The organism is Rhizobium sp. AC44/96 (genome assembly GCF_001692185.1).
Lineage (GTDB): Bacteria > Pseudomonadota > Alphaproteobacteria > Rhizobiales > Rhizobiaceae > Rhizobium.
In genome coordinates, this window is the sequence record NZ_LXKO01000001.1 from 1 (window position 1) to 114,019 (window position 114,019).

Genomic DNA, 114,019 nt, shown 5'->3' on the forward strand with positions numbered 1-114,019 from the left:
AAACGCAGGAACTTGACCACTACGACTAACACAAACGATACCTAAAAGCGGGTCACTTCTCGGTGGAAACGCCGGGTCAGCTCTCAATGGGAATCAACATGTGGCCTCGCGTGGTTTGGCCAGCCCTGTTCGGATCTCGTTGATAAGCGACTCCAACGTCGATGCTTCGATCGAGGTCGTGACCAGCTCGGCAGGGGTTACCGTTCGTATCGGAGTGCTTACAACATCATTGCCGAACCGCAGAACGCCATCGAACTCATCGACGTCCAGCCCCTCCAATGACTTGTTGATCTCGGCCGCCATCCGTGCAGGGGCGACGACGGACATCTCGACGCCGCGAAGCAAAATCTCAATCTTCTCTCGGCCGGAGAAATCCTGCCTTTGAATGAATTCCGCACTCGACGAGCTTCCTGTTCGACGGCCAGCAACAGGATCGACGATTTCCCGCTCGCCAGGCACCTTGAGCTTGATTGGAACAGCCTTTCCAGCTTCAATTTCAGCCAATATCGGGGTCAAATAGTCGTCGCGACCCTGAAGCTCATCCACATCTCTTCGCGATGTCAGGATCGTAACCAGATGAGTGTATAGGGCTTCCACTTCGTCTTCATCCATTGTCACACCGTCCGCCCGTGGCGAGTTGCATTATCGTTACCGTTTCTATCTCGACGGGCGAAAACCTCAAGCGGCTTCAACGATCGTTTCCACAGGAGCTGACGCTTCAAGATTGTCGTTTACCCCGTGTGGATCAGTAGGTCGCCGGTGGATCGCGTGGGTTTTAGAGCAAAGGGCGGGATAGGTTCTGCAGACTGGGCTCGACATCGAGGAATGTGGCTCCGAGCATATGAGTCTACGGCCCAGTCTAACCACCTGCCTGTTTTGCAAACACCGAGGCCACATGCTGCGGCAACTTCTCTAGCTGCCGATCCACGGCTGCACACGCGTCGCAGCAGTATCGGAACCGCTTGGGCGCGGCCTCCCTACTGAACGCCCAACTCAGGATCCTCATCCCGAGGCTTAGGCGAGGTTTCACCTTCGGGCCTTCGAAATATTCGGCAATCCCTTGGCGAAAGCAGTCTCTTGAAGCCAGAAGATCGGTCAGGTCCTCGATCTGCGAGTACCGCTGCTTCAGCATGGCGCGAGCAGTGGCTTCGTCCAAACCGGAGCCGTTGGCGGTTTTCTCGGCCATAAATCGGAGAAGGCCGACATCCCGTCCCGAACGTCCGCCCTCGGTGAACGTCACCGCGACAGACTGCTTGCCATCGCGGCCAGCGCGTCCGAATTCCTGCAAATAGTCCTCGACGGAGGCGGGCTGCTGCCAATGGATCACCAGCCGAACATCTGGCAAGTCGAGCCCCATGCCGAACGCGTTCGTGCAGATGATATGGTTTACCACCGGGCGACTCTCGCCCTGGAACCGTTTGAGGAGCTCCTGACGCTCCCATTCGTTCCCCAACTTGGAATGATAGAACGGGATCTCGAGCCCGTTGTTCTTGAGGTCGGTCTGCAGTTCCTGACCGATACGTGCGGTCGGAACGAATACCATAACCTTTCGTCCGGCAAACACAGGGAGCCGCAATAGCGACGCGATTTCGTGATGTCGCGCTGACGGTGCCGCCTGCCATCGGACCATGGCGATGTTCGGTCGATCCACACCGCGAACGAAGACTTCGGCGTCCTCTATCCCAAGCGACGCCAGGATGCGCCGCTGCATCGCCTGACCTGCCGTAGCAGTGAAAGCAAGGATGGGCGGGGAGCCGAGCTTCTCCCGAACCTCCGCAAGGCGACCGTATTCCGGCCGGAAATCTCGGCCCCACGCATCGACGCAGTGGGCTTCGTCCACGACCAGGAATTCGGGTTCGCTTCCCGCAAGCGCCTTCCGCTCGTCCCGGCTTTTCACGAAGAAGCGTTCGGGCGCGAGATACAGGAACTTCACAGCATTCACACCGACCATGTCGTAGCGGATTTCCTTCTCCTCGGCACTGAGAGCGCTGTTGACGAAGGTCGCTGGGATCTTCTTGCGGAGAAGTCCGGAGACCTGGTCCGCCATGAGCGTCTTCAGCGGACTTACCACCAGGGTGCAGCCGTTGCGCAGGAGGGCAGGGATCTGGAAACAGAGTGACTTTCCGGATCCAGTCGGGCTGACCACAAGGACAGACTTCCCGGCTAGCGCGGCTAGTACGATCGGGAGCTGCCCACTCCTGAAATGAGAGACGCCAAACAGGCGCAGGACAGGTCCGAAGTTCATTCCGGCCTCGAGACCACGCGCATCCCGATCAAGCCAGCGGGCCAGCCGCATCGCCCAGCGCTCTATCGCGCGCTTTGCCAGTCCTCCTGCCAGATTGGGATGGTGGGCGGCGTGGCAGCCGTCGCACAGCGTCACCAGGTTCGAGAGTTCGTCGGATCCGCCCATGGATCTCGGAAGGAGGTGATGCACGTCGGCGTCGCGCGACTTCAGTTTCGTCGAGCAAGATACGCATTTGAAACCGTCCCGTGCCAACACCAGTCGGCGGGTATCTTCCCAATTTGCCAATGAACGCGACTCAACCGGTTGTCTAAAGCCGCCATTCTGAAAGAAAGTGCCTGCGAAAGTGTAACCATGAGACTCGCATGAGATCAGTTCTAGGAATTGATGCTGCATGGACCGACCGGGAACCCAGCGGCGTCGCGCTAATAGCCGACGACGGCTTCGGCTGGCGGCTGATGGAGGTGGCGGCTTCCTATGCAGCCTTCCTGCAGCCTCCGCTTGCCGCAGGACCGGTTCTGCGGGACCGGGGTTCGATACCTGATGCAGCCGCCATCATCGATGCGGCGAGCGTCAGAGTCGGCTCACCGGTCGACATCGTCGCCGTCGATATGCCCCTGGCAACGACACCGATCATCGGTCGCAGGGCGTCCGACAATCTAATCTCGACAGCATATGGCGCGAAGCACGCGGGAACACATACGCCAAGCGACACTCGGCCAGGCAAACTCAGCGACGAACTACGGATCGGTTTCCATGGCATCGGCTATCCGCTGGCGGTATCGGATCCCAGCGGACACGGGCTTATCGAGGTCTACCCGCACCCCGCGCTTATCGAGCTCGCAGCGGCCGAGCGAAGGCTGGCATACAAGGTCTCCAAGATCGGGAAATACTGGCCGGAAGTCACGCCGGGAGTCCGGAGGGAAAACCTGCTCGAGGTGTGGCGCCAGATAGTATCGCTGCTTGAAACCCGGATCAAAGGCGTTGCGAAAGCGCTGCCTCTCCCACCCGCCACCGCTCGGGGACACAAGATGAAGGCGTTCGAGGATTGTCTCGATGCTGTTGTCTGTGCCTGGGTGGGAGCTTGCGTCCTGGATGGGCGGGCGAGGGCATTCGGGGACGATACGTCGGCAATCTGGGTTCCAGTGGTCCGCTAGCTGAGGACGGAGCAGTGATCGGCATAGGCCGAGTTCTCACGGCGCCGCATCGCGCGACCGATGGAGGCTTGATCCGGGTTTGAATTCGCTCCGCTTTCATCTGGATGCAATCCTTGTACGGTCAGATCAAATGCAATCCCATCAAACCTTCCATGAGGGGACCGACGTGGACGTAGGCGCCCTTAACGAATTCAAGAAGAACATCGACTTCATGGACATCATGTTTCGGATGTCGTGCGCATCAGCGAGGCTCGCGGTCGGAGCCGGTCTGGAACAGCTTCCGCTGGAAATAGGCGGGCGAGGTCAACAACGACATCGAGGAAGGCCGCTACAAGCTTCGTGCCGCGATCCTGTCGCAAATCAAGGAGTTCGAAAAGCTGCTGGAGTTAGTAGGAGAACGAGTTCCTGACGTCGTCAACGCTCAGCCTCCTCGGGAGGCGCGACAGCGCCAATGACTTGGAACTCGTCTTCGTTTGCTTCGAGCAGGACTTCCACAAGCGGAATTTTCGAGTGCTACGAAAGGGAAGGTTATCTCCCAAAGACGGCTTAGGTCGTTCGGCGGCGTGTTGAACATGCGCTCAGCCTGCCTTACGTTCGGCCTGAAGGCGAGAGCAGGGGTTTTTCTTGAAAGGCATTTTCGATACCAAGCGGGACTCTGGTTATAATGACGAAATCGCGTTCCGGTACCATTTCCCGAAACAATACCGCGGCATCGCCGAGACATTGGTAGGCGATCGGATCGTCTATCGAGAGCCGCAGAGGAATGGCGGTCGCAGGGCATATGTGGCGACGGCTAAGGTCATCGCCATCGAGGACGATCCGATCAAGCCCGGCCACGCCTACGCCGTCATGGCGGAATATCAGGAGTTCGATGAACCCGTGCCCTTCGTCCGCGATGGCCGCTATTGGGAGACGTCGCTGCTGTCAGTAGCAGACCCCACGCGCGTTGGAGCATTCATCCAGGGGAAATCCATTCGCGTCATTACCGAGACCGATTTCGCGGCCATAGTCCGAGCGGGGCTTTCCGAGACCCTCGCGGCCGACAACGCCATCCGGTTGGAACTCGATCCCAAGCACGTCGATGGCCCCACCCAGGAGCTTCTCGATCTCCCGCTCATCGAGCAGGAGCGCCGTATCGAGCAGATCCTGATGAACCGAAAGATCCGGGAAGCCAGCTTCCGGCGCAAGGTCTGCGACGCCTACGACAGCCGTTGCGCGATCACCGGGCTGCGGATAGTCAACGGCGGCGGCAAGTCCGAGGCCCAGGCGGCGCATATATGGTCGGTCGCCGAGGGCGGACCGGATGTCGTGCAGAATGGCATCGCGCTGTCGGCAACCGTGCACTGGCTCTTCGACAGGCATCTGATCTCGTTGACCGACGATTACCGGATCCTCGTTTCACACAACAAGGTGCCATCGGAGTTGCGGACGCTGTTTGCGAAGCAGATGGATCGGATACGTCTGCCTGCGGATGGGCGGCTGTGGCCGCATCCGGCGTACGTAGCGCGGCATAGAGAGAAGTTCAGCGGGATTGTGTAGGGCGCGATTGGACACCCCAACGAGAAGTCGGTTCTGGAAGCGAGCATCCGCTGCTTTCATTTACGATCTAACGCAATCGCATTGCTTGCCTGCTATGCTTCGCGGGCGCCGAGGCGCGGATCCACGGGCTGCAAGCCGCTGTCGCGATTGGCGGCCCTGAACGAAGACTTCGCCAATTTCCGGATAACTGCATTTGATCAGGTCTCCTTCTTCAGCAGCTTTGCGGTCTGTCGTGAGTACATGTCGGATCCAGGCCGCGCCCGTGGCAATTCGCTTAAGCGAGAAAGTCGTCAATCCTTGCCTCGGGTCTATGCGCGCTCGGTCAATTTCCCACCAGAGAGGGCAGGGCCGACACCTAAAATGGGTACTATGCTACGGTAAGATTCGGTACGTCAGTTTGCAGCGCCGTTAAGCATCGTTGATCAAAGATCTTTGCGAATCTGCAAATCTGTGTCCGGACAGTACTCCCGGTGCGCTTCTTTCGTGCACAAACACGTATAAATTTAATCCGGTCACTTAAATTGCTATCGCAGAATGCAGTTGGTCTTGATAGTGTGATGCGAGAATTCTGGGGGAATCATGCAGACTGCTATCGATCTCTATTCCGGCTGCGGCGGCATGTCGGCTGGTGCGGCCATTGCAATCCCCGGTCTGGAAGTGAAATGGGCGCTCGACATCGACAAGCACGCAACCGCGACCTTCAAGAAGGCTCATCCGGAAGCGGTAGTCGATTGCTGCGATGTCTCACTGGTATCGGCGACCGACGTGATAGAGCGCGCGGGAATTGAGAAGATCGACTGGTTTTTCGCGGGTCCTACATGTCAGGCGGTCAGCACGATGGGGGTCTTCCATCTCGATGATCCAAGGAACGCGCTCTTCGTACATTTCATCCGCTTGCTGGACGGTTTCACTGCGGCTGGACGGCGTCCGCAGCGCGTTGTCATGGAGAACGTTCCGGGCGTCGTTTACGGCAAGAACCTCGTCATCGTGAAAGAGCTGTTCACCCTCTTCGAGGACCGCGGTTACCACGTTTTCGCTGATGTCGTGAATATGGCGGATTACGGTCTTCCGCAGCTCCGTAACAGGTTCATCCTTATAGCGTCGGTAGATCCGATTTCTTCCAGCTTTCCCAAGCCGACGCATGCTGTCGATGGCAGTCACAGCAGCCTGCCTGCCTACGTCACGGTTTCTGAAGCTATCGGTGACCTGGTAGCGCCGGCCAGCGGGGACGGGAAGGTTTCCACCAAGCTACCGGCTGCGCCGACTGCGTTTCAACGCTTCGTCGCGGATTTCGATGGTCAGGTCGCGAACCACTGGTGGAATGTTCTCACCGACCTGAACCGAAAACGGATTTCGAAGGTGCCGCAGGGCGGTTCCTGGAAAGACATCCCGCCCGAACTGCTGCCTGATCGTTTTCGCCGCGTGCGCCTGACCGATTACGCGACCCTCTATGGACGGCTGCACGAGGCTTCGCCCGCCTACACCATTTCCGCGGGCTTCGGCAACGTTACCTCTGGCTGCTTCACGCATCCGCTCCACGATAGACCGCTCTCTGTCAGAGAAGGCGCGCGACTTCAGGGCTTCCCGGACAGCTTCGAATTCACCGGGCCACGCGGGAAGCAATACAAGCAGGTTGGCAACGCTGTCCCGCCCTACTTCATGACCAAGCTCATTTCGCACCTGCTTCATGGCGGTGAAGGGGTGAACGCGAGGATTACTAAAGACGCGCTGGCTCACGGCAAGAAGCTACCTAAGATGGTCAAGCGCTTCATGGGCAAGAAGAACGAGTCTGAGCGTGCCCGAGACGGCTACGGCGCCGGAACGTACTGGCCAGTTGGCTGGGGTGAACCGATTGCGGCCGACGCTGTCGCCGCCAATGGATATCGATTGAGCGAGATGCCTCTGCGGTTTCGTCGCCGCGACGAATGGCGCGCCTCGCGCGACAAGTTCGCCGATCAGGATCTTGTCGCCGTGTACGAGGAGCAGCAGCGCCGCGGCATCGTACCTGCAGGCGTGGTTGCGCTGCCCCTGACTCGGGAAGGCGATGTCGACGCTATCGACCGGGCGATCGTCCAGCTTCTCGCGATCGTGGGATCGAAGCCGGGCCAGATGGAACTCGACATTCCCGTTCGCTATCTCCGGGCACGCCTGAAGCTGCTGCATGATCAGCTCGCAGAACGTCTGGTGTCGAACCTGCCGCCGCTGGCAATTCCTGAGGACGGAGCGGCCGTTCGCCTTGGCGGCGACGAGGGAACGTTCCTTCTTGCCCGGCTGACGTTCGAGGACACCGACATGTCCGCCGACGCGCTTAATGCGCCGCATCTCGTCCTTCATTCCGAGCCACTGCGTCAGCAGGGCAGGGGCAAAGCCGCCGAGGACGACCTGCGTTACCGATAGGAAGGTATGGGGCAGGCTACGGCTCAAGAATGTCTTAAGGGTAGGGAAGACAGATTGAGGAACTTCGAGGCGGAATTCATCGAAAGGTATTTTCTGGCTCCGGGCAGCGCGGGGCCGATCGCGAGCGTCTATGTCGCCGACGAGGATCTCCTCGATATCTTCGGCGTTTCCGATCTGGGAATGGCTCGCCAGCAGCTCATCAAGACCCTGCCGCACATCGATATCCTCAAAGCACGCTTTTCCGGAGACATGGCGCCGCAGAAGGGAAACGCGCCGGACTATGTGAGGATCCTCGTATTCCTCTGCTGGATGCAGACGACGAAGACAAGGCAGGACGAGGATCGGGATTTCCGCGACGACCTTCTCGGGAAGCAGCTCAACGAGTACTTCACCGGGTTCCCGATGAACGGCCTCGACCTGATGTGGTTTCACCTGAAGGACTTCCTTTGGCGGGAACACCACATCGATCTTGCTCTGCCCGAACACATTCCCAGCCACATCAGCCGGATTGGCCGCACGCTTCAGATGGCCTTTCCAACCTGGCGGCACAAGAATGAATTGCGAAGGGTGAGGGATCTCATTCCTCCAGGGAATCTCCTCGATCCCCTCACCGTTGCCAACAGGTTTCAGACATCGAAGATGCGTGGCGAGACGATGCAGTCGTTCGTGTACAACTTCGCGAAATTCGATGAGGCGCGGAAACGCGGCGTGCGCGAGTACATGGGAACACCCTTCTGGCAAGCCTGGTATTCGATCGTGGCCGATCTGGCTGCGCTCGAGTACATCGAGGTTGCAGAGGGCGATTTCGGGGAACATGAGCTTTTCAGGGTATCGCCCCTCGGCGTCCGCGCGGCGATCTCGACCCCGGAGGAGGCGCTCAACTTCATTCCCAAGGCTGTCGGAAAGCTCGTTCGCAGCGGGATCGTATTCCTGGAAAATCTGGGCTTCGGCAGATACCGGGCAGGAAAGGCGGAATCCAACATCCTCCTGATGAAGAAATCGAAGCTCTCCGAATGCGACTCCGATGCCATCCGATCCGTTTCCGGGCTGAACGCCGACTGGGTTGTGGCGAACTTCAAAAACCAGCTCGAAGGCGGAGTCCAGGCGGCAGGCGCGCCGAGGGAGTTCGGCTGGCGGGACGGCATCAGCGTTGGCGGGGTTGGCGGCGCCTACCTTGGACGCACACCTTTGGCTCCGATGATCTCAGGCCCGATTCCGGCGGCCATCCGCGTCGAGAAGAACGGCAAGACGATCGACATGGTTCGGCGCAATGACGGCCTGTCGTTCAAGGACGGGATTCACTCGGGGCTGTTCGTTGCCCGCAGCCACCGGGAAAGCCGTGAAATCCTGCTCGTCCCGAGGGCGAACGAGGTCGGCGAAATCCGCCGCCTTTCCTTCGACTTCTCAAGGGAGATCTCCGAGGACGAGTTCCACCACGGCACGGTGCCATCGACTGTCACCACCGTCGAGGAGTGGAGCGGCAACCGCGTCCCGCCATGCGATGCGCTGGTGACGATCGGCGAAGCACTCTACGAACGGTCGGCACGGGGGCTTGCGGTTTCCGAAGCCATCGAAATCATCCAGAGAGGCATGCCCGAGGACGACCGTCCGTCCGAATGGGATCTCCTCCGCTCCTTCTCCGATGCCGGCTGGCTGGAGATGACGCTGCTGCGCCATTTCCCCGTGCGCAGGATACTTCAGAATCCGCTGACGGCCGAGAGCGTCGGATCGGATCTCGTCAGGATCAGCGGCCCTACGCCGATCGCGGTGCTCGAACGCCTCCATGCCGCGGCGGGAGCGGCAGGAGCCGAGGTCGAGACATGGAACGGCCTGTCGAAATGGGCGCTGCCGCGCTATGCCGTCAGATGTCCGGAAGAGCGCGTGCGCCGCGACTTCATCGAAAGGATGGCCATCCTCGAGAAGCCCGCGCCCCAACTGGCGGTCGCCGATGTGGGCGACCCCGACGGAGTGAGCGGATATCAGGTGATTGGGAGGCTCGACGAGGAGCGGGGCTTCTTCGCGGTCCGCTACGACGACCGGGTCGCCCACGGTCTCTACAGGCTCGAAAGGAAGGAGTCGCGCAACCCCTTCCTTCACCGCTCGGTCATCGAGGGGAAGCCCGTGAAGACCTACGTCTCCCCGTCCGTCGCGATACTGTCCCATCATCTGCGCGCTGGCGGCCCGCTGTTCTTCCAATCGGACGGCATTCTGCAGGCAAGGCGGCCCCGCGTCCTCCTGCCGTCGAGCTGGGCGAGATGGGCGTCGGACAGGGTCCTGTGCAACGCTGCCCCCGGGCCTTCCAAAGACGGATGGCGATACCAGTACGCCATCGGCGCTTCCTCTCTCTCGGCCATCCGCCTTCTCGTGCCCGTCACGGACAAAGAGCAGGACGATGGGGACGAGGAGGCGCAAGGCATCAGGTGGATCGACAGGTTTCTCGCATCGGCCTCCAACAGGGGTCGTGGGATCCATGACAGCAGGGCACGGACGACGCGGATCGCACGCGTGATGGCCGAAAAGAGATAGAAGATGTCAGTATCAGGCAAGACGGTCTACAGGGTGAAGCAGGTGCTCGCGCACGATGTCGCGATCATCGTCGAGGTGAAGAATGGAGAAGCCCAAAGTGGCAAGTTGAAAGAAACCCGCGACAGCAGGATAGCGCTGCGCGGCGCGGGCTCCTTCTGGCTGGTCACGGGCGAGAAGGAACAGAAACTGGTCGTGCAGAAGGACGATGTCTCCGTTCCGGCGTTCGCAGGCGGCATATCGACCATGGCATCCAGAATCCGGGGTTCCGTCTTCGAGCTTCCGAAACTCGGCAATGACCTTTCGGGGCCAGGGAAGCTCGATTCCGTGGCGTTCGCGACCGCTACAAGGCTCGATGTCGGCTACAGCCCGCACGACGGCAGCTTCGAGGAGATGGTTTCCGCTCTTTCGGACGGCTCGCTTCAGGTTCCGCTAGACGCGTCCGTGTCGGCGATCGAGGTGCAGTCCGGACACTGGCTTACATCGGGGTTCGAAGCGCACCATGCCTCTGGGCGCTACAAACTCGGCCAGCAGTCCTTGCGGTCGGTTGCCACGTCCACGCTCAAGAACAGCCCCGAAACCATGAAGCTTGGGAACGGTCTTGTCGTGTTCGTCTCCCCACCCAAGTGGTCGGAGCCGACGGACACGGATCTGCGGTCGGAGGAGGAGATCCACGAGGCCGTCGAGCGGTGGCTTACAAGGTCGAAGGAAGCGCTGAGCCTTCCCGGCGGCGCGGGTTCCATGGAGCCTGCAGAGCTTCTCCGCCTCCTGACCGCCAGAGCCATCAGCGATGAGGAGAAGGGTGATCTGGCATCGATAGCAGCGCGCCTGTCCAAGCGCAGCGAGCTCGCCGACATCCTGCCCGAAATTCTTGGACGCGATCCCACGTTCTTGAACAGGCTCGCAAACTTCGAGCAGACGGAGAAGGCGCGCCTGCGGTCCGAGCTGGAAGAGCGGATCCGCAGGGAGACGGAGGTGGAGAGCGCCAAGCTGGCGGCTCTTCGGATCGAAGTGTCGGACGCGGAATCGAAGCTGGCCACGTTCTCACACCGGGAGGCTCTCCTCAGGTCCGAGACCGAGAAGCACGAGGAAACGCTGCGAGGCCTGCTCGCGAACGCAGCGGCAGAGATAAGGAGCGAATCCTCCCGCGAAACGGCAGCCATCCGCGAGGAAGTCACCCGCCTCCGGGACGACATGAATCAGATCGCCACCGCCGCCCCCGCGTCCGCAGAGCCTGTTGCCCCTGTTCCGGTTGTGGTCGAACAGGCCGAGGAGGCGGTTCCGGCAGCTCGTCGAATGCTTCCTCTTGCTTCGGAAGAGGAGAGGAAGCAAATCCTCCATGACCTTGCTGTAGCAACAGGGCTGACGCTCGCCGATGTTGCCGCCGTCGTCGCGACATTCACAGATGTTGTCCCGGTGCTGCTCGGTCCCGATTCTGCTGCGGGTGCGGTCGACATTGCAACGGCTCTCGCCGGAGACGACGCCGCCATCGTCTTCTGCGACCCCACCAAGATCTCCCTTGTCGATCTCCTGAACGACGAGCATTCCGGTCTCAGGGCGACCATCGAGAAGGCGAGGGAGCGTCCCGCGGTGCTGTTTGCCGCGGCCTTGTGCAGCATCACGAGCGGTCCATGCGAATACTGGCTTCCCCAGATGATCGAGATGAGGAGGGTCGGGCGTCTTCCGCGCAACCTCGCGCTCGTTGCAAGCGCGGGCGCCGACGGCCTCCGCGTTCCGGTTCCTGATTCCACGTTACGGCACCTGTTCCCGCTGAAGCCCTCGAAGACACCCCGTTCCGGATCCGCGAAATTCCAGGGTTTCTGGCCGGTGACGAATCTCGATCAGGAGAGGGTCCGCCAGGCGGTCGCGGTTCTCGTAGACCGCGAGGTGAATAGTTCGGCCATGCAAAGCGTGGCGCGGGCGCTCGCACGCACCCCGTCGTGGATCAAGGGATCCGATGCAATTGACGTCTTCCTGAAGCAGGTGGACTGGCTTGCAGCGACTGCCGCAGGCAGCGAGCACGAATACGACGAATATTTCATGAATATGGAGGGCTGAAGAATGTTCGATCCGATCGGTGGCTTTAACCGAATGATCGACCAGTTCCTGGCGTACCTGGACACGGCGTACCGGATCGATGATCCGCGCATGTCGGCGATGAGGAGGGAGCTTCTTTCCACGCCAGGCCAGCTCGCGCTCGACCCGATCTTCGAGGCCGTCGCCCGCTACAAGCCCGTCACCTATGGGCTGGAAGGGCTGATCGACGATCCCGAGGGCCGCCTGCCTCATTTCTCGCGCGACGAGCGGCAGGCCTTCGCGGAACTCGCACTCTCCGGCCTCTTTGATCGGAAGGATAAATCGAGCACCGAATTCAGGGGCGCCTACGCTCCCTATCTTCATCAGGTACAGATGCTGGAAAAAGGTGCAAGGGACGGAACGCCCGGCATCGTCACATCGGGAACGGGGTCCGGCAAGACGGAATCGTTCATGCTACCGATCCTCGCCCAGCTCGCGAAGGAGGCGACCAAATGGCCCGCCCCGCTGCAGCCTGTCGATGACACCTGGCTGGACGAGGGCCAGAAGTTCCGGCTTCATCGCAGGAACGAGCATCCCGACAGGCCGAAGGCGGTCCGTGCGCTCATCCTTTATCCGCTGAACGCCCTCGTCGAGGATCAGATGGTGCGTCTACGAAAGGCGCTCGATTCCGACGATGCGCAGGACGTCATGGCGCGCCACTTCAACGGAAACCGCATCTTCTTCGGAAGATACACGGGCAAGTCCCCAGCCAAGGGGTTTCTCGAGCATCCCCGAAAGAACAAGGATCCGTCCTGGAAGGCGCGAAACAACCGCGAACGGAAGGAACTGCGCACCGGTCTTCGGCGCTATCAGTCCATCCAGAAACGTCTGGCCACTGACGTCGATCCGGATCTGCGCTACATCTTCCCCACGACGGACGGGGCCGAACTGATATCCCGCTGGGACATGCAGGATACCCCGCCGGACATCCTCGTCACCAACCAGTCGATCCTCAATGCGATGCTGGTTCGCGAATTCGATGATCCGATCCTGAAGGACACGCGCGCGTGGCTGATGGAAAACGAAGACGCGCGCTTCTACCTCGTGCTCGACGAGCTGCACCTCATACGCGGATCCGCAGGTGCTGAAATGGCCGGAATGCTCAAGATCCTTCTCGAGCGGCTCGGCCTGACCGACCCGGCCCACGCCCACAAGCTCCGGGTCCTTGCATCTTCCGCATCGCTCCCGATGGACAAGGAGAATGCCGAAGCCAGCATCGCTTATCTCAAGAACATGTTCGGCGACGCGGGGACTGCGGGGGCGGACGATCTCGACGCGGCGTGGCAAAACAGCGTCGTCACGGGCGAACCGATCGAGGTCAAGCGTCCCGAGAACATGCCTACGCGCGAAAGCCTCGCTGCCTTGGCCCGCGCACTGGACGACGTCGACTACCGCCGCAATCCACGCGATCTCGTCGACCATTTCCTGTCCGCTGCCGCGAGCATTCCCGGATCGGCCGGCAAGACCCCTGCGGCGATGCTGGAAGCGGCAACAGTCTGCGCTGCTGCGATGCTGGACTACGCACTCCAGGATCCCGCAAAACTCGGCTCCAAGCGCCCGCGAACGGTCGATGACATCGGGAATGTTCTGTTCGAGGCTGCGGATAGAGATGCGGTTCGAGGATTGTTGGCTCTAAGGGCCATTCCCGACCTTCCGGGACCGGATCACAAAACCACTCCCGTCCTGCCAGCCGAACTCGTGCCCAACCCTGCGATCGTCGCATCGCTGCCAGGTTTCAGGATGCACTGCTTCGTCCGCAACATCGAAGGGCTGTTTGCATCGATTCACCGGGAGGATGACGGCACTGTCGTCTGGGGAACTCCCAGCATCGAACGCGGACAAACCAATGACGGAGAGAGCGACGGCGAGGGGCGCAAGCGCCTCTTCGAGCTGCTCTACTGCGAAGCATGCGGCGACCTCTACCTCGGCGGCAAGCGGGGGGAACGCATTCCGGGATCCTCGAGCAGAGTTTCGCTGCTTCCGGCGCCGCAAGAACTTGAAAAGCTTCCGGAGAGTGCTTCATCGCTCCGCTTCGAGGATGCCAGCTTTCTCGAATTCGCCCTGTTCTGGCCGGGTCTTGGCCAGCCAGAGACCGAGATCCGCACGGGCAGAACACCCTACGGGTGGGCGAAGGGCTACCTCAACCCCCGCACCGGGGTCGTGAGCGACACCGAGAAGCCCGGAGACGTGCCCGGATATCTCATGCTGTGGTCTGGCACCGACGGCTTCCATCAGCGCAAGATTGAGGACGACGGCACTGCGGTTCCTTTCTGCTGCGCCAAGTGCGGCACGGACTATTCCGGCCGATACCGACAGGCGAACTCCACGAGGCGCGAAGGCCGACTGTCGCCGATCCGAAGCTTCAGGACAGGTTTCGCGAAGACCTCGCAGCTCCTCGCAACCGAACTGGTTGCCTCGCTGAAGGCGCAGGGCGGCGACGGCAAGCTGGTCGCGTTCTCCGACAGCCGCGAGGATGCGGCGAACCTCGCGCTCGAGGTCGAGGTGCAGCACCAGCGCGACCTGCGCCGCGAGATACTTATCGCCGCTGCAACGCGCATCGCTGCCGAACATACCTACACTCCGGCTGACGAAGCCGAGTACCAGAAGCTCAAGCTTGAAATCGTCGAGCTGACGATGGATGAGAAGGAAACCGACCATCTCCAGCCCAGGTACAAGGCTCTTCAGAAAAGGAAGGCCTCGGCCGGACAGCCGGCGAGCGTCCCGCTGACTGAACTCTTCGAGTTCGAACGCTCCAAGTCGGGGAATTTCACGCGGCCAATTCTGACGCAACTTATGAAACTGGGATCCACCCCCGTCGAGGGAGCGGACACGAAGCTCTCTCGCATAAACAAACGCCACGCGTGGTACGAGTTCTTCGAAAGGGATGGGAGCGATCAGATATCGTGGAAGCACGATGTTCCTGAAGAGCAGCTCAAGCTCATCCGCAAGGCGCGAGAAAAGGTTCAGGACGAGCAGCCACCGGACGCAACCGACCTGCTCTTCAGCAAGACCTACTTCGCGCTCGAGGAGACCGGACTTGGATGGCCGAGCTTCTACGGGCCCGAGGAATACACCCCTGAGAAGTCGCGCGACGACGCCATGCTCCGGATATTCGCCGACGCCTACCGGATCACGCCGAACAGGTTTCAGGAGGATCCACGCAACGCCTGGAGGAACGCGTTCGACATGCTCGGACGCGGCGACAACAAGCTGCGGCAACTGATGTCGAAACTCGCGCAGCATCCGGAAAAGGAATGCGACGATTTCCTCGAAAAGCTCCGCACGACGCTGCGCCAGCCACGCGGCGACGGATCGATCGACATCAGCATGCTCTACTTCCGTGCTGCCGATCCGGCCGCTGCCGCATGGCGCTGTGTCCTCTGCGGGCGTGTCCACCTACACACAGGGTTCGGACGCTGCACCCGGTGCGGGACGGCACTGACACGTCCGGAAGACCTGACCGCGGGCAAGATCACCAGCGAGAACTTCCTCGGCCGCCGCGTACAGCGTGCGATCACGAACGGCGAGCCTCATTTCAGGCTCAAATGCGAGGAGCTGACGGGCCAGACAAGCGATCCGGCCGAGCGCTTGCAGCAGTTCAAGGGCGTCTTCGTCAGGGAGGACGACGAGAGCGACGAGGACTTCCGCTGGCGCAAGCTCTTTGAGACATCCGACCTCCTCTCCGTCACGACGACAATGGAAGTGGGCGTTGACATTGGCTCCCTGCAGGCGGTCTATCAGGGCAACATGCCGCCACAGCGCTTCAACTACCAGCAGCGCGTGGGCCGCGCCGGCCGCCGCGGTCAGGCGTTCTCGACCGTCCTGACCGTCTGCCGCAGCAAGAGCCACGACATCCACTACTTCCACAATCCGATCGAGATCACCGGATCGGCTCCGCCGCCGCCGTTCATCACGACCGGGCTGAAGGACATTCCGTCGCGGCTTCTCCGCAAATTCTGGCTGGTAGAGGCCTTCCGGTTACTTTGCAAAGAGGCTGGCAACACATGGGCTGGCGACGATGTCGTTCCCGGCGACATTCACGGCGAGTTCCTGTATTGCCGCGAATATTTCCGCGACGACATGGACTGGCGTGAAAGACTGCGTGACGCGCTCCAGCGCACCGAGGATCGGCGCACCCGTCTGGCAACGATCCTGGCAGATGCTTCCAAATGCAAGGTGGACGAGATCCTGCAGGCGGTTTCAGTGGACACCGTCCTCGAGGACATCGAGAGTCTCAGGGAGGAGTTCAGACTGCAGGCGGTGGGCATCGCGGCGGCGCTCGCCGAGCGCGGGCTGGTTCCGCTCTACGGCATGCCGACGCGGTCGCGAAATCTCTATGTGGAGCTGAAAAAGGCAGGGAAGGGGAACTACGAGGCCGAGTGGGACACCATCGACCGCGACCAGGACATGGCGATCTTCGACTTCGCCCCGGGAAGCGTTCGTACTCGAGAGAAGCTGCGCCACCGCTGCATCGGGTTCACCGGGGTGCTGCTTCCGCCAGACCAGTTCGCCACGGATCTCGCAGGCCCGATAAGGCCGCTCTCCCCCTGGCGGAAGGACGACTTCCACCTCAGGTTCTGCGGCAAATGCGGAGCGTGGAGCAGGGGAACAGAACAAACCGCCGCGTGCCCGGCCTGCGACGAGCCTCTGGCCGACACAGGCATCCATTGCGTCACGCCAGCGGCGTATCGGACAACGCTCGAACCGTCGGCCGACAGTCTGATGTCCAAGGTTGGCCAGCGCATCACTCTCGCCAGCCTGGGCAAGCCCGACACTCAGAAGACCGATGCGAACCTCAGTGTCAACTTCGCGGAACAGTCGGAGATCTTCCTCGTGAACCCCGGCTTCCGGGACGATGCGGATTTCACCGGGTTCGAAGTCCAGGAAGCGATCGACAACGACGCGCAGCGCATATGGTGGTGGAAGGACAAGCCGCTTCTGAAGCTGTCGGGACAGGCTATCGCCACGGATGCCCTGGTAGACGACCAGAACGGCCGCTACAGGACAGTTGAGGAACCCGTCAGCGCATGGCTTGCATCGACCAAGGTCACCAACTCGCTCCAGATCGGACCCGTGAAGCTCAACCCGAACCTGCGCCTGCTAGACATGGACATCGGCCTTTCCAGGGGCAACAAGCGGGAACCCAGTCGCACGAGCGTCCGCGCTGCGGCGATCTCCGCCACCGAGGTCCTCGTCCAGCGGGCTGCTCTCGACCTCGACATCGCTCCGGAGGAGTTCGACGCGCTCGCCCCAAACATCATGGTCTCGCCGAGCGGGGAACGGCTGCCATATCTCCAGATATCGGATGCACTGCCGAACGGCTCCGGCTTCTGCCGACATCTGCTGGGTGGCAGCACAATTCCCGTCTCCGACCTGATCCACAGCATCCTCGATGAGGATGGAGCGTGGCCGAGGACCGACGTCGCCGACGCCGATCACATGAAGCGGTGTGGATCTTCCTGCTACAGGTGCCTGCAGAGGTACAACAACAGGAACCTGCACGGTCTCCTCGACTGGCGGCTGGGGCTTTCCTATCTGCGTGCGATGGTCGATCCCTGCTACGAGTGCGGCATGGACGGCGACTACGACCACTTCGAACTCAGCGACTGGTCGAAGGCAGCGGGGGAACTCGCAGTCCAGACGAAGACGTTCATTCCCGGCAACACAGTGTCGAGCGTCAAGGGGAGGCCGGACATTCCGGTCTTCTCCCTCGATGACAGCAGCAGCCGCTGGGGCGTTGTCGTCCATCCCCTGTGGAACCGGGAGCGGCTATTCGACACGCTGGGCCTAGACCGGAGTCACGTCGCCGTAGACAGCTTCGAACTGTCGCGGCGGCCGCTGCTCGTCCTAGAGCGCGCTCGCGCCTCGGCGTGGTGACAGTTTCGTTGTTTATACTCTTCGATGGTCGAAACGATCTTCCTCACTATCGCTTCGACCGCCTCATGCTCCCAGAATCGAAGAATTGTCCAGCCGATCTCGGCAAGGTGCTCGCGCACCCGTCTGTCACGCGCGCGGTTGCGTTCGATCTTCTCCATCCAGAAGGCGGTGTTCTTCTTCACCGATGGCGGATGGATATCGCACCCGTGCCAGAAGCAGCCATCGAGAAAGACGGCGATTCTTAGTTTAGGCAGGGCGATATCGCATGTGATGCGCTTCATTCCGGGAACGGGATAATGAGCCCGGTAACGAAACCCTTTCGCGTAAAGCTGCGATCTGATCGAAACCTCGAATAGATTGTCGCGCCCTCGCGTGCGCTGCATGCGTCGACGGACAGATGGCGTTGCTTCGAGATCCATGCGTTATCCATAGCCAATCTCGGTGGCGGGATGATGGCGAGGCGCGTACGTGGAACGCCGGCCACGTTGGACGCCGTCGTATGTCCGTGGTGCATTGCGGGCGCCTTCGGCAAGCGGACGAGAGACTATGGCGCAGAGACGCGGCGATTTGGGTGCCAACGCTGGCGTACGCGAATAGAATTCCCGAATCGCGCGAGTGATCGCGCGTGGAGTCCATTGTGGTGGTTGCGCCACCCGAATCTTCGGACATGCTCCCCTAGAGTGCAGTGTGCGCCAGTCCCATCGGAGCAAGTATCCTGCTCCTCCCCGCTCGGCTGAGGACACTTACCTTTGCACGCGTTGTCGCGCGCACAGGGATAGCGACACTACTCTCGGAAACACCCTCCGAAGCGCTACTTGTCCTCGTTGTCCAAAACCCGCTTTTTCAGCGTCTCCCTGCGTTTTCCCTGGGACACGACCTTGCGCCCGACCTGAGCCGGCTCGAAGCCAGCCCGGGAGAGCGCCTCGCCAAACGTTTCGTTGTCATCGACCGTATCTCTCAACCTCCCAAGATCGCGGGGTTTGGCCGTCTCGTCCTTACCACCGCGTGGCATGTCCGCCCCCTCTCAAACAGTAGCTAACGAGTGAACGATCTTTCGCCTAGAGCTGGCGGTGCGGCGGGCGAGCGGCTGGGGGCGCGTAGCCCGGGATGAGCAGGCGGTCGCCTCCAGCAAGAGATGCGTGTCACCTCACACGGCCTTCGGGAAGTTCATTGTCGCCGCCTCGTACGTTCGCGCGCCTCCCGCAATCCTTCAACGAGACGTTCCAGCCTCCGGATCGAACCACCCGTCCAAAAGCTCGCCAAGGCGTCCAACTCGAATCCTTCAAGGGGAGTCGCCCAGCGCGGATCGTGACCCGTCTCGATGTACAGCCGCTGCAGGATTCGCGGAGCGATCAGTGGTAAATGATCGGTTCCTGGAATGGGAAAACTAAGGATTCGGCACCTGTCCCGCAAAGCCGCCGGAATCGGCTCCAGCGAGTTCGCCGTCATCAGCCAAGACACGTGCGACAGATCGCAGTGGGCCTGAAGGTAGGGATCATGCCAGCGGCGCGATGTCTCAGGTTCGAACAGTCCGATCAGCACGTCGTGCACGTTCCCATTGCGCCGGCCTGTACCGATCTTCTCAATCTCATCGAGAATGACGACTGTTCCGGCGCATTCGTGTCGACACACGGCCATGACCGCAAGGCTAGGCTCGCCCGACGACCATCTCCGGGCCGTTCCGCCGATGGCGCTATCGCTCAAGCCTCCACAAGAAATAAGTTCATAGGGCGCGCCAAGTTCCTCCGTCAATCTTCTTGCGAAACGTGTCTTGCCACTTCCGGGTGCTCCGAGCAGGATGATCGGCCTCAGGTGCACATTTGGCCGACCACTAAGGCCCTCAAGCACAGCGTCAACAACCGTCACCGCATAGGGGAATTCTGCGATCAGTCGTCCACGAACAAGGGGGAGCTCGGGCATACGGCGCAGTGGCAACGGGCGTTGTTTGAACTTCGCAAATTCCTTCGCCACTCTCTTTCCATCGACCGTCGTGTCATTACCGATGCCGCGGATAATGACCACCCCATCAGTCGCTCGCGTTTCGTGCCCTGGTGGCTCTTCCTCCCACGTTTCTACCGCAAGGCCTATCGGTGACGAATCCTTAACTTCCGGTTCATCGACCATTGATGACGTGATCAAATTTTTAAAGTGCAGTTCGTAGGCCTGAACTTCCGGCTCGAACCACTTCGCTGACCTCTGAACAGAGAGGCCGGCTCGTCGGCGCCAGTCGAGTACATGGGATTGTGCCGCCCAACCAAGCGAACGCCAAAGCAGGTCTCGGCTCTCCGCAGGAGATCGATCCCCCGAAGCGAGATGCGCGATTTCACCGGAAATTAGAGCTGTTGCTTGGCCGTCCCCAAAGAACGCCCGATAGAACCGGCATCGCAGGCGGCACTCTTCGACGGGTAAACCTTGGGTATCTTCGATGAGATCGAGAGCAGCCTCCACGGCAAGCACGCTGTCCTCACTCGGCTCTACGGTTAACTCATCCAGGCTGGTGGCGAGCAGTGCAAGCCCAGTCCGCTTGCGCTTTTTAACTCGACCTGCCAGTCGGCCGGAATATTCGCGGATGTCTTCAGCCAAGTCCTCGCGGAAGAACGCCATCCCTCGGAGCAGTTCCTCCGCGGTCGGCAAATGCAACCCGGCAATTGCCGCCTTTTGCCGGCGTTGAAAATGGCGGTCTAGTGATGGCGGTTTATCTGTCACGGGACACCCTCTCGAACCCGGTCGAGCACTGCGAAGCAGTTGCTGTGCTGCATGGAACTGTCGTGCGGTGTAACGTCCGATCGCGAGAAGGTTCCTTGCGGGTAATCTCTCCCGGATCGACGTCGCCGGTGTTGGAAATGATCGAAAACTGAGGGCTGTCGGTTGTCCCGTTCATACTCGTCCAGTTCCGGCCGGATGCCCAAGGCGATACCAACGGTTGACCGTACGCGCGATGCCGGCCTCTGTGTCCATATACATAAGCTGACTCGTCATGATCTCACGACCGTCGCCCAGAGAAGGATGGCCGAAGACGTACCCGGAGAGGCAGGCGATCCTGCGCGAATACATTTGGTGAGCTTCGAGGATGGGAGCGATGTGAAGGGCGAGTGTCCCGACCGATCCAGCTTCAACCGCACGTAGATCAGCGGAAAGCCTCTGCGCATCTTCCGCGCTTAAGTACGTGAACTTCATCGGAACCACCTCTTCCTGCGATTCGTGGCCTTAACAGGCCGTGAGTGACTATCGATTCCATCGCTATTATTAGCGATATATTCGCGTTTTTTTGCGATTCTCTCGCTATTGTCAACATTTATTTGCGAAGCGAAGCTTTTGGTGACACCAAGGCGGTATGAGGCCGCCGTCACGAATCCTTGCCGTCGCACGACTTATGCTTGGGCAAACTCAGTCCGAGGTGGCGGAGCATTCCGGTATAAGTCCTCGCACGATCTATATGATCGAAAAGGGTTCCGCCGGCATCGCGAGCGTCGAAAAGCTAGTTCGCCACTACGGGAAATGCGGCGTCGCGTTTCTTCAGCCGATTGGGGCAGAAGGATGGGGTATCCGAGCAAGCTTTGTGGTCGGATCTTATGATGATGAGCGGCCTGAGTAACTGACACTGCTGAGACCTCGAGTCTCAAAGCCCCTTCCTCCGGTCGGGGTCCAGAGCGGCTTCGCCGGAAATGACGGCCTGTCGGCCGACTTCTTTAGTCAATTTGACGACAAGACCTCGTCCGCTGCGAAGTAGGCTCCGCTCCTCGGCCTTGTCTTCTAAGCGGAATGCGTGCTGTTCGATCGCCTACGGGCGATCGGCACGCATACTTTATTTAAATGGGGAGTTGACCGTCGGCCTCTTCCTATCCTTTAACCGAATTCGCCGCACTCCTGCATACAAAATCACAAACGTGGCATTTGGTCGCATTTCGACCTACCGATCGCGCTCGGCCTGATGGCGGCACTTGGGGCGATCCCGGCCGACGCACTCGCCGGCTACGTCGTCATCGGTGAACTTAATCTCGATGGCACGATTGCCCCTGTGGCCGGGGCGCTGCCGGCAGCCATCGGCGCCAACGCCATCGGCAAGGGGCTGATCTGCCCGGCCGAAAGCGGTCCGGAAGCGGCATGGGCAGGCGCCGATATCGATATTCTGGCGCCGCGCAGCCTAATTGCGCTCGCCAATCATTTTCGCGGCACGCAAGTCCTGTCGCGCCCGGAACCATCGATCCGGACGAATGCAGCCAATCTGCCCGACCTCGCCGATATCAAGGGTCAGGAGAGCGCCAAGCGCGCGCTGGAAGTCGCAGCCGCCGGCGGACATAACCTATTGATGGTCGGCCCGCCCGGCTCCGGCAAGTCGATGCTGGCCGCCCGCCTGCCGTCGATCCTGCCGCCGCTATCGGCCGCGGAACTTCTTGAGGTATCGATGGTGCATTCGATCGCTGGCCAGCTGTCGGGCGGCAAGCTCTCCGATCGCCGGCCGTTTCGCACGCCGCATCATTCGGCGACGATGGCGGCGCTGGTCGGCGGCGGATTTCGTGCAAGGCCGGGGGAGGCGTCGCTGGCGCATCACGGCGTGCTGTTCCTCGATGAGTTTCCGGAGTTCTCGCCACAGGTGCTCGATGCTCTGCGCCAACCGCTCGAAAGCGGCGAGTGCATCATTGCGCGGGCCAATCACCGGGTCTCCTATCCCGCCAGCATCCAGCTCGTTGCCGCCATGAACCCCTGCCGCTGCGGTATGGCGGGCGAGCCCGGGCACAGCTGCGCCCGCGGTCCGCGCTGCATGTCCGATTATCAGGCCCGGATTTCCGGTCCGCTGATGGACCGCATCGATATTCGCATCGACGTTCCGGCCGTTTCCGCCGTCGATCTTCTTCGACCGATGCCGGCGGAGAAGAGCGCCGACGTCGCGCGTCGCGTTGCTCGTGCGCGGGATATCCAGCGCGATAGGTTTGCCGCCGCCGGGTCTTCCGACACCGGCACCAATGCACGCTGCTCGACGGCGATGATCGAGACTTATGCGGCTCCCGATCCAGGCGGGCTGCAATTGCTTCGTGATGCCGCCGAGCGAATGAAGTTCTCGGCGCGTGGCTATCACCGTGTTCTCAAGGTGGCGCGAACGCTGGCCGATCTCGACGGTCAGGAGACGGTTGGCCGGATCCATCTGGCGGAGGCCATCTCCTATCGCATGGCCGGCGAGCGGCTGACGGCGGTGGCCTGACAACGCAAAAGGGGCACCGAAGTGCCCCTTGACTGAAGAGAAATGACGGCAGCCTAGCCGCCGAGGCCCTCGAACAGCGCCGTCGAAAGGTAGCGCTCGGCAAAGGACGGGATGATCACGACGATGTTCTTGCCGGCATTTTCGTCACGGCTGCCTACCTTGATGGCGGCCGTCAACGCAGCACCGGAGGAGATGCCGACCGGTACACCCTCAAGCCTTGCGACATGCCGGGCCGTCTCAAGCGCTTCGGCACTGCTGACGGTGACGATCTCGTCGTAGATGTGTGTATCGAGGATCGCGGGTGCGAACCCGGCGCCAATGCCCTGTATCTTGTGAGGACCCGGCTGGCCGCCCGAAAGAACTGGCGATTCCGCCGGCTCGACGGCGATCACCTTGACGCTCGGCTTCTTGGACTTCAGGACCTGGCCGGCGCCGGTGATCGTGCCGCCCGTGCCGATGCCGGAAACCAGGATATCGACCGTGCCGTCGGTATCGTTCCAGATTTCCTCGGCCGTCGTCTTGCGGTGAATTTCCGGGTTGGCAGGATTTTCGAACTGCTGCGGGATGATGGCGTCCGGCAGTGTCGCGGCCAGTTCCTCGGCCTTGGCGATCGCGCCCTTCATGCCCTTCGGACCTTCGGTCAGCACCAGCTCGGCGCCGAGCAGCGCCAGCATCTTGCGACGCTCGATCGACATCGTTTCCGGCATGGTGAGGATCAGCTTGTAGCCCTTGGCGGCTGCCGCGAAGGCAAGGGCGATGCCGGTGTTGCCGGAGGTCGGCTCGATCAGCGTCGTCTTGCCGGGAGAAATCTTGCCTTGCGCCTCCAGCGACTCGATCATCGCGACGCCGATGCGGTCCTTGACCGAGGCGATCGGATTGAAGAATTCAAGCTTCGCCAGCAGGTTCGCCTTGACGCCCTTCTCCTTGGCCAGTTTGTCGAGCCTGACGATCGGCGTATCGCCGATGGTATCGGTAATTGACGCGTAAATGCGGCCACGGCCCGGTTTCTTCGACATGATCAACTCCCGTTATGAACTGTGTCCTGACAATAGGGTCAAAGCGGGGTGGAGACCAGAGCGGCTTCATCCACGCAGCATTGGCTTCAGAGAAAATATCCTTTGAAAACCAAGCTTTGCCGTACGAAATTTTTCAGGCAGCGCGTGTGGCTATGAAGGCTGCAGTGCCCGCCAGAATGCTGGCCGCCACCCGGTTCAACAGCTGCAGCGCGCGCGGCTGCTTCAGTAGCGTGCGAGCGTGCGAGGCAAGCATCATGTAGGGTATCAGCACCACCAGAAGAACCGCTGACGTCGTCACCAGCAGGATCCCGTATTCGCGAAGTCCGATACTGTTGATGTCGATGAGTGTCGGCACGAGGGCGACGTAGAAGAGCATGGTCTTCGGATTGCCGAGCGTCACGAGTAGACCCGACAGGAAGCTCATTCCGATGCTGCTGGATTTCTTGGCGGTGATGTTCTGCGGCAGCAGGCCAGCTGTCCATAGCTTGTAGGCGATATAGCCGAGGTAGAGCGCGCCCGCGATCTTGATGACGATGAAGACCTCGGTGAAGGTCTGCGCCACGAAGGCAAGCCCGAGGATAACAGCCGTCAGGTAAGTCATGTCGCCGAGCACGAGACCGAGACCCATAAAGAAGGTTTCGCGAAAGTTCGAACCGAGCGCACGGGCGACAATGGCCGTGATGCCCGGTCCCGGAATGACGGCTGCGATGAACAGTGCCGCGGCGTAGGCGAAGAGGGCGGTAATCGACATGCTGGCCTCCAACTTTGTCGCCTTCTACGCTCGTCCTCGCCGCGTTTCAAGCGCCGCGGGGGCGGTCGCGCTATTGACGCGAGCCCGCCCGCTTCTAGATCTCAGACGGTGGCGGGCTGCCCACCTTGGCTCGCCCGCCGCGTCAAGAATTCGTTCTGGCACCTCGCAACCGATCGCCTATCTGGCGAAGGAGAAGTTTGATGAGTCCCACTGCAGTCGAAAAGCGCAGAATGGCGCCACTTGCCACCCCAACGGACCTCAAGGGCAACGCCATTCAGGACATTTCCGGTGCCCTGGCCGCGCTGCTTGCCGATGTCTTTGCGCTCTACATGAAGACCAAGAATTTCCACTGGCACATGTCGGGCCCGCATTTCCGCGATTACCATCTGCTGCTTGACGAGCAGAGCGAGCAGATTTTCGCAATGACGGACGCCGTTGCCGAGCGCGCCCGCAAGATCGGCGGCACCACGTTGCGCTCGATCGGCCATATCGGACGGCTGCAGCGGATCAACGACAATGATGCGGACTATGTGACGCCGGAAGACATGCTGGCCGAACTGCGCGACGATAACAAGCAGCTCATTTCGCTGCTGCGCGAGACCCACGATGTCTGCTCCGAGCACAATGACGTTGCCACCACGAGCCTCCTCGAGAACTGGATCGATGAGGCCGAGCGCCGCCATTGGTTCCTGTTCGAAATGACGCGGCAGGCCAAGTAACAGTCAGCTTGCGCGGGCGCCCAGCAATCGCATGGGCGTCCAGCCGAGGTTCATGCCCGCAGCCGCAAGCAGGATGATTGCCGCGCCGGCGATCTGCAGCGGCTGCAGCGCGTGACCGAAGGCCAGCCGATCGACGAGGATGGCCGCGATCGGATAGATGAAGGAAAGCGCGCCGGTGAGATGGATCGGCAGCTTCTGGATGGCCCCATAAAGCAGCACATACATCAGCCCTGTATGAACGACACCCATCGTGGCGAGGAGCAGCCACGTCTGCGCGTTCGCCGGTTGGCTGGAGAAGTCGGTCATCGGCAGCAGCATGACGACGCCCGTGGCAACCTGGATCAAGGCAATGAGATGCGGCGGCGTTCCCTTGAGCCACTTGGCCGCAAGAGCCGCGAGCGCGTAGAAGAAGGCGGCGGCAAGCGCCATGGCAATGCCGAGCGCATAGCCGTTGTCCGTTCCTTCGATGTTCGGCTTGGCTTCAACGATGGCGATCATGCCGGCGAAGGCAAGCGTAAGCCAGAACAGCTTCGTGGCGGTTATCTTTTCCCCGAGGAACATCGCGCCTAGGCCAAGCAGCATGAATGGCTGGGTGTTGTAGACGGTCGTTGCGACCGAAATCGATGCGTGCTTGTAGGAGGCGAACAGCAGCAGCCAGTTGAGGACGATGGCAACCCCACCGAAAACCGCGATTGCGAAGGATCGCAGGCTGAGCATGCCCGGCCGCAACAGACCCATCGCGGCGCAGATGACAAGCAGGCTGACGGCGCCGAACAGGCAGCGCCAGAAAACGACGCTGCTCACGGGCTGACCGGAGACAACCACGAACCACCCGATCGTCCCTGAAATCAGCATGGCCGCGGTCATTTGCACCGTGCCGCTGCGGATATCCTTCTGCATTGTTGCCTCCATTGCCAGGAAGCAAATCATATTGTCGCAGGTCGCCGCATTATATAGGGTTGATGAGGTCCGATTTGGCTTTGACCTAATATCGTTAGGAGTTCTGCGATTTTGCCTAACAATGACCTCGATGCCATCGACCAGAGGATTCTCGATGCCCTTGCCGGTAACGCCCGGATGTCGCTGAAAGAACTGGCCCAGGCCGCCGGCCTTTCGTCGCCGAGCGCGGCAGAGCGTCTGCGCCGTCTCGAAGAGCGCGGCGTGATCGCCGCCTTCACGATCGATATCGATGCGGCCGCCGTCGGCTATCCGCTGCAGGCAATCATTCGCGTGCGCCCGCTTCCTGGCCAATTGCATGTCGTGGAGCGGATCATTCAGGAAACGCCGGAATTCGTGGAGTGTGACAAGGTGACGGGCGACGATTGCTTCATCGCCCGGCTTGTCGTGCGCTCCATGGCCCAGCTGGACACGATCTTGGACAGGGTGGCCGAGAAGGCCGAGACCAGCACCTCGATGGTCAAGGCGTCGCCGGTCAAGCGTCGTCTGCCGCCGTTGTCAGGCGTCTAGAAATCAGCCATCGGCGAGAGCATGGCGGGCATGTCGAGCGCTATCGGCGTGGAGGATCGGATCATGAAGCACGTTGCGCCATCCAGCGGCTTCGGCTCGCCGGTCCAGCCGAGCTTGTCCGGCCGGAACAGCACCTCGGCAACCGCGGGCTGAAGATCCAGCCCGCCGAGAATGGCAGAGAGCGAGGGGATGGCGGCTGCCACGACATCCAACAGAATGAAGCGCTCGGCTCCATCCGCCTTCCAGGCGACAACGGCGTTGTGGTCATCGAGCCAGCTTAGCTGAACGTCCGGATCGAATTGCGTGTTGATCAGGAACATGGCCGCGCTCTGGCAAACGGCGAGACTATCCGATACTGGCGTGCGCGCCCTCAGAGCATCTTGCAGCAGGCGAAGGTCGGCAGCCTCCCACGGATCAAGACGTCGCGCCGGCGCAGTCCTTGGCGCTGGCACGGGTGCAGGCCCAGTGAAGCTGTGAAGCGGCAGAGAACGAAAGCCGTAGGGCTCGTAAAGCGCGGGCTTGTCCGTGTAGAGGACGATCGCCTCGAAGCCCTTTGCTTCGCACCATTCAAGCGCCTTCAGGGTGACATCGCGATAGAGGCCACGTCCGCGCCAGGGCGGCCGAACGGCGCCGGATTGGAAAGCGGCAGCCCGCACCAAGCGGCCATTGATCATCGTCGGCATCGAAAACGCTGCGAGGTTGGCGGCAAGCGTGCCATCCGCGTCGAACCACCCGAACGGCATGCAGGACGGATCTGGCCCACCAAGCCGCTGAAGCGGATCGATATCGATGCCGAACGTATCCTGAAGCAGTGCAACGAATGCCGACCACGCGGTATCGACGGCAAAATAGTCCTGCCGGAAGGTGAGGCCCGAACTGTCGGCCGTCTTTTCCATCACACGCCGGTGGAGCCGAAACCGCCAGCGCCACGCGCCGTCGTGCTGGCCTCGGTGATTTCGGCGACGCGCGCCTGCGTCACCGGCGCGATCACCATCTGGGCGATGCGCATGCCGCGCGTGATCTCGAACGGCTCCTCGCCAAGATTGATAAGCAGCACCTTCACTTCGCCGCGATAATCGCTGTCGATCGTGCCGGGTGTGTTGAGGCAGGTGATGCCGTTCTTGAAGGCAAGGCCGGAGCGTGGGCGGATCTGGCCTTCGAAGCCCTCGGGGATCTCGAAGATCAGCCCGGTCGGCACCAGCGCCCGCTTGCCCGGCGCAAGCACCATCGGCGCACCGTCGTCTACGGCAGCGCGCAGGTCCATGCCGGCCGCCCCCTTGGTTTCATAGGCGGGCAGCTCGATGCCCTCGCCATGGGCAAGACGCAGGAGATTGAGGGTCGGGCGGGTATCTGTGTGAATGGTCATGCGCCATTACTTTGCGCCCGCAAGGCCAAGGTCAATTGCAAAGCGGCGCCTAAATCGCTAGATACGCCGCAACTCCACAGGATTCATAGCATGGCCGAAAGTCTCGCCGAGGCGGTTTCCCGCCGCCGCACATTCGCTATTATCGCCCACCCGGACGCGGGCAAGACGACGCTGACCGAAAAGCTGCTGCTGTTCGGCGGCGCCATTCAGCTCGCCGGCGAAGTCAAGGCGAAGAAGGATCGCATCCAGACCCGGTCGGACTGGATGAAGATCGAGCGCGAGCGCGGTATCTCGGTCGTCACCTCGGTGATGACCTTCGAGTACGAAGGCAATGTCTTCAACATTCTCGACACACCAGGCCACGAAGACTTCGCCGACGACACCTACCGCACGCTGACGGCTGTCGATGCCGCCGTCATGGTCATCGACGCCGCCAAGGGTATCGAGCCCAGAACGCTCAAGCTCTTCGAAGTCTGCCGCATGCGCGACATCCCGATCATCACCTTTATCAACAAGATGGACCGCGAAAGCCGCGATCCCTTCGAGATCCTGGATGAGGTCGAGGAAAAGCTGGCGCTGGACACCGCCCCGGTCACCTGGCCGATCGGCCGCTCCAAGACCTTCTGCGGCTCCTATCACCTGGCCGACAACACGGTGCGCGGCTCCGATACGGAAGTGACACCCACCAAGGTCAACGGCCCGCAGGCCGTCGCCGACCGTCTGCCGGAAAACGAGCGCTCGGCCTTCGTCGACGAGACGGAACTGGCGATCGAAGCCTGCCGCCCCTTCGACCGCAAGGCCTTCCTCGAAGGCCACCTGACGCCTGTTTTCTTCGGCTCGGCGTTGCGCAATTTCGGCGTCCGCGATCTCATCAACGCGCTCGGCGAGTTCGCGCCGCCGCCGCGTGACCAGGTCGCCGATATCAGAACCGTGCATGCCGCCGAAGACAAGATGACGGCCTTCGTCTTCAAGATCCAGGCCAACATGGACCCCAACCACCGCGACCGCATCGCCTTTGCCCGCATCTGCTCAGGCAAGCTGGAGCGCGGCATGAAGGCAAGGCTTGCCCGCACCGGCAAGCAGCTCGGCCTCACGGCACCGCAGTTCTTCTTCGCCTCGCAGCGCCAGCTGGCCGATACCGCCTTTGCCGGCGACGTCGTCGGCATCCCGAACCACGGAACGCTCAGAATCGGCGATACGCTGACGGAAGGCGAGGCGCTGGTGTTCCAGGGCGTGCCGAACTTCTCGCCGGAAATCCTGCGCCGCGTGCGCCTGGAAGACGCGATGAAGGCGAAGAAGCTCAAGGAAGCGCTGCAGCAGATGGCCGAGGAGGGCGTCGTGCAGCTCTTCTCGCCGGAAGATGGTTCGCCGGCTATCGTCGGCGTCGTCGGCGCCCTGCAGCTCGATGTCTTGAAGGAGCGCCTGTCGGCCGAATACACGCTGCCGGTCTCGTTTGAGATGTCGCGCTTCTCCGTCTGCCGCTGGATCTCCTCGGACCAGCCGGCCGAGCTCGACAAGTTCCTCAACGTCAAGCGCGGCGACATCGCCCGCGACCTCGACGGCGACCCGGTCTTCCTGGCGCAGGACAGCTTCTCGCTGCGCTACGAATCCGAACGCTTCCCGGCCATCAAGATGGTGGCCATCAAGGAATATCACGTCGCCAAGGCGGCGTGATGTTTCATCGGCTATAACGCCATGCCATACTGCCTCCCGTTAACGGGAGCGCAGGATGGTCAGGGAAAACGAAATCCGGGAAAACGAAGTGGCGGTCGATGCTCCGCCGCCGACGGATGCCGGCCTGGTCTTCATCGGCCGCATCCTGACACCCTGGACCTCGCGCATGGAGACGCCGCGCCAGGGGCGCCATGACGGGCCGATCTGCCGGATCGAGATCTTCGAGCCCTGGACGCAGGCGCTGCAGGGCGTCGAGGCCTTCGAGCGGCTGGAAATCCTATACTGGCTGGATCGCTCGCGCCGCGACCTCGTGCTGCAGAGTCCGGCCAATTCGGGCAAGGTGCACGGCACCTTCTCGCTCCGCTCCCCCGTCCGCCCCAATCCGATCGGCACGTCGATCGTCAAGCTGGAGGCGGTGGAAGGGTCGACGCTTCTGGTGCGCGGCATGGATTGCCTCGATGGCACGCCGTTGCTCGACCTGAAGCCGGATCGCACGCTCTTCAAGCCGATCGCACCGCCGCAGCCTGGCGATTTCCAGACGGGCGACGACGGCACGACCCATTATTGCCAGAAGGCATGATCAGTCGACGGCGACCATCACGTCGGACGCCTTGACCACCGCGTAGGCGTCGGAGCCGACGGTCAACCCGAGCTCCTTGACCGCCTCGTTGGTGATCGACGACGTCACGATCGAGCCGCCGCCGATGTCGATACGCACATGCGCCGTCGTGGCGCCGAGCGTGATCTCGACGACCTTGCCCTTGAGGCGGTTGCGGGCGCTGATTTTCATGAGATATCTCCTTGTTTCGATGGCGGAACTTAGCGATTCGCCACCAAAACGGCAATCTCACTCGCCGCGCGGATAGCGCTGGTTTTCTTCCAGCACGTTCAAGTCCATATGGTTGCGCATGTAGCGTTCCGAAGCGCGCTGCAGCGGCTGGTAGTCCCAGGGGTAATAGGCGCCGTTGCGCAGCGCCTCGTAGACCACCCAGCGCCGCGCCTGGCTTTCGCGCACGGCGGCATCGAAGCTTGCAAGGTTCCAGCGCTTTTCCGCCTGCGCCGTCAGATGCGCCAGCGTCTCAGCATAGGCGGGATCGGTGGCGAGGTTCTTCAGTTCCTTGGGGTCGGCGTCGAGGTCGAACAGCATCGGCGCGTCAGCGTCACAGAGCGTCAGCTTGAACTTGCCGTCACGAAGGCCGACCAGCGGCGCGATCGAGCCCTCGGCCGCATATTCCATCGGCACCGGCCCGCGTCCGCCGGTCCCGGTGGCAAGCGGCGTCAGATCCTCGCCGTCGGTCCAGGGCTTGAGCTTGGTGATGTCGATCCCGGCAAGCGACGCCAGCGTCGGCGTCACGTCGAGCGTCGAGACCGGCTGGCTGATGAGCTTCGGTTCCCAGCCAGGTGCGGCAATTGCCAGCGGTACCCGCGCGGAACCGTCGAAGAAGCACATCTTGAACCAGAGGCCACGCTCGCCCAGCATGTCGCCATGGTCGGAGACGAAGAGGATGACGGTATCCTCGGCCATGCGCCCGCGCTCGAGAACGTCGACGAGCTCGCCGACCTTCTCGTCGATGTAGGAGATATTGGCGAAATAGCCGCGGCGTGCGTTGCGCACCTGCTCGCGGGTAATCTCGAAGGCGTCGTAGTCGCAGGCCTTCAAGAGCCGCTGCGAATGCTGGTCCTGCTCCTCGAACGGGATCGTGCCGACTTGCGGGTCGAGATGAGGACAATCCTCGTAGAGATCCCAGAACTTGCGGCGCGCAACATAGGGGTCGTGCGGATGCGTGAAGCTGACCGTCAGGCACCAGGGGCGATCGTCCTGCCGGCGCGAGAGGTCGTAGAGCTTGCGGGTCGCGTTGTAGGCGACCTCGTCGTCATATTCCATCTGGTTGGTGATTTCGGCCACGCCCGCGCCCGTCACCGAGCCGAGATTGTGGTACCACCAGTCGATGCGCTCGCCGGGCTTGGTGTAATCGGGCGTCCAGCCGAAATCGGCCGGATAAATGTCGGTCGTCAGCCGCTCCTCGAAGCCGTGCAGCTGGTCGGGACCGACGAAGTGCATCTTGCCCGAAAGCGCGGTGTGATAGCCGGCCGCGCGCAGGTGATGTGCGAAGGTCGGGATATCGGACGCGAATTCGGCGGCGTTGTCGTAGACGCGGGTGCGGCTTGGAAGCTGCCCGGACATGAAGGAAGCCCGCGCCGGCGCGCAGAGCGGGCTTGCAGTATAGGTGTTGGCAAAGCGCACGGAGCGCTTCGCCAGGGCTTTCAGATGCGGCGCGTGAAGAAACTCGGCCGGCCCGTCGGGAAACAGCGTCCCGTTATACTGGTCGACCATCAGGATGAGAAAATTCGGGCGCGCCATGCTGTTCTAGTGTCCTTGAGGTATCAGAGGCCGAGGGAGGTCTTGACTGCATCCGCGGCGGGCTTGCCGTCAAGCGTCGTGACGCCGGAGAGCCACGGGTCGACTGCGGTCGGATTGGCCTTCAACCAGGCGGTTGCCGCGGCCTTCGGGTCCTCGCCGCCGAGAATCGAGCCCATCAGCGAGTTCTCCATGCTGATCTCGAACTTTAGGTTCTTCATCAGCGCCGCCGCGTTCGGGCACTTTGCCGACCAGCCGGTGCGGGCCAGCGTATAGACCTCGGCGCCGCCGAAGTTCGGGCCGAAGTAGGCGTCGCCGCCCGAGAGATATTCGATCGAGAATTTCTCGTTCATCGGATGCGGCGCCCAGGCCAGGAACACCACCGCGCCCTTTTCCTTCGAGGCGCGATCGACCTGCGCCAGCATTGCCTGCTCGCCGGATTCGACCAGCTTCCAGTCCTTCAGGCCGAAGTCGTTGGCATCGATCATCTTCTGAATGCTCGAATTGGCTGGGGCACCCGGCTCGATGCCATAGATCTTGTGGTCGAATTCGTCCGCATGCTTCTGCAGATCGGCGAAGTCCTTCACGCCCTTGTCCGCAACATAGGTCGGGACCGCGAGCGTGAACTTCGCGCCTTCGAGGTTCTTGTTCATGACTTCGATCGCCTTGGCGGCAGTCAGGTCGTCGATGAAGGCTTTCTGCGCCGGCATCCAGTTGCCGAGGAAGACGTCGATCTCGCCGTTTTTCATCGACTGGTAGCCGATTGGCACGGAGAGCGTCTTGACGTCGGGCTCGTAGCCGAGCGCCGTCAGGATGACTGACGTGACGCCGTTGGTGGCGGTGATGTCGGTCCAGCCCGGATCGGACATGCGGATCACCTTGCACGATGCGTCGTCGGCGGCAGCGGCCGATCCCACGGCAAGAACGGAGAGCATAACGCCGGCGGCCAGACGGCGGACTGCAGAAATTCCTGTCATCGCATTTCCCCTTTTTGTCATTTGATGGCTTTATTGAACAACACGAGTGTTGGCATTGTGAAGGCAGCTTTTTTCGATAGTTACCCAAAGGATTTTTTATGGCAGAGCGGGCCGTCGACCTGGGATGGATGCGGATATTCGCCGAGATCGGCAGGGTGGGCAGCCTGTCTTCGGCGGCGAGCACGCTCGGCCTGACGCAGCCGGCGGTCAGTTATCAGATCCGCAGGCTCGAGGAGCAGATGGGGGTCGCGCTCCTGACGAGGCAGCATCGCGGCGTCGAACTCACGCCGGCGGGACAGCGGCTGTTCGATATCGTGGCCAGAAGCGTCGGCGAGATCGACGACCTTGCCCGCAGGCTGCGCAGCGAAGTCGAGCGGCCATCGATCAGGCTCCATACGGACTATGCCTTTTCGGCGCTCTGGTTGATCCCGCGAATGCACGCCTTCCGGCTGCTCTATCCCGACATGGACATCCAGATCGTCGCGACGCAACGCATGGAACGCGAAAGGTCCGAACAGAGCGATGTTGCCGTCGTGTTCGGGACACGCGCCGAATTCGGGGCGCGGGCAAAGCTGCTGTTGCCGGAAAAGGTCGCGCCGGTCTGCAGCCAGGGCTTTCTCGATCGCAACGGTCCGTTCACGGAGCCCGCCGATCTCGCACGCGGCCGTCTCATCCATCTCGACACCGCCGCTCCGTCTCCCTGGTTCGATTGGCGGAGCTATTTTGCGCAGATCGGCATCAATCGCGAGCCGCACGCGGGGCAGGGTGACCTGAGCTTCAATACCTATTCGCTGGTCGTGCAGGCAGCTCTTGGCGAGCAGGGGCTGGCTCTCGGCTGGATGGGGCTTGTCGATCCTCTGCTGGCCTCCGGCATTCTGGCGATCGCGGGTCCATCGCTGGAGGCCCCCGATCGCGGCTACTGGCTGTTGCAGCCAAAGACGCGCAGCCCGCAAAGCGATCAGCTCGGCGCCTGGCTTCTCAGCGAGGCCGGCATCGGCTGACAGCGCGCCGTCAGGCGGCGAGGTCCTGCAGGAAATCGTCGCACCAGCGCGATACGTCGTGCTCCAGCAAATAGTCCATCATCCGTTGCCAGCGCTCCTGGCGCTCTTCCAGCGGCATGTTCAGGGCACGCGCTAGTGCATTCGATGTCCCCACGACGTCATAGGGGTTTACCAGCAGCGCGCCCTTCAGTTCGCGTGCGGCCCCGGCAAAACGCGACAGGACCAGCACGCCGGGATCGTCAGGATCCTGCGCGGCGACATATTCCTTCGCGACGAGATTCATCCCGTCACGAAGCGGCGTGACCAGCCCGACTTTCGCAAGCCGGTAGAGCCCCGCCAGGATCGGCCGGCTGAGCGAGCGGTTGATATAGCGGATCGGCACCCAGTCCACCGTCCCGAGCGCCCCGTTGACGCGTCCCGCCTGTTCGGCGACCGTGCGCTGCATCTGCTCGTATTCCGGCACTTCGGAGCGGGATTTCGGCGTCACCTGCAGATAGGTCACCCGGCGCTGGTGGGCCGGGTTGCCGAGCACGAAATGCTCGAAAGCATCGATCCGCTGCGTCAGGCCCTTGGAATAATCCAGCCGGTCGACGCCGATGATGAGGTCGCGGCCCTCGATGCTCTTTCTAGCCTTGTGGACCATGTTGTGGCCGACCGCCTTTTGCGCAAACTGCGCGAAGGCCGCGGTTTCGATCCCGATACCATAAGCGCCGCCCTTGAAAACCCTCTCGCCGGCAGTGAAGCGCCCATCACCGAGGGCATCGCCCAAGTCTTCGCGACGCAGGCAGCCCGCAAAGTTCTCCAGGTCGTGATCCGTCTGGAAGCCGACGAGGTCATATGCCGCAAGGCTGCGCATGATCTCTTCGTGAACCGGCATGGCGGCCAGCACGTCTGCCGGTGGCCAGGGAATGTGATGGAAGAAGCCGATGCGATTCTTGATGCCCATCTGGCGAAGTTCGGCGGCGAGTGGAATGAGGTGATAGTCGTGGATCCAGATCGTGTCGTCCGGCTCGAGCAACGGCGCCAACCGATGCGCGAAGAAGCGATTGACGCGGAAATAGCCGGCCATCTCCTTGCGTCCGTATTCGGCCAGATCTAGCCGGTAGTGGCAGATCGGCCAGAGCACGCGGTTGGCGAAACCGAAATAATACTCGTCGACGTCCTTCTCGGTCAGATCAGTCAGGGCGAAGGTGATTTTTCCCTGCTCTTGCACGGAAAGTGGCCCCGGCTCGTTGTCGCCGCTGGATTTTCCCGACCAGCCCATCCAGATCCCGCCACGCTCCTGCAGGGCAGCCAGCAACGCTACGGCAAGTCCGCCGGCGGAGGCTGCTGCGCCGCCCTTTTCAGGGACGGGGACACGGTTGGAAACGACGACGAGACGGCTCACGTAAAATTCCTTTCAGCGCGGAGGGGCGGCAATGCGGTATCGCTGATCAAACGGTGATCTGCGCGATCAGTTCCCGCAGTGCGGCAGAATTGGGCAACGTTGCGGTGGCGGCGGTGGCGGCCAGCGGCGTCCCGATGCGGATCGAGTGGCCGCCACGGCGGTTGGCGGCATGAAACATCGCTTCGTCGGTGATGTCGTCACCGATGGTGATCGGGGATCTGCCAGCGAAGGGCGCGCGGGAAAGCAGAGCCTCGACGGCCTGTCCCTTGTCGGCGCTCGCCGGGCGGATTTCGAGAACCATCTTGCCGCGCTGCAGGGTCCAGTTGTCTCCGGCCCTTGCGAGGAACGTTTCCATCAGGGGCTCGAGCTCGGCCTGGCTTTCAGGGGCAAGACGATAGTGGGCGGCGACGGCGGGGCCCTTGTCTTCGATCAGGACACCGTCAAGGTGGCGCGTGGCTTCGTTGAGATCGGCCTTCAATCGTTCGAAAGCCGGCGTGCTACGCGCCGCTTCAACGCGCCCGTCGGGGGCTCGCAGTTCGGCACCATGAAGCCCGGCGATCGGAAACCGGTAGGGTGTAAACAGCTGATCCGCATAGGCAAGCGCGCGCCCCGTCACCAGCGCAAGAGCGCCACCCAGCTTGCGTGACAGCAGGTCCAGTTGCGAGGGCAGCGCTGCGGGCACGACGATGCCGTCGGGGGTCTCGGCCAGATCGAGCAGCGTTCCGTCGATGTCGAGAAACAGCGCGTAGTCATCGGGAGACGACCGAAGAATGCGCATCAACAATACCTGCCCGGAAACCTGCGGCGGTTTTCGGGTGTTCGATGGCGGCTTTGGGTAGGACATGGGGACTATCTATGGCGATGATCGCTCATGACAACCCCCGGTCGGGCAGTTGACCGGGATCAATCGGCCGGCGACGTCGGCGGGCGCACCCCATAGAAAGCCTTCGCATCGGCCGTAAACGCTGCGCGTTGCTCGGCGCGCGTATAGAACATGTGGCCGCCGCGATAGACATTGAGCGCCACCCGTCCGTCAACCAATGCGGGCGGCAGATGGTCGATCACATAGCGGCTGACACCATAGGGCGTCACGAGATCGCTGTAGCCGTGCGCGATCAGTAGGTGGAAGGCAGGATTGGACGCGAGCATCTCGCGCATGTCGTCGGTGACGCTGGCCTGGAGACGCGAGCCTCCGCCGCGTCCGCCCCATTCCCACTGCCGGTTGACGTCGCTGTCGAGCAGCGAATAGGTCATCTCCGTCTTGAAGCCGAGCTCGTTGCGAGCATAGTCGGCGAATGCGCCGCCATAGGCCCGCGTGAAGCCGTCGAGGATGGCATCGTCACCCCGCTCGTAGGCTGACTCGGGATAGGGATCCGGCGTTGTAAAGGCGGCGTCATAGGGGCTCGCCACGCGGTCGTCCTGTCCGTCGGTGGTCTTGCGGTAGGCATTGCCGAGGAAGCCGCGGTTCTTTTCGACCACATCCTGCGGAATGCCGGTCATGCCGGCCACCTTGGCGTAGAACGCCTTGGCCGTCTCACCGCTTGGCGGCGCGCCCGCCAGCGTCGTCAGATAGTCTCCGAGCGCAAAGCGTTCTGCTTCCCGCTGCTTGGCATCATCGAAGGCGTTGCGGCGGTCCATTTCCGCAGCCGCCAGAGACGGCAACTCCAGCGCGGCACCCAGCGCGAACTGGTCGGCGTTGAACATCAGCTGGCCCTCAAGCAGAGGCGAGAGCATGATCGCACCCGACACAATGATCCCCTGGCTATCCTTGAGAGCGCCTGCCACCTTGGCGGCGCGGAAGCCTCCATAGCTTTCGCCGAGCAGATATTTCGGCGATGCCGACCGGTTGTTATGGGCCACGTAAAGCGCGATGGCCTTTGCAACGCTCTCGGCGTCGGAGTTGACGCTATAGTATTTCGATGCGTCGTCGGCCTTTGCCGTCCGGCTCCAGCCGGTGCCAATCGGATCGATGAGCACGAGGTCCGTGAAATCAAGCCAGCTTTGCGGATTGTCGACCAGTCTGGCATTGGCGCCGTCATCACCCTTCGGGCCGAAATCGAGTATGCGCGGGCCGACCAGGCCAAGATGAAGGAAAGCGGATGCCGCGCCCGGTCCGCCGTTGAAGGCAAACGTCAGCGGCCGATCAGGCCCGCCGTCTTTCTTGACATAGGCCGTGTAAAAGATCGAACCGGTCTGCACGCCATCCTGGCCGAAAAGATCAAGCGTTCCGGCCGTTGCCGTATAGGCAATGGTCTTGTCGCCGATCGTCAATTGGTGCTCCGTCACCGAATCCGATGGCAGGAGCGCCAGTACCCCCCTGCGAGACGCGCCTTGGCTAGCATCGCTGCTTTGAGCGTTCGAAAGGGCGGGCGTGATTGCGGCGAAAAGGGCGACGAGCAGGATGGCGGATCGAAAACGCAACGGTCTTCCTCCCGTTGGATGGACGTGGTCGGTCGAACCTAGCATCCCCGGCGGAGAAAGCGGGATCAAGAGATAGTGATCTTCAGCCCGCTTTTTCGATGGTGCGCGCCTCGACGTAGCGCGCGCGCCCGGCACTCCAGCCGTTGATCGCCGCGCCGGCGCCAAGCACGACAAAGAGAACCGCGCACCACGCGAAGCTCCCCGTCCACCCGCGAATGAGGCCTACGACCAGCGGGCCGATGGCCGCAAGCAGATAGCCCACGCACTGAGCCATGCCCGAGAGGTGCGCCGCGACATGTGCATCCCGCGAGCGCAAGACGATCGCCGTCATCGCCACCGCGATAAGGCCACCCTGACCGATGCCCTGCAGGATCGCCCAGATCCAGACCGTGGAAAGCGGAGCAAACAGCAAGCCAAGCAGGGCAACGACCGCGATCACGCAGAGCGATGCGTTGATGACGCGCTGGTCCTTGCCTCTGACCGCGATCTGCGGCGCGACGAGGCAGGAGGCGGCCTGGATCATCACCGATGCCGAAACGATGGCGCCGGCGGTGACCCCATCCAGCCCGCGTTCGCGCAGGATCGGCACGAGCCAGCCGAATACACAATAGGCGAGCGCCGATTGCAGACCCATGAAAAGCGTAACCTGCCAGGCAAGACGATCTCGCCACAGGCCGACAACCGAAAAGCCGCTACGTCTGACCTGCGATGTCGTCGAGAGAACCTGCGGCAGCCAGATTAGGCCCACGATCAGGGCCGGCAGCGCCCAGGCGGACAGCGCACCCGCCATTGAGCCGCCAAGCGCCCGCTCGAGCGGAAGCGTCAATCCGGCGGCGCTCGCCGCTCCGGCACAAAGCGCCATCGTGTAGAAACCGGTCATCAGCGCTGCCCGGTCGGCAAAGTCGCGCTTGACCAGGCCCGGCAGCAACACATTGCCGACGGCTATGCAGGCACCAGCGATTGCCGTTCCGAGGAAAAGCAAGAGTACCGATGACGTACCGCGCAGTGCCGTTCCGAGAGCAAGCAGGAACAGCACGCCGAGAAGCGTGCGTTCGGAACCGAAACGCTGCGCGAGCCGCGGCGCGAAAGGAGAAAAGGCACCGAGGCAAACCACCGGCAGCGTTGTCAGCAGGCTGGCGCCAAGCGTCGACAAGCCCAGTTCGGAGCGGATTTCTGGAAGCAGCGCCGATGCGCTGGAAAAGACAGGCCGCAGGTTGAATGCAATCAGGACAAGGCTTGCTCCGAGCACGAGCCGTCCGGCAGGGCTCGTGGAGGGCGGCACCGGTTGCGGCGTGCTGTCGGCTTCGGCATCGATCAGCTGCTGGTCGGCAAGGTCATAGTCTGGGGTCGTGTCATGCAAAGGCGTGGTCATGAAAGAAGCATCCGGTCGAGTGCGCTGATAACGGGGGCCATGAAACGGCGCACCGCCGCATCGGCCTTGTCGGGATCGCCCGTCGCGATGGCGTCGACGATATCGGTGTGCGCCTGCATGTCGGGTTCGGGAATATCCTCCCCAAGCGTCGCCTCGATGGTCTCGGCAATCGAGGTGGAGAAGAACGCATAGATCTCGATCATCGCGCGATTGCCGGAAGCGGCAATGATTGCCTGATGGAACGCAAGATCACGCTTGACGAAGGCGGACTTGTCGCCGCCTTCGAAGTTTCCGCGTTGCGCCAGCAGCCCGCGGAGTACCGCGACCGTGTCGGGCGCCTGCCGGAGGGCGGCGAGCCGCGCCGCTTCGACATCGAGCGCGCAGCGTGCCTCAAACAGGTCGCGCAGGCTCGCCCGTCGCGCCATGGTCAGCGGCAGGACCGCGTCGGTCGTCGACAGCACATATGTTCCGGAACCCTGCCGGGTCTCCAGAAGCCCTTGGGAAACGAGCACGCGCACCGCCTCGCGGATGGTGCCGCGGCTGACGGAAAGCATGGCGGAGAGCGTGGCTTCGTTGGGCAGCTTGTCGCCGATGGCCCAGCGTTTCGCCAGGATCTCGGCACGGATCGCTTTGATCGCCGTTTCGGCGAGATTGGTTTTTGCGAGTGGTTGCATCGGCGTTTCATCAAGTCATCAGATGACTTTACGAATAATCCGAATGAGGACCGTGGTCAATCGGTCAGGCAAAGCAGGGATGGTGGAGGAATAAGGATGGTAGAAATGGAAAAGGGCCGCCCGAGGCGACCCTTCCATGAGCTTTGGCCTGTAACGTGGCCGGACCGCTTTGGCGATCCAAGGAAGGCTGGGTTCAGAGCGAGGGCTGCCTCGCTTTCTTCACCTCTTCCATGCCTGTTACGAGGTCCGAAATCTCATTAGACATTGGATCACCTTCCTTTCGTTCTGTTGTCGATAAGTAAAAGGTAGGCTGATTCGTCGCAGATGCAAGATGTAATCCCGACGGGTGGCGCTCCGTATTAGCGGGAGGTCGGCGTTGTATTTTCCGACGATCGGAATCAACGAGGTTTTACAATGACTTTTACAAGGTCAGGACGAGAGTGACGCCCCGCGAGCGTCACTCTCGCTTCCTGTGGAAAGGCAGCCATTCGTAAGCCGGGTTAGTGTGCCGCCTTGATGAAGGTGCCGTTCTGCAGCTCTTGCATCGCCTGCATGATCTCTTCTCGCGAGTTCATGACGATCGGTCCGTGCCACGCGACTGGCTCCTCGATCGGCTTTCCCGAGACCAGCAGGAACCGGATGCCTTCGTCGCCCGCCTGTACCGTCACCTCGTCGCCGGTATCGAAAACAACCAGCGTCCGGTTGCCGGACATGTCGCGGATGTTCAGTTCCTCGCCGTTCACCTCCTTCTCGACACGCACGCCAAATGGCTTGGAGGCGTCGCGGAAGGTTCCGGAACCGGCAAAGATATAGGCGAATGCGTTGCGGTAGGTATCGACCGGCAGGCGCTTCTTCTTGCCAGGCGGAACCGAAACGTCGAGATAGATCGGCTCGGCGGCGACGCCGTCCACAGGACCGGCCTTGCCCCAGAAGTTGCCACAGATGACGCGAACGACCGTCCCGTCGTCATCGACGACCACGGGGATATCAGCGGATTTGACATCCTGATAGCGCGGCGCCGTCATCTTCAGCGACGATGGGAGATTGGCCCAGAGCTGAAAGCCGTGCATGCGGCCGGCGAAATCGCCTTTCGGCATTTCCTGGTGCATGATGCCGCTGCCCGCGGTCATCCACTGGATATCGCCGGCGCCCAGCAGTCCACGATTGCCGAGGCTATCACCGTGTTCAACGGTACCGGCCAGCACATAGGTGATGGTCTCGATGCCGCGATGCGGATGCCACGGGAACCCGCGGATATACTCCGCCGGATTATCGTTGCGAAAATCGTCCATCATCAGGAATGGATCGGTCAATGACGGATCGCCGAAGCCGAAGACGCGGTGCAGCTTGACGCCGGCGCCCTCCATGGTCGGTGTTGCAGTACTCAAATGCTTTACGGGACGGATCGACATAATCATCCTCTCGGTGGTTCTACTTGCCGGCAAATATAGCGACGTTGGCGAGGGCCGCGAAGTCCGGCGTCGGTAGAACGCACTGTTCACAAAAGAAATTGCTGCATCGCGGAATTTGATAGCAGCCGGCGCCAGAAAATTGTCATGTTCCGCTTGCAAGCCGTCGTCGTGTTTAGTTCTTATTAACCATCGGATTCGACAATCGTCGTTGCGTTTCAGCATTCTCCCGCCGCGGGCACGGCGGGCTCCGGAGTGAAAGAGCATGTGTCGCTGGGCAGCCTATCGTGGAGACCCCCTCTATCTTGAGGAGCTGGTGTCTTCGCCTGCGCATTCCCTGATCGAACAATCCCATTGCGCAACACGCGCCAAGACGGCGACCAATGGCGACGGTTTCGGCATCGCCTGGTATGGCGACCGCCCGGAGCCGGGACGCTACCGCGATACGCTTCCGGCGTGGTCGGATTGCAATCTGAAGAGCCTTGCGCGGCAGATCCGCTCGCCGCTTTTTCTGGCCCATGTGCGCGCTGCCACGGGCGGCGGTACCCGGCGCGACAACTGTCATCCCTTCGCCTTCGGCAACTGGTCATTCATGCACAATGGCCAGATCGCCGGGTTCGAGCGCTTGCGCCGGGCGATGGAAGCCATGCTCGACGATGAGTTGTTCAACGCGCGCGGCGGCACGACCGATTCCGAACTGATGTTCCTGCTCGCCCTGCAATTCGGCTTGCGCCAGACACCGATCTCGGCGATGGCCGAGATGATTGGCTTTGTCGAAGGGCTTGCCGAGAAGATCCTCGGCTCGGCATTGGTGCGCTATACGGCCGCTTTTTCCGACGGAAAGTCGCTTTATGCGATCCGCTATGCCACGGACCGCAAAGCTCCGACGCTCTATGCCTCACCTTTGGGCAAGGGATTCTGCCTTGTCTCCGAGCCGCTCAACGATGACGTTGATGCTTGGGCGGAGATACCGGATGGCAGCGCCGTGACGCTCAGCGAGAACGGCCTCGACATTGCGCCGTTCTGCCTGAGCGAGAGGGCAGCCGATCGGCAGCGAATAGCCGCTACGGCTTGAACTGTTTGGCGATCAAGGCGGCCAACCTGTGTGCCACCTCGTCCTTGGCGAGATCCGGCCATTGCTCGATGCCGTCGCGGCCGACGATCTTCACCTGATTGCGAACCCCGCCCATGATGCCCGTGGCCGGCGACACGTCGTTGGCAACGATGAAGTCCGCCCCCTTGCGTTCGAGCTTCGTCCTCGCATTACTCTCGACATTCTGGGTTTCCGCCGCGAAGCCGACGACCACCTTTGGCCGCATGGTGTGGTGTCCGACCGTCTTCAGGATGTCAGGGTTCTCAGTCAGCGCCAGCGTCGGGATGGATTCGCCAGGATGCTTCTTGATCTTCTGGCCGGAGGCGGACGCGACGCGCCAGTCCGCAACGGCCGCGACCATGACGGCAATGTCCGCCGGAAGCGCCGCAAGCACGGCATCGCGCATCTCTTCCGCGCGCTCGACGTGGATCGCTCGGACGCCGATCGGGTCCGCGATGGTGACAGGGCCGGATACGAGCGTGACTTCGGCGCCGAGCTTCGCCAGCGCGGCAGCGATCGCGTGGCCCTGGCGGCCGGAGGAGCGGTTGGCAATGTAGCGGACGGGATCGATCGGCTCATGCGTCGGCCCGGAGGTGACGATCGCCTTGCGGCCGGCCAGCGGCTTCGGGCTGTCGTCGAACATCGCCTCGGCTGCGGCTACGATGTCGAGCGGTTCTGCCATTCGCCCGATGCCGGCCTCCCGGCTCTCGGCCATCTCTCCTGCCATCGGCCCGACAAAGCGGATACCGTCGTCTCGGAGAGTCTTCACGTTTCGCTTCGTTGCGGCGTGCGCCCACATGTGCGGGTTCATGGCGGGTGCCGCAAGAACGGGTCGGTCGGTTGCCAGCAGGATGGTCGAGGCGAGGTCGTCAGCAAGCCCGGCGGCCATCTTCGCCAGCAGATCGGCGGTCGCTGGCGCGATGAGCACCAGATCGCAATCGCGCGCCAGCCTGATGTGGCCGACGTCCTGTTCGTCCTGCCGCGAGAAGAGATCGGTAAAGACGTGATCGGCGGCGAGCGCCCCGACGGCAAGCGGCGTTACGAACTCCTGCGCGCCCTTGGTCATCACGGGGCGAACGGCCGCACCGCGCTCGCGAAGCCGCCGGATCAGGTCGAGGCTCTTATAGGCGGCAATGCCGCCCGAGATGATGAGAAGGATGCGTTTGCCGCTGAAAACCATGGTCTCGCCCGTCGCACAACTAACCGATCTCGACCCTAAGCCTTTGGCGAATAATAAGCAATCGACAGGGGCGGGTCTTATCGGTCGCAGTGACAAGCCGGTGTGATTATGGCATGGACGATCGCATGAGCGGGATTCGGCGCCTATTGCGGGACAGGGGAACGGCCAGCGCCATTGCGCTGCTGATCGGCTGTCTGCTGCTTGTGCAAGGCCTGCTTTCCGGCACCGCGCAGGGCGCGATGGCCGCATCGGCCGTCGATCCTTTTCAGATCATCTGCTCTGCCGCCGCCGATGGCTCGATCGGCGAGGTCGGGCATGGCGGTGCGCCAGTCAAGAAACTTCCCGAGTGCCCATGCGGCACATTGTGCCGGCTGGCTTCGGCTGCGATGCCGGCCATCGTCAGCGGGCAGGGCGATCTGCTTCGGATCGTGGTCGCAACCGCGGTCGATATTGTCGTCCCACGCGAAACGCCCGCTCCGCCGATATTGCGGGGTCTCATCGCGGAGCCTCGCGCGCCTCCCCAGTCCGCCTGACGTCATCTTTCTCGGGACGCCGTGTCTTCGCGCGTCCGCAAGACCTTTCACGTTAGGAACAATTCATGTCCGATCTGACCATCGGTCGGGAGAGCGCCGGCGCTGCCGCGCGTTCTGCATCCGACGTCTACCGCGCCGTCTGGCGCTGGCACTTCTATGCGGGACTCATGGTCCTGCCTTTCATGATCACACTCGCGATCACCGGCGCGCTCTATCTCTTCAAGGACGAGATCGACGCGGCCGTCTATTCCGACTTCAAACAGGTCGAGCTTCAGGAGAATGTTGGAAGGACAGCACCGTCCGCCATGGTGGCCGCCGCCCTTGCCGCGCATCCGGGCACCGCGGTCAAATTTACCGATCCGCTTTCGCCAATCTCCTCGACCGAGATCACGGTGAGCACCGAGAGCGAAGGAAAGCTTGCCGTCTACGTGAACCCCTACACCGGCGAGGTGCTCGGCGCCTTGCCGGACCGCGGGACCATCATGTGGACGATCCGCTACCTGCACAGCCTCAAATATTTCGGTTCATTCGCCCGGGCTTTGATCGAAATCGCCGCCGGCTGGTCGATCCTTCTCGTGGGAACAGGGATCTATCTCTGGTGGCCGCGCAGGCAGACGGGTGGGGTGCTCAGCGTTCGTGGCACTCCGAAGCGACGCGTCTTCTGGCGCGATACGCATGCGGTGACGGGCCTCTTCGTCGGCTTCTTCATCGTCTTCCTGGCGATCACCGGTATGCCTTGGTCCGGTGTGTGGGGTGACAAGGTCAACGAGTGGGCGAACGGCAGCAACTTCGGCTACCCTGCCGGCGTGCGCGTGGCTGTTCCGATGTCCGGCGATCACCTCGACCATGTAGCCAAGACCTCCTGGTCTCTGGAGCAGGCGCAAATCCCGCAATCGACCGGCCATCAGCATGGAGCGGCACCGATCAGCCTCGATGAGGCCGTTGCCACCTTCGACCGGCTCGGCCTCCATCGCGGCTATGCCGTCAATATTCCTGATGATGCGATGGGCGTCTACACCGGTTCGGTCTATCCGGATGACCTGTCGCAACAGCGCGTCGTGCATCTGGACCAGTATTCCGGCCAGCCGCTCCTCGATATGAGCTTTGCCGACTACGGTCCGCTCGGCAAATGGCTCGAATGGGGGATCAACGTGCACATGGGGCAAGAGTTCGGGTTGGTAAACCAGCTCGTCTTGCTTGCCGCCTGCATGGCTATCGTGATGCTGGCGGTTTCCGCGGCTGTCATGTGGTGGAAGCGTCGTCCGGCCGGGTCGCTGGGCGTGCCGCCCATTCCCTCCAACCGACGCGTGTTCAGGGGCCTGCTGGCAATACTGCTCGTCGGCGGCGTGGTGTTCCCCCTGGTCGGGGCGTCTCTGGTCACCATGCTGGCGCTAGATTGGCTCTATCTCAAAGCCAGGAAGACGCGCCACGCTTGATCACGGCTCCATTCCGCCGGTGCCGCTAGAAACAGGAAAGGCCGCGGAGGAGAGGAACCGCGGCCTTTCTCATGCTGCCGGGATCCCAAATCTCAGAGGTTGCTCATCCCGCCATCGATGATGAGTTCGCTGCCGACGATGTAGGCAGCCTCGTCCGAGGCGAGGAATATGATCGTCTTGGCCACTTCACCTGCATCGCCAAACCGGCCAACGGGGATCTGCGTCTGGATATGGCTGGCCATGGCCTTGGAGTCCGCTTCGGACATCCCCAGCTTCCCATAGAGTGGCGTGGAGATCGGGCCGGGGCTGACGGCGTTGACGCGGATGCCGCGGCCAATGAGTTCGCCCGAGAGCGTCTTGGCAAGCGTCAGCAGCGCGCCCTTGGTCAGCGCGTAGACGCTGGAATTGGGCATCCCGATATGTGCGTTGATCGAGGTATTGAGGACGATCGAGGCCTGCTTTGAAAAGACCGGCAGCAATGCCTGTATGAGGAAGAACGGGCCCTTCACATTGATCGATATCGACTTGTCGAAAGCGGCTTCGCTCCATTGTTCCAGCGGGCCGAATTCGGCAATGCCGGCATTGACGAAGAGGATGTCGAGTTGGCCGAATGCTTCCTTGATCGCATTGGCGACGATCTGCTGGCCAGCGGCATTCCCGGCATCGGCCTGAATGACCAGGACCTTGTCACCAAGCTCGGCGCGGGCGGCTTCGACGCTCTTGGCGCTGCTGCCGGTGATGGCGACGCGCGCACCCTCGGCGATGAATTGACGGGCGGTTTCCAGGCCGATGCCGCTGGTGCCGCCGGTGATGAGGGCTGTCTTGTTCTGCAGGCGTGTCATTGTCTCGTTTCCTCTGATCTTTGAAAAAATGCGATAACAATCTGTTTGTGAAAATCCGCTCGCGGAAAGGTTATCCATCACGAGCGGATCATCAGGCAAGGGGTCAGGTGCGGGTGATCGAGGCACCGCCATCGACCAGCGAGGCCGTGCCGGTCACGAAGCTCGCATCGTCCGAGGCGAGGTAGAGGACCGAGCGGGCAAGTTCGTCAGGCGCTGCAACGCGCTTCAGCGCGTGCAGATTGGTGATGAAGCTCTGCTTGTCCTCGGTGTCGTTCATCTCGCGGTACATGTCTGTGTCGACTGCACCAGGCAATACGGCGTTGACGCGTACGTTCTTCTGGCCGAATTCGGCGGCGAGCGCCTGTGTCAGGCCGATCAGGCCGGACTTGCTGGCGGCATAGGCGGCAACGCCGGGGAAGGCGAAGCTGTAGCCGACGAAGGTCGAGGTGAAGATCACCGAGCCGCCGCCGTTCTTTTCCATCTGGCCGATCTGGTGCTTGGCGGCCAGGAAGGATGCCGTCAGGTTGATGGCAAGCGCGTCGCTGAATCCGGCTTCCGAAACGCCCGTGCTCGGGCCAGCCTCACCAAGTGTGCCGGCATTGTTGAAGGCAATGTCGAGCTTGCCGTAGCGATCGACGGCCGTGGCGACCAGCGCCTTGTGATAGTCTTCCGAGCGTACGTCGCCGGCAACCGCCACGGCGTTCCCGCCTGCTGCCTTGATCTCTTCGACGAGACTGTCGAGTTCTGCCTGGCGGCGTGCGCCGACCACGACCTTTGCGCCTTCCGATGCAAAGAGCTTGGCCGTTGCGCGGCCGATGCCCGAGCTTGCGCCGGTAACGATTGCGACTTTTCCATTCAAGCGGTTCATTGTTCCATCTCCGTTGTTGGTTGAGGGGACGTTCGCGCCCCGTTCGATGAGTGGAAGATGGCATTTTTCTTTTGTTCGGATTAGTCTCCAGATAACGGAACTCGAATTCGGAAATACCGAACGATGATCAAGATTGAGGGGATAACTGCTTTCGTCGCCGTGGTGGAATCCGGCTCCGTCAGCGAGGCGGCAAGGCGTCTGCGCCTGTCGAAATCAGTGGTGAGCGAACGGCTTGCCGAGCTGGAGAAATCGCTCGGCGGGATCCTGCTTCATCGCACGACGCGCAAGCTCACCCTGACGGAGGATGGCAGCGCCTTCCTACAGCGCGCGTCCCGGATCGTTCAGGAGATCGAGGACGCATCGGCCGAAATGGCCGAACGCCGGGGCACGCTCTCTGGACCGTTGCGGATTGCGGCCCCGGTCACCTTCGGGCGCATGCATCTGGGCCCGGCCCTCTATCCGTTCTTGGCCGAGCATCCCGAGATCGAGCTGGTGCTGGATATCGATGATCGCCGCGTCGATGTTTCCTCCGAAGGCTATGACGCCGTCGTTCGCCACGGTCCGATCGTTGATTCCCGGCTGGTCGTTTGGAAGCTCAGCCGCAGCCGCCGGCTTCTATGCGCTTCGCCGGACTATCTGGAACGCCATGGAATGCCGAAGACGCTTGCCGATCTCGATGGCCACAAGGGGATCTTCTACACCAACCGTGGTGTTGCCGACTGGCGTTTCCAGACGCCGGATGGCGCCATCGTCGTCCGTGCCAGCCAGGCACTGGGCATGAACAACGGGGACATGATCCGCGATGCCGCGGCCGCGGGTCTGGGCATCGCGCTTCTGCCCGCCTTCATCGCCGGACCGGCGATCAGTGCCGGACATCTGCAAGAGATCGATGTCAGCTATCGGCCGGAAGCCGAGTTCATCTACATGGCGCATCCGGAGGGCCGCAATCCCTCTGCCAAGCTGCGCGCAGTCGCCGATCACCTGCGCAAGACCTTTGGCGATCCACCCTATTGGGACCCCGCCGGCTGATCAGATCAGGCTCATCAGGTTGGCGGCAACGCGTGAGCGTTGTGCTTTCAGCATCGCAAGACCGAGACGCGCCACCAGCGGCGGCCCCTCGATCGGCCGGTAGGCGACACCATCAAGCGCGAGGTGCGCGATCGATGCGGGTACGATCGACACGCCAAGATCGGCCGCCACCAGATTGACCACCGAAGGAATCTGCGGCGCTTCCTGCGTCACCACGAGTTCGAAACCGGCATCCCGGCAGCCGCGCACGATATCGTCATAGAGGCTGAGACCGACGGTGCGGGGAAAGAGAATGAAAGGTTCACCGGCGAGAGCGGCGATCGGAACCTTCTTGAATGCCGCAAGCGGATGGTGCGCCGGCAGCGCGATCAGCATCGGCTCGTCCGCGAGCCGCTTCAACCGCACATCCTTCGGATCTTCCAGGCCGGGGCGGATGAAGGCGACGTCGATCTCTTCGCGCATCAGCTTTTCCATCAGCCAGTTGCTGTTCATCTCGGTCAGCGACAGGCTCACGTCAGGCCACTGGCCGCGAAAGCGGCGGATCGTGCCGCTGACAGCCGTGTTGAATGCCGACGACGCCGTAAAGCCCAGCGCCAGCCGCCCGGTCTCACCGCGCGTCGCGCGCTGCGCGGCAAGCTTGGCCTTTTCGGCTGCGGCAATCGCGGCCCTGCCTTCCGGTAGGAAAGCGGAGCCCGCTTCCGTCAGTTCGGCGCCATGCGGCACCCGGTGAAACAGCGCCGCGCCGATCTCGTTTTCGAGATCCCGGATCTGCTGGCTGAGCGGCGGCTGGCCGATGCCGAGCTTGGCGGCGGCGCGGGTGAAATTGCCTTCCTCTGCCACGGCCAGGAAATAGCGAATATGGCGCAGCTCCATAGGTATCTCCAAAACATATCGAGAATGGCACTTTCATATATTGGACAAATGATCATGGCTTGGCTAGATCAAAGGGCGTGAAAGGTTGGTCCCCCATGCCACGCGCCGCAAAAAAGCAGCCAGACGTCTCCGAATTTCAGTCCCGTCCAAATCTGGCGGTCGTCCACACAGCGGATGAGCCGCCGAAAAAACAGTTCCTCCTAAAGGGAACCGCGCCCTACAAGCGCGCCAGCATCGCGCTCTTCCTCTCCGGTTTTGCGACCTTCTCGCTGCTCTATTGCGTCCAGCCTCTGATGCCGATCTTTGCGGAGCATTTCGCGATCAGCCCTGCTGCCAGTTCGCTGTCGCTGTCGCTCTCGACCGGCTTCCTCGCCTTCGCCATTTTCTGCGCCGCCGCCGTCTCTGAGAGCTTTGGCCGCCGCAGCCTGATGTTTGCCTCGCTGCTCGGGGCTGCGATCTGCACGATCGCGTGCGCTGTGGTTCCGAGCTGGCACGCGCTGCTGGTCATCCGGGCGCTTGAAGGATTGTTGCTCGGCGGCGTCCCCGCCGTCGCCATGGCCTATCTCTCGGAGGAAATCGATCCGCGCGGCCTTGGCGCCTCGATGGGCCTCTATATTGCCGGCAACGCTTTCGGCGGCATGGCCGGGCGCGTCGTCACCGGCACGCTGGCCGAGTTCTTCTCCTGGCGCGTAGCGCTTGGCGCGCTCGGCATGCTTGGCCTTGCCGCCGCGATCGGCTTCTTCCTGCTGCTGCCCGCGTCGCGCAACTTCACGCCGCGAAAGGGGTTCGATGCGCGCTTTCACCTGAGGGCCTGGGTTGGCCACATCAGCAATCCAGCACTTCCGCTGCTTTTCGCCATCGGCTTTCTCGCCATGGGCACCTTCGTCACGGTCTACAACTACATCGCCTTCCGGCTCGTGCAGGCGCCTTATAACCTCAACCAGACCGAACTCGGCCTGATCTTTACGGTCTATCTCTTCGGCATCGCCGCCTCGTGGATTGCCGGCATGCTGGGAGACCGTATCGGCCACTTCATCGTTCTGCCCGCCGGCATCGCCGTTGCGGCAGCGGGCGTCGCCACGACCTTGTCCACTTCCTTGCCGTTGATCATCCTCGGCATCGTGTTGCTGACCTCTGGCTTCTTCATTGCCCACTCGGTGGCGAGCGCACTGGTCGGTCGCCTTGCGCGCGGCACCAAGGGCCACGCGTCGTCGCTCTACCTGCTGTCCTATTACATCGGCTCGTCCGTGGCCGGTTCGGCCGGCGGCTATTTCTGGGGTGCGGATGGTTGGAATGCCGTTGTGGTCTTTACGCTTATCATGCTGGCTCTGGGCATGATTGCCGCCCTCATTGCTGCACGGCTGGCAAGGCGGTAGGGTTTGGCGATGATCACCATCGATCGCCTTGACCACCTTGTCCTCACCGTCGCCGACATCGATGCGACCTGCGCTTTCTATGCGCGGGTGCTTGGCATGACGATCGAAACCTTCGGGGAGGGTCGCAAGGCGCTCAGGTTCGGCAATCAGAAGATCAACCTTCATCAGGCCGGTCGGGAGTTCGAGCCCAAGGCAAGACAACCGATGCCCGGTTCGACCGACCTATGCTTCATTGCCTCGACACTGCTGGAGCAGGTCGTTGTGCATCTCCAGGCGGAGGGCGTGGTGATAGAGGAGGGGCCGGTCAGGCGAACTGGCGCGAACGGTCCGATCCGTTCCGTCTATTTGCGCGACCCGGACGGCAACCTGATCGAAGTGTCGAATCCGGAAAGCTGAGCCCAGCCCGACGAGGGTTAGACGTTCTTCAGCGTGCGTCGAGGCTCTCTGCCGCGCATACCGCTCCAGAGATACCAGAAGACAGCGAAGAGAATGATCACGCCGCCGACGATCGTCGGAACGGACGGCGTCTCGGAAAAGACCAGCCACACCCATAGCGGCCCGAGCACGACATCGAGCAGGCCGATCAGCCCTGCCTCTCCCGACGGAATGTAGCGGCCACCGGTCATGAACAGCAGGTAGGCGATCCCCGAGGTCGTCGAGCCGAACACCGCGAGCGTGATGATATCAGTCAGGCTCGGCAGGTCGTGGGACATCAGCGGAAGGCAGAGCAGCACGCAGAAGCCCGATCCCAGCGCGTTGACCGGCGCCAGCCGAAGCGCCGGATAGCGGCGCGCCGCAACGAGCAGAATGCTGAACGTCAAGGTCATCAGGAAGGCCAGAGCGTTGCCCGCAATGTCCTCGGGCCTTGCGCCAAAGCCGGCAACGATGAGAACCCCGATGAAGGCGATGAGGCTCGCGACCAGAACGCGCTTGCTGATCGCTTCCTTCAGCCAGAGATAGGAAATACCCGCGGCGACAAAGGGAACAGTGGCGTAGATCGCCAGAACGTTGGCCACGGTGGTCAGCTTCAGCGCGCCGACATAGCCATACATCGAGATGGCGGCCATCAGCCCGAACAGCGGGTAGAAATAGAACGGTACCTTGCCCGGTACGGCACTGATCCGGTGCTTCGCCAGGACGATGATCGACAGCGTCAGCCCGCCGAAGAAGGAGCGCCATCCGAGCACCGTCCAGATATCGAGGTCGAGCGCGCGGACGAAAAGACCCGCCGTGCTCCACATGATGGTCGCGATAACGACGAGGAGCATACCGTAGGTGCGTGGCTGCATGATGGGTCCGTTCTGTGCGCCGATGCTTCGGTCCGTGATCTGATACCTATCAGATGTGTAGAGTTGAAGACTCACTTCCTGCGCCACATGATGGCGCGGTTTCATTCGTCTATCCTCAAACTGATAGAGGGGGCGCCAGGCTTGCCGACACGACGCGCCTCGCTAGATAGCCCTGTAGCCCTTGAACAGACTGGGTAACCCATGTCAACATCCGCCCTTGCCGAGATCTACCGAGGCTATATCGATTGCCTGAACAATCAGGACTGGCCAAACCTCGCGCGCTTCGTTGACGATGAGGTCCGCTACAATGGTGAGCGTGTCGGACTGTCGGGTTATCGGGACATGCTCGTTGGCGATTTCGAGGCGATCCCCGATCTGTCCTTCACCATCGATTTCATCGTGACCGACTTCCCCAGATTGGGAAGTCGCCTGCTTTTCGATTGCACGCCCAAAGGCATCCTGTTCGGCTTGCCAGTCAACGGCAGGCGGGTCGCCTTCACCGAGAACGTCTTCTACGAGTTTCGCGAAGGCCGGATCGTTGAGGTCTGGTCGGTCATCGACAAGGCCTCGATCGAGGCACAGCTGTAGCCGCAGATGCCGGCATTGCCGCCCGCTTATCCCAGCCTGATGTAGGGAACATCCTTCTTCGCCACTTCGTCCAGCGCCTCGTCGTAGCCCGCGTCGGCATAGCGCATGACGCCGAGCGCCGTGTCGTTTGTCAGCGCATGATCCAGCCGCTCGTCGGCATCATCGGTGCCATCGGCAACAACCGTCAGGCCGCAACTGGTCATGTAGCCGGCATAGCCGCCACCGCCGGAGTGCACGACCACCAGATCGGCCATCGAAGAGCAGAGCATCATGGCATCGATCAGCGGCCAGTCGGCGATGGCGTCGGACCCGTCCTTCATCCGCTCCGTCATGATGTTCGGATGCGCCATGGCGCCGGCATCGAGATGGTCACGCGAGAAGGCGACGGGCCCCTTGAGTTCTCCGTTCGCCACCAGCTGATTGACGCGCCGCGCCAGCGCCGTTCGCTCGCCATGGCCGAGCCAGGCGATGCGCGCCGGCAGCCCCTCGAAGGGAACATGCTCGCGGGCCAGCCGGATCCAGTTGGTGATGATCTTGTTGTCGGGAAACATCTCGAGCAGCAGGTCGTCGATGCGGGCGATATCGCTGTCCTCGCCGGACAGTGCCATCCAGCGGAACGGGCCGATCGCCCGGGCAAACAGCGGCCGAAGATAGGCCTCGGTGAAGATCGGAATGTCGAAGGCGTTGGCAACGCCGCCTTCCTTTGCCTGCGTGCGGATCAGGTTGCCGTTGTCGAAGACCTCGGAACCCTTCTTCTGAAAATCCAGCATGGCGGTAACGTGCTGGACGATCGAGGCGCGGCTTGCGGCCATCAGCTGCCCTTGGCCGTCGTCGCGCAATTCCTTCACCTGGGCGAGGCTCATGCCCTTTGGCACGTAGCCGTAGACGAGATCGTGCGCCGAGGTCTGATCGGTGACGATATCGGGCACGATGCCGCGCCGCGCGATCTCCGGATAGACCTCCGCCGCATTGCCGATCAGCCCGACCGACAGCGCCCGCTTCTCCTTCACCGCCGCGTCGATCATCTCCAACGCCGTGTCGAGATCCGGCGCGATCTCCTGCAGATAGCCGATCTCCTGGCGCTTCCTGGCCCGTTCGGCGTCGATATCGACGCAAAGGATGGCAGCACCCGCCATGCGCCCGGCCAGCGGCTGCGCGCCGCCCATGCCGCCCAGACCAGCGGTCAGTACGAAGCGTCCATGAAGGTCGCCGCCGAAGCGCCGTTCGGCGATCCGCATGAAGATCTCGTAGGTGCCCTGGATGACGCCCTGGCTGCCGATATACTGCCATGCGCCGGCCGTCAGCCCGCCCCAGCAGATCAGCCCCTTGCGCTGGAGTTCGTAGAACACTTCCGCCTTTGCCCATTGCCCGACGATATTGCAGTTGGCCATGATCACCAGTGGCGCCTTGGCATGCGTCTTCACCAGCCCGATCGGCTTGCCGGACTGGATCAGCAGCGTCTGGTCTTCCTCCATTTCGGTCAGCGCCTTGACGATGCCCTTGTGTGCGGCCCAGTTTCGCGCCGCCTTGCCGAGAGCGGCATAGACCACGAGGTTGTCGGGATCCTCGCCCACCGAGAGGACGTTCTCGAGCAAGCGGAGCAATGCCTCCTGCCGCCAGCCCTTGGCCCGCAGCTCCGGCCCGCCGGGGATCGGAAATTTCGGATGACGTGGATTGGCCTTCGGCATGGAATTTCCTTCCTCACTCATGTCTTTGCCGTTTTGCGGCAGTCCGCCCGGCGTCCCTCGCCAGGCGGTCCTCTGTCAGTTCTTCTTGCCGGCCAGCGCATATTTCGCGATCTCGATCCCCATCGCCTTCTCCACTGGCGGGTAAACCGTCGGGTCGAGAACGCTTGCGGAGAGCGGAATGATGCCCATCGGCACATGCAGGATGAACACGTGCATGCCGCCCTTGAGCTGGCCGACGCTGAGCGGTTCCCCGTCAGGGGACAACGTGGTGATGACAGAGGGGAAGGTCGCGACGCGCTTGCCCTCGGCGTCATCGATCGCCATGTATTCGTTCATCACGTGCATGGTCACGGCCTTGTCGCCGGAGCCGACGACGATCGTGCCGATGTCGAAGGCTTCCTTGGTGTAGACGACGTCCTTCCTGGTGATGATCCCTTCGGCAAGGATATGCCCGCCGGTCGTCCTGCAAATCGCGTCGATCACGGCGGAGCCGCCCATCCGCTCGGCGGCAATGATCGCCTCGCCAAGCGTCAATGCCATCGAGATGCCGCCGAGAGCCGCATGGGTGCGCACATAGGAGGCGCGCAGCGGATTGCGGCAGCTGGCGATAAAACCGCCCGATTGGTCCGAGGCGGCGCGCAGGATCGGCGAGACCTTGGCGGTGGCGCCCTTGACGACCAGCTCGATGTAGCGGTTTTCGACGCGGTTGCCGCCCACGGCCGTCTGGATCATCGGCTCCGGCGAACCGGCCATGCCGATCGATCCCATGTCGCCGGTCGGATGCGCCCGGATATCGCCGACCGCATCGACAACCTTGGTTCCGAGGATCGCGGAGGGAAGCCAGCCGTTCAGCGTCGAGGACTTTCCGTTCTGACCGATGATCAGACCGGAGAGCTTTTCGCCGAGCTCTTCCTGAAGCAGCTGCACGGCCTTCACATAGTCGATGCCCTGCATTTCCCAGGGAGTGGTAGAGGCGGGCGCGCCGATGGCGGCAGCCGTCGCGATCCAGTCGTCATCCTTCAGTTCGTCGATCGAAACCAGCTCGGGCTTTCCGACATTGACAGCGGCATAGCCGAGCATGCGCCCGTGATCCGCCCAGCCGCCGCCGCCGGCGGCATAAACGGACCCGCCCTTGACGGCCGCCTCGACGTCTTTCTCAACGAGTATGCGTCCCATTCACCCTCTCCTGGCTTCCCGATCCACGAGGCGTCGCGGCCCCGGTCGGTGGTGCAATTCAGATCTGCTTGTCCATCTCGCGCACCGCCTCGAACAGCACGGCGGCGCCAAGCGCGATATCGTCATTTTCAGCCCATTCATCGGCGGAATGGCTGCGTCCCTCCTTGCAGGGCACGAAGATCATGGCTGCGGGCGCTACCTTGGCGATCCAGGCCGTGTCATGGCCTGCGACCGAGGCCATGCGCCGATGCCGCGCGCCAACCGTTTCGCAGGCGCCTTCCAGCGTCTTCAGCAGGCCGGCATCGCCGGGCGTCGGAAAATTGTCGGAGACGCGAACCGGGCTCTTGATCGAAACGCCGTGGGCGATCGCAAGCTTGATGACATGGGCATCCAGCCATTCACAGAAGGCTTCCATGTCGTTGCGGATCTCGGCCCGGCCGTCGATGAGGAGAACGGCCTTCGACGGCACCACGTTCGCCGCGTTCGGCTCGATCTGGAACTCTCCGACGGTCGCCGCGAAATGTCCTGGCCGCTTGGCCCGTTCCGCCGCGGCGCGCTGGATGTCGAGGACCAGTTGAGAGGCGGCGACCAGCGCGTCCGCGCGGCTGTCCATCGGTGTGGTGCCCGCGTGATCGGCGCGCCCCTCGACGGTGATCTCGATCCGCGTGATCCCGGCGATCGCGGTGACGATGCCGATATCCTTCTTCTCGTTTTCGAGAACCGGTCCCTGCTCGATATGCAGTTCGAGAAAACCTTTGATGTCAGGTCGCCGCTGCGAAAGCAGCGTCGAAGGGTCGCCGCCAACCTCGCCGATGGCGGTCGCGAGGTCGCGCCCATCGGTCTCGCGGGAAAGCCAGGTTTCCGGCAGTTGACCGGTCATGCCACGGCTGCCGATGCAGGAAACACCGAAGATGCTGACCTCCTCGGCCAGAAAGTCGACGATCTCCAGATCGTGGTCGAGCTGTATGCCTTGGTCGCTCAGGGCACGCGCCACCTCCAGCGCCGCAATCACCCCGGCAATCCCGTCGAAACGCCCGCCGTCCGGAACGGTATCCGAGTGCGACCCGACCATGATCGTTCCCGAGCCGGGCCTCTTGCCCGCCCGTCTGCCGATCAGGTTGCCCGCCGCATCGATCTGGGTCTCCAGTCCTGCCGCTTTCATGCGTGCGTCGATATAGGCTCGGCCCTCGAGAAACAGCGGCGAAAAGGCGCGACGCGTCCAGGGATGGCCGGGCTCAGTGATATCGCCCAGGGCCTGAATGTCCTCTGCGATCCTGTTCGCATTCACCGGCAGGTTGCGGCTCATGCGGTTTCTCCGGCAATGATCTGCCGCGGCAACGGGCGTACGAAACGCCCCGTGCCCGGCTCCGACGTGACTGTCGAACCCTTAGCGATCTGCCTGCCGCGCAGATAGGTCGCGGTCACTGTCCAGGGAAGCCGGATACCGTTGTAAGGGCTCCAGCCGACGACGTTATTACCGCTGGCCGCTGCGTCGTAGACCCTTTCCCGGGGCTCCAGCACGACGATGTCGGCATCCCTGCCGGGGGTCAGCGCGCCCTTCACATGGTCGAGCCGGAAGTGTTTCGCGGGGTTTTCGGCCATCAGCTTTGCCGCCCAGGTCAGCGGAATCCCGCGTTCCGTCGCCCCCTTGACGAACAGCGGAACCATCACTTCCAGCCCGGGGACGCCCGAGGCGTTCGCCAGCATGTCGGGATTGGTCTTGCGGTTTTCCGACCAGCTCACATGATCGGTCGAAACCAGCCAGACGTTGCCTTCGGCCACCTTGCGCCACAGCGTCTCGACTTCGGCGCGCGGGCGGATCGGCGGGTTGATCTTAGCCTTGCCGCCCAGCCGCTTCACGTCGTTTTCCTCGTCGAGCGTCAGATAATGAATGCAGCACTCCACCGTCGCCTCGAAGCCGTCGCGGCGGTAGGCGCGTGCAATGTCGTAGCCGCGCCCGAGCGAGCAGTGAACGACATGCGAAGGGCATCCCGTATTGGCGCCGGTCTCGAAGATCGTGTGCATGGCAAGCAGTTCGGTGATCGGCGGCCGCGACAGGCCGTGCGCGCGGTAGTCGGTGATCCCGCTCGCCTTCACCTTCTCGATATAGGAACGCACCGCCTCATCGTCCTCGTTATGGACGCCGGCCGTCAGGCCGGTCGGCGCGATCGCCGCGAAACAGGCGTCGAGGAGCGCGGGCGGAATGCGCGGGAAACGCTTCGGATCGGTGCCGAAGGTCGAAAACTTGAAAGCCGCGACACCGGCGTCGACCATCTCGCGAATGCGCGCCGGTCCTTCCTCGGGATCGACCGTGCCGTAAAGCGCGAAGTCGACGCGGGCCTGCGGGCTGGCGTGGTCGACCTTCTTCTTCACGGCTTCTGCCGAGCAGACGAGATTGCCCTCGTCATAGGGCATGTCGACGATCGTCGTCACACCACCGGCGGCCGCCGAACGCGTCGACCAGATGAAGTCTTCCTGGTCCCTCTGTGAGAGCGAATGCACCTGCGCATCGATCGCTCCGGGCAGGATCAGCGCCTTGCCGAGCAGATGCCGTTCGCTGGCTGCCGGCGGAACACCGACGCCGACTTCCGCGATCTTGCCATCGCGAACCGCCACATACCCCTGGTCGAGAATACGCTCCGGCAGCACGACCGTGCCCTGAAGAACGAGATCGAAATCAGCCATGCCGCAAATCTCCGTGTAGGCTCAAGGGTTCAAATGGTGGCCGTTTCCCGTGTCAGCCTCTGCTCGATGCGTTCGAGCGAACCAAGTGCAAAGAAGTCGTCGAACGCTGCGATCGGCACCTGCTCGATCAGCCTGGAAACGAATGCGTCCGAGCCAAGCTCTTCCTCGATCGCCTCGACCTCCGCTGACAGCGGCCGATCGACCGTATAGAAATCGGCATGCTTGCGGACGACCTCGTAGATCATCCCGGCAACGCCTTCGGGCCGGTCGCCAAGAATGTCGGCGGCCTGTGCGGCAAGCAGGGCTTCCAGCGCAGCCAAACGCTTCAGCGCGCGCATTTGCCGCTCGAACCGTTCGATGACCAGCGGCAGGAAGGCGGCCTCGTCTTCAAGACCGGCGGCAACCACCAGCGACTGAGCCGAAACCGGGTTCGACATCGACAGCACGCGCGAGAAGATCTCGCCGGCGAGCTTGATGATCGGGCCGAAACCGGTTGCGATACGACCCGGCGGCACTAGGTTGACGGGCAGGTCCCGACGCTGCCCGTTGCCGAGCAGGACGCAGCGGTTGAAGGCGTTGCGCGCGGCATGCGCCATGCAAAGTGCCGCGGATTCGAGCAGGATCGTCACGTCGAGCGGCAGCGAGCCGCCGGAGGTCATCACGCGACCCTCGACGACGACGGGATTGTCGTCCGAGCGCCCGGTCGCTGCGAGAATCTTGTGGCCCGTCGTCAACAGGTTCTCGATCACCGCGCCAAAGACCTGAGCCACCATGCGCAGGCTGAGTGGATCTTGCACATGCGTGGTAACAGGCCATTCCCAGGCATCCGACGCATTGCAGAGCCATGCGCCGATCAACGCCTCGCGGGCCGTACCGACATGGCGTACGGCTTTCCAGGGATCGCGCGATGCACCCAGGGCACCCGAGGCCATCATCCCGGTGGCGAGAAGCACGCGGATGGAAGCAGCCGCGTTGCGCGTCGCGTCGGCAGCTGCCGCAAAGGACACGGCGTTGACGCTCAAGGAGGCGAGGCTGTCGCGCGGCGCCATGGCGACCGGCTTCAATCCGGCCGCTGCGAATGCGTCGGCGGCCTGCATGCGCTTGCCGCGATAGACGGCTTCGCCCACCCCGGTCAGGACGGCGCCGATCTGGCCCATGAGACCGATATCGGCACAGCCGATCGAGCCCGTTCGCCTGACGACCGGGATCACATCCGCCTCGAGCATGCGCATATAGGCATCCACCAGTTCCGGTGTGCAGCCGACTTGTCCTGTCAGGGCGGTATTGATGCGGATTGCCATCGCATTGCGGACGATCTCGCAGGAGAAGGGCGTGCCGGTTCCAAAATGGTGGGCTCGCACAAGGCCGAGATTGAAGGCGTCCAGATCCTCAGGAGACCATTCGACGTCCTTCATCGCGCCGACGCCGGTGGTCGCGCCATAGACCGGCGTTCCGGCCGCAATCGCCTCTTCGACAATTGCTCGGGCGATCTCCACCCGCGCCATGCCGGTTGCGGAAACGGAAAGCGCAGCCTTGCCCGAGCCGATCCTCACCATCTCGGCAAAGCCGAAGGGCTGTCCGGAAAGTTCGATGCCGGGGCGTTCGTGCTTCATCTGCAATATCTCCTTGAGAACGAGATTATGCGGCTGACCTGTCCGATGGGATATCCCAAATGTCGAACACAGCATGCATTTGCATGCTGCTGAACTAGCTTACCACCCAGGCAATATAGAGAAGCGTCAAGGCAATAATCCAGAGCGCCAGCCGCCCGGAACGGCTGTGGCGCGCCTCGGCCTTGCCGATCGCTTCTGCCGTTTCCGCGTCGAAGCGTACGCCGTTCTCGCTCATGTGAAGCAGTTGGTGATGGAATTTCTCGGTCTTGGCGGCAATCTCCGGCGCGGCTTCTGCAAGCTTGACCGCTGCCTTCAGCCCGTCCTTCAGATCGGTGACGATCCGTTTCGGGCCGAGATTGTTGCGGATCCATTCGCCGACAACCGGCTCCGACGCCTTCCACATGTTGAAGCGCGGGTTCAAAATTCGCGACACGCCTTCGACGACGACCATCGTCTTTTGCAGCATCACCAGTTCCGGCCGCGTTTCCATGTCGAACAGTTCCGTGACCTCGAACAGGAGCGTCAGCAGCTTGCCCATCGAGATCGTTTCTGCCGGCTGGCCGTGGATCGGCTCGCCGATGGCGCGGATCGCCTGCGCGAAGCTCTCGACATTATGATGCCCGGGCACGTAACCGGCTTCGAAGTGCACTTCGGCGACACGGATATAATCGCGGGTGATGAAGCCGTAGAGGATCTCGGCGAGGAAGCGTCGCTCCTTCTTGCCGAGCCGCCCGACGATCCCCATGTCGACCGCCACGATCATGCCCTGGGCGTCGACGAAGAGATTGCCGGGATGCATGTCGGCATGGAAGAAGCCGTCGCGTAGCGTATGGCGCAGGAACGACTGGATCAGCGTGTCGGCAAGGGCATTGAGGTCATGGCCGGCCGCGCGCAGACCGTCGACATCGGACATCTTGACGCCGTCGATCCACTCCATGGTAATGACGTCACGCCCTGTACGCTCCCAATCCACGGTCGGCACCCGGAAGCCGGGATCCTTCTGCGTATTCTCGGCAATCTCCGAAAGCGCCGCCGCCTCGAGCCGGAGGTCCATTTCGACCTTGGTCGTCTGCTCCAGGGTCTTTGTCACCTCGACCGGGCGAAGGCGCCGGCTGGATGGCATGAAGCGCTCCTGCATGTGCGCAACGAGATACATCGCCTCGATATCGTGGGTGAAGCGTTGGCGAACACCGGGGCGAACGACCTTGACGGCGACCTTCTTGCGGCCGGAGGTCGTGTTGACCTCAGCCGGGTGTACCTGTGCGATGGATGCTGCCGCGATGGGATCGCTGAAGCTGGTGTACAGCTCTTCGATCGGCCGTCCGAGCGAGCCTTCGATGCTGCTGCGAGCCGCCCCCTGCGGGAAGAAGGCCATTCGGTCCTGAAGCTGCGAGAGATCGTCCGCGAATTCCACGCCGACGACATCAGGACGCGTGGCGAGAAACTGGCCGATCTTCACATAGGACGGACCCAGCCGTTCGACGGCCTTGGCAAGCCGGTCGCTGCGCTTCTGCGATCTGCTGCGATTGCGGGCGAAGAGGCCGGCAAAGGACTTGGCGGCGCCGACGATCGGCGGAAGGTCATCGGACGGTAGTGCCGAAATGACGCCTTCGCGCACCAGGATCCAGCCGACGCGCGAAAGCCGGAAATATGCTCCAAGTGTACTCATGAGGTCCGAAATTCTCTGGCGATGCTGGCCGAAAGCGGTGCGGTGCTCCGTGGTGCCATGCCTCAGAGCTTCCAGCCAGAGTGCAGAGCGGCGATACCGCCGGTGTAGTTGGTAAAGCTTACGCGCGAAAAGCCCGCACCGCGGATCATCTCTGCAAAGTTCTCCTGATTGGGGAACTTGCGGATGGATTCGACGAGATACTGGTAGGGCTCGGCATCGCCGGTGATTGCCTTGCCGAACTTCGGAATGGCGTTGAACGACCAGGTTTCATAGACGCGGTCCAGAAGCGGCATGTCGACCTCGGAGAACTCCAGCACCAGCAGGCGCCCGCCGCGCTTCAGGACGCGATAGGCTTCGCTGAGAGCCACGTCGATGCGCGGCACGTTGCGGATGCCGAAGGCGATCGTATAGGCGTCGAAGCTATTGGCCTCGAACGGCAGGTCTTCGGCATTGGCCTCGACGAAGGTCAGGTTGTCGGAAAGCTTCCGCTTGGCGGCGCGCTCCGCGCCGACGCCGAGCATCGAGCCGTTGATGTCGAGTACGGTCGCATGCGCGTTGCGCCCGGACGCCTCGACAATACGAAAGGCGATGTCGCCCGTGCCGCCGGCGACGTCGAGAACCTTGTAGCCCGGCTCCTTGCGCGGGTTCAGCGCCGCGATCATCGCGTCCTTCCAGACACGATGCATGCCGACCGACATCACGTCGTTCATGATGTCGTAGCGCTTGGCGACCTTGTGGAAGACCTCGTTGACGAGGCCCTGCTTCTCACCGTCCGCAACCTCGCGGAAGCCGTATGATGTTTCCATGCCGCCTTCGGCGGAGGTACGGCTTTCTGACATCGAACAACTCCAATCTCTGAAATCAGCGCGGCGACCATAGCGAAAGCAAGCCGGCGGCGCTATCTGTGGGCCACGGTCCGATCCGCGGCACCTTGGCGCTATAGCGCACAACGCCGACGGTTGAAACATGTTAGATATAGATGGGTTAAGATGCCGGAATTGCCAGAAGTCGAAACCGTCAGGCGCGGGCTGGCGCCGACCATGGAAGGTGCGCGCATCGCAAGGCTGGAGCTGCGCCGCAAGGATCTGCGCTTCCCGTTTCCCGAAGGGCTCGAAGCCCGCGCGACAGGCCGCAGGATCATCGCTCTCGGGCGCCGCGCCAAATATCTGCTGATCGATCTCGACGACGGAACCACCATCATCTCGCATCTCGGCATGTCCGGATCCTTCCGCATCGAGACGGGACCGGTCGCCGAGGCGCCCGCCGAGTTTCATCACCCTCGCTCGAAGGACGAGAAACACGATCACGCCATCTTCCATCTGGAAGGCCCGGCAGGCCCCAGCCGCGTCATCTATAATGACCCGCGCCGTTTCGGCTTCATGGACATGGCCGAGCGGACGGCGCTCGAGATCAATCCCTTTCTCTTCGGTCTCGGCCCGGAGCCGACTGGCAACGAACTCAGCGCCGCCTATCTCGCCAGGCGCTTTGACGGCAAGGCGCAGCCGCTGAAGAGCGCGCTGCTCGACCAGAAGAATATTGCCGGCCTCGGGAATATATATGTGTGCGAGGCGCTGTGGCGCTCGCACTTGAAGCCGACGCGGGCGGCAGCCACCCTGGTGACGAAGACGGGCAAGCCCACCCAGCAGATGGAGCTGCTGGTCTCTTCCATCCGCGATGTCATTGCCGATGCGATCAAGGCTGGCGGTTCGTCACTTCGCGATCATATCCAGACGGATGGCTCGCTCGGCTATTTCCAGCATTCCTTTTCGGTCTATGACCGCGAAAGTCTACCTTGCCGCACACCGGGCTGCGGCGGTACGGTCGCCCGGATCGTCCAGGCCGGGCGCTCGACCTTCTATTGCCCGGTCTGCCAGAAATAGTCAGTCCGTCCGGGAGGAAGCCCATGTCCTATGAAACGCTGATCGTTGAAACGCGCGGAGCGGTGGGCCTGATCACCTTGAACCGGCCGCAGGCTTTGAACGCGCTGAACTCGACCGTGCTGGACGAATTGCTGCGCGCGCATGCCGCCTTTCAGGCCGACGACAGCATTGGCGCAATCGTATTGACCGGTTCCGAGCGGGCCTTCGCCGCCGGTGCCGATATCAAAGAGATGCAGCCGCTGGATTATGCCGACGTCTATAGCCGCGATCTGATGAGCGGCTGGGACGACGTCGCCAAGGTCCGCAAGCCGGTCATTGCCGCGGTCAGCGGCTTTGCACTGGGCGGTGGCTGCGAGCTTGCCATGATGTGCGATTTCATCATCGCCTCGGAGACCGCCAAGTTCGGCCAGCCCGAGATCACCCTCGGCATCATTCCGGGCATGGGCGGCTCCCAGCGTCTGACGCGCGCGGTCGGCAAGTCGAAGGCGATGGACCTGATCCTGACCGGCCGCATGATGGATGCGGCTGAAGCCGAGCGCGCAGGACTCGTTTCGCGTGTGGTGGCACCCGAGCGGCTGCTCGACGAGGCGCTGGAAGCGGCGGCAAAGATCGCCTCGCGATCGCGTCCGTCCGTGCTGATGGCCAAGGAGGCTGTCAACCGCGCGCTGGAGACGACATTGGAGGAAGGGCTGCGTTTTGAGCGCCGTCTTTTCCATAGTCTCTTTGCCACGGACGATCAGAAGGAAGGGATGACAGCCTTTATCGAAAAGCGTAAGCCGGCCTTCAAGAACCGGTGAGCCTTGGATAAAGGCGGAGTTTCCTTGAAAATGCGCGTTGACGCCGCTCGGCTTTAGGGTTATATGCCCGCCCAAGGTTCGGGAAGCCACTCCGGTTTTCCGATTATGCTCCCGCATTGCTGTATGAAGTGGCCGCAGGGCCCGCGGTAATGGTGGAGTTTGTTCGAATTCTTAGAGAGGCATCCATGGCCAATACAACTTCGGCGAAAAAAGCGACCCGCAAGATCGCCCGCCGTACCGACGTCAATAAGGCTCGTCGCTCGCGCGTTCGTACTTTCGTTCGCCAGGTCGAAGAGGCACTCGCATCCGGTGATGCTGCCAAGGCAAAGGAAGCTTTCCTCGCCGCGCAGCCGGAACTGGCCCGCGCAGCAAGCAAGGGCGTCCTGCACGCCAACACGGCATCCCGCAAGGTCTCGCGCCTCGCAGCTCGTGTGAAGGCTCTCTCGGTCGCAGCGACCGCGTAATCTTTCGTTAAGAAGCCTATCGTTATGATTAGCCCGGCAACTTTGTCGGGCTTTTTCGATTCCGCGATCTGACAAGCCTATGGTTAATTCAGCGACGAATTCGTGTCGGGTGGATGACATAAAAAAACGAGTAAAAACAACGGCTTGCGTCAGGATGCTCTCAGCCTTCACGACTCAGACCTTCCGTTGCGGCGTCTAAAACGAGTCAAGAAGCTTTTTTCTTTTTTTCTTTTTATGCGTGTCCAAATTACCAGTTTCGGGAATCTCCTTGATTCAAAAGCGATTCTTTTTTGACGGCAGCGTGACGCCCTAAATGTGCCGCCGGAGTCAACCGGCCGCTCTTAATTTTGCGTAAAATTCATCGTTGATCTCCGTCCACGATCCTGCCTAAATGCCGGTCAACAAGGGGCTCGGACATCACCTGTTTAAAGGCTTGGTCTAAGACTGCCACGTCGGCAGGCTGATTGCTTTGTGTCTTTTGTTACGGAGAGCTTTGGCCTCCGGCTTCTCACGCACTGGTACAGTTCGAACTGTGGTTGTGGCGACCGCGGAACGAGGATCTGTGTGCGCTGAGAAGAAGGACGGACGAAGAAGCGCAGGCATGTTGGGGTCGTAGGGACGAGGGACGACCACCGGCACGGGAAGCGAAACGGAAGCTGCATGATGCGGGTTCCCAGCGCCTCTCGCTAGTCGCCTCATGTATTGAGGCAGGCGTTGGAGTGAACCGGTCGATAGTGGTGCATGAGGGCGCCATGATCTGGCCATAGCGGGGAAATAATCGGGCGACGGATTTTAAGGCCGCCCGGTCGAATTGGAAGGCGGCATAATGCACATGAATTCAATGGCGGCGAATGTTTTGGATAACGAGGACAAGACTTCGCAGGCGTTTGGCTCTATTTGCCCGGAAGCGGCGGGGGAAAAGGGAGACATGAAGAATGGCATATTATTTGAGCGCGTTAGCGCACGCCTGAAAGCTCAAGTCGGTCCTGATGTCTATGCAAGCTGGTTTGCCCGGCTGAAATTGCATTCGGTATCCAAAAGCGTCGTGCGTCTCACCGTACCCACGACCTTCCTGAAGTCCTGGATCAACAATCGCTATCTCGATCTGATCACCAGCCTGTTCCAGGCCGAGGACGCTGAAATTCTCAAGGTGGAAATCCTTGTCCGTACCGCGGCGCGCGGTACCGCCAAGCCTGCCGACGAAGCGGTTGCCCAGGAACCGGCCTCCTCGGTTTCGCAGATCCGTCGTCCGGTCGCCCAGCAGGCGGGCCAGGTTGTCCAGAATACTGTTGCAGCTGCGGCTGCAGCGCGCCCGTCCATGTCGGGACAGCCGCTTTTCGGCTCTCCGCTGGACTCGCGGTTCACCTTCGATACCTTCGTTGAGGGCAGCTCGAACCGCGTTGCCCTTGCTGCGGCCAAGACCATTGCCGAAGCCGGCCAGGGCGCTGTGCGCTTCAATCCGCTCTTCGTTCATTCGACTGTCGGCCTCGGCAAGACCCACCTGCTGCAGGCAATCGCCAATGCAGCCGTGCAGAACCCCCGGGCGCTGCGCGTCGTCTATCTGACGGCGGAATACTTCATGTGGCGCTTCGCAACCGCGATCCGCGACAATGATGCATTGACGCTCAAGGACTCGCTGCGCAACATCGACCTTCTGATCATCGACGACATGCAGTTCCTGCAGGGCAAGATGATCCAGCACGAGTTCTGCCATCTCCTGAACATGCTGCTCGACAGCGCCAAGCAGGTCGTCGTTGCTGCCGACCGCGCGCCTTGGGAGCTGGAATCCCTCGATCCTCGCGTCCGTTCGCGTCTGCAGGGTGGTGTGGCGATCGAACTCGATGGACCAGACTACGAGATGCGTCTCGAAATCCTGAAGCGTCGCCTCGACGTGGCACGCATGGAAGATCCGTCTCTGGAGATTTCGCCGGAACTTCTCAACCACGTGGCACGCAGCATCACTGCAAGCGGCCGCGAACTTGAGGGCGCTTTCAACCAGCTGCTGTTCCGTCGTTCCTTCGAGCCGAACCTGTCGATCGAGCGTGTGGACGAGCTGTTGGCTCATCTCGTCGGCTCCGGCGAGCCGCGTCGCGTTCGCATCGAAGACATCCAGCGTATCGTTGCACGGCATTACAACGTCTCGCGCCAGGAGCTGGTCTCGAACCGCCGCACGCGCGTTATCGTCAAGCCGCGCCAGATCGCCATGTATCTGTCGAAGACACTGACGCCGCGGTCGTTCCCGGAGATCGGTCGCCGTTTCGGCGGTCGCGACCATACGACGGTGCTGCACGCCGTCCGCAAGATTGAAGAGCTGATTTCCGGCGATACCAAGCTTTCGCACGAAATCGAGCTTCTGAAGCGCCTTATCAACGAATAGTCGGGCGCTTTCGATCAAAAAGAACAACGGCCAGGAGCAATCCTGGCCGTTTTCTGTTTCAATCCCTTTGTTTGATACCGCATGCGTACAAGCGTCCGCCGTGGGAGGAGACACGGTGTTCAGGGGAGGGATCCATGACGTTCACGAAAATTGCCGTCGTTGGCCTGGGCAAGGTCGGCCGACTGGCAGCGACGCTTCTGCATGAAGGCGGCTTCGAGGTGATCGGCGTCGATGCGCAGCTGCCGGTGGGAGACCTGCCCTTCAAATGCCGGAGCGGCGATATTTCCGACAGGGCGGTGATGGGGGAATTGCTGTCGAGTGTCGAAGCCGTGCTCTCCTGCCTGCCCTATCATCTCAACATGGAACTCGCGCGCGCGGCCCATACGGCCGGCATCAACTACTTCGATCTGACCGAGGACGTGCCGACCACCAACTTCATCATCGAACTGTCGAAGACCGCGCGCGGGTTGATGGCGCCGCAATGCGGATTAGCACCTGGTTTTGTCGGCATCGTCGGATCAAGCCTGGCGGACGGTTTCGATCGTTGCCGCTCGATCCGCATGCGTGTCGGTGCCTTGCCGCAACATCCGACCGGCCTCCTCGGCTATGCCTTCAACTGGTCGCCGGAAGGCGTCGTCAATGAATACCTCAACGATTGCGAGGTCATCGAGGGCGGCGTCCGCAAACTCGTCTCGCCGATGGAGTGGCATGAGACAATCTACGTCGAGGGCGTCAAGCTGGAAGCCTTCACGACATCGGGCGGCCTTGGCACCATGTGCGATACGCTGCTCGGGAGGGTCGAGAACCTCGATTACAAGACCATGCGCTATCCCGGCCATATGGACCTGATGAACTTTTTCTTCCACGAACTGCTGATGCGCGACAGGCGCAAGCTTGCTGGCGAGATCCTCACCAATGCCAAGCCGCCCGTGGAAGACGATGTCGTCTACGTCCATGTGGCTGCCGAAGGCACGGAAAACGGCAACCTGCGCCGCAAGGAGTTTGTTCGCGCCTATTATCCGCTCGAGATAGCAGGCGCTCGCCGCACCGCCATCGCCTGGACGACCTCGGCCTCCGTCGTGGCAGTCATCGAGATGGTCCGCGACGGGCTGCTGCCGTCGTCGGGTTTTCTGCACCAGGAGCACATTCCGCTGGACATGTTCGTGCAGACCCCGACCGGCGGCCTGTTCAAGACCGGGGCCTCAAGCCACCGCTAACCCCTTTGGCTTGGCAGCGCGCAAGTCTTGCCGCAACTGGGAACGCCGGGGAGCATGTAGCGCAGGCAGCAGATCTTGCGGCGGGCGACGCGCTCGCCGCCCTCTTCGACCTGCTGAACGCAGCCGCAGAACGGATTCACGCCGCCATCCGGCAGGCAGCCTCGGACGAACAGAGGCAGGTCGGATATCGTCGCCGCATCTCCGCTGGTCAGGCGCAGTGCATAGTTGACGTATACTGCCGCATTGTTCCAGCAAAGCTTGGCCGAGATGCCGCAGGCTTTCAGTCGAGTAACGGCCTCGCCCAGATGTGTTTGGAGCAGCGGCCCAACGGCGTCGAAATCGTCACCTGCGTTCGGGGCTTGCCCGTGTCCCTCATGCAGCACGCCGAACGCGCGTGGTAGCCCGTTCTCCGCCAAGGCGATGGTCATGTCACCAAAGGCTACCGGCAGCGCCTGCGCGGCCAACCTGCGGGCGATAAGATAGGGAATGGCCAGGGCTGAGAAGTAGTAGAGCGACCACATCGAGACGACGGCCCGTCTGTCGCTGCCGCCGCAGTGCTCTGCATAGCGGTCGATCGCCTGCTGAAAGCCATCGCCGTCAAAAAACTCCAGGAGAGGTAGGCCATCGGCGAGATCTGCCGTTAGCATCATGCGGTCCCGGCACCAGTCGTGTTCGCCGGAAAAGGCCGGTGACAGGCCGCACGGCTGGTCGCTACAATCGATTTTCCGTTGGGACGCGCTCGCCATTGTTCAGGCGTTGCGCCGGGTTGTGGTGACAGCGCGTCTTGGCGGCTGTCCGGCAAGAGAGCAAGCCTGCCGCAGTCCTTCCAGAGAAGGCGGATCATTCCTCAGGCCCACGGTACGGTTCCCGGCCGCGTGCCGCAGCGATGTGATCGTCAATCTGCGAATGGTCATCGATCTGGATCCCAGCATCCTCATGCGAGCGATATGCTGAGTGTATTAGTCAACAAAGGCGGCCGAGGGAAGATGAAATGCGAGTAAGGAACTCAACTTTTATTCCTGCATGCGAAACTGCAGCAGCCGGTCAGCCATGCGCTTGGGATAGCAGCCAGCGACGGAACGCTGCGACCGCTGGCCGCTCGAGCGCCAGACCGGGATAAACCAGATGGTAGGCGAGGCGGCTGGACAGGCCGAGCGAAAAAGGCGCCACAACCGTCCCATCCTCCAGCTCGCGAGCCAGGAATGAGCGGCGCATCAACGCAATGCCCGAACCCGATTTCATGGCGTCGAAGGCGCCGCTGCCGTCGGTGAAGACCGGCCCTTTGTTGCCGTCGACACCGGTGGCGCCGGCGGCCTCCAGCCAGAGCTGCCAGTCTCGTCGGTAGACGTCGTGGATCAGGGTGAGGGCGGCAAGCCGGTCGGGTGTTGGCGCTTCGCCAAGTGCTGCTGCCAGCGCCGGCACGCAGACCGGCGTCAGTTCGTCGTCCACCAACCTTTCGCTGATCAGGCCGTCATAGCCGCCAAGGCCATGGCGAATGGCGAGGTCTATTCCATCGTGTGCGAAGTCGAGAACGCGATGCGAGGTGCTGATCCGCACGTCGATTTCGGGATGCGCGTCCTCGAATGCCCTGAGCCTCGGCAACAGCCAGTGGGTCGCAAAACCGGCGGTACAGGTGACCGTGAGGAAGGCGCCGCGAGCGCGGGTGGTAATGGCAGCCGTTGCCTCACGCACGAGGCGGAATGCGGCCCGCAGCGTCGCAAAGTAGTCCGCGCCCTCCGTGGTCAGTGCGAGCGCGCGTGTCTTGCGTTCAAAAAGCTGCACGCCCAGCGCCGCTTCCAGATCGCGAACCTGAAGGCTGATCGCACCCGGCGTGACGTTGAGTTCCTTCGCCGCCATCGTCATGCTGAGATGGCGCGCGGCGGCCTCGAAGGCGCGAAGGGCGGACAAGGATGGGAGATAATCGCTCATGATTTAGCTCACCTAAAGCGTAGGCCGAAAAGACTCGTTTGTCGTGCCCAATTTGTCGAAATAATATCAGCATAAAGGCGGCTATCAATCGGAATCGCAAATGCCGATAGAGCGAGAATAATTCGCTCATTGAATGGCGCGCAACAATCGGGTGGCACCCGTCGCAATAGCGACGTACAGCTTGGGTATCGAGCGGAGGAGACGATGACATGCAGCAGAAACAGATGGGTCTTGCGGAATGGGGAATGTTGCTGGTGCTCTCCCTACTGTGGGGTGGGTCGTTCCTCTTCAACGGCATTCTGGTCAAGACCCTGCCGCCCTTCACCATCGTCACCGGCCGCGTGCTGATCGCGGCGATCGCGCTCAACGTCATCGTCCGGGCAACCGGCCACGTCATGCCGCGCGACGGGAAGTCCTGGGCCGCTTTCTTCGGCATGGGCATCCTCAACAACATGATCCCCTTCTGCCTGATCGTCTGGGGGCAGACGCATATCGCGAGCGGCCTTGCCTCCATCCTCAACGCCACGACCCCGCTCTTCGGCGTGGTTGTTGCCCACCTGCTGACCGCAGACGAGAAGATGACCGGCAATCGACTGCTCGGCGTGCTCGTCGGCTTTGCCGGCGTCGCTTACATGATCGGCTTCGATGTGCTGCGAGACCTCGGCTCCAACGTGCTCGCACAGCTCGCCGTGCTCGGCGCCGCGCTATCCTATGCTTTTGCAGGGATATTTGGTCGCCGTTTCCGGCAGATGGGCATGGCGCCACTGCTACCGGCGGCCGGGCAGGTCACGGCCTCGACCATCCTCATGCTACCGATCGCGCTGATCGTCGATCAGCCATGGACGCTGGCAGCACCGTCGTCCGAGACTTGGATGGCGCTGCTCGGGCTCGCCCTGCTGTCGACAGCAATCGCCTACGTCCTGTTCTTCCGGATCTTGTCGACCGCGGGCGCAACCAACCTCATGCTCGTCACCTTCCTCATCCCCGTCAGCGCCATTCTGCTGGGAGCGCTGGTGCTGGGCGAACAGTTGCAGGCCAAACATCTGATCGGCATGGCAATGATCGCCCTCGGCCTCGCGGCGATCGACGGACGGTTGATGCCCTTCGGCCGTAAAAGACCGGCCTAGACCTCGCCTAGCAGGCGAGGTCGGCGACGACGGAATCGAGGATGAGCATGCCGGATGGCGTGCAGCGTAGGCGCGAATTGCCGATCCGCTCGACGAAGCCGTGCTGCAGCAGGAACTCTTCGCGCTTTGGATCGAGGTCCCGTCCGGAAAGCTGCTGCCAGCGGGCGAGATCGACGCCCTCCTTCAGCCGCAGCCCCATCAGTAGCAGTTCGTCCGACTGCTCCTCATAGCCGAGCACTTCCTCGTCCAGCATGCCATGTCCGCCGCGCTCCACCAGATCAAGCCAGGCCTCCGGCTTGCGCTCGGTGGCGGTCGCGATCTTGGCGTTCCCGCGCGTCAGGCGTCCGTGTGCTCCCGGGCCGATGCCGGCATAATCGCCGTAGCGCCAGTAGGTGAGGTTATGCCGGCTTTCGGCGCCCGGCCGTGCGTGGTTGGAAACCTCGTAGGCCGGCATGCCTTCGCGCTCGGTAATTTCCTGCGTCGCCTCATAAAGCAGCGCGGATTGCTCGCCATCAGGAACGATCAGCTTGCCGGCCTTATGCAATCCGAAGAACGGCGTGCCTTCCTCGATCGTCAGCTGATAGAGCGACAGGTGGTCGACGGCATAGGAGATCGCCTGCTTCAGCTCGGCGTCCCACTCCTCCACCGTCTGGTTGGGCCGGGCATAGATCAGGTCGAAGGACATGCGCGGGAAGATGTCGCGCGCCAGTTTGATCGCCTTCAGCGCGTCGGCGACGTCGTGCAGCCGACCGAGGAACTTCAGGTCGCGATCGTTCAGGGCTTGGACGCCGAGCGAGACGCGATTGACGCCCGCCGCGCGATAGCCGCGGAAGCGGTCTGCCTCGACGCTGGAGGGATTGGCCTCCATAGTGATCTCGATGCCATCAGGCATGTGCCAGGCGGCTGCAATGCCGTCGAGAATGGCTGCCACCGTCGATGGGTTCATCAGGGACGGCGTGCCGCCCCCGAGGAAGACGCTGGTGACCGTTTTCGGTCCGCTCATCTGGCGCATCGTTGCCATTTCTTTCAGGAAGGCGGCGGTGAAGCGCTCCTGATCGACCGGCTGATGGCGGACATGGCTGTTGAAATCGCAATAGGGGCACTTGGCGGCGCAGAACGGCCAATGCACGTAGACGCCGAAACCGGGCTCGCCGGTATCGGGCAGGAGAGGGGCATTGCGCAGCAGGTTCGGCTGTTCCAAGGTGTCCACGATCGCCCTTATGCTTCCAGGCAGGTTTCGACGAAAATCTTGAAGGCGCGGGCGCGGTGTGAGAGCGCCTGGGCATCGCCCGGCTTCCAGCCATGCTTTTCTTCCGCGCTCATCTCGCCAAAGGTAGTCTCATAGCCTGCCGGTTGGAAGACCGGATCGTAGCCGAAACCCTGGCTGCCGCGCGGTGGCCATGCGACCGTTCCCTCGACTTCGCCGCGAAACAGTTCCGTATGGCCGTCCGGCCAGGCCAAGCACAGCACGCTGACGAAGCGGGACGTGCGTTGTTCGGGTTTCGTCGCGCCGGCTGCCTTGAGCGCGGTCTCTACCTTCTCCATCGCCATGGCGAAATCACGTGTGCCATCGGCCGTCTCGGCCCAGTTGGCGGTGTAGACGCCCGGATCGCCGCCGAGCGCGTCGATCACGAGGCCTGAATCGTCGGAGAGTGCCGGAAGGCCCGATGCTTGTGCCGAGGCCAGCGCCTTGATCGTCGCGTTTTCCTCGAAGGTCGTGCCTGTTTCATCCGGTTCGATGAAATTGAGTTCGGCCGCCGACTTGGCGGTAAAGCCGAAAGGTCCGATCAGGTCCTGGATTTCCCGGATCTTGCCGGCATTGTGGCTGGCCACGACGATGGTCTTGGTCTCAAGCTTGCGCATTGGATATCCTATTCGATGCCCCAAATTCTGGCTTCGGCACATTCCAGACTGTTACCCGCGGGATCGCGAAAGTAGATCGATCGGCCGCCCTGCGGCCACCGCACCTCGGATTCGATCGCGACGCCTGCGTCGGTCAGCAGCTTGGCAATCCGGTCCAGGTTTTCGGCGGAGACGCGAAAGCAGGCATGCCCCGCGCCGTTCGTGCCATGTGGCGGTACCTGCAGCGAATGCTGATCCGGCGGCTTGATCGTTTCCTCACGGTTGAAGATCAGGAGAACGCCGGGGCCGCAGCGAAAGAAGACATGCCGGTTGCCCGCCCGCGTGATCTTTGCCAGTCCGAGCACGCCTTCATAGAAGGCCTCGGCCCTGTCGAGATCGTCCACGTAAAGCGCGGTCTCGAGCATGCCTTCCAGCATGTCGTTCATCCGGCGATGGCCTGCTTCTGCAGGTCGACGAGTTCGCTGATGCCTGCCTTGGCCAGCGCCAGCAGCGATGCAAACTCTTCCTCGCTGAAAGGCTTGCCTTCTGCCGTACCCTGGATCTCGACGATGCCGCCGGCACCGGTGATGACGAAGTTGGCATCGGTCTCGGCCGAAGAGTCCTCGAGGTAGTCGAGATCGACGACGGGCTGATCGGCGAAGATACCGCAGGAGATCGCGGCGATGTGGTCCTTGAGGACCCGCTCGACCTTGATCATGTTGCGGCTTTCCATCCACTTCAGGCAGTCATAGAGCGCGATCCAGGCACCGGTGATCGACGCGGTGCGCGTCCCGCCGTCGGCCTGGATGACGTCGCAATCGAGCGTGATCTGGCGTTCGCCCAGTTCCTTGAGATCGACCACGGCGCGAAGCGACCGTCCGATCAGGCGCTGGATTTCCTGCGTGCGTCCGCCCTGCTTGCCGGCCGCAGCTTCGCGCTTCATGCGCTCGCCGGTGGCGCGCGGCAACATGCCGTATTCCGCGGTGACCCAGCCCTTGCCGGTGTTGCGCAGCCACGGCGGCGTCTTTTCTTCAAGGCTCGCCGTGCAGAGCACGTGCGTGTCGCCGAATTTCACCAGACAGGAGCCTTCGGCATGCTTGGAAAAGTTGCGCTCGAAGGAAACCTTGCGCATTTGATCGGTTTTTCTGCCTGATGGCCGCATTCTATTCTCCTGGGGCATGACGCGAAAAGTACGAAGCGAATGGCAAACGGCGTCACACGCGCTTTTATGTTGTTGACCGCTTCTACGATTGGCGGCGCTCATTTGCAATTTCCCTTTTGCCAGCACGCGGAGATTGGCTATATTTTGTCCGATCATCGTCAGCACAGGTGCGCAAGAATTCATGGAGTTCAGATCGACGTCGGTTTCGGATGCAGTGGCTGCACTGGACGAACGCTCGAAGGAAATCTTTCGCCGCATCGTGGAAGGTTATCTCGAAAGCGGAGAACCGTTGGGTTCCCGCAATCTCTCGCGCATTCTTCCCATGTCGCTTTCGCCGGCATCCGTCAGGAATGTCATGAGCGATCTGGAGGAACTCGGCCTCATCTACTCGCCGCATGTGAGCGCCGGCCGGTTGCCGACGCAACTGGGCCTGCGCTTCTTCGTCGATGCCTTCATGCAGGTCGGCGACCTCACGGCTGAGGAACGTGCGAACATCGATCGCCAGGTGCGCGCGGGAAATCGCGACAATCCGATGGAAACGATGATGAACGAGGCGAGCCGGATGCTGTCGGGCATTTCCCGCGGCGCCGGGCTCGTCATCACCTCCAAGAGCGATCCGGTACTGAAGCATGTCGAGTTTATTCGCCTTGAGCCGACCAAGGCGCTCGCCGTTCTGGTCGGCGATCACGACCAGGTCGAAAACCGCATTATCGAGCTGCCGGCAGGCGTGACGTCCTCGCAGCTGATCGAGGCGGCAAACTTCCTCAATGCCCACATGACAGGTCAGACGCTTCCGGAGCTGCGCAATCAGCTCAGCAAGCTGAAGGACAACGTGCGCCAGGAACTCGATACGCTGTCGCAGGATCTCGTCGAGCGCGGCGTTGCCGTGTGGTCCGGCAGTGCGGATGAAGGCAAGCCCGCTCAACTCATCATTCGCGGCAGGTCGAACCTGCTCGAAGGGCTTGTGGGCGCTGACGATCTCGATCGCTTGCGCATGCTGTTCGACGATCTGGAGAAGAAGGACAGCCTGATCGAGCTGCTCAATCTGGCGGAGAGCGGTCCGGGCGTGCGCATCTTCATCGGTTCGGAAAACAAGCTGTTTTCACTGTCCGGGTCGTCGCTGATCGTCGCGCCCTATCGCGACAACGACGATCGCATCGTGGGCGCGGTGGGCGTCATTGGCCCGACACGGCTCAATTACTCGCGCATCGTACCGATGGTGGATTACACCGCCCAACTTATCTCGAGAATGTCGCGTTCCGGCATCTGATCGCGAAGGCGGCTATTCCGGCAGGAGCTCGCCGGAGCCGCCCATTTCGGCCGGCATGTCCTTGAACTTGGGAAGCCCGTCCTTCACGCGAAACACCGTCTCGGCGTAGTTCACATGCAGAGTGGGAGTGTAGCGCAGGCTCGGGATCACCGCTGCGTAGACGTCCGTGACGCCCCACAACGGGTGCTCGGTCAGCAGATGCCCGCCGCAAAGCTCGCAGAACTTCCGGACGCTTGTGTCGCTCTTCTGATAGGCCTCCATGTGCTCGCCGCCCTTGGTGACGTGCACAGCGCCCTGCGTCCAGAGTGTAAAGGCGTTGATCGGCCCTGCCGACCATTCCCGGCACGAGTTGCAATGACAGTAGCCCATCGCGACCGGCTCCCCCCTGACCTCGATTGCAACCATGCCGCAGAAGCACTTTCCTTTATAGCTTGCCTGATCGGTCATTGGGGGCTCCTGAAAACCGCGGTGAGACCATAAATATATACCAATATAAGGATTGCATGAAATGAGAATGCATGGCGATCGGGCAAACTCGATCCGCCCGCATTTCCGGGTTCTTCGTCACGCAGACTTGATTTTTGCCGGCCAAAGCTCGATATCGGGCACATCCAAGAAGACACCAATGACCGGAGAACGTCATGACTGACGAAACGACGAAGAACGGACCGGACGCAGCGGCGGCCGATACCGCTGCGAACGTCGAAAACGAAACCGTGGCTGAGGCTGCGCCGCAGCCGGATCCGCTCGATCAGCTGAAGGCGGAGAACGCCGAACTGCGGGATCGCTATCTGCGGCTGGCTGCCGACATGGACAATCTTCGCCGCCGTACCGAGCGCGAAGTCAAGGATGCGAAGTCCTATTCCGTAGCAGGCTTTGCCCGCGACATGCTGGCTGTATCAGACAATCTCCGCCGCGCGCTCGAGGCCATTCCAGCTGATGTCCGGGAAGCGGCAGATGCCGGTCTCGCAACGCTGATCGAAGGCGTAGAGATGACCGAGCGTTCGATGCTGTCTGCTCTGGAGCGCCATGGTGTGCGCAAGCTGGAGCCGGTTGGCCAGAAGTTCGACCCGAATTTCCATCAGGCGATGTTCGAGGTTCCGAACCCCGATGTTCCGAACAATACGGTCGTTCAGGTCGTGCAGGCCGGCTTCACCATCGGGGAGCGCGTTCTCCGTCCCGCCATGGTCGGTGTCGCCAAGGGCGGCCCGAAGGTCGTCGAAGCCGACGTGAACTCGATATTCGACCAGAAAGATGCCTGATTCCATCGGGCCCGCTTTCGCGGGCCTGATTTCTCAGCGTCTAGATCAGATGCGGGCGAAGCGCTCGATCAGCAGATCGAAGAAGCCGTCCGCGTCGACGTCGCGCATGACCTTGGCATTGCGCTTGCGATCGGTCACGTGCCACCAGTCGACCACGGTCATGCCGACCGTCAGTTCCGACTTCACTTCGATTTCCACGTTGCAGTCCCGGCCCTGGAAGAGCTCAGGCTTGAGCAGGTAGGCCACGACCGTCGGGTCGTGCAGCGGGCCGCCGTCCGAACCGTATTTTTCGATATCGAACCGCTCGAAGAACTCAAGCATCTCCACCATAGCGATGGCGGGACGCGTTCCGAGGTCCGCCATGCGTTTGACGCGGTCCTTGCGGGTCAGGAGCTTGTGGGTCACGTCGAGCGGCATCATCACGATCGGGACGCCGGACCGGAACACGATGTCGGCTGCTTCGGGATCGACGTAGATGTTGAACTCGGCTGCGGGCGTGATGTTGCCGCCTTCGAAGAAGCCACCACCCATCATCACCAGCTCGCGAATGCGCGGGATGATATCGGGCGCCTTCTGGAAGGCCATGCCGACGTTGGTAAGCGGGCCAAGCGTGCAGAGCGTCACCGTGCCGGCCGGCTCGTTGCGGAGCGTTTCGATGATGAAGTCGACGGAGTGCTGGGCCTGGAGAGGCATGGTCGGCTCGTCAAGCGTCGGGCCGTCGAGGCCCGTCTTGCCGTGCACATGCTCCGCCGTCACCAGCTTGCGCGCGATCGGCTTGTCGGCACCGGCGAAAACCTTGGTGTCGGTCTTGCCGCAGAGTTCGCAGACGATGCGGGCGTTGCGGCTCGTGTAGGAGAGCGGCACGTTGCCGGCAACGGTCGTGATGCCGAGGACTTCGAGTTCCTCGGGGCTGCCGAATGCGAGCATGATCGCAGCAGCATCGTCCTGACCTGGGTCCGTGTCGATAATGATCTTTCTTGGGTCTGCCATTCCGGTCGTTCCATCCTCGTGGTGCGCGTCTTCCTGGCATGCACCGTTTGTTTATTTTCCCGTAGCAAATCGGCGCAGCCGGTACGGGCCCGTTTTGATGCGAGGCGCAGCGGTCTTTGTCAAGCGTGGGCTGCAGTCATCGAATGCAGCAGCTTTGCCTTGCGCGCGCACGCCCGGCTTCCCATATTAGCAGTACCCGGATGCTGACGTTCAGGTCTGGTTAGGTCGCTTGGATCAAGGACTTGAGAACGATGAGCCGCATTACGCCTTTCGCCAGCCCGCTTCTTTTGGGCTTTGACGCCATGGAGAAGACGCTCGAGCGGATTTCCAAGGCCAGTGATGGATATCCGCCGTACAATATCGAACGCATGGCCGCTGACCGCGTGTCGAATACGCCTGAGCGGCTGCGCATAACGCTTGCGGTTGCCGGCTTTGGCGAGGAAGAACTTGACGTCTCGGTCGAGGAAAATCAGTTGGTGATCCGCGGCCGCCAGGTCGATCAGGGTGAGCGTGAATATCTCTATCGCGGCATAGCGGCGCGTCAGTTTCAACGCACATTTGTGCTGGCCGATGGCATGCAGGTTCTCGGCGCCGGCTTGAAGAATGGCTTGCTGTCTGTGGACCTCATTCGTCCGGAACCGGACCGTATGGTGAAGAAAATTAACATTTCGGTCTCACAGTAGGACAACGGCACACTTGAGCCGTTGGTCCCTTCTCATGGAGGTACAGGAAATGTTGATGAAAGAAGCCAATTCGCACCTGACCAAAACCGAACTTGCCGGAATCGGCAACGGCGAGGTCGCCTACATCCGAAAAATACGCTCTGAAGAAGTGTCCAGGTGCTTTCCCGAAGCGCCGGATATCGATCCGAGTGTTGACCTCTGGGCGCTCTTCGGCGCCGATGGTACGCCGATCCTGCTCACGGACAATCGCTCCAGCACCTTCTTCAAGGCTGCGGAGGATGAGCTGAAGACGGTAAGCCTGCACTAACCAAGGCGCTGCTCCGGTGGCCACGCGACTGAACGCGTGTCCACGGTTGGCTGGGCTCCCGCTTTTATAGCGATGGAGACTCGTGCTAAACAGCCTTGCATGCGCATAGCCTCTTTCCAGCGGTTCCCGATTTTCGATGACGTGGAGAGGGCGGCACAAACGCTTTTGTGCGACTTGCGATGGGCAGACGACAACAATGTCGATCTCGCCCTTTTCCCGGAATGTTATCTGCAGGGCCACAGCTACGACCGTTCGATCATTGAACGCCGCGCTCTGGCGACGGACGGCGGCAGCTTTCTGAAATGTCTGGAGCATCTGCGTCCGACCCGCGCGACGGCCATCGTCGGCTTCTTCGAGCGGCGCGGTGATCAGGTGTACAACAGTGCCATGCTCGTGGAAGGCGGCGAGCTCCTCGGCGTCTACGCCAAGGCCAACCCGCTGGAGGACGGCTGCACGGCTGGAGACGAGTTTCCCGTATGGCGCCGCAGGTCGCAAACCTTCGGGATCAACATCTGCAGCGATTTCAGGAAGCCGGCGCTTGCGGACAGTCTGGTGGCCAAGGGAGCCACGCTTGTCTGTGCGCCGCTGAACATGATGCTTGAGGAACACAAGGTCGAGCGTTGGCGAGAGCCGGCAATTGAGAGCCTCCGATCCTGCGCCATCAGGACCGGGTGCTGGGTCGTGTCATCCGATGTCGTCGGAACGAATGGCGCTGGCTGGATGAGCTACGGCTGCACACTCGCCGTCCGGCCCGATGGGACGGTCGTCAAGAAGGCTGAGGAGTGTGCGGAGGGCGTCATCATGCTGGATATAGGCTGACGCCGGATGCTGCCCTAGACGCGCTTGAACGTCAGGTAAGCGGAGGAGCGTCCCTCGCGCCGGGCCTTCGCCTCGTAGCGCGTGCTCGGCCAGCCCTCATAGGGCGTGAGCCAATCGGCCGCATTGGAGGCCATCCACTCGAAGCCACCGTGATCGCGGCACTTCAGCAGCGTCCAGTTGACGTACGTGTCTATGTCGGACGCAAAGCAGAACAGGCCGCCTGGCTTCAGTACGCGGTGAAAGCGATCGAGATTGGTCTTCGACACGAACCGGCGCTTCCAGTGCTTTCGCTTCGGCCACGGATCGGGATAGAGAAGGTCGATCTGGTCGATCGAACCGTCCGGTAGCCAATCCAGCAGCTGCGTGGCATCGTCGTTGAAGACGCGGATATTCCTGGCGCCGGCATTGTCAACGCTCGACAGCAGCTTCTGCATCGAATTGACGAACGGCTCGACGCCGATGAACCCCGTGCTCGGTGTCTCCACCGCGCGGTGGATCAGATGTTCACCACCGCCGAAACCGATTTCCAACCGGAGCCGATTGGTCGCGACGGGAAAGAGTGCGTTCAGCGGCTCCGGGGGAGCCGCCGAGAGATCGATGATGAACGCCGGCAGCAGGGTATTCAGCTTCTCCGCCTGTTGTCCGCGAAGCGCTTTTCCCTTGCGGCGACCGAAAAAGGCTTCGGTCGCGCGGCCACGGCGTTCCATATCGGTCATTGCTCTGCCTTAAGCCTTCACAGCTTCCTTGAGGGCCTTCACGAGATCCGTGCGCTCCCAGGAGAACGAACCGTCACGGCCTGCCTTGCGGCCGAAATGGCCGTAAGCCGAAGTCTTGGCGTAGATCGGCTTGTTGAGGTCGAGGTGACGACGAATGCCGGTCGGAGAAAGGTCCATGGTCTTGCGGATCGCCGCTTCGACCTGGTCTTCGGTTACTTTGCCGGTGCCATGCAGGTCGACATAGATCGACAGCGGCTGAGCAACGCCGATCGCGTAGGAGATCTGGATCGTGCAACGATCGGCAAGGCCGGCTGCCACGACGTTCTTGGCGAGGTAGCGCGCGGCATAGGCGGCCGAACGGTCGACCTTGGTCGTGTCCTTGCCGGAGAAGGCGCCGCCGCCGTGCGGAGCAGCGCCGCCGTAGGTGTCAACGATGATCTTGCGGCCGGTCAGGCCGGCGTCGCCGTCAGGGCCCCCGATGACGAACTTGCCGGTCGGGTTGATGTACCACTTGCAATCGCTGGCGATCGGCAGGTCGCCGAGGGCTTCGCGGATGTAAGGCTCGACAACCGCGCGAACCTTGTTGGAGTCCCAGCTGTCGTCGAGGTGCTGGGTGGAGAGAACGATCGAGGTTACTTCGGCCGGCTTGCCGTCGACGTAGCGAACGGTCACCTGGCTCTTGGCATCCGGGCCGAGCTTGGCGACGTCGCCGTCGCCCTTCTTGCGGGCGACTGCCAGCAGCTGCAGGATCTTGTGCGAGTAGTAGATCGGCGCCGGCATCAGGTCCGGCGTCTCCTTGCAGGCGTAACCGAACATGATGCCCTGGTCGCCGGCACCTTCGTCGCCCTGCTGGTCGGCGGCGTTATCTACGCCCTGGGCGATGTCGGCCGACTGCGAGTGCAGCAGCACGTCGATCTTCGCCTTCTTCCAGTGGAAGCCGTCCTGCTCGTAGCCGATGTCCTTGATGGCGCGGCGGGCCGCTGCCTTGAACTTGGACGGGTTGATGACGTCGTTGCCGTCCTTGTCCTTCTTCATCAGGCTCGGCGGCAGGCGAACTTCACCGGCGATCACGACACGATTGGTGGTGGCGAGCGTCTCGCAGGCGATACGGACGCCCCACGGGTTTACGCCGGTCTTCGCGGCTTCGCGATAGACCAGATCCACGATCTCGTCGGAGATCCGGTCACACACCTTGTCCGGGTGACCTTCGGCTACTGACTCGCTGGTGAAGAGGTAATTGGCGCGCATCTCGGGATTCCCCTCAAAGAACAAAAGCTGCCTAGTTGGTATCGAGTCCGCTCACGAAAAACAAGCGCAGAAGGACATAAATATATCTTTATATCTGCGGCTAAGTGGCAAATTTTGCCCTAGAAACGCAAAAAACGGCCATTTAGGCCGTTTTCGTTTTAGTCGGTATTCTTACTGATGATTATTCGCTGTCGGCTTCGGCAGCCAGAGCCTTGACCAGTTCCACGACCTTGCGACGGACCTTCGGGTCGGTGATCTTGACGAAGGCGCGGTTGAGCTGAAGCCCCTCGGAGGACGACAGGAAGTCGACGACGTAGTTGGAGCTGGAAGCCTCGGCCATGCCCGTGAGCGCGCCGGAATGTTCGCCCGGTGCATCTTCGAAGAAGAAGGAAACCGGTACGTTGAGAATGCTGGAAATGTTTTGAAGACGGCTGGCACCGACGCGGTTGGTGCCCTTTTCGTATTTCTGGATCTGCTGGAAGGTGATGCCGAGACTTTCGCCCAGCTTTTCCTGGCTCATCCCAAGCATTGTGCGTCGAAGGCGAATCCGGCTGCCAACGTGGATGTCGATCGGGTTTGGCTTCTTCTTATTTTCAATCATGGTCCTGCCTAACAAAAATTTTCAACCTTGTTCAAACCGGCATGCCCAAACCCATCCCCAAAACGCCACGTTGCAAAGCCTTGATCTATCTCTTTGAAACATACGTTAAGAACGCCGATCGCAACCACTATGCAATTTTAGGGGTTTTCGGTCAATTCCGCTTGAAAACTAAACCGGAGCGCGAAACGGCTGCAATTACAAACAAGAGTATTTCGATCAACCAGAAGTACCTCTGGCGCGTATATGCAGGATTGCTCGTAAACCCCACTCCATCAATGGTTGCGTCGACGAAGCCCGTTTTATTAAGCCCAAGCCCGGCGATTATCTCGCCGCGGGCGTTTACGACGGCCGAAATGCCGCTATTGCCGTCGCGAATCAGCGGTAGCCCGGTCTCCACCGCGCGCACGCGCGCCTGCTGGAAGTGTTGGTAAGGCCCCGGTGTCGCACCAAACCAGGCATCGTTGGTGATGTTCAGGATGGCTGACGCCGAGGCGATGTCGCCGGCCATCTCGTCAGGGAAGATGATCTCGTAGCAGACCAGCGGGTAGAGCTTCATGCCCGAGGGCAGCGTCAGCAGTTGTCGCGTGGCGGCAGCGGAAAAGCCGCCGGGCATCTCGACGATGTTCTGAATGCCGAATTCGTTCAGCACGCTCTCGAACGGCATGTATTCGCCGAACGGCACGAGATGCACCTTGTCCGCGGCGGCGACGATCTGGCCGCGCCCGTCGATGACATAGATCGAATTGTAGTAGCGTGGCGCGTTGCCTGGCCCCATGTCCTCGGCCCGGACGGCGCCGGCAATCAGTACCTGATTGTCGTCGAGCGTATCGGCGATCCGGGTGAGAGCGTCCTGGTTGTCCGTCAGGATGAACGGGATCGCCGTCTCCGGCCAGACGATGATGTCGGGTTTCCTGCCGCCATCCTGCGGAGGCTCGGCGGAGAGCTTCAGGTGCTTTTCGAAGATGACGGCACGATCGCCGTCGGTATCCATCTTGGCGGTCTGCTCGATCATCGGCTGGACGAGCCGGATAACCGGACCTGCCACGGTTGCCGCTGCCGGTTTTGGTGCGCCGTAAAGCACATAGGCGCCGTAGCCGAGATGCGCCGCAAACAGCAGCACAGCCAGAGAAACGCCGAATCTGGCGCCCTGTTTGGTGCCGAGAAGCGCCGGCGCGGCGAAGATGAAAACCGAAAGTGCGGTGATCCCCATGATGCCGATGATGTGCGCCGTTTGCATCATCAGCGGCACGGGCGTCATCCCATAGCCGATCGCGTTCCAGGGAAAGCCGGTAAACAGCACGCTGCGAGCCCATTCCAGCAGCCCGAAGCTCGCGGCAAGCGCTGCAATGCGTCCTACGCCATCGGACCAGAGGATGCGGGCAAGCGCGGTAGCAAGGCCGTAGAAGATCGCGAGCACTGCAGGCAGTCCGAAGATCGCGAGCGGAAGCGCCCAGGCAAAGGCGTCGGCATCGATCATCAGGGCATGGCCGAGCCACCAGAGGCCGGCAACGAAGTAGCCGAAGCCGAACAGCCAGCCCGTGACGAAGGACGGCCAGAGCCGACCGATCAGGCTGCTGTGCGGAGAGGCGGCCGCACCGTCGATCAGCCACACGAGCAACGTGAAGGAAACGAACATCGCGGCGAAGAAGCCGATCGGCGGAAGCGCCAATACCCCGAAAGCGCCGGCAAGGATCGCCAGCAGCACTCTCTTGAAACCCCAGGCCAGGATCACCCTGTCCGCAAGCCGCTCCATGCGCACTCCCACCAAGCCACGAATCAATTGTGTTCGCAGTCTTTCAAAAAAGCCGCCATTTGTCGTGGTAGGCGCCGATCAGTTTGTCGTGGGGGCTTCCGATTGCCGTTCGTCGCCGTGCTCCGGACCCGACGCGCCGTCCCCGTCGGTCTTGATACGGCGGCGGATCGCCTGACGCTTGCGCGTGATGCGGACCCGCTTGATGCGGCGCGGATCGGCATCGAGTATGTGAAACTCGAAGCCGGGCAGGGCCTGAACGACCTCGCCACGCACCGGGATGCGTCCGAGTTCGGAGAAGATCAGCCCGCCCAGGGTGTCGACTTCGTCTACCTGCTCGGTGATGTCGAAGTCGGGCCCGATCGCTTCGGCGATGTCTTCAAGTTCGACGCGCGCGTCGGCAACGAAGACGTCTTCCGAAATGCGCTTGAACATGACCTCTTCGTCGTCGTGCTCGTCGTCGATGTCGCCGATCACCATCTCGACGATATCCTCATGCGAAGCGAGGCCGTCGGTGCCGCCATATTCATCGATGACAAGCGCCATCTGCGTGCGGTTGACCTGCATGCGGCGCAACAGATCGGACGCCAGCATCGACGGCGGAACGAACAGGATCTTGCGGATGATGCCGGCCTCGGCGACAGTCTTCTGCAGATCGACGCGGGCAAGATCGAAATTCGGCTTGGCCACGCGAGGCGTCTTCTGCAGGTGCTCGGGCGATACCTCGACGATCGGCTCGGCTGCCTTGACGGTTTTCGTGCCGCTGCGGCGCTTGTTGCGCGCCTGCTTGGCGACGTAGGAAAGCAGATCGCGGATGTGGACCATGCCGCGCGGGTCGTCCAGCGTTTCGGCGTAGACAGGCATACGGGAGCGGCCGGATTCCTCGAACAGGATCATCAGCTCACCGATGGTGATGTTCTGATCCACGGCTTCGATGTCGGCGCGGGGCACCATGACATCGGCCACGCGAACCTCGCGGAAGCGCAGGATATTGTGCAGCATCGCCCGTTCGTCGGGCGAAAAGGCATCGTCGCCGGCTGCATCCGTCATCAGCGCGTCAGCCAGATCCTCGCGAAGACGCGAGCCTTGCTGCGGCCTCAGGATGCGTGCAGCGCGCGACCAGAAGGATTGGGATCGTCCGGACTGCCTGCTACTACTGCCACCCTCGTCGGAAGAGGAGGATTGGTCGGCGTCCTTGGCCTCAGGGGCCGGTCTCGTCGTAAAGTCGCTCATGGTTCCATTTTAAGGTCTTGACCCTCGTATGGGTCAGATAGGCCGAGTGCCGCCAAAATGCGAGTCTCCAGCCCCTCCATAATTTCGGCTTCCGCGTCATTATTATGATCGTAGCCGAAAAGATGCAAGAATCCGTGCACCATCAGGTGCGTCAGGTGGTCGTCGAAGCTCTTCTCAAGCTCGGTTGCCTCGCGCTCCACCGTCTCTCTGGCGATGATGATGTCGCCGAGCATCGGGCCGGGGACCTTGCCGGGCTGGACCGGGAATGCCGGAAACGACAGCACGTTGGTCGGCTTGTCCTTGCCCCGCCATTCAGCATTGATGTCCTGGATCGACGCGTCGTCGGTGAAAACCAGCGAGACCTCGGGGATCATTTTCGGAAATGGCTGCTTCTCGGTCTCGCGCAGATAGGTCGCGGCCGTCTCCAATACGCGGTCCGCCAATGCATGCAAGACGTCTTCGGAGGGCCACTGGCCCTCCTCGACGCTGATCTGGATATCAAGTTCCGCCATCAGTCCTGCCGGCTAACCTCTTCGGATGGCACTGCGTAAGTGGAATCGTAGGCCCTGACAATGCGTCCGACGAGCGGGTGACGGACGACGTCCGTATCCTTGAAGCGGACGATCGAGATGCCCTCGACCCCGTTCAGAAGCTGCAGGGCTTCCACGAGGCCGGATTTGACGCCGCGCGGCAGGTCGATCTGGCTGGGGTCACCAGTCACGATCATGCGAGAGTTTTCGCCAAGACGCGTCAGGAACATCTTCATCTGCATCGACGTCGTGTTCTGCGCCTCGTCGAGGATGACGGCGGCGTTCGCAAGCGTACGACCGCGCATAAAGGCAAGCGGCGCGATTTCGATGACGCCGGCGGTGATCGCACGGTCGACCTTGTCGGCCGGGATCATGTCGTAAAGCGCGTCATAGAGCGGGCGAAGGTACGGATCGACCTTTTCCTTCATGTCGCCGGGCAGGAAGCCCAGGCGTTCGCCGGCTTCGACAGCCGGACGCGACAGGATGATCTTCTCGACCACGCCGCGCTCCAGAAGCTGAGCCGCATGGGCCACGGCAAGATAGGTCTTGCCGGTACCGGCCGGACCACAGCCAAACACCAGCTCGGCGCGTTCGAGCGCTCTGAGGTAGGCGTCCTGCGTCGGCGTGCGGGCAATGATGGTCTTCTTGCGCGTCGAGACCTGGGCCATCGTCAACTTGGCCTTCTTTTCCATCGTCGGCAGGCTGAGCTGGTCGTCAGCGGCAACCGCCATGCGGATGGCACCCTCGACGTCGGATCGTTCCACGCTGCCGCCTTTCTGAAGCTTCTCATAGAGATAGTCGAGCGTGCGGCGCGCCTGATTGGTGGTGACGATGTCCCCGGAGATCACGACGGAGTTGCCACGCGCTCGGGCGTCGATGTTCAGGCGCTCCTCGAGCAGCTTGAGGTTCTGGTCAAATTGGCCGAACAACTCGCTGGCGAACCTATTGTTCTCGAACGTCAGTATAAAGTGATTGGCGTCGCTCGCGATGCGTGGGTGGCGCGGTGAAGAAGAAACCAATTCTTGTCCGTTCAAGCGGTCGAGCTCCTTGGGTTTAGACCTCAGCCTCTGCTATCTCGGCAAACAGGCTGTTGGTTCCGGTTCCGGTGATTCGCACTCTAATAATGTCACCGATTTGCGATGTCTTTGCATCAACATTCACCGACTGAAGCCAGGGAGAACGGCCGATAAGTTGTTGAGACATACGACCGGGCTTTTCGAGCAACAGTTCGATGGTTTTCCCGACGCAGGATTCGGCAAATTCCTGCTGCTGCTTCAAAAGAAGCGCCTGCAGGCGTTCGAGCCGTTCTGCCTTGATCTCTTCCGGCACCTGGTCCTTCAGATCCGCACCGGGCGTACCCGGCCGCGTCGAGTATTTGAAGGAGAAGGCCTGCGCATAGCGGACTCTCTCCACGAGCTGCAGTGTATCCTCAAAATCCTGGTCTGTCTCCCCCGGAAAGCCGACGATGAAATCGCCCGAAAGCGCGATGTCGGGACGGGCAGCACGGATGCGGTCGATCAGAGTCAGATACTCGGCGGCCGTGTGCCGGCGGTTCATGGCCTTGAGGATGCGGTCGGAGCCCGCCTGCACGGGAAGGTGCAGGTAGGGCATCAGCGCGCGCAGATCACGGTGCGCCTCGATCAGCCGGTCGTCCATGTCGCGCGGGTGGCTGGTGGTGTAGCGAAGGCGAGCGAGGCCCGGAATTTCCGCCAGCCGGTAGAGCAGGTCGCCAAGTGTCCATTCCTGGCCGTTCGGCCCCGCGCCGTGCCAGGCATTGACATTCTGGCCAAGCAAGGTGATTTCCCGCACACCGCCTTCGACAAGCTTCTGCGCTTCCTCGACGATCTGGCTGACCGGGCGCGACACTTCCGAACCGCGCGTATAGGGCACGACACAGAAGGTGCAGAACTTGTCGCACCCTTCCTGAACCGTCAGGAACGAGGTCACGCCGCGAGAGCGGATCTTTGTCTTTTCGGCGATGGGAAGGTGCTCGAACTTGTCTTCCAGCGCGTATTCCGTATCGACGATGCGCTGGCCTTCCTTGGCCCGACGCAGCGCTTCCGGCAGACGGTGGTAGGTCTGCGGGCCGATGACGACATCGACGGCAGGCGCACGGCGCAGAATTTCCTCGCCCTCGGCCTGCGCGACGCAACCGGCCACGCCGATCATGAACTCGCGACCTTCCTTGTTGCGCTCCTTCTTCATGTCGCGCAGGCGGCCAAGCGCCGAATAGACCTTCTCGGCGGCCTTCTCTCGGATATGACAGGTGTTGAGCAGCACGAGATCAGCCTCGGCCATGTCCTCGGTCGGCTCATAGCCGTCGCGGGCAAGCGCATCGCTCATCCGGGTCGAGTCATAGACGTTCATCTGACAGCCGTAGGTCTTGATGAAAACCTTGCGGCTGTTGCTGCCATCGCGGAGATTGGTCTCCGGGGCCGGGAGGAGGGCGCTGTCCTGGGTCATGGCGCGCTATTTAGTGGTTTTTAGCGCGCGAGAAAACGGAAATCTTGTCTCAGTCCAAATCGCGGCCGCGCAGTGCCGCGCCGAGCATCGCACGAATCCGCTGGGCGATCGTCGCGCTGACATCCTTGCGCTTGGTCTCGGGCCCGTAACGGACCGCCTCGCCGAAGCACACATCCACCTCGAAAGCACCGCATCTCAGCATCTCCTTAAGATGCGGAAACATCTCGACATCGCCGGGCCAGGACGTCAGCGGACGATGATAACGCCCCGTCGGCAGACCGTGGACGCCGGTGTAGGCGATCGCGACGGGCTGGACGGTGACGACACCGGTCGGTGAAGCAGGTACGGCCATTGCTGCCGCGCCGAAAAGGGACGACTTGACGTCGAGCAGCCGGTTACCGTCCGATGTGGTGCCTTCGGGAAACAGCACGACGATCTCGCCGTCCGCCATCCGGGCCGCGATCTCGCTGGCCTGGTTACCGGTCTTGCGCTTCTCCTCGCGCACGACGAAGACGCTCTTCTGCAGCTTGGAAAGCGCGCCGAAGATCGGCCAGTCACGCACCTCGATCTTGGCGATGAAGGCGACATCGGCAATCGAAGACAGAACCATGATGTCCATCCACGAGGAATGATTGGCGCACAGCATCAGTGGCCGGTGCGTTTCCATCTTGCCATGGACGCGGACACGGATGCCGAGGCAGAAGCAGACGATACGGTGCCAGACGCGCGGGAGCCAGCGCCGCATCCGCCAGTCGAAGCGCAACGCCAGAAGCTGCCAAGGCATCAGCACGATGCTGGTGATGACAATGACGATGGCGGCGAGGGCGACGCGCAGCCAGGCGATCAAGTCGAGAACTCCGCGGCTGCACCACTCATGTCCTCAGTGCTCGTCCTTCTTGAGCGGAATGCCATAGAGTTCGAGCCGGTGATCGACGAGTTGGAAGCCATGCTCGCGGGCGATCCGCTCCTGCAACGCCTCGATCTCCGGCGAGCGGAATTCGATGACGACGCCGGTCTTCAGGTCGATCAGGTGGTCGTGATGCTCTTCCGGCACGGTCTCGTAGCGGGAGCGGCCGTCGCGGAAGTCATGGCGCGCGATGATGCCGGCGTCTTCGAAGAGCTTGACCGTGCGGTAGACAGTCGAGATCGAGATCTTGGCGTCGACCTTCACCGAGCGGCGGTAGAGTTCCTCGACGTCGGGATGGTCTTCGGATTCCTCGAGAATGCGCGCAATGACGCGGCGCTGCTCGGTCATGCGCATGCCGCGTTCAGCACAAAGCTCCTCAAGGGTTTTGGCCACTTCAGTCATGTGCCGCCTTCCGATAGTCAACGTTGTGTAACGGAACTAGCGAAGAACGCGCTTCATGACAAGCGCGGTGGAAACCCCGCCATTCGCATCCTTGTAGTATCCACGACGCTCGCCGACCTTGTCGAAGCCGAGTTTGCGATAAAGGCCGAGTGCCGCCACGTTGCCGTCATCGACCTCGAGGAAGATGCTCTCGCCGCCGCGCAGCTTTGCTTCGCGCATCGCGGCCTGCATCAGTCGCCAGCCGAGCCCGGCGCGCGCTACCTTTGCCTGCACGGCGATCGTCAGGATTTCCGCCTCGCCAGCAACTTCGCGGGCAAGGACGAAGCCGGGAAGCGGCTTCTTCAGGAAGGCGTTGGTCTGGCGTGCGACGAAGCCGAAGACGGTGCTCTGGGTCAGCAGGCTATAGAACTCGCCATCTCCCCATGGCCGCGCAAAACGCTCCCCGTGAAGGGCTGCGACCGCGCGGCAGTCTTCAGCATCCATGGCGACGATTTCGAATTCCGGCTTCAGCGTCAGATAGGATTCCAGCATGGTCATACTCGCGCAATGGCGAACCCGGCCTGCGGCTTGGCGTCAGGTCCGCGCAGATAAAGAGGCTTCGGCTTTCCGGAAGAGGGGTCTGCGGCAGCGCCGAGGCGCGCCACGATGGAAATTGGAAAATGGTTGGCTTGCTCGCCTGCGTCGGGCCTCAGCAGCGGGGTCGCGGAGCCGGTGATCGCACCGTCGAAGTCCGCCGCGAATGCCTGTGCGTCCTCGGTCGTGACTGCGCGTGCCTCGTCGAGCGGGCGGCCGGCGGGATCGAAGGATTGAAGGTAGATCTCGTTGCGCTTGGCATCCATTGCAGCGAGCACGGCCTGGCCCGGCGACCGTTGCCGCTCAGCCTCCGCCATGACGGCGAGCGTCGTCACGCCAACCGCGGGGACGCCCAGCGACAGCGCGAAGCCGCGAGCAGCGGCGACGCCAACGCGAATGCCAGTAAAGGAGCCGGGACCGACAGTAACGGCGATGCGCTCGACGGCGGAAAGTGCGATGCCCGCCTGATCCAGCGCGCGGTCGACGATCCCCATCAGATGTTCTGCATGCCCCTTGCCGATCATGTCCGATGCCTCCCCCAGCACCGTATTCCTGCCGCTGTCATAGACAGCGGCAGCGCAATCCACACCTGCGGTGTCGAGCGCCAGTATGATCATGGCATCAATTTCCGAATAAAACGTTCCTGACTGTCCATACATTGCCACGCCACGCTTGCAAACGCTGCGTCATCGCGAATGTTGGTTCAGGTCGTCAGACGGCTTCGACTTCCTGCACCTCGGGAACGAAATGGCGCAGCAAATTCTGGACGCCGTGCTTCAGCGTTGCCGTCGAGGACGGGCAACCCGCGCAGGAGCCCTTCATGTTGAGATAGACGGTGCCGTCCTTGAAGCCACGGAAGGTGATGTCGCCACCATCCTGGGCAACGGCCGGACGCACGCGTGTCTCCAGGAGTTCCTTGATCGTCAGAACGATCGATTCATCACCTTCGTCGAAGAATTCGCCATCGGCATCGGCAGCTTCGCCGAGAACGGAGGCCGCGCCCATGACCGGCTTGCCGGACATGAAATGCTCCATGATCGATCCGAGAATGGCGGGCTTGAGGTGCTGCCACTCCTGATTCTCCTTGGAAACGCTGATGAAATCATAACCGAAGTAGACGCCGGTCACGCCGGGAATGTCGAACAGGCGAGCCGCCAGTGGCGAAGCGTTGGCCTCGTCGGCATTGCGGAATTCGGCGGTGCCGTTTTCCATGACGACCCTGCCGGGCAGAAACTTCTGCGTGGCGGGATTCGGCGTGGCTTCGGTCTGAATGAACATCTTGCTCTCCGTGCGGCGGGCGCAAGGCTCCAGCCGTCTTTAGAATTCTTCAAAAGAGAAATAAGCCGTTTGGCGTTGCTATTCAAGAGACTGTCACTCAAGAAAACGCATCAAGCCAGTGCGTCAAGTTCCTCGTCGGTCAGTGTATCAGGAAGCACGGTGACGGGGATGGGAAAGGCTGCGCCGCGACCTGCCACGGACGACACGAGTGGTCCGGGGCCTTCCTTTGCCGAACTCGCCGCGAGCACCAGAATCGCGATGTCCCGATCTTCCTCGATCACCGCGTTGATCTGTTCGGCTGCACTTCCCTCGCGAATGACGACCTCGGGTTCGATGCCGATTGTCTCGCGCACCAATTGCGCCGATTTGGCGACGACCGCTTCAGCTTCCTCGCGCGCTTCGGCCCGCATGATCTCCTCGACACCCAGCCATTGCTGAAAGTCTCCGTCCGGAATGACGTAGACGAGCACGAGGCCGCCATTGGAGTTTTTCGCACGGCGGCCGGCGTAGTGGACAGCCCGCTGGCACTCGGGCGTGTCGTCGATGACCGCCATGAATTTGCGGCGATGGCCCTCAAGCCTGGAGAGTCGTTTTGATACCATGGAGCGGACTCTGACACCCGATCCCGAAAATTTGCAAGTCCTCGTTTTGCGCGGATCCGCTGGTCAGTTCACGCCGGCACGAGGCCGTAAAGCAGCATGATTTCCTTGACATGCTCGATATCAGGCTTGCCCTTGACGTTCATCGCCGCAGAGATTTCCTCGAAGTACCGACGACCGATCAATCCGGGAGTCATGGTGATGAGAGCGCGTGCGGTTTCTGCGTGAAGGTTCTCATGGGTGTGGACGACGCCGCGCGGGATGAACACCGTCTGCCCAGGGGCCACCTCGTGCTTTTTTCCGTCGACGGTGGTCGTCATCGTGCCGGCAATCCCGTAGATCACCTCGTCGACATCCCTGTGAAAATGCGCTGCCGGCACCCTGGATTGCGACGGCACGGCGAATTCGAACATGACGACGCTTTCCGAACTCTGATCTTCGTCGATCAGGAACCGGATCTCCATCGCACCGATTTGAATGAGGTTACGATCACGCATCGGAGCCTCCACACAGGTCCGATGAGACTACGCTGTCATATTAGGTTCGACAAGACCGGGCGGTTGGGCCGCCCGGCGCTTGATTGTCTGGCTTTACCTAGTAGAGGAAGCCGACGATGTCGCGGACTTCCTTCATCGTCACTTCGGCCCGCGCCCGCGCCCGCTCGCCACCGTTGCGAAGGATCGCATCGATGTGGCTGGTGTCGGCCATCAGGCGGCGCATCTCGGCGGTGATCGGCGACAGCACGTTGACCGACAGGTCGATCAGGGCCGGCTTGAAGACCGAGAACTGCTGGCCGCCGAATTCCGAAAGCACCTCGGCCTTCGACTTGTCGGCGAGAGCCGCGTAGATGCCGACGAGGTTGTCGGCTTCCGGGCGACCCTGGAGGCCCTCGATCTCGCTCGGCAAGCCATCCGGGTCGGTTTTGGCCTTGCGGATCTTCTTCGAGATCGCATCTTCGTCGTCCATCAGGTTGATGCGCGACAGATCGGACGGATCCGACTTCGACATCTTCTTGGTGCCGTCGCGAAGCGACATGACGCGCGGCGCCGGACCGCCGATCAGCGGCTCGACCATCGGGAAATAGGCATGCACCGGTTCATCCCCGACGGTGATGTCGATCCCGTATCGGGCCTTGCGGATATGCTCGGCGTAGTCGAGGTTGAACTTCATGGCGATGTCGCGGGCCAGCTCGAGATGCTGCTTCTGGTCGTCACCAACGGGAACATGCGTTCCGCGATAGACGAGAATGTCGGCAGCCATCAGGCTCGGATAGGCATAGAGACCGAGCGAGGCCTGCTCGCGGTCCTTGCCGGCCTTGTCCTTGAACTGCGTCATCCGGTTCATCCATCCGATGCGCGCGACGCAATTGAAGATCCAGGCGAGTTCGGCATGCTGCGGCACGGCCGACTGGTTGAAAACGATATGCTTCTCCGGGTCGATGCCGGAGGCGATAAACGCTGCTGCGATCGATCGGATCTGGTTCGGCATGTCCTCGTGCACGAGTTGCGCCGTCAGCGCATGCATGTCGACGACACAATAGATGCAGTCATTACCGTCCTGCAGCGCCACGAACTTGCGGATCGCGCCGAGATAGTTGCCGAGATGGAGATTGCCGGTCGGCTGAACGCCCGAAAAGACCAGTTTCTTGAATTCGCTCATCATGTCCTCGATTAGGCTTGTGGAGGGCCTTTACTGCGCCACGCGTCTTTGACGCGTGAAGGACGCAGTAACACTTTTAGATCTGCGCGCAATCCCGATCGCAACACGCCGTTTTGCGGTCGGGATTGCGCGCGGCGGCCAACGGCCCATGTTGCTAACGCAGCGGCTTATGCACGGCCAAAGCCCGGCAATCAAGGGGGCTGGGCCTTCGCCGAGCCGAATGATTGCGGGCGGTGCTCGCAAGGCACGATTGCGCGCTCACGCGGCCGGAATCGGTCCGTGGCTTGGGCATGGCATTCACTCGGACGGGGCGCTGGAAATTGCCGCGTTTGAGTAAAGAGGAATGGCGCTTTCCAGCGCCCCGTTCGGCGGTTTTTGCACGCAACTCCGGCCCCTCTGCAGCCTTCGGGGGAAGCAGTGCTCCGCCCGAAAACCTTGTGTGCCACACAGGCACGTCCGAAGCGAAACTCGGGCTGCGTTGCCGCAACGCGCCGTCTTCGGAGGGGAGCCATTTTCTGCGAACCCCTGGTGAAGAAGCCTGCGTCTTCCCCCTTCACCCGGCGCCGGTTTCGTTTCGCCGCAACGCCTTGCGGGGTATCCGACAACAGAACGGATGGATTGTAAGGCGTCTGTTTCGGCCGGGGAAAATCGCATTTAAATTTCTGTGAATTTTCTAATTCAATTTTTAGTGTTGAGCATTTTCTACCTCTTTTTAGGTATCTCTACTTTATCAATTGGCGGTAAAATGGGGCTAAATCTTGCACTGGTGGGTATGAAATTTCACAAAAAGGCCATTTTTGGGGAGAGCTTTTCCGGCCGCAAACTCGAGCGTGTGGCCGAGCCCACGCTCTAGCTGGGGAGGGAACCATGCATACTGCGTTTTCGATCGCGTTAGCCGGTCTTTTCAGCCTGTCCTGTTTCGACAGTGCGAGTGCCCAGAACGTGCGTAGAATTTCCTTGGGGCCTGCAGCGCCCACCGAGAAGGTTGCTTACACATTGCAGACCGTCAGTGTCCGGGCGAGTTGCTTTCCGCCGAAGCTGAAGGGGATCCTGGCGTATATCGCACTCAGGACCGGCCGGCGTCCGCTGGTGACGTCGGGCCTCAGGCATAGCGGTCGGTCGCATTCGCAGCATCGAAATTGTGCCGCGGCCGACATTCGCATTCCGGGGCTTTCTGATCGCGCGATTATCGCGATCGCGGAAGACGCCCCCGGCATCGGCGGCATCGGGCGTTACTGCAACGGGATCGTCCACGTCGACATCGGTCCAAGCCGGCGCTGGGTCTACTGTTAGGCCAAGGCGGCGGCTAGGCGTCGGTCTTGACCGCCGGCTTGCGGTTGAGATTGCGGCGGATCATGCCGAGGTTAGCGCCGCCGATCAGGAACGCCGTGGCGAAGTAGACGGTCATGGCAATCAGGATCAGCAGGCCGAGCGTGCTGATCTTCGTTGTCAGGCGAGCGTCCGAGGCAAGCCACGGCGCCCAGCGGTGCTGAAGATACATGATGGCCGCGCCCATGACGGCAGCAGAAACGACGAGAAGCGCGGCGCGACGCGCGAGCGCCCACTCCCACGCGAGATGGCCGCGGCGCAGCAGGGTGGAGAACAGCAGCACGGTGCTGATCCAGCCGGCCGTTGCTTCCGCAACCGCGATGCCGGGGGCGCCGAGATAGGGAAAGAGCGTGAGCGCGGTGGCGCAGTTGACCCCAACGGCGACCGCCGAAAACCGCATCGGCGTCCTGGTGTCCTCGCGTGCGTAGAAGCCCGGCTGCAGGGCCTTGATCAGTACGAAGGCGGGCAGGCCGATGCCGTAGATGGCAAGGATCGAGCCGACGATGGCGGTGTTTTCCTGGTGGAAGGCGCCGCGCTCGTAGAGCACGCGGATGATCTCGTCGGAGAGGATCCAGAGCGCGAAGGCGGCCGGGATCGTCAGGAACAGCACGAACTCGATCGAGCGGTTCTGCAGGTTTCCGGCTTCGCGCAGATTGGCGGCCTTCAGGGCGCGCGCCAGTTCCGGCAGCAGGACCACGCCAACGGCGACGCCGACGACGCCGAGCGGCAACTGGTAGATGCGGTCGGCATATTGCAGGGCCGCAATTGCGCCTTCCCGCGAGGAGGCGATGGCCTGGCCGATCATCTGGTTGATCTGGGTGATGCCGCCGGTGACGGCGGCTGGAATGGCGAGGATCAGCAGGCGTTTGACGTTCGGCGTGAAGCGCGGGAAGCGCAGGCCGATGCTCATGCCGGCATGAATCACGCCGAGATAAACGACGACGAGCTGCAGGATACCGGCCACCAGCACGCCCCAGGAGAGGTACCATGCGGTCTGCAGCGGTTCGGCGCCGGTGTAGAGCGCATAAAACAGCGCCCCGATCATCACCACGTTGAGGAAAACAGGCGCGATCGCCGCCGCAAAGAAGTGATGCAGCGAGTTCAGCATCCCGCTCATCATCGCAGTCAGCGACATGCACATGAGGTAGGGGAACATCACCGCTGCCATGCGCACGGTAATGTCGAACTTGTCGGGATCGTTGGTAAAGCCCGGCGCGATGATGAAGCGCACCAGGAGCGGCATCGCCAGCTCCATCACGATGGTGATGAGCAGCAGCACCGAGAAGAGAACGCCGAACACTTCCTCTGAGAAGCGCTTTGCTCCGTCGGTCCCGTTCGCCTCGATTTCCTTGGCAAACAGCGGCACGAAGGCGGCGTTGAACGCGCCTTCCGCAAACAGCCGGCGGAACAGGTTGGGGAAGCGGAAGGCCGCATAGAAGACGTCGGCCATCGGCCCGGTGCCGAGTGCGGCCGCCATCAGCGTTTCACGGGCAAAACCGAAGATGCGGCTGCCTAGAGTGGCGCCGCCGACGGTGGCGAATTTCTTGACGAGGCTCATGCGTATAGGCTCATGCGGTGGAATCCGCTTTCTTGTCAGTCGGCGCGGCGCTGCGGGCGGTGCTCGCCGGCGCGATGATACCGGACGGCATGCGTTCGCGTAGCTCGTCCTGTTCCTCGGCGATGACGGCCCTGAGGCGCGCGGTGATGTTCGATCGCTTGCTGTCGCCGGAGATCTTCTGGCCGACGAGATCGGTGACGTAGAAGGTGTCGATCACCTTCTCGCCGAAGGTGGTGATGCGGGCCGACTGGATGTCGAGCGACAGGTCGGAGAGGACAGCCGTGACCTCGGACAGCAGCCCGGTGCGGTCGAGGCACTCGACCTCGATGACGGTGAACTTGTTCGACAGGCTGTTGGAGATGGTGACCGACGGCGGGATGACGAAGGCCTTGCTCTTCTTGCGGTTCTTTGTGCGCGTGGCAATCACTTCCGGCAGCCGCTTGCGGCCCGAGAGCACGTCCTCGATCATCCGGCCGATGGTCCCGGCTCGGCGCAGCTCGTCGGCATCGTCCTTGAACTCGCGGCTGACATGGATCGTGTCGAGCGCGCGCCCGTCCGATGTCGTGAAGATCTGCGCGTCGACGATGTTGGCGCCGGCAGCGGCACATGCGCCGGCGATGACCGCGAGCAGGCGTGGATGGTCGGGCGACAGCACGGTAATCTCGGTGATCGCATGGAAGCTGTCGGTACGAACCATGGTCGCCAGCGCCTGGCCGGCCTTGTCGGCCTGGCGGATGAAGCCGGCGTGACGCACCTGGTCTTCCAGCGGCACGGACAGCAGGTACGGCTGGTAGTGCAGCTTGCTGTAAGTCTTGCGGTCCTTCTGGCTCCAGTCCGCCAGCGCGTTGAACAACGCCTCGGCGGCGAAGTTGGCGCGCTCCTTGCGGGACACTTCCGAGAAACCGCCGGCGAGCAGCAACTCGGTTTCATAGTAGAGCGTCCGCAGCAGCTGGCCCTTCCAGCCGTTCCAGACGCCCGGACCGACGGCACGAATATCGGCGATCGTCAGGATCAGCAGCATCTTCAACCGCTCGAGCGACTGCACGCGGTCGGCAAAGTCGGTGATGGTCTTGCGGTCGGTCAGGTCGCGGGTCTGCGCCACCATCGACATCGTCAGATGTTCCTCGATCAGCCAGACGACGGTCTCCGTCTGCTTCTGCGACAGGCCGAAGCGGGCGCAGAGCTTGCGGGCGACGCGCGCGCCGGCGATCGAATGGTCTTCCTGGCGGCCCTTGGCGACGTCGTGCAGCAGCACGGCGACGTAAAGCGCCTCGCGATCCTCGATGCCGGGCATCAACTTGTTGGCAAGCGGGTGCAGGTCGTCGGCCTTGCCCTTGTCGATCTCCGACAGCACGTCGACCGAGCGGATCAGATGCTCGTCCACGGTATAGTGGTGGTACATGTTGAACTGCATCATCGCGACGATCTTGCCGAACTCCGGAATGAAGCGGCCGAGCACGCCGGCTTCGTTCATGCGGCGCAGGATCAGCGCGGGGTCGCGCTTGGAGGTGAGGATCGAAATGAAGAGGCGGTTCGCCTCGTCGCTTTCACGCAGGGCGTTGTCGATCAGGCTCAGCGAGCGCGTCACGCGCTTCAGAGCATCGGGATGGAACTCCAGGCCGTGGATATCGGCGACGTGGAAGAGCCGGATGATGTTGACGGGATCGCGCTTGAAGACGTCAGGGCTCGCGAGCGCAATGCGGCCGCGATCTTCCATGAAGTCGGTGCTGCCGGGGATCTTGCGGCTGCGGTGGGCGAAGCGGCTGATCACGCCGGACAATCCGGGCGTCGACTTGGCCTGCTGGTCCTCGAGCGCGGCGCAGAGAATCCGGGTAAGGTCGCCGACGTCCTTGGCCACCAGGAAGTAGTGCTTCATGAAGCGTTCGACCGCCGACAGGCCCGGCCGCGAGTGATAGCCGAGCGCCTCGGCGATTTCCCGCTGGATGTCGAAGGAGAGCCGCTCCTCCGCCTTGCCGGTCAGGAAATGCATGTGGCAGCGCACGGCCCAGAGAAAATCGTCGGCCTTCTCGAACAGCCGGTACTCATGCTTGGACAGGACGCCGAGCGCCACCAGTTCGGCGGCGTCGCGCACATGGTAGTAATATTTCGAGATCCAGAAGAGCGTGTGCAGGTCGCGCAGGCCACCCTTGCCTTCCTTGACATTCGGCTCGACCAGATAGCGCGTGTCGCCGGCCTTGCGGTGCCGCTCGTCGCGTTCGGCGAGCTTGGCGGCAATGAACTCCGGCCCGGTCCCGGTGACGATTTCCTTGTCGAAGCGCGTCTCGAGGTCGGTCTCCAGCGATGTCAGGCCGCAGATGTAGCGCATCTCGAGGATCGCCGTGCGGATCGTCATGTCGGAGCGCGACAGCGTGATGCATTCGTCAATCGTGCGCGTGGCGTGGCCGACCTTGAAGCCCATGTCCCAGAGGACATAGAGCATGAATTCCACGGCCTTGTGCGTCTCCTCCGCCGGTTTGGGCAGGAAGAGGAAGAGCAGGTCGATGTCGGAGCCCGGAGCCAGGGTGTCTCGGCCGTAGCCGCCGACGGCGGTGACCGCGAACTTGTCGCGCTGCGCGGGAAACACATGGCTCGTGACGAACCGGTAGAGAACTGTGATGATCTGGTCCTGCAGCCAGGAAATGCGCCGCGCACACCGCAGCCCGCTGCCGTCTACCGACAGAAGCTCGCGCGCTTTCTCGCGGCCTTCGTTGCTGGCCTTCTTCAGGATCGCCAACAGGTCAGCGCGCATGACATCCGGCCGCGTCTTGTTGGCTTCGGCAACGGCGTCGCACATCTGCTGGAGATAGGCCGTATCGAGAATGGCTGAAAAGTCGGTGTCGTTCGTCGGCGCCATGCGCGGGGCGGCTTCCTGTTCACGCGGCGCCACGTCGTCGGAGTGCGCCTCTCGTTTCGTCTGCATGCGCTATAGCCTCTTTGCCGGTCGATTGACACGGCTTCATACTGCAAGAACCTTTAATTTTGGCGAAAAGGTGTTGCTGCGGCAAAAGGCGGTTCGAAAGGCTGCGTCCTCAGGCGCCGATCTGCGCGTTCACCGTATAGAGAACCTGCCGCGTTTCGCTGGCGATTTCGTCGAGCATTGCCTTGTCGCATTCGCGGTAGCCGGCCTTGGCGATGGCAAGTGTCAGATCGGAGATGATCGAGCAGCAGCGGGTGATCTGCAGCAGACCGAATGGCGAGGCCCAGCCGCGCGGGTTGCCGCGCTCGTCTGCAAGCCGCAGGGCCTCGATCGCCGTGAAAATATTGGCGAGCCTTTGCGTTTCGCGAAGCAGTCGCTCCATGAACATCGTTGGCCTCCTACTTGACCTGCTTTTTCAAACTGTAGAGCGCGTCCAGCGCTTCGCGAGGCGTCATGTCGTCGAGGCTCATGCCCTTCAACGCCTCCTCGACTTTCGACGGGCCGCGGTTGCCGTCTTCGCGACGCACCGCCACCTGGAACAGCGGCAGGTCGTCGATCAGCTGGCTCGCCGGGTTCTTGCGGTCGGCGTCTTCCAGCCGTGTGAGCACGTCGCGGGCGCGGGCCACGACGGACGCCGGCAACCCGGCAAGCCGCGCGACCTGGATACCATAGGATCGATCCGCCGCTCCCGGCCCGACCTCGTGCAGGAAGATGACGTCGCCGTCCCACTCCTTGACGCGCATCGTGGCGTTGGACAGCCGTGCGAGCTTTTCCGACAGGACCGTCAACTCGTGGAAGTGCGTGGCAAACAGGCCGCGGCAGCGGTTCGCCTCATGAAGATGCTCGACTGCGGCCCAGGCAATGGACAGGCCGTCGAAGGTTGCCGTCCCGCGGCCGATCTCGTCGAGGATGACAAGCGAGCGTTCGGTCGCCTGGTTGAGGATCGCCGCGGTTTCGACCATCTCGACCATGAAGGTCGAACGACCGCGCGCCAGATCGTCGGACGCGCCGACGCGCGAGAACAGCCGGTCGACGATGCCGATATGCGCCCTCGTAGCCGGAACGAAGGCGCCCATCTGTGCCATGATCGCGATCAGCGCGTTCTGGCGCAGGAATGTCGATTTACCGCCCATGTTCGGGCCGGTCAGCAGCCAGATGGCGCCGTCCTTGCCATCAGCGACTGGTGAAAGATCGCAGTTGTTGGCAACGAAGGGTCCGGAAGACTGCCGTCTGAGGGCCTGTTCGACGACAGGGTGGCGGCCGCCCTCGATCGCAAACATCTTCGATCCATCGACCAGCGGCCGGCAATAGGCCTGCTCGTCGGCCAGCAGCGCAAGACCGGCCGCGACGTCGATGACGGCAAGCGCGCGTGCGCCGGCCTTGATCGCTTCGGCTTCCGCAACCACCGCGGCCGTCATCCGGTCGAACGCCTCCAGTTCGATCTGCAGCGCCCGGTCGGCCGCATTGGCGATCCGGCTCTCGAGGTCCGCGAGTTCGGTGGTGGTGAAGCGCATCGCGTTCGCCATCGTCTGGCGGTGAATGAAGCGCGCCTTCGCCTCCGCTGTATCCGTCATCGGGCCCGCGTTGCCGGCGGTCACCTCGATGAAGTAGCCGAGCACATTGTTGTGCTTGATCTTCAGCGACTTGATGCCGGTTTCCTCGGCATATTGCAGCTGCAGGCCGGCGATCACGCGGCGCGACTGGTCGCGCAGCGCCCTCACGTCGTCGAGTTCCGCGCTGGCGCCATCGCGCAGAAACCCGCCGTCACGCTTCAGCAGCGGCAGTTCGTCACCCAGCGTTTCCGATAGCAGTCGGGCGAGGTCGGAGGGCAGGGCGCAAAGCCCCGACAACGCCTGAACCAGTTCTTCCGGCAGCAGCGCGTTCTTCAGAAGGCCAGCAAGATCGGCCGCGGCATTCAGGCCTTGGCGGATGGCCGCCAGATCGCGCGGGCCGCCGCGGTCCAGCGCAAGTCGCGACAGCGCGCGGGGCATGTCGGGCACATGTTTCAGGTGGTCGCGCAGATCGCCGCACAGCGAAGGCTCTTCGATCAGGAACCCGATCGAATCCAGCCTCTCGTTGATGCTGACGGGATCCGTCAGTGGCGACATCAGCCGTTCGGCAAGCAACCGCGCGCCGCCGCCTGTCACGGTCCTGTCGATGGCCTTGAGCAGCGAACCGTTGCGATCGCCCGACAGCGTCCTTGCAAGTTCGAGGTTGGCGCGTGTCGCGGGATCGATAAACAGCGTCGAGGCGGCGCTCTCGCGCTCCGGCTTGCCAAGCGGTGGACGTTCGGCGATCTGCGTCTTCTCGACATAGGCGACGGCCGCTGCCGCTGCCGCAAGCTCGGCGCGCGAGAAGGTGCCGAAGCCATCCAGTGTCGATACGCCGAAATAGCGTGCGATACGCCCCTCCGCCGTTGCGCTGTCGAACAGCACCGAGGGCTGCGGAACGGCCGTGCGTCCCAGCACGTCGAAAACCGGCTTCAGCTCGGGATCGTGAAACATCGTGTCCGGCAGGATCAGTTCGCGCGGGTCGATACGCAGGATATCGGCAAGCAGCCGCGAAGCTTCCGTTTCGGCCAACCGGAAGACGCCGGTCGAAATATCGATCCAGGCCAGCGCCAGCAACGGCTCGGAGGCGCCGCGAATCCGGGTAAGTGCCATCAGGTAGTTCGATTCTGATGGCGAAAGCAGCTTCTCTTCGGTGATCGTGCCTGGCGTAACCAGCCGGACGACGTCGCGCTTCACGACGGATTTCGAACCGCGCTTCTTTGCCTCCGCCGGGTCCTCGACCTGCTCGCAGACAGCCACGCGAAAGCCGAGAGAAATCAGCTTCTGCAGGTAGTCGTCGGCCGCATGCACCGGCACGCCGCACATCGGAATATCCTGACCCATGTGCTGGCCGCGCTTCGTCAAGGTGATGCCGAGCGCGCGAGATGCGTCCAGCGCGTCCTCGAAGAACAGCTCGTAGAAATCGCCCATGCGGTAAAACAGCAGCGAGCCCGGGTTGTTAGCCTTGATCTCGATGAATTGTTCCATCATCGGCGTGGCCGATGCACGGCTTTCCTCGGTAGCAAGCTCGGCAGCCGAAAAAGCTTCGTTTCTGGCGTTCATACGTTCGTTCACGGAGTGCGATTTTTCCAAAAAAAACAGGTGCCAACCCTAGCCGCCCGCCGCTATAGATGACAACCGGGATTGAGGAAGAGCAAAGCGTCACCCACAAGACGTTGGAGGAATAATGCCCGATACCGAGAAGAAGCCACGTTCCGTGACGTCGGTCACCGACAATGAAGCGCTTGAGTTTCACGCGATGGGCCGCCCCGGCAAGCTGGAGATCTCTCCGACCAAGCCGATGGCGACGCAACGCGACCTGTCGCTTGCCTATTCTCCGGGCGTTGCCGTGCCGGTCAAGGCGATCGCGGCGGATCCAGCCACGGCCTACGACTACACGACGCGCGGCAACATGGTGGCCGTGATCTCGAACGGCACCGCAATCCTTGGTCTTGGCAATCTCGGCGCGCTGGCGTCGAAGCCGGTCATGGAAGGCAAGTCGGTGCTGTTCAAGCGCTTTGCCGACGTCGACTCCATCGATCTCGAGGTCGATACAGGGAATGTCGACGAGTTCATCAATTGCGTGCGCTTCCTCGGCCCGTCCTTCGGTGGCATCAACCTGGAAGACATCAAGGCGCCGGACTGTTTTATCATCGAGCAGCGCCTTCGCGAGCTGATGGATATCCCTGTTTTCCACGATGACCAGCACGGCACGGCAATCATCGCCGCCGCCGGCCTGATCAACGCGCTGGAACTCACGGGCCGCGATCTGAAGACGACGAAGCTGGTCTGCAACGGCGCCGGTGCTGCGGCGATCGCCTGCGTCGAGCTGATCAAGGCCATGGGCTTCGCGCCTGAAAACATCACTCTCTGCGACACCAAGGGCGTGATCTATCAGGGCCGCACCGAGGGCATGAACCAGTGGAAGTCCGCGCATGCGGTCAAGACCAAGGCGCGCACGCTGGAAGAGGCCATGAAGGGCGCTGACGTCGTTTTCGGCCTGTCCCAGAAGGGCGCCTTCTCCGAGAAGATGATCCGCTCGATGGCCGACCGGCCCGTCATCTTCGCAATGGCTAATCCCGATCCGGAGATCACGCCGGAAGAGGTCGCCCGCATTCGTGACGACGCGATCATGGCGACCGGTCGCTCCGACTACCCGAACCAGGTCAACAACGTTCTCGGCTTCCCCTACATTTTCCGCGGCGCGCTCGATGTTCGGGCAACCACCATCAACGACGACATGAAGATCGCGGCCGTCAACGCTCTGGCAAAGCTGGCGCGCGAAGACGTGCCGGATGACGTGGCTGCCGCCTACCAGGGCAATCGTCCGCGCTTTGGCTCTCAGTACATCATTCCCGTGCCGTTCGATCCGCGCCTGATCTCGGCCATCCCGGTCGCCGTCGCGCAGGCTGCCATCGATAGCGGCGTCGCCCGCAAGCCGATCACCGACATGGCGGGCTATGCCCGCGAACTCTCGGCTCGCCGCGACCCGATCGCCTCGACGCTGGCAAGCCTCTATGAGCGCGTTCGCCGCCGTCCGAAGCGCGTCGTCTTCGCCGAAGCCGAGGAAGAGCAGGTCATGCGTGCGGCGATGTCCTATGCGAACCAGGAGCTGGGCACGGCGATCCTGCTCGGCCGCGAGGACCTGATCCATCAGACCGCAGAGCGCGCCGGCGTCGATCTCAACCGTCCCGGCATCGAGATCGTCAACGCCCGTATTTCCACGCGGGTCGAGGCCTATATCGACTATCTCTATGCGCGCCTGCAGCGCAAAGGCTATCTGCACCGTGACGCGCAGCGCCTGATCCACAACGACCGCAACCACTTCGCGGCCTGCATGGTCGCGCTCGGCGATGCGGACGGCATGGTGACCGGCATTACCCGCAATTACTCGACGGCGCTCGAGGACGTGCGCCGTTGCATCGACATGAAGCCGGGTCACCGCGTGATCGGCGTTTCAATCGCGCTATGCCGCGGCCGCACGGTCTTCGTCGCCGATACGGCGGTCCACGACATGCCGTCGGCTGAGGAACTGGCCGATATCGCGGTCGAGGCCGCAGGCTTCGCACGCCGCATGGGCTACCAGCCGCGTGTCGCCATGCTGGCCTATTCCACCTTCGGACATCCGTCGGGCGAGCGCTCCGAGCGCGTGCGCGAGGCGGTGAAGATCCTCGATAGCCGCCGCGTCGACTTCGAGTACGACGGCGAGATGGCTGCGGATGTGGCGCTGAACCGCAAGGCGATGGAACAGTATCCGTTCTGCCGTCTCTCCGGCCCGGCCAACGTTCTGGTCATGCCGGCGTTCCACTCGGCCTCGATCTCGACGAAGATGCTGCAGGAACTCGGCGGCTCGACGGTCATCGGCCCGATCCTTGTGGGTCTCGACAAGGCCGCGCAGATCACCTCGATGGGTGCGAAGGATTCCGACATCGTCAACATGGCGGCAATCGCGGCCTATACGGCGGGTAGCTGACAAGACAAAGCCCGCTTTGCCAGGGCAAAGCGGGCTTCCTCTTCAGGCAACAGCGACGATTTAGCTCGCGAACCGTCCGGCGTCGGCGCCGTAGTAGTTCAGATAACGGTCTGAGATGCTTGCGATCGGCAGAACGATCAGCACATCCGTCGTATTGAAGGCATGATCGACGACCGCGGTGGAGCCGACCATCGCGCCAAGACGCATGTAGCCCTTGATCAGCGGCGGCAGCGCCATCAGTGCCCGCTTCGGGTTCACAGCCTCGCTCGGCATCAGATCCATGTCGCGGGCCAGATGCGGAAGCGCGCCCACGGCCCATTCGTCCTTGGCCGAGACATTGTGATGCAGGAAGGAAAGCGCCAGCGCGTGGCTTTCCGGGTGGACGCCGGGGAAGGACGCGCAGCCGAACATGGCGCTCATGCCGTGTTTCAGCGCATAGGCCCAGTTGCCCTGCCAGAGAAGTTCGACGATCCGCTTCGTGCGATAATCGGGCAGAACGCAGGAGCGGCCAAGCTCCATGAAGCGCTTATCCGGATGGCGCGCGATCAGGTCATCGACGGCAAATTCCGAAGCCGAGTAAAAGCCGCCGTTGGCCATCGCGACCTCCTGTCGCAGGAGGCGGTAGGTGCCGACGATCTGGTCCTCGCTGTCGCCCTCGATCGAACGGTCGAGCACCAGCAGATGGTCGCAGAAGGCGTCATAACGGTCGAAATCACGCTTGCGGCGCATCGCCTCGGCCGGCAATTGCGCCTGCATTTCCTCGACGAAGACGCGATAGCGGACAGCCTGCGCGGCATCCACTTCGCCGGGCGTACGGGCAAGTCTCGTCTCGAGATTCCCGATGCGGCCGAACACGTCATTTTCTTTCGGAGCAGCTGTTCCAGAAGGGGGCAAAGTCTCCGAGACGCTGTCACGGTTGCGGATGTCTACTGACATGGCGATTCTTTCGTTGCCGGCTTTGGAAGGCCATAAAACACTTATATGCGACAGGAAAGTGACATTTTAAACCCCCTCTAACGCGTGACCCGGGAGGTGTTGCAAGGCGGTTATAGCGCTTCAGATCGGCGTGCAGAGAGTGCGGCCACGGCCTGAACTTCTGTCAGCAGCCGTATGGGATCAATGGGCTTTAGCATGACGCGGTTTGCGCCGTTCAGCAAGACTTGTCTGCGGGATTCGTCGCGCTTGTCGGCCGTCAGAACGATGATCGGCACCGAGGGAACGTCGAGCCGGCGCTCATGCCCACGTAGCCGGCCAATCATCTCGATACCGTCGCCACCTGGCATGGAAAGATCGCTGATGACGATGTCTGGACGCACGCTCCGCTCACCGAGCGCCCGGTCGAGAAGAGCCTCGAAGTCCTCGACGTGGTGAACCGTATGCCCCGCCTTCTCCAGCATGGCGCGGATCAGCATGGCATTGATCGGATCGTCTTCGGCGAGCAGGATATTGAGACCGTGTTGATTGCCCTGTTCGGGGATCGCCGCGCTAAAGCCAGGCTGGTTGTCGTTCAAGGCATCGCGCTTCTCCATGCCGCGAATGCGGCCGCGCAGCACGTCGATCAGCGACTGCTCCCGCAGCGGCCGGATGAGCCAGGCATCGAAGAGGTCGAGCGAGTGCGAGCTGCGCTCTTCCGGATTGACGAGGAAGATCTTGCGCAGCCCAAGTGCCGCGATCTCCGTTCGATCGGCGAGATGCGTCGCGAATTCCGCGGACATGCGATGATCGACGATGATATCGGTTGGCCGGCGGCCTCCCTTGGCCATTTCCAGCAGCAGCTCACGCGCGGCCACCCCGTCGCTGACGAGATGGCAATCGCCGCCGAGCGTGCCGATGGTTTCGGCGGTTGCCATGCGGGCCGCCCCTGCGGGCGCCAACAGCACGACGACGTTTCCTGCGAGCACGGCGTCCCGCCGGCCGCGCGCTTCCTCCGGAAGATCGACGCGAAAGCGGATGCTGAATTCGCTGCCCGTGCCCCGTTCGCTCGCGACAGTCAGCGAACCGCCGAATTCGCGCATGATGCGGGCGGAGATCGCCAGTCCGAGGCCGGTGCCGTTGCTCTTGTCGACGATGCTGCCGGCCTGCTCGAATTCGCCGAAGATGCGTGCCTGCTCCTCGTCCGTCATGCCCGGTCCGGTGTCGGTCACGCTGATGTGCAGATCGTCATCCTGCAGCGAAACGCGAACGAACACGCCGCCCACCTGCGTGAACTTGACTGCATTGCCGATCACGTTGAAGAGAACCTGCCGCAAGCGCGCAGGGTCGAAGTTCATCAGTTCCGGCACGTCGGACGATACGGTCGCGCCGATCTCGATGCCCTTCTCGTGGGCGCGGTGCGCCAGCATTTCGACGACGCTTTCGAGCAGTGTTCGCAGCGATTCCAGGCGTGGCCTGAGCTGGAAACGACCGACCTCGATCGTCGAGAAGTCGAGCAGATCCTCCACCAGCTGGGTGAGCGCGTGGCCGGACTGGCGGATCCCCGTCAGATAGTTCTGCTGCTCCTGCGTCAGCCGGCTTTCGGTGAACAAATGCGTCATGCCAAGGATGCCGGAAAGCGGCGTGCGCAGCTCGTGGCTGACGGTGGCAAGCAGCCGCGACTTGGCAGCGCTGTTGTATTCCGCCTTCTGGCGTGCCTCCTCGCGGGCGTATGCCACCAGGCGCTCGTCCGTGACGTCGCGCGCGATGCTCTGCAACAGCATGCGGCCATCCACCGGACCGCGCACGATGATATCGCTCCAGAAAAAGATCCGCTGCCCCTCCGGCGTCGAGACCTCGACGTCATAGCGGTGCGGTTCGGCACCGGGACGAAAGGCGATGCCCATCTCCTCGCAGGTCAGGCCCTCCGGATTGAGGCGGCCCGTCAACCGGCGGAAGGTGGTGTTGGCGGCGATGATGCGGCGATCCATGCCACGGGTAACGGCAATATCGCCGAGCGCATCGTGGATGTCGGCCAGCAGCTGCGTTCCGCCTTGCCCGGTCGGGCCGTGCCTCTCCGCGGCGCGACGCCTGCCACTCCCCCGGACAGAGAGGACCGCAAGGGCGACGACAAGCAGGAGAGCCGTGACGGCGATTCCGATTGAAAGAAGAAACACACCGCCCAGCTTGGCAAGCGCCAGGAGCAGAAGGCCGACGGTGAGACCGACGCCACCGAGCCAGAACGACAGCAGCTTGCGTGATGCGATCCCTGACCGCGCCGGTCGCGCCGGGCCTGCGTTTTTGAAGGTAAAGTCGTCCGCAGCCTGCTCATCGCCGTGATGAGCAGCTTGCCCGCCGAATGCGGCGGCCAGCTTTTCGTGCAATCGACCCAGACCAACCATGGCATTCGACTAGCATGACGCCCGTTCCGAATGCCTTCAGCAAACAGATAAAATTTTAGGCGTTTGTGCTTTTAGGTTGCATCAGCTCGTCTAATATCACGCATCCCGCGCCGATCGTGATAAAACTGTCGGCCAGGTTGAAGACTGCGAACGACCATGTCTCTGTATGGAACAGGATGTAGTCGATCACATGGCCATAGAGAAAGCGGTCGATCAGGTTGCCGAGCGCGCCCGCGATGATGAAGGCATAGCCGAGGTGCGCGAAGGTGCGTTGCTTGCCGGTGCGGCGCCACAGCCAGATGACAAAGGCAACGATGACCAGTCGCATGCCGACGATGAACCAGCCGTCCATCCCCGACAGCATCGAGAAGGCGACGCCGAGATTATAGGTCCGATAGAGCGCCAGCATCGGGATGACAGGCACCACTTCCTGCAACGGCAGCGTATGGTCGACGACGATCTTGACGATCTGGTCGAGCACAACGGCGATGACGATGAAGATCAGGATCGGCAGGGGGCGCGAAAAGAGCGTTGGGCGGTCTAGCGTCTGCTCGGTCATTTGGCCTCGTCGAGTGAGAGGAGATGGCGCCGCGCTTCGAACATCATCACGGCGCTGGCGACCGCGAGATTAAGCGAGTCGGCGCGGCCCTGCTGAGGAATGCGCGCAAGCGCATCGGCTTCCTTTGCGAGATGGTCGGGCAGGCCGGATTGCTCGTTGCCCATGAGGATAACGACGGGCTTCTTCTTGTAGTCGATCGTCCGGTAGTCCACCGAGCCGGCGAGATGGGTTGCCACCACCGAAACGCCGGCGTGCTTCTTCCAGGCGATGAACTCCTCCGGCGTCGCGCGCGCGACCGGGACGGCAAACACCGAACCCATGGTGGCGCGCACCGTCTCCAGCGAAAACGGATCGGTGGTTTCGCCGACGAGGATGACGCCGGAAGCGCCAGCCGCATCCGCCGTGCGAATGATGGTGCCGAGATTGCCCGGGTCGCGGACGCGGTCGAGCGCGATCCAGGTTTCACCTTGCTTCGGATGAATGTCGCGCAGCGGCTTCCAGCGGGTCTCGAAGATGCCGACCACCATCTGCGGATTGTCGCGACGGGTGACCGATGAGAGCACCTTCTCGCTGACCTCGAGCACCAGACCGCCGGATGCGATGGTCTTCGCCGCCATCTGCTCGACCAGGGGCTTGCCCTTGGCTGCCTTGGCATAGACCAGCGTGCGGATCGTCCAGCCGAGCTCGATGGCATCGATCACCAGCTTCAGGCCCTCGGCCATGAAGGTGCCGCTCTGCTCGCGGGTCTTCTTGTCGCTGAGCGCCTTGATATCCTTGATGATCGGATTGGCGAGCGAAGTCACTTCCTTCACCTGCCCGACCCTGTGCGGGCCGGAGCCCCTGTGTTCGTGGCTCATTTCGGCACCCAGCGGGAGAAGAGGGAGGTAGAGAGCGCGCGGCCCGGCGTCTTGCCGTCCAGCCCGGCCTCACGGATCACCAGCTCGCCGGACTCGACCACGCCGCCGGCGCCGCGCATCGTCTCGCGCATCAGTTCGTGGATCGAATAGAAGCTGGCGCGGATCGAATAGGCGGTCAGCACGAGACCGACGGCCTTCGGGGACAGGATCTCGCGGCAGACGTCGAGCATCAAGGGCAGGTGGTCGAATAGATGCCAGACCTCGCCGTTCGGACCGCGACCGAACTTCGGCGGGTCGGTGAGAATGATGTCGTAGGTATTGCCGCGCCGCTCCTCGCGCAGGATGAACTTCATGGCATCTTCGCAGATCCAGCGGATCGGCGCCTTGTCCAGCCGGCTCAGCGCCTGGTTCTCGCGCGCCCAGCCGATCGCCTTCTTGGAGGCGTCCACGTGGGTAACCTCCGCGCCGGCGGCTGCCGCTACCAGCGAGGCAACGCCGGTGTAGCCGAAGAGGTTCAGCACCTTCAGCGGACGCCCGGCGGCCTCGACCTGCTGTTTCATCCAGGTCCAGTGGACGATCTGCTCGGGAAACACGCCGACGTGGCGGAAGGAGGTGAAACGGCCGAAGAAATCGACGCCGAGAAGATTGAGCGGCCAGGTCTCGCCCAGGGCTTCCTTCGGAAACCGCCAGCGCCCGGTGCCTTCCTCGTCGGTATCGCCGGTGAAGGCGGCATCGACCTTCTCCCATACGTGCTTTGGAAGGGAAGGCTGCCACAACGCCTGGCCCTCCGGCCGAACGATGCGGAACGGCCCGTATTGTTCGAGCTTCTCGCCGTTGCCGCTGTCGATCAGATGGAAATCGCCGGCGCCGAGGGATTCGAGAATGATCGGCACGCGCTCTGCGGGCCGCTCACCCGTGCGCGCCGTCAGGGGCCGTTCGATTGCCGCAGGCGCTGCCGCCGCTTCCCGCACCGGCGCGGGCTTGCTCGCGGGCTTCAGCGGCCGGCTGGTGCCGCGATCGTCGCTGCGGCGTCCGCCTGTGGGCCCGGCGGCGGGCTTCTGGCCCGGCCGGCGTTCTTTTTGTCTCAACGTGGTCTTCCGCGTGCTGAATTCGATAGAGCCCGTGCAAATAGCATTCCGTTTCACCTTGGCAAAGCGCTTTCCGGCTGTGATAGTTCCAGGCACGGCGAAATGGGAGGATTTCGGATGGACTTGACGGGTGAAGAGCGGATCACCGCACCACGCGATGTTGTTTGGGCCGCCTTGAATGATCCTGAGGTGTTGAAGCAGTGTATTCCGGGCTGCCAGAGCCTTGAGATGAAGTCGCCGACGGAGCTTGCTGCGACCGTCAAGCTCAAGATTGGTCCGGTTTCTGCGACCTTCAACGGTGAAGTGACGCTTTCCAACATCAATGCGCCGGAGAGCTACACGATATCAGGCGAGGGCAAGGGCGGGATCGCCGGCTTTGCCAAGGGCGGCGCCGACGTCACGCTGAAGGAGGATGGCGGCGAAACGATCCTGCAGTATCAGGCAAGCGCGCAGGTTGGCGGCAAGATCGCCCAGCTCGGAGCCCGCCTGATCGACTCGACCTCGCAGAAGCTGGCGCATCAGTTCTTCTCGGATTTCAACGCGGCGGTCAGCGCGAAAGCCGCGGAATAGGAGCACATACACGTTGGCAAGCGTCGCGTCGTCGTTTAGCCCGGTCTCCATCAACTGGATCATCCGGGCGCCTGAGAGAACTGAGCGGGAAGACCTTGCCGACATCTACCTGACGGTTCGCCGCGAGACCTTCACCTGGGTGGAGCCGAGCCGGTTCCGGCACGAGGATTTCTTCACCCACACGCAGGGTGAAATCATGTGGCTGGCCAGCACGCCGGAGGGGGAGATCGCAGGTTTCATGACGCTGTGGGCGCCCGACGATTTCATCCACATGCTCTACGTCAGCAAGGAATGGCAGGGAAAGGGCGCCGGGAGCGCGCTTCTGCGGGCATTGCCGGACTGGCCCCATCAGAAATACCGACTGAAGTGCCTGATCAATAACAGCCGCGCCAGGGCGTTTTACCTCGCCAGCGGCTTTGTCTCGACCGGCACCGGCACTTCGGCAGAAGGCGAGTACGACGAAATGACCTTCTTTGCGGAGTAGCCCATCAGCCTATTGCAGCGGGGGCTTCCTCAGGAAGCTGCTTCGGTCTGCCGAGCGGACACGCAGCCAGGCTTCACGTCCGTCCCGCAGGACCCGCATCGGGATCTCGGCACCGGCGTCACCGCTGCTCCAGACCTTGCGGTAGAAATCCGCGAGGCCATCGACCTCGCCGTCGCGGATCTCCGAAATGATGTCGCCCTGCTGCAGGCCCGCCTGATCCGCAGGGCTTCCCGCCGCGACGCTCATGACGACAACGTCGCCGTTGTTCTCGGCCGAGAAAGCGCCGAGCCACGGTCGCGGCGGCTTGTTGACCCGGCCGCGCGTCATAAGGTCGTCAAGGATCGGCGGCAGCAGGTTGATCGGCACCACCATGTTGATGTCCGCGACCTCGCCCTTATTATTCATCTGCAAGCGAAGAGACCCAATGCCCAGAAGCTTGCCATCCGCGTCCACCAGTGCTGCGCCGCCCCATGAAGGATGCGCCGGCGTGGTGAAGATCGCCTCGTCGAGCAAGTACTCCCAATATCCGGCGAACTCCTGCTTGACGACGATCCGGGCCTCGACGAACTGGCCGATCCCGTCGGCCAGAACGACGGGATCGCCGATCTGGGCCTTGTTCGCGTCGCCGAACTCAAGCGCAGGAAGCCCAAGCTCGCCCAAAGCCTGCAGGAGGCCGAAGCCGGTTTCCTGGTCATAGGCGAGCGCATGAGCGGCGACGACCCGTCCGTCGCCGGTGGTCAGCCAGACTTCTTCCGCTTCGGTGATGAGATAGCCGATGGTCAGTACCAGGCCGGATTCCCGGATGACAACGCCACTCCCTTCGCGGCGGATGCCAAGCGTCTCGGCCGTATAGGCATCTTCCGGGATTGATGTGCGTACAGCCACGACCGACCGCAAAATTCTATCGATATCCATGGTTTCATCCTCTAAGGCGTGGCGCTGAGGCGGTGAAACTGCCGGTCTAGCAGGGCGCGCAACGGATCTTCTACATAGCTATGAAGACACTTTGCCAGCGACAAGTCTTCGACGCCCGATTTTATTGACGTGAGATGGTTGGCAGTGCCAACCGCTGGCTGCCGGTGACGATCACGTTGAGCAGCTAGGCCCGTTCTCGATTATCGAGAGGGAAGCTGGCCCGCGATTTCCTCGGCGCGCGTCTTGTGTCGGTCAGCCTCGGTCTGCCAGCGAACGGCTTCCTTGGCTTCGGCGCGGGCGCGCTTGCGGTGTTTGCTCTGGCTGAACCAGGTGACGGCCGAGCCAGCGAACATCCCGATGATGAGCGCGATGAAGATGAAGACGAAGAACGGGGCAGACAGCGACAGAACCTGATCTTCGGGCCGGAACGGATTGAATGCCATGGTGACGCTCTGCCGATTGGCGACGCAGAAGATGATCAGAACAATGCCGAGAGGCAGCAAAATCAAAAGGTTGATGATCTTCTTCGCCATTGCATGGCCTCCATATGCTTCGGCGCGCAGTCTTTTTGCGCGTCGCTGTTCGTCAGCCACAGGATAGAAGGGGCGTCGGCAACTTCAAGTGCGGTTTCGCCGCAGCAGGCCGCGCCGGGCGACGATCAATCGTCCTGGTCGGCCTGTCCCGGGTTCAGCCGCTCACGCAGTTCCTTGCCGGTCTTGAAGAAGGGAACCCACTTCTCTTCGACGAACACGGTATCGCCCGTGCGGGGGTTGCGGCCGGAGCGCGAGGGACGGTTCTTGACCGAAAATGCGCCGAAGCCGCGCAGCTCGACGCGGTTGCCGGCGGCGAGAGCGTCGGTGATCTCGTCGAGGACCGCGTTGACGATATTTTCAACGTCACGGTGATAGAGATGCGGGTTGCGTGCAGCAACTATCTGCACCAGTTCGGACTTGATCACAGTCGCCCCCTTAAATTATTGATTTCTTATCAATCATGGCCAACCTGCCAAACTGAAACGAGCCCGTCAAGAAGCAACTTCTGCGGCAGAATTCCGGTGGGGTCCTGGCTCCTGGCGAGATCGCCGTAACCAAGAAGCGTCAGTATCTGCGATGCGGCTCCGGCGAGGAAAAATGGCGTGTTGCTCTTCTTGTCCCAATCGATTTCCGGCAGGTCCTTGTCGATCTTGCGCGTGGCCAGATAGGCGCGGATTTCCGTGTTGCCGCCGATCTGGTCGATGAGCTTGGCCTTGAGCGCCTGGCGGCCGGTGAAGATCGTGCC

General features: G+C 62.0%; 103 protein-coding genes and 1 pseudogene (1 of these 104 cut by a window edge). 35 read left to right on the forward strand and 69 right to left on the reverse strand.

Annotation, left to right across the window (positions count from 1 at the left end):
- Positions 1 to 93: 93 nt before the first annotated feature.
- The gene (locus A6U87_RS00005; protein ID WP_065689206.1) at positions 94 to 612 is read right to left on the reverse strand and encodes a hypothetical protein; all 519 of its coding nucleotides are present in this window, start codon (positions 610 to 612) and stop codon (positions 94 to 96) included.
- A 247-nt stretch (positions 613 to 859) separates the two neighbouring features.
- On the reverse strand, positions 860 to 2,530 hold the full coding sequence (locus A6U87_RS00010; RefSeq protein WP_083199234.1) for a RecQ family ATP-dependent DNA helicase: 1,671 nt from the start codon (positions 2,528 to 2,530) through the stop codon (positions 860 to 862).
- Between the two features lie 77 nt (positions 2,531 to 2,607).
- Between A6U87_RS00010 and A6U87_RS00015 the strand changes: the two genes are divergently transcribed.
- The 6 genes from A6U87_RS00015 (at position 2,608) to A6U87_RS00040 (ending at position 17,811) form a co-directional block, all read left to right on the forward strand.
- The gene (locus A6U87_RS00015; protein ID WP_065689208.1) at positions 2,608 to 3,399 is read left to right on the forward strand and encodes a DUF429 domain-containing protein; all 792 of its coding nucleotides are present in this window, start codon (positions 2,608 to 2,610) and stop codon (positions 3,397 to 3,399) included.
- A 624-nt stretch (positions 3,400 to 4,023) separates the two neighbouring features.
- Complete coding sequence (locus A6U87_RS00020) at positions 4,024 to 4,938, forward strand: HNH endonuclease (RefSeq protein ID WP_065689209.1); 915 nt, start codon at positions 4,024 to 4,026, stop codon at positions 4,936 to 4,938.
- Between the two features lie 579 nt (positions 4,939 to 5,517).
- Positions 5,518 to 7,335 (forward strand): DNA cytosine methyltransferase, encoded by a 1,818-nt coding sequence (locus A6U87_RS00025; RefSeq protein ID WP_244499402.1) that lies wholly within the window; start codon positions 5,518 to 5,520, stop codon positions 7,333 to 7,335.
- A 54-nt stretch (positions 7,336 to 7,389) separates the two neighbouring features.
- A complete protein-coding gene (locus A6U87_RS00030; RefSeq protein WP_065689210.1) occupies positions 7,390 to 9,861 on the forward strand; it encodes a hypothetical protein in 2,472 nt (823 codons plus the stop codon).
- Positions 9,862 to 9,864: 3 nt separating this feature from the next.
- Complete coding sequence (locus A6U87_RS00035) at positions 9,865 to 11,916, forward strand: hypothetical protein (protein ID WP_065689211.1); 2,052 nt, start codon at positions 9,865 to 9,867, stop codon at positions 11,914 to 11,916.
- 3 nt (positions 11,917 to 11,919) lie between these two features.
- Positions 11,920 to 17,811, forward strand: a complete 5,892-nt coding sequence (locus A6U87_RS00040; RefSeq protein WP_065689212.1) for a DEAD/DEAH box helicase — start codon at positions 11,920 to 11,922, stop codon at positions 17,809 to 17,811.
- On the opposite strand, the gene vsr is transcribed toward A6U87_RS00040, so the two are convergent.
- The 4 genes from vsr to A6U87_RS00060 form a co-directional block, all read right to left on the reverse strand.
- On the reverse strand, positions 17,733 to 18,230 hold the full coding sequence (gene vsr / locus A6U87_RS29050; protein ID WP_083199237.1) for a DNA mismatch endonuclease Vsr: 498 nt from the start codon (positions 18,228 to 18,230) through the stop codon (positions 17,733 to 17,735). The two genes, A6U87_RS00040 and vsr, sit on opposite strands and share 79 nt — an antisense overlap.
- Positions 18,231 to 18,622: 392 nt before the next feature.
- The gene (locus A6U87_RS00050; protein ID WP_065689214.1) at positions 18,623 to 18,823 is read right to left on the reverse strand and encodes a hypothetical protein; all 201 of its coding nucleotides are present in this window, start codon (positions 18,821 to 18,823) and stop codon (positions 18,623 to 18,625) included.
- A 155-nt stretch (positions 18,824 to 18,978) separates the two neighbouring features.
- Positions 18,979 to 20,517 carry an AAA family ATPase gene (locus tag A6U87_RS29055; protein ID WP_141683890.1) on the reverse strand — a complete coding sequence of 513 codons (1,539 nt, stop codon included), beginning with the start codon at positions 20,515 to 20,517 and terminating at the stop codon, positions 18,979 to 18,981.
- Positions 20,518 to 20,688: 171 nt separating this feature from the next.
- Positions 20,689 to 20,988 (reverse strand): DUF6634 family protein, encoded by a 300-nt coding sequence (locus tag A6U87_RS00060; RefSeq protein WP_065689215.1) that lies wholly within the window; start codon positions 20,986 to 20,988, stop codon positions 20,689 to 20,691.
- Positions 20,989 to 21,184: 196 nt separating this feature from the next.
- Here A6U87_RS00060 and A6U87_RS30665 point away from each other — a divergent pair, with 196 nt between their 5' ends.
- Together A6U87_RS30665 and A6U87_RS00070 are read left to right on the forward strand one after the other, a co-directional pair.
- Positions 21,185 to 21,406: a helix-turn-helix domain-containing protein gene (locus A6U87_RS30665; RefSeq protein WP_369327240.1), complete on the forward strand. Its 222-nt coding sequence runs from the start codon at positions 21,185 to 21,187 to the stop codon at positions 21,404 to 21,406.
- Positions 21,407 to 21,709: 303 nt separating this feature from the next.
- Positions 21,710 to 23,011: pseudogene (locus A6U87_RS00070) on the forward strand (YifB family Mg chelatase-like AAA ATPase); the annotation flags it as partial.
- Positions 23,012 to 23,064: 53 nt separating this feature from the next.
- Here the strand turns inward: A6U87_RS00070 and cysK are convergent.
- On the reverse strand, positions 23,065 to 24,027 hold the full coding sequence (gene cysK, locus A6U87_RS00075; RefSeq protein ID WP_065689216.1) for a cysteine synthase A: 963 nt from the start codon (positions 24,025 to 24,027) through the stop codon (positions 23,065 to 23,067).
- Positions 24,028 to 24,160: 133 nt separating this feature from the next.
- Positions 24,161 to 24,778, reverse strand: a complete 618-nt coding sequence (locus A6U87_RS00080) for a LysE family translocator (protein ID WP_065689217.1) — start codon at positions 24,776 to 24,778, stop codon at positions 24,161 to 24,163.
- Between the two features lie 200 nt (positions 24,779 to 24,978).
- Between A6U87_RS00080 and A6U87_RS00085 the strand changes: the two genes are divergently transcribed.
- Positions 24,979 to 25,497 (forward strand): Dps family protein, encoded by a 519-nt coding sequence (locus A6U87_RS00085; RefSeq protein WP_065689218.1) that lies wholly within the window; start codon positions 24,979 to 24,981, stop codon positions 25,495 to 25,497.
- A gap of 3 nt (positions 25,498 to 25,500) precedes the next feature.
- Here A6U87_RS00085 and A6U87_RS00090 read toward each other — a convergent pair whose 3' ends face one another.
- Positions 25,501 to 26,397 (reverse strand): DMT family transporter, encoded by an 897-nt coding sequence (locus tag A6U87_RS00090; RefSeq protein WP_065689219.1) that lies wholly within the window; start codon positions 26,395 to 26,397, stop codon positions 25,501 to 25,503.
- Positions 26,398 to 26,508: 111 nt separating this feature from the next.
- On the opposite strand from A6U87_RS00090, the gene A6U87_RS00095 reads away from it, so the two are divergent.
- Positions 26,509 to 26,964 (forward strand): Lrp/AsnC family transcriptional regulator, encoded by a 456-nt coding sequence (locus A6U87_RS00095; protein ID WP_065689220.1) that lies wholly within the window; start codon positions 26,509 to 26,511, stop codon positions 26,962 to 26,964.
- Here the strand turns inward: A6U87_RS00095 and A6U87_RS00100 are convergent.
- Complete coding sequence (locus tag A6U87_RS00100; RefSeq protein ID WP_065689221.1) at positions 26,961 to 27,860, reverse strand: GNAT family N-acetyltransferase; 900 nt, start codon at positions 27,858 to 27,860, stop codon at positions 26,961 to 26,963. The two genes, A6U87_RS00095 and A6U87_RS00100, sit on opposite strands and share 4 nt — an antisense overlap.
- Positions 27,860 to 28,330: a dUTP diphosphatase gene (gene dut / locus A6U87_RS00105; RefSeq protein WP_065689222.1), complete on the reverse strand. Its 471-nt coding sequence runs from the start codon at positions 28,328 to 28,330 to the stop codon at positions 27,860 to 27,862. The genes A6U87_RS00100 and dut overlap by 1 nt, the downstream gene beginning before the upstream one ends.
- Before the next feature lie 90 nt (positions 28,331 to 28,420).
- Here dut and A6U87_RS00110 point away from each other — a divergent pair, with 90 nt between their 5' ends.
- Both A6U87_RS00110 and tsaA read left to right on the forward strand, forming a co-directional pair.
- Positions 28,421 to 30,004: a peptide chain release factor 3 gene (locus tag A6U87_RS00110; protein ID WP_065689223.1), complete on the forward strand. Its 1,584-nt coding sequence runs from the start codon at positions 28,421 to 28,423 to the stop codon at positions 30,002 to 30,004.
- Positions 30,005 to 30,059: 55 nt separating this feature from the next.
- Positions 30,060 to 30,584 carry a tRNA (N6-threonylcarbamoyladenosine(37)-N6)-methyltransferase TrmO gene (tsaA, locus tag A6U87_RS00115; protein ID WP_065689224.1) on the forward strand — a complete coding sequence of 175 codons (525 nt, stop codon included), beginning with the start codon at positions 30,060 to 30,062 and terminating at the stop codon, positions 30,582 to 30,584.
- Here tsaA and A6U87_RS00120 read toward each other — a convergent pair whose 3' ends face one another.
- From A6U87_RS00120 to A6U87_RS00130, 3 genes are read right to left on the reverse strand one after another with little or no spacing between them, the layout of a single operon-like run.
- On the reverse strand, positions 30,585 to 30,794 hold the full coding sequence (locus A6U87_RS00120) for a molybdopterin-binding protein (RefSeq protein WP_018898137.1): 210 nt from the start codon (positions 30,792 to 30,794) through the stop codon (positions 30,585 to 30,587).
- A gap of 57 nt (positions 30,795 to 30,851) precedes the next feature.
- Entirely contained in the window at positions 30,852 to 32,366 is a 1,515-nt protein-coding gene (gene betC / locus A6U87_RS00125; protein ID WP_065689225.1) for a choline-sulfatase, read from the reverse strand.
- 23 nt (positions 32,367 to 32,389) lie between these two features.
- On the reverse strand, positions 32,390 to 33,340 hold the full coding sequence (locus A6U87_RS00130; protein WP_065689226.1) for a choline ABC transporter substrate-binding protein: 951 nt from the start codon (positions 33,338 to 33,340) through the stop codon (positions 32,390 to 32,392).
- A 98-nt stretch (positions 33,341 to 33,438) separates the two neighbouring features.
- On the opposite strand from A6U87_RS00130, the gene A6U87_RS00135 reads away from it, so the two are divergent.
- Complete coding sequence (locus A6U87_RS00135) at positions 33,439 to 34,341, forward strand: LysR substrate-binding domain-containing protein (protein WP_065689227.1); 903 nt, start codon at positions 33,439 to 33,441, stop codon at positions 34,339 to 34,341.
- Between the two features lie 10 nt (positions 34,342 to 34,351).
- On the opposite strand, the gene otsA is transcribed toward A6U87_RS00135, so the two are convergent.
- From otsA to A6U87_RS00165, 6 genes are all read right to left on the reverse strand, one after another.
- The gene (gene otsA, locus A6U87_RS00140) at positions 34,352 to 35,728 is read right to left on the reverse strand and encodes an alpha,alpha-trehalose-phosphate synthase (UDP-forming) (protein ID WP_065689228.1); all 1,377 of its coding nucleotides are present in this window, start codon (positions 35,726 to 35,728) and stop codon (positions 34,352 to 34,354) included.
- Positions 35,729 to 35,774: 46 nt separating this feature from the next.
- Positions 35,775 to 36,506 carry a trehalose-phosphatase gene (gene otsB, locus A6U87_RS00145; protein ID WP_244499403.1) on the reverse strand — a complete coding sequence of 244 codons (732 nt, stop codon included), beginning with the start codon at positions 36,504 to 36,506 and terminating at the stop codon, positions 35,775 to 35,777.
- Positions 36,507 to 36,631: 125 nt separating this feature from the next.
- On the reverse strand, positions 36,632 to 38,149 hold the full coding sequence (locus tag A6U87_RS00150) for a S10 family peptidase (RefSeq protein WP_065689230.1): 1,518 nt from the start codon (positions 38,147 to 38,149) through the stop codon (positions 36,632 to 36,634).
- An 82-nt stretch (positions 38,150 to 38,231) separates the two neighbouring features.
- On the reverse strand, positions 38,232 to 39,521 hold the full coding sequence (locus A6U87_RS00155; protein WP_065689231.1) for an MFS transporter: 1,290 nt from the start codon (positions 39,519 to 39,521) through the stop codon (positions 38,232 to 38,234).
- Positions 39,518 to 40,195 (reverse strand): FadR/GntR family transcriptional regulator, encoded by a 678-nt coding sequence (locus A6U87_RS00160; protein WP_065689232.1) that lies wholly within the window; start codon positions 40,193 to 40,195, stop codon positions 39,518 to 39,520. Before A6U87_RS00160 ends, A6U87_RS00155 begins: the two co-directional genes overlap by 4 nt.
- A 500-nt stretch (positions 40,196 to 40,695) precedes the next feature.
- Positions 40,696 to 41,607 (reverse strand): pirin family protein, encoded by a 912-nt coding sequence (locus A6U87_RS00165; RefSeq protein WP_065689233.1) that lies wholly within the window; start codon positions 41,605 to 41,607, stop codon positions 40,696 to 40,698.
- A gap of 262 nt (positions 41,608 to 41,869) precedes the next feature.
- Here A6U87_RS00165 and A6U87_RS00170 point away from each other — a divergent pair, with 262 nt between their 5' ends.
- The gene (locus A6U87_RS00170; RefSeq protein ID WP_065689234.1) at positions 41,870 to 42,679 is read left to right on the forward strand and encodes a class II glutamine amidotransferase; all 810 of its coding nucleotides are present in this window, start codon (positions 41,870 to 41,872) and stop codon (positions 42,677 to 42,679) included.
- Here the strand turns inward: A6U87_RS00170 and coaBC are convergent.
- Positions 42,669 to 43,877, reverse strand: coding sequence for a bifunctional phosphopantothenoylcysteine decarboxylase/phosphopantothenate--cysteine ligase CoaBC (gene coaBC / locus A6U87_RS00175; RefSeq protein WP_065689235.1), 1,209 nt, complete (start codon positions 43,875 to 43,877; stop codon positions 42,669 to 42,671). The two genes, A6U87_RS00170 and coaBC, sit on opposite strands and share 11 nt — an antisense overlap.
- Positions 43,878 to 44,002: 125 nt before the next feature.
- Here coaBC and A6U87_RS00180 point away from each other — a divergent pair, with 125 nt between their 5' ends.
- Together A6U87_RS00180 and A6U87_RS00185 are read left to right on the forward strand one after the other, a co-directional pair.
- Positions 44,003 to 44,410, forward strand: a complete 408-nt coding sequence (locus tag A6U87_RS00180; RefSeq protein ID WP_065690183.1) for a hypothetical protein — start codon at positions 44,003 to 44,005, stop codon at positions 44,408 to 44,410.
- A gap of 65 nt (positions 44,411 to 44,475) precedes the next feature.
- Entirely contained in the window at positions 44,476 to 45,846 is a 1,371-nt protein-coding gene (locus A6U87_RS00185; protein WP_065689236.1) for a PepSY domain-containing protein, read from the forward strand.
- 92 nt (positions 45,847 to 45,938) lie between these two features.
- On the opposite strand, the gene A6U87_RS00190 is transcribed toward A6U87_RS00185, so the two are convergent.
- Both A6U87_RS00190 and A6U87_RS00195 read right to left on the reverse strand, forming a co-directional pair.
- Positions 45,939 to 46,688, reverse strand: coding sequence for an SDR family oxidoreductase (locus A6U87_RS00190; protein ID WP_065689237.1), 750 nt, complete (start codon positions 46,686 to 46,688; stop codon positions 45,939 to 45,941).
- Between the two features lie 103 nt (positions 46,689 to 46,791).
- Positions 46,792 to 47,556 carry an SDR family oxidoreductase gene (locus A6U87_RS00195; RefSeq protein WP_065689238.1) on the reverse strand — a complete coding sequence of 255 codons (765 nt, stop codon included), beginning with the start codon at positions 47,554 to 47,556 and terminating at the stop codon, positions 46,792 to 46,794.
- Positions 47,557 to 47,679: 123 nt separating this feature from the next.
- On the opposite strand from A6U87_RS00195, the gene A6U87_RS00200 reads away from it, so the two are divergent.
- The gene (locus tag A6U87_RS00200) at positions 47,680 to 48,585 is read left to right on the forward strand and encodes a LysR family transcriptional regulator (RefSeq protein ID WP_065689239.1); all 906 of its coding nucleotides are present in this window, start codon (positions 47,680 to 47,682) and stop codon (positions 48,583 to 48,585) included.
- On the opposite strand, the gene A6U87_RS00205 is transcribed toward A6U87_RS00200, so the two are convergent.
- On the reverse strand, positions 48,586 to 49,458 hold the full coding sequence (locus A6U87_RS00205; protein ID WP_065689240.1) for a LysR family transcriptional regulator: 873 nt from the start codon (positions 49,456 to 49,458) through the stop codon (positions 48,586 to 48,588).
- A 95-nt stretch (positions 49,459 to 49,553) separates the two neighbouring features.
- Between A6U87_RS00205 and A6U87_RS00210 the strand changes: the two genes are divergently transcribed.
- A complete protein-coding gene (locus tag A6U87_RS00210; protein ID WP_065689241.1) occupies positions 49,554 to 50,834 on the forward strand; it encodes an MFS transporter in 1,281 nt (426 codons plus the stop codon).
- 9 nt (positions 50,835 to 50,843) lie between these two features.
- Entirely contained in the window at positions 50,844 to 51,230 is a 387-nt protein-coding gene (locus A6U87_RS00215; protein ID WP_065689242.1) for a VOC family protein, read from the forward strand.
- A 17-nt stretch (positions 51,231 to 51,247) separates the two neighbouring features.
- Here the strand turns inward: A6U87_RS00215 and A6U87_RS00220 are convergent, their stop codons facing one another.
- On the reverse strand, positions 51,248 to 52,228 hold the full coding sequence (locus A6U87_RS00220; RefSeq protein ID WP_244499404.1) for a DMT family transporter: 981 nt from the start codon (positions 52,226 to 52,228) through the stop codon (positions 51,248 to 51,250).
- Positions 52,229 to 52,324: 96 nt separating this feature from the next.
- Between A6U87_RS00220 and A6U87_RS00225 the strand changes: the two genes are divergently transcribed.
- Positions 52,325 to 52,711 (forward strand): ester cyclase, encoded by a 387-nt coding sequence (locus A6U87_RS00225; RefSeq protein ID WP_065689243.1) that lies wholly within the window; start codon positions 52,325 to 52,327, stop codon positions 52,709 to 52,711.
- 26 nt (positions 52,712 to 52,737) lie between these two features.
- Here the strand turns inward: A6U87_RS00225 and A6U87_RS00230 are convergent, their stop codons facing one another.
- From A6U87_RS00230 to ubiE, 7 genes are all read right to left on the reverse strand, one after another.
- The gene (locus A6U87_RS00230; protein WP_065689244.1) at positions 52,738 to 54,399 is read right to left on the reverse strand and encodes a urocanate hydratase; all 1,662 of its coding nucleotides are present in this window, start codon (positions 54,397 to 54,399) and stop codon (positions 52,738 to 52,740) included.
- Between the two features lie 75 nt (positions 54,400 to 54,474).
- Entirely contained in the window at positions 54,475 to 55,575 is a 1,101-nt protein-coding gene (locus A6U87_RS00235; protein ID WP_065689245.1) for a DUF917 domain-containing protein, read from the reverse strand.
- A 58-nt stretch (positions 55,576 to 55,633) separates the two neighbouring features.
- Positions 55,634 to 56,881, reverse strand: coding sequence for a Zn-dependent hydrolase (locus A6U87_RS00240; RefSeq protein WP_065689246.1), 1,248 nt, complete (start codon positions 56,879 to 56,881; stop codon positions 55,634 to 55,636).
- Entirely contained in the window at positions 56,878 to 58,260 is a 1,383-nt protein-coding gene (locus A6U87_RS00245; protein WP_065689247.1) for a dihydroorotase family protein, read from the reverse strand. The genes A6U87_RS00240 and A6U87_RS00245 overlap by 4 nt, the downstream gene beginning before the upstream one ends.
- 29 nt (positions 58,261 to 58,289) lie before the next feature.
- Positions 58,290 to 59,873 carry an aromatic amino acid lyase gene (locus A6U87_RS00250; RefSeq protein WP_065689248.1) on the reverse strand — a complete coding sequence of 528 codons (1,584 nt, stop codon included), beginning with the start codon at positions 59,871 to 59,873 and terminating at the stop codon, positions 58,290 to 58,292.
- 94 nt (positions 59,874 to 59,967) lie between these two features.
- The gene (gene ubiB / locus A6U87_RS00255; protein WP_065689249.1) at positions 59,968 to 61,542 is read right to left on the reverse strand and encodes a 2-polyprenylphenol 6-hydroxylase; all 1,575 of its coding nucleotides are present in this window, start codon (positions 61,540 to 61,542) and stop codon (positions 59,968 to 59,970) included.
- 62 nt (positions 61,543 to 61,604) lie between these two features.
- Positions 61,605 to 62,381: a bifunctional demethylmenaquinone methyltransferase/2-methoxy-6-polyprenyl-1,4-benzoquinol methylase UbiE gene (ubiE, locus tag A6U87_RS00260; protein ID WP_065689250.1), complete on the reverse strand. Its 777-nt coding sequence runs from the start codon at positions 62,379 to 62,381 to the stop codon at positions 61,605 to 61,607.
- Between the two features lie 150 nt (positions 62,382 to 62,531).
- On the opposite strand from ubiE, the gene mutM reads away from it, so the two are divergent.
- From mutM to A6U87_RS00285, 5 genes are all read left to right on the forward strand, one after another.
- Entirely contained in the window at positions 62,532 to 63,422 is an 891-nt protein-coding gene (gene mutM / locus A6U87_RS00265; RefSeq protein ID WP_065689251.1) for a bifunctional DNA-formamidopyrimidine glycosylase/DNA-(apurinic or apyrimidinic site) lyase, read from the forward strand.
- Positions 63,423 to 63,445: 23 nt separating this feature from the next.
- Positions 63,446 to 64,219 (forward strand): enoyl-CoA hydratase, encoded by a 774-nt coding sequence (locus A6U87_RS00270; protein WP_065689252.1) that lies wholly within the window; start codon positions 63,446 to 63,448, stop codon positions 64,217 to 64,219.
- Positions 64,220 to 64,404: 185 nt separating this feature from the next.
- Positions 64,405 to 64,683: a 30S ribosomal protein S20 gene (rpsT, locus tag A6U87_RS00275; RefSeq protein ID WP_065689253.1), complete on the forward strand. Its 279-nt coding sequence runs from the start codon at positions 64,405 to 64,407 to the stop codon at positions 64,681 to 64,683.
- An 826-nt stretch (positions 64,684 to 65,509) separates the two neighbouring features.
- Positions 65,510 to 67,060 (forward strand): chromosomal replication initiator protein DnaA, encoded by a 1,551-nt coding sequence (gene dnaA / locus A6U87_RS00280; RefSeq protein WP_065689254.1) that lies wholly within the window; start codon positions 65,510 to 65,512, stop codon positions 67,058 to 67,060.
- Between the two features lie 134 nt (positions 67,061 to 67,194).
- Entirely contained in the window at positions 67,195 to 68,277 is a 1,083-nt protein-coding gene (locus A6U87_RS00285) for a saccharopine dehydrogenase family protein (RefSeq protein ID WP_065689255.1), read from the forward strand.
- Here A6U87_RS00285 and fhuF read toward each other — a convergent pair.
- Entirely contained in the window at positions 68,274 to 69,023 is a 750-nt protein-coding gene (gene fhuF / locus A6U87_RS00290) for a siderophore-iron reductase FhuF (protein WP_065689256.1), read from the reverse strand. The genes A6U87_RS00285 and fhuF overlap by 4 nt on opposite strands.
- Before the next feature lie 298 nt (positions 69,024 to 69,321).
- Positions 69,322 to 70,206: a transcriptional regulator GcvA gene (gcvA, locus tag A6U87_RS00295; protein WP_065689257.1), complete on the reverse strand. Its 885-nt coding sequence runs from the start codon at positions 70,204 to 70,206 to the stop codon at positions 69,322 to 69,324.
- A 209-nt stretch (positions 70,207 to 70,415) separates the two neighbouring features.
- Between gcvA and A6U87_RS00300 the strand changes: the two genes are divergently transcribed.
- Positions 70,416 to 71,333: a DMT family transporter gene (locus A6U87_RS00300; protein WP_065689258.1), complete on the forward strand. Its 918-nt coding sequence runs from the start codon at positions 70,416 to 70,418 to the stop codon at positions 71,331 to 71,333.
- A gap of 7 nt (positions 71,334 to 71,340) precedes the next feature.
- Here the strand turns inward: A6U87_RS00300 and hemW are convergent, their stop codons facing one another.
- The 4 genes from hemW to rph are packed head-to-tail and all read right to left on the reverse strand — an operon-like array spanning position 71,341 to position 74,337.
- Entirely contained in the window at positions 71,341 to 72,543 is a 1,203-nt protein-coding gene (hemW, locus tag A6U87_RS00305) for a radical SAM family heme chaperone HemW (protein WP_065689259.1), read from the reverse strand.
- A gap of 8 nt (positions 72,544 to 72,551) precedes the next feature.
- Positions 72,552 to 73,196, reverse strand: coding sequence for an RdgB/HAM1 family non-canonical purine NTP pyrophosphatase (gene rdgB / locus A6U87_RS00310; RefSeq protein ID WP_065689260.1), 645 nt, complete (start codon positions 73,194 to 73,196; stop codon positions 72,552 to 72,554).
- 8 nt (positions 73,197 to 73,204) lie between these two features.
- Positions 73,205 to 73,621, reverse strand: a complete 417-nt coding sequence (locus tag A6U87_RS00315; RefSeq protein ID WP_065689261.1) for a VOC family protein — start codon at positions 73,619 to 73,621, stop codon at positions 73,205 to 73,207.
- Positions 73,618 to 74,337, reverse strand: a complete 720-nt coding sequence (gene rph, locus A6U87_RS00320) for a ribonuclease PH (RefSeq protein ID WP_065689262.1) — start codon at positions 74,335 to 74,337, stop codon at positions 73,618 to 73,620. Before rph ends, A6U87_RS00315 begins: the two co-directional genes overlap by 4 nt.
- Positions 74,338 to 74,518: 181 nt before the next feature.
- Between rph and hrcA the strand changes: the two genes are divergently transcribed.
- On the forward strand, positions 74,519 to 75,607 hold the full coding sequence (hrcA, locus tag A6U87_RS00325) for a heat-inducible transcriptional repressor HrcA (RefSeq protein WP_065689263.1): 1,089 nt from the start codon (positions 74,519 to 74,521) through the stop codon (positions 75,605 to 75,607).
- 12 nt (positions 75,608 to 75,619) lie between these two features.
- On the opposite strand, the gene A6U87_RS00330 is transcribed toward hrcA, so the two are convergent.
- Positions 75,620 to 76,054: a GFA family protein gene (locus A6U87_RS00330; RefSeq protein ID WP_065689264.1), complete on the reverse strand. Its 435-nt coding sequence runs from the start codon at positions 76,052 to 76,054 to the stop codon at positions 75,620 to 75,622.
- A gap of 194 nt (positions 76,055 to 76,248) precedes the next feature.
- Here A6U87_RS00330 and grpE point away from each other — a divergent pair, with 194 nt between their 5' ends.
- On the forward strand, positions 76,249 to 76,869 hold the full coding sequence (gene grpE, locus A6U87_RS00335) for a nucleotide exchange factor GrpE (protein WP_065689265.1): 621 nt from the start codon (positions 76,249 to 76,251) through the stop codon (positions 76,867 to 76,869).
- A gap of 45 nt (positions 76,870 to 76,914) precedes the next feature.
- On the opposite strand, the gene A6U87_RS00340 is transcribed toward grpE, so the two are convergent.
- Entirely contained in the window at positions 76,915 to 77,859 is a 945-nt protein-coding gene (locus tag A6U87_RS00340) for a nucleoside hydrolase (RefSeq protein ID WP_065689266.1), read from the reverse strand.
- Between the two features lie 251 nt (positions 77,860 to 78,110).
- Here A6U87_RS00340 and A6U87_RS00345 point away from each other — a divergent pair, with 251 nt between their 5' ends.
- From A6U87_RS00345 to A6U87_RS00355, 3 genes are all read left to right on the forward strand, one after another.
- A complete protein-coding gene (locus A6U87_RS00345) occupies positions 78,111 to 78,542 on the forward strand; it encodes an Hsp20 family protein (protein ID WP_065689267.1) in 432 nt (143 codons plus the stop codon).
- A gap of 49 nt (positions 78,543 to 78,591) precedes the next feature.
- A complete protein-coding gene (locus tag A6U87_RS00350) occupies positions 78,592 to 78,849 on the forward strand; it encodes a DUF1150 family protein (protein WP_065689268.1) in 258 nt (85 codons plus the stop codon).
- Between the two features lie 99 nt (positions 78,850 to 78,948).
- Positions 78,949 to 79,668 (forward strand): carbon-nitrogen hydrolase family protein, encoded by a 720-nt coding sequence (locus A6U87_RS00355; protein ID WP_065689269.1) that lies wholly within the window; start codon positions 78,949 to 78,951, stop codon positions 79,666 to 79,668.
- A 14-nt stretch (positions 79,669 to 79,682) separates the two neighbouring features.
- On the opposite strand, the gene trmB is transcribed toward A6U87_RS00355, so the two are convergent.
- From trmB to trpS, 16 genes are all read right to left on the reverse strand, one after another.
- The gene (trmB, locus tag A6U87_RS00360; protein ID WP_065689270.1) at positions 79,683 to 80,384 is read right to left on the reverse strand and encodes a tRNA (guanosine(46)-N7)-methyltransferase TrmB; all 702 of its coding nucleotides are present in this window, start codon (positions 80,382 to 80,384) and stop codon (positions 79,683 to 79,685) included.
- A gap of 9 nt (positions 80,385 to 80,393) precedes the next feature.
- Positions 80,394 to 81,632 carry a methionine adenosyltransferase gene (metK, locus tag A6U87_RS00365; protein WP_065689271.1) on the reverse strand — a complete coding sequence of 413 codons (1,239 nt, stop codon included), beginning with the start codon at positions 81,630 to 81,632 and terminating at the stop codon, positions 80,394 to 80,396.
- Between the two features lie 181 nt (positions 81,633 to 81,813).
- On the reverse strand, positions 81,814 to 82,233 hold the full coding sequence (locus A6U87_RS00370; RefSeq protein WP_065689272.1) for a helix-turn-helix domain-containing protein: 420 nt from the start codon (positions 82,231 to 82,233) through the stop codon (positions 81,814 to 81,816).
- A 151-nt stretch (positions 82,234 to 82,384) separates the two neighbouring features.
- Complete coding sequence (gene lnt, locus A6U87_RS00375) at positions 82,385 to 83,986, reverse strand: apolipoprotein N-acyltransferase (RefSeq protein ID WP_065689273.1); 1,602 nt, start codon at positions 83,984 to 83,986, stop codon at positions 82,385 to 82,387.
- A 78-nt stretch (positions 83,987 to 84,064) separates the two neighbouring features.
- Positions 84,065 to 85,216, reverse strand: coding sequence for a hemolysin family protein (locus A6U87_RS00380; protein WP_065689274.1), 1,152 nt, complete (start codon positions 85,214 to 85,216; stop codon positions 84,065 to 84,067).
- On the reverse strand, positions 85,213 to 85,728 hold the full coding sequence (ybeY, locus tag A6U87_RS00385; protein WP_065689275.1) for an rRNA maturation RNase YbeY: 516 nt from the start codon (positions 85,726 to 85,728) through the stop codon (positions 85,213 to 85,215). The genes A6U87_RS00380 and ybeY overlap by 4 nt, the downstream gene beginning before the upstream one ends.
- A complete protein-coding gene (locus A6U87_RS00390; protein ID WP_065689276.1) occupies positions 85,728 to 86,780 on the reverse strand; it encodes a PhoH family protein in 1,053 nt (350 codons plus the stop codon). The genes ybeY and A6U87_RS00390 overlap by 1 nt, the downstream gene beginning before the upstream one ends.
- Positions 86,781 to 86,799: 19 nt before the next feature.
- Positions 86,800 to 88,209, reverse strand: coding sequence for a tRNA (N6-isopentenyl adenosine(37)-C2)-methylthiotransferase MiaB (gene miaB / locus A6U87_RS00395; protein ID WP_065689277.1), 1,410 nt, complete (start codon positions 88,207 to 88,209; stop codon positions 86,800 to 86,802).
- 49 nt (positions 88,210 to 88,258) lie between these two features.
- Complete coding sequence (locus A6U87_RS00400) at positions 88,259 to 89,056, reverse strand: 1-acyl-sn-glycerol-3-phosphate acyltransferase (RefSeq protein WP_065689278.1); 798 nt, start codon at positions 89,054 to 89,056, stop codon at positions 88,259 to 88,261.
- 33 nt (positions 89,057 to 89,089) lie between these two features.
- Positions 89,090 to 89,518 (reverse strand): Fur family transcriptional regulator, encoded by a 429-nt coding sequence (locus A6U87_RS00405; RefSeq protein ID WP_065689279.1) that lies wholly within the window; start codon positions 89,516 to 89,518, stop codon positions 89,090 to 89,092.
- 36 nt (positions 89,519 to 89,554) lie between these two features.
- Positions 89,555 to 90,049 (reverse strand): GNAT family N-acetyltransferase, encoded by a 495-nt coding sequence (locus A6U87_RS00410; RefSeq protein ID WP_065689280.1) that lies wholly within the window; start codon positions 90,047 to 90,049, stop codon positions 89,555 to 89,557.
- A 2-nt stretch (positions 90,050 to 90,051) separates the two neighbouring features.
- Positions 90,052 to 90,708 carry a tRNA (adenosine(37)-N6)-threonylcarbamoyltransferase complex dimerization subunit type 1 TsaB gene (gene tsaB, locus A6U87_RS00415; protein ID WP_065689281.1) on the reverse strand — a complete coding sequence of 219 codons (657 nt, stop codon included), beginning with the start codon at positions 90,706 to 90,708 and terminating at the stop codon, positions 90,052 to 90,054.
- Between the two features lie 94 nt (positions 90,709 to 90,802).
- A complete protein-coding gene (locus tag A6U87_RS00420) occupies positions 90,803 to 91,369 on the reverse strand; it encodes a NifU family protein (RefSeq protein ID WP_065689282.1) in 567 nt (188 codons plus the stop codon).
- Positions 91,370 to 91,479: 110 nt separating this feature from the next.
- A complete protein-coding gene (locus A6U87_RS00425; protein ID WP_065689283.1) occupies positions 91,480 to 91,971 on the reverse strand; it encodes a universal stress protein in 492 nt (163 codons plus the stop codon).
- Between the two features lie 68 nt (positions 91,972 to 92,039).
- Positions 92,040 to 92,465 carry a cupin domain-containing protein gene (locus tag A6U87_RS00430; RefSeq protein WP_065689284.1) on the reverse strand — a complete coding sequence of 142 codons (426 nt, stop codon included), beginning with the start codon at positions 92,463 to 92,465 and terminating at the stop codon, positions 92,040 to 92,042.
- A 97-nt stretch (positions 92,466 to 92,562) separates the two neighbouring features.
- Positions 92,563 to 93,627: a tryptophan--tRNA ligase gene (trpS, locus tag A6U87_RS00435; RefSeq protein ID WP_065689285.1), complete on the reverse strand. Its 1,065-nt coding sequence runs from the start codon at positions 93,625 to 93,627 to the stop codon at positions 92,563 to 92,565.
- Positions 93,628 to 94,494: 867 nt separating this feature from the next.
- Between trpS and A6U87_RS00450 the strand changes: the two genes are divergently transcribed.
- Positions 94,495 to 94,920 carry a DUF882 domain-containing protein gene (locus A6U87_RS00450; protein WP_065689288.1) on the forward strand — a complete coding sequence of 142 codons (426 nt, stop codon included), beginning with the start codon at positions 94,495 to 94,497 and terminating at the stop codon, positions 94,918 to 94,920.
- A 13-nt stretch (positions 94,921 to 94,933) separates the two neighbouring features.
- Here A6U87_RS00450 and murJ read toward each other — a convergent pair whose 3' ends face one another.
- The 4 genes from murJ to mutS form a co-directional block, all read right to left on the reverse strand.
- Entirely contained in the window at positions 94,934 to 96,514 is a 1,581-nt protein-coding gene (gene murJ / locus A6U87_RS00455; protein WP_065689289.1) for a murein biosynthesis integral membrane protein MurJ, read from the reverse strand.
- Positions 96,515 to 96,524: 10 nt separating this feature from the next.
- Positions 96,525 to 99,434 carry a [protein-PII] uridylyltransferase gene (locus tag A6U87_RS00460; protein WP_065689290.1) on the reverse strand — a complete coding sequence of 970 codons (2,910 nt, stop codon included), beginning with the start codon at positions 99,432 to 99,434 and terminating at the stop codon, positions 96,525 to 96,527.
- A 109-nt stretch (positions 99,435 to 99,543) separates the two neighbouring features.
- Positions 99,544 to 99,819, reverse strand: a complete 276-nt coding sequence (locus tag A6U87_RS00465) for a hypothetical protein (RefSeq protein WP_065689291.1) — start codon at positions 99,817 to 99,819, stop codon at positions 99,544 to 99,546.
- A 10-nt stretch (positions 99,820 to 99,829) separates the two neighbouring features.
- A complete protein-coding gene (gene mutS, locus A6U87_RS00470; RefSeq protein WP_065689292.1) occupies positions 99,830 to 102,556 on the reverse strand; it encodes a DNA mismatch repair protein MutS in 2,727 nt (908 codons plus the stop codon).
- Between the two features lie 112 nt (positions 102,557 to 102,668).
- Between mutS and A6U87_RS00475 the strand changes: the two genes are divergently transcribed.
- Positions 102,669 to 104,954, forward strand: coding sequence for an NADP-dependent malic enzyme (locus A6U87_RS00475; protein WP_065689293.1), 2,286 nt, complete (start codon positions 102,669 to 102,671; stop codon positions 104,952 to 104,954).
- 60 nt (positions 104,955 to 105,014) lie between these two features.
- Here the strand turns inward: A6U87_RS00475 and A6U87_RS00480 are convergent, their stop codons facing one another.
- The 5 genes from A6U87_RS00480 to A6U87_RS00500 form a co-directional block, all read right to left on the reverse strand.
- Positions 105,015 to 105,890 (reverse strand): GNAT family N-acetyltransferase, encoded by an 876-nt coding sequence (locus A6U87_RS00480; RefSeq protein WP_065689294.1) that lies wholly within the window; start codon positions 105,888 to 105,890, stop codon positions 105,015 to 105,017.
- Positions 105,891 to 106,000: 110 nt separating this feature from the next.
- On the reverse strand, positions 106,001 to 108,268 hold the full coding sequence (locus A6U87_RS00485; protein WP_065689295.1) for a hybrid sensor histidine kinase/response regulator: 2,268 nt from the start codon (positions 108,266 to 108,268) through the stop codon (positions 106,001 to 106,003).
- A 55-nt stretch (positions 108,269 to 108,323) separates the two neighbouring features.
- Complete coding sequence (lspA, locus tag A6U87_RS00490) at positions 108,324 to 108,827, reverse strand: signal peptidase II (RefSeq protein WP_065689296.1); 504 nt, start codon at positions 108,825 to 108,827, stop codon at positions 108,324 to 108,326.
- Positions 108,824 to 109,684, reverse strand: a complete 861-nt coding sequence (locus A6U87_RS00495; RefSeq protein ID WP_065689297.1) for an RNA methyltransferase — start codon at positions 109,682 to 109,684, stop codon at positions 108,824 to 108,826. The genes lspA and A6U87_RS00495 overlap by 4 nt, the downstream gene beginning before the upstream one ends.
- Positions 109,681 to 110,772, reverse strand: a complete 1,092-nt coding sequence (locus tag A6U87_RS00500; RefSeq protein ID WP_065689298.1) for a class I SAM-dependent methyltransferase — start codon at positions 110,770 to 110,772, stop codon at positions 109,681 to 109,683. The genes A6U87_RS00495 and A6U87_RS00500 overlap by 4 nt, the downstream gene beginning before the upstream one ends.
- A 117-nt stretch (positions 110,773 to 110,889) precedes the next feature.
- Between A6U87_RS00500 and A6U87_RS00505 the strand changes: the two genes are divergently transcribed.
- The gene (locus A6U87_RS00505; protein WP_065689299.1) at positions 110,890 to 111,342 is read left to right on the forward strand and encodes a carbon monoxide dehydrogenase subunit G; all 453 of its coding nucleotides are present in this window, start codon (positions 110,890 to 110,892) and stop codon (positions 111,340 to 111,342) included.
- 49 nt (positions 111,343 to 111,391) lie between these two features.
- Positions 111,392 to 111,826 (forward strand): GNAT family N-acetyltransferase, encoded by a 435-nt coding sequence (locus tag A6U87_RS00510; protein WP_065690185.1) that lies wholly within the window; start codon positions 111,392 to 111,394, stop codon positions 111,824 to 111,826.
- A gap of 9 nt (positions 111,827 to 111,835) precedes the next feature.
- On the opposite strand, the gene A6U87_RS00515 is transcribed toward A6U87_RS00510, so the two are convergent.
- The 4 genes from A6U87_RS00515 to sppA form a co-directional block, all read right to left on the reverse strand.
- Complete coding sequence (locus A6U87_RS00515; protein WP_065689300.1) at positions 111,836 to 112,741, reverse strand: S1C family serine protease; 906 nt, start codon at positions 112,739 to 112,741, stop codon at positions 111,836 to 111,838.
- Between the two features lie 200 nt (positions 112,742 to 112,941).
- Entirely contained in the window at positions 112,942 to 113,274 is a 333-nt protein-coding gene (locus tag A6U87_RS00520; protein ID WP_065689301.1) for a LapA family protein, read from the reverse strand.
- A gap of 125 nt (positions 113,275 to 113,399) precedes the next feature.
- The gene (locus A6U87_RS00525) at positions 113,400 to 113,699 is read right to left on the reverse strand and encodes an integration host factor subunit beta (protein WP_018898213.1); all 300 of its coding nucleotides are present in this window, start codon (positions 113,697 to 113,699) and stop codon (positions 113,400 to 113,402) included.
- A gap of 29 nt (positions 113,700 to 113,728) precedes the next feature.
- Positions 113,729 to 114,019, reverse strand: the 3' portion of a protein-coding gene (gene sppA, locus A6U87_RS00530; protein ID WP_065689302.1) for a signal peptide peptidase SppA. The gene runs 660 nt beyond the window's last position; 291 of the gene's 951 nt are visible here — the last part of the coding sequence; the start codon falls outside the window, past its right edge; the stop codon is at positions 113,729 to 113,731.

Coding starts and splice junctions, on each gene's coding strand:
- A6U87_RS00005 (WP_065689206.1), bottom strand. CDS start 612: ATGGATGAAGACGAAGTGGAAGCCCTATACACTCATCTGGTTACGATC.
- A6U87_RS00015 (WP_065689208.1), top strand. CDS start 2,608: ATGAGATCAGTTCTAGGAATTGATGCTGCATGGACCGACCGGGAACCC.
- A6U87_RS00025 (WP_244499402.1), top strand. CDS start 5,518: ATGCAGACTGCTATCGATCTCTATTCCGGCTGCGGCGGCATGTCGGCT.
- A6U87_RS00035 (WP_065689211.1), top strand. CDS start 9,865: ATGTCAGTATCAGGCAAGACGGTCTACAGGGTGAAGCAGGTGCTCGCG.
- A6U87_RS00040 (WP_065689212.1), top strand. CDS start 11,920: ATGTTCGATCCGATCGGTGGCTTTAACCGAATGATCGACCAGTTCCTG.
- vsr (WP_083199237.1), bottom strand. CDS start 18,230: ATGGATCTCGAAGCAACGCCATCTGTCCGTCGACGCATGCAGCGCACG.
- A6U87_RS00050 (WP_065689214.1), bottom strand. CDS start 18,823: ATGCCACGCGGTGGTAAGGACGAGACGGCCAAACCCCGCGATCTTGGG.
- A6U87_RS00060 (WP_065689215.1), bottom strand. CDS start 20,988: ATGAAGTTCACGTACTTAAGCGCGGAAGATGCGCAGAGGCTTTCCGCT.
- A6U87_RS30665 (WP_369327240.1), top strand. CDS start 21,185: ATGCTTGGGCAAACTCAGTCCGAGGTGGCGGAGCATTCCGGTATAAGT.
- cysK (WP_065689216.1), bottom strand. CDS start 24,027: ATGTCGAAGAAACCGGGCCGTGGCCGCATTTACGCGTCAATTACCGAT.
- A6U87_RS00080 (WP_065689217.1), bottom strand. CDS start 24,778: ATGTCGATTACCGCCCTCTTCGCCTACGCCGCGGCACTGTTCATCGCA.
- A6U87_RS00085 (WP_065689218.1), top strand. CDS start 24,979: ATGAGTCCCACTGCAGTCGAAAAGCGCAGAATGGCGCCACTTGCCACC.
- A6U87_RS00090 (WP_065689219.1), bottom strand. CDS start 26,397: ATGCAGAAGGATATCCGCAGCGGCACGGTGCAAATGACCGCGGCCATG.
- A6U87_RS00100 (WP_065689221.1), bottom strand. CDS start 27,860: ATGGAAAAGACGGCCGACAGTTCGGGCCTCACCTTCCGGCAGGACTAT.
- dut (WP_065689222.1), bottom strand. CDS start 28,330: ATGACCATTCACACAGATACCCGCCCGACCCTCAATCTCCTGCGTCTT.
- A6U87_RS00110 (WP_065689223.1), top strand. CDS start 28,421: ATGGCCGAAAGTCTCGCCGAGGCGGTTTCCCGCCGCCGCACATTCGCT.
- tsaA (WP_065689224.1), top strand. CDS start 30,060: ATGGTCAGGGAAAACGAAATCCGGGAAAACGAAGTGGCGGTCGATGCT.
- A6U87_RS00120 (WP_018898137.1), bottom strand. CDS start 30,794: ATGAAAATCAGCGCCCGCAACCGCCTCAAGGGCAAGGTCGTCGAGATC.
- betC (WP_065689225.1), bottom strand. CDS start 32,366: ATGGCGCGCCCGAATTTTCTCATCCTGATGGTCGACCAGTATAACGGG.
- A6U87_RS00130 (WP_065689226.1), bottom strand. CDS start 33,340: ATGACAGGAATTTCTGCAGTCCGCCGTCTGGCCGCCGGCGTTATGCTC.
- A6U87_RS00135 (WP_065689227.1), top strand. CDS start 33,439: ATGGCAGAGCGGGCCGTCGACCTGGGATGGATGCGGATATTCGCCGAG.
- otsB (WP_244499403.1), bottom strand. CDS start 36,506: ATGCGCATTCTTCGGTCGTCTCCCGATGACTACGCGCTGTTTCTCGAC.
- A6U87_RS00155 (WP_065689231.1), bottom strand. CDS start 39,521: ATGACCACGCCTTTGCATGACACGACCCCAGACTATGACCTTGCCGAC.
- A6U87_RS00160 (WP_065689232.1), bottom strand. CDS start 40,195: ATGCAACCACTCGCAAAAACCAATCTCGCCGAAACGGCGATCAAAGCG.
- A6U87_RS00165 (WP_065689233.1), bottom strand. CDS start 41,607: ATGTCGATCCGTCCCGTAAAGCATTTGAGTACTGCAACACCGACCATG.
- A6U87_RS00170 (WP_065689234.1), top strand. CDS start 41,870: ATGTGTCGCTGGGCAGCCTATCGTGGAGACCCCCTCTATCTTGAGGAG.
- coaBC (WP_065689235.1), bottom strand. CDS start 43,877: ATGGTTTTCAGCGGCAAACGCATCCTTCTCATCATCTCGGGCGGCATT.
- A6U87_RS00180 (WP_065690183.1), top strand. CDS start 44,003: ATGAGCGGGATTCGGCGCCTATTGCGGGACAGGGGAACGGCCAGCGCC.
- A6U87_RS00185 (WP_065689236.1), top strand. CDS start 44,476: ATGTCCGATCTGACCATCGGTCGGGAGAGCGCCGGCGCTGCCGCGCGT.
- A6U87_RS00190 (WP_065689237.1), bottom strand. CDS start 46,688: ATGACACGCCTGCAGAACAAGACAGCCCTCATCACCGGCGGCACCAGC.
- A6U87_RS00195 (WP_065689238.1), bottom strand. CDS start 47,556: ATGAACCGCTTGAATGGAAAAGTCGCAATCGTTACCGGCGCAAGCTCG.
- A6U87_RS00200 (WP_065689239.1), top strand. CDS start 47,680: ATGATCAAGATTGAGGGGATAACTGCTTTCGTCGCCGTGGTGGAATCC.
- A6U87_RS00205 (WP_065689240.1), bottom strand. CDS start 49,458: ATGGAGCTGCGCCATATTCGCTATTTCCTGGCCGTGGCAGAGGAAGGC.
- A6U87_RS00210 (WP_065689241.1), top strand. CDS start 49,554: ATGCCACGCGCCGCAAAAAAGCAGCCAGACGTCTCCGAATTTCAGTCC.
- A6U87_RS00215 (WP_065689242.1), top strand. CDS start 50,844: ATGATCACCATCGATCGCCTTGACCACCTTGTCCTCACCGTCGCCGAC.
- A6U87_RS00220 (WP_244499404.1), bottom strand. CDS start 52,228: ATGAAACCGCGCCATCATGTGGCGCAGGAAGTGAGTCTTCAACTCTAC.
- A6U87_RS00225 (WP_065689243.1), top strand. CDS start 52,325: ATGTCAACATCCGCCCTTGCCGAGATCTACCGAGGCTATATCGATTGC.
- A6U87_RS00230 (WP_065689244.1), bottom strand. CDS start 54,399: ATGCCGAAGGCCAATCCACGTCATCCGAAATTTCCGATCCCCGGCGGG.
- A6U87_RS00235 (WP_065689245.1), bottom strand. CDS start 55,575: ATGGGACGCATACTCGTTGAGAAAGACGTCGAGGCGGCCGTCAAGGGC.
- A6U87_RS00240 (WP_065689246.1), bottom strand. CDS start 56,881: ATGAGCCGCAACCTGCCGGTGAATGCGAACAGGATCGCAGAGGACATT.
- A6U87_RS00245 (WP_065689247.1), bottom strand. CDS start 58,260: ATGGCTGATTTCGATCTCGTTCTTCAGGGCACGGTCGTGCTGCCGGAG.
- A6U87_RS00250 (WP_065689248.1), bottom strand. CDS start 59,873: ATGAAGCACGAACGCCCCGGCATCGAACTTTCCGGACAGCCCTTCGGC.
- ubiB (WP_065689249.1), bottom strand. CDS start 61,542: ATGAGTACACTTGGAGCATATTTCCGGCTTTCGCGCGTCGGCTGGATC.
- ubiE (WP_065689250.1), bottom strand. CDS start 62,381: ATGTCAGAAAGCCGTACCTCCGCCGAAGGCGGCATGGAAACATCATAC.
- mutM (WP_065689251.1), top strand. CDS start 62,532: ATGCCGGAATTGCCAGAAGTCGAAACCGTCAGGCGCGGGCTGGCGCCG.
- A6U87_RS00270 (WP_065689252.1), top strand. CDS start 63,446: ATGTCCTATGAAACGCTGATCGTTGAAACGCGCGGAGCGGTGGGCCTG.
- rpsT (WP_065689253.1), top strand. CDS start 64,405: ATGGCCAATACAACTTCGGCGAAAAAAGCGACCCGCAAGATCGCCCGC.
- dnaA (WP_065689254.1), top strand. CDS start 65,510: ATGCACATGAATTCAATGGCGGCGAATGTTTTGGATAACGAGGACAAG.
- A6U87_RS00285 (WP_065689255.1), top strand. CDS start 67,195: ATGACGTTCACGAAAATTGCCGTCGTTGGCCTGGGCAAGGTCGGCCGA.
- fhuF (WP_065689256.1), bottom strand. CDS start 69,023: ATGGCGAGCGCGTCCCAACGGAAAATCGATTGTAGCGACCAGCCGTGC.
- gcvA (WP_065689257.1), bottom strand. CDS start 70,206: ATGAGCGATTATCTCCCATCCTTGTCCGCCCTTCGCGCCTTCGAGGCC.
- A6U87_RS00300 (WP_065689258.1), top strand. CDS start 70,416: ATGCAGCAGAAACAGATGGGTCTTGCGGAATGGGGAATGTTGCTGGTG.
- rdgB (WP_065689260.1), bottom strand. CDS start 73,196: ATGCGCAAGCTTGAGACCAAGACCATCGTCGTGGCCAGCCACAATGCC.
- A6U87_RS00315 (WP_065689261.1), bottom strand. CDS start 73,621: ATGAACGACATGCTGGAAGGCATGCTCGAGACCGCGCTTTACGTGGAC.
- rph (WP_065689262.1), bottom strand. CDS start 74,337: ATGCGGCCATCAGGCAGAAAAACCGATCAAATGCGCAAGGTTTCCTTC.
- hrcA (WP_065689263.1), top strand. CDS start 74,519: ATGGAGTTCAGATCGACGTCGGTTTCGGATGCAGTGGCTGCACTGGAC.
- A6U87_RS00330 (WP_065689264.1), bottom strand. CDS start 76,054: ATGACCGATCAGGCAAGCTATAAAGGAAAGTGCTTCTGCGGCATGGTT.
- grpE (WP_065689265.1), top strand. CDS start 76,249: ATGACTGACGAAACGACGAAGAACGGACCGGACGCAGCGGCGGCCGAT.
- A6U87_RS00340 (WP_065689266.1), bottom strand. CDS start 77,859: ATGGCAGACCCAAGAAAGATCATTATCGACACGGACCCAGGTCAGGAC.
- A6U87_RS00345 (WP_065689267.1), top strand. CDS start 78,111: ATGAGCCGCATTACGCCTTTCGCCAGCCCGCTTCTTTTGGGCTTTGAC.
- A6U87_RS00350 (WP_065689268.1), top strand. CDS start 78,592: ATGTTGATGAAAGAAGCCAATTCGCACCTGACCAAAACCGAACTTGCC.
- A6U87_RS00355 (WP_065689269.1), top strand. CDS start 78,949: ATGCGCATAGCCTCTTTCCAGCGGTTCCCGATTTTCGATGACGTGGAG.
- trmB (WP_065689270.1), bottom strand. CDS start 80,384: ATGACCGATATGGAACGCCGTGGCCGCGCGACCGAAGCCTTTTTCGGT.
- metK (WP_065689271.1), bottom strand. CDS start 81,632: ATGCGCGCCAATTACCTCTTCACCAGCGAGTCAGTAGCCGAAGGTCAC.
- A6U87_RS00370 (WP_065689272.1), bottom strand. CDS start 82,233: ATGATTGAAAATAAGAAGAAGCCAAACCCGATCGACATCCACGTTGGC.
- lnt (WP_065689273.1), bottom strand. CDS start 83,986: ATGGAGCGGCTTGCGGACAGGGTGATCCTGGCCTGGGGTTTCAAGAGA.
- A6U87_RS00380 (WP_065689274.1), bottom strand. CDS start 85,216: ATGAGCGACTTTACGACGAGACCGGCCCCTGAGGCCAAGGACGCCGAC.
- ybeY (WP_065689275.1), bottom strand. CDS start 85,728: ATGGCGGAACTTGATATCCAGATCAGCGTCGAGGAGGGCCAGTGGCCC.
- miaB (WP_065689277.1), bottom strand. CDS start 88,209: ATGACCCAGGACAGCGCCCTCCTCCCGGCCCCGGAGACCAATCTCCGC.
- A6U87_RS00405 (WP_065689279.1), bottom strand. CDS start 89,518: ATGACTGAAGTGGCCAAAACCCTTGAGGAGCTTTGTGCTGAACGCGGC.
- A6U87_RS00410 (WP_065689280.1), bottom strand. CDS start 90,049: ATGCTGGAATCCTATCTGACGCTGAAGCCGGAATTCGAAATCGTCGCC.
- tsaB (WP_065689281.1), bottom strand. CDS start 90,708: ATGATCATACTGGCGCTCGACACCGCAGGTGTGGATTGCGCTGCCGCT.
- A6U87_RS00420 (WP_065689282.1), bottom strand. CDS start 91,369: ATGTTCATTCAGACCGAAGCCACGCCGAATCCCGCCACGCAGAAGTTT.
- A6U87_RS00425 (WP_065689283.1), bottom strand. CDS start 91,971: ATGGTATCAAAACGACTCTCCAGGCTTGAGGGCCATCGCCGCAAATTC.
- A6U87_RS00430 (WP_065689284.1), bottom strand. CDS start 92,465: ATGCGTGATCGTAACCTCATTCAAATCGGTGCGATGGAGATCCGGTTC.
- trpS (WP_065689285.1), bottom strand. CDS start 93,627: ATGAGCGAATTCAAGAAACTGGTCTTTTCGGGCGTTCAGCCGACCGGC.
- A6U87_RS00450 (WP_065689288.1), top strand. CDS start 94,495: ATGCATACTGCGTTTTCGATCGCGTTAGCCGGTCTTTTCAGCCTGTCC.
- murJ (WP_065689289.1), bottom strand. CDS start 96,514: ATGAGCCTCGTCAAGAAATTCGCCACCGTCGGCGGCGCCACTCTAGGC.
- A6U87_RS00460 (WP_065689290.1), bottom strand. CDS start 99,434: ATGCAGACGAAACGAGAGGCGCACTCCGACGACGTGGCGCCGCGTGAA.
- A6U87_RS00465 (WP_065689291.1), bottom strand. CDS start 99,819: ATGTTCATGGAGCGACTGCTTCGCGAAACGCAAAGGCTCGCCAATATT.
- A6U87_RS00475 (WP_065689293.1), top strand. CDS start 102,669: ATGCCCGATACCGAGAAGAAGCCACGTTCCGTGACGTCGGTCACCGAC.
- A6U87_RS00480 (WP_065689294.1), bottom strand. CDS start 105,890: ATGTCAGTAGACATCCGCAACCGTGACAGCGTCTCGGAGACTTTGCCC.
- A6U87_RS00485 (WP_065689295.1), bottom strand. CDS start 108,268: ATGGTTGGTCTGGGTCGATTGCACGAAAAGCTGGCCGCCGCATTCGGC.
- lspA (WP_065689296.1), bottom strand. CDS start 108,827: ATGACCGAGCAGACGCTAGACCGCCCAACGCTCTTTTCGCGCCCCCTG.
- A6U87_RS00495 (WP_065689297.1), bottom strand. CDS start 109,684: ATGAGCCACGAACACAGGGGCTCCGGCCCGCACAGGGTCGGGCAGGTG.
- A6U87_RS00505 (WP_065689299.1), top strand. CDS start 110,890: ATGGACTTGACGGGTGAAGAGCGGATCACCGCACCACGCGATGTTGTT.
- A6U87_RS00515 (WP_065689300.1), bottom strand. CDS start 112,741: ATGGATATCGATAGAATTTTGCGGTCGGTCGTGGCTGTACGCACATCA.
- A6U87_RS00520 (WP_065689301.1), bottom strand. CDS start 113,274: ATGGCGAAGAAGATCATCAACCTTTTGATTTTGCTGCCTCTCGGCATT.